Genomic DNA, 112,386 nt, shown 5'->3' with positions numbered 1-112,386 from the left:
TCGACAGCCTGGTCTGCGATTACGTCGATGCCGGTCAGGATGTCGCGTTGCACGGCCGCTTCGATCATTCGCTGATGCTGCGTCCGCAAGCGCTGCGTCGCATCGTCGGCAATCTGGTCGATAACGCGTTGAAGTTCGGCGGCGCCGCGCGGATCGACATCAGCGCGCCGCACGATGGCGAGGCGACCGTGTCGGTGCTCGACCGAGGTCCCGGCATTCCGGCCGAAGCGTTGGAGACGGTGTTCGAGCCGTTCTACCGGCTGGAAGGCTCGCGTAATCGTCAGACGGGCGGCACCGGCCTCGGGCTCGCGATCGCCCGGCAACTCGCGCTGGCAATGGACGCGACGCTTACGCTGCACAACCGCACGGACGGCGGCCTCGAAGCGCGGCTGACATTGAGAAAACTGCGCGAGTCGTAGCGGTCGTTGCAGTTATCGGCTCGCGTGATGGCGAGCCGAATTCACATCGGCATTGCGATCTTCTGTATTCCGCACATCCACACCTCCCCGCTGGTTAATACAGTGCGAGTACTGAAAAAGCCAAAAATAGCATTTGGCTTTTTCACGTTTATCGCATATGGGAGCGTTCCATGTGATCTCTATCGTCGATTTTGCGAACTCACTCATTCGACCCAATGTGCAATTGAGAAGTGGCGATCCAATTGTCAAAAGCACATCGTCTGGTGCCAGTCGCGCATCAATTAACAATCCGCATGCGTGTTGAGAAGACTGTAGTTGTTCTACCGGTCAATTGACAAACGCCAACGGACGGACCATTCTTTTCAGGTGGTAGTTGCAGAGTAATGTGGCCGGTCAGGTCATGATTGGCTGCGAGACACGTTTCGTTCGAATCTGATTTAGCCCGTTAAAAAGGTAACTAAAAAAGGAATCCGAATGGCGTCTACTCCACAGAAAATGTCGAAAATGCAGCTCACCGGTATGGTGGTGGGCGGCATGGTCGGAGCGGGGATTTTTTCCTTGCCACGCACTTTCGCCAACGCCACCGGTCCTTTGGGCGCCATCATTGCCTGGCTGATTGCCGGCACCGGCATGTATATGCTGGCACGCGTGTTTCAGGCGCTGGCGGAGCGAAAGCCCGAACTGGACGCCGGCGTGTTTGCCTATGCAAAAGCCGGTTTCGGCGATTACCCTGGCTTTCTGTCCGCATTCGGTTACTGGATCAGCAGTTGTATCGGCAATGTCTCTTACTGGGTGCTGATCAAGTCGACGCTCGGTGCATTTTTTCCGGTATTTGGCGAGGGCAATACGGCGGTAGCCATCATCGCCGCGTCGTGCGGCATCTGGCTGTTCCATTTCATGATTCTGAAGGGCGTGCAGCAGGCGGCGTTCATCAATAGCATCGTGACGGTGGCCAAGGTCATTCCGATTCTCGTGTTTATCCTGATCCTGATCTTCGGCTTCAGGATGGATCTGTTCCGGGCAAACCTGTACGGCGGCGGCCTCGAGGGCAATATCTTCGAGCAGGTGCGCGCGACGATGCTGGTCACGGTGTTCGTGTTCATCGGCATCGAAGGGGCGAGCGTCTATTCCCGCTATGCCAAAGAACGCGCGCATGTCGGTCAGGCCACGATCCTCGGTTTTATCGTCGTGACCGTGCTGATGGTGCTCGTGTCGATGCTGCCGTATGCGGTGCTGCAGCGCGCGGATGTCGCGGGCATGCGGCAGCCTTCGATGGCCGCGGTGCTCGAGTCGGTGGTCGGTCACTGGGGCGCGATTTTCGTCAGCGTGGGACTGCTCGTGTCGGTGCTGGGCGCTTATCTCGCGTGGTCGTTGATTTGCTCGGAAGTATTGTTCACGGCGGCGAGAACGAGAGACATGCCGTCCGTGTTCGCGCGCGAAAATGCCAACAAGGTGCCGGCCAACGCGCTGTGGCTGACCAACATCGTCGTGCAGCTGCTGGTCATCAGCACGTACTTCTCCAGCGACGCGTTCGCGCTGATGCTCAATCTCACCAGTGCGATGTCGCTGATTCCGTATCTGTTCGTCGCGGCATACGGCTTCATCATCTCGAATCGCGGCGAGGGTTACGACGTGCGTCCCGAAGAACGCCGGCGCGACCTCATCATGGCGACCATCGCCGTGATCTATACCGTCTTCATGATCTGGGCGGGCGGCCTGAAATTCATTCTGTTGTCCGCGGTGCTGTACACGCCCGGAACGGCGCTGTACGTGTGGGCTCGGCGCGAGCAGAACAAGGGCGTCTTCATTGCATCCGACTGGATCATCTTTATCGTCGTCGCCATTGGCGCGATCGTGGGCATTTATGGTCTTGCGGCCGGAATGATCACGATCTGATGACATTCGCTTGAACACAGCTGGTCAACACTGGCATCCAGGAGAGCATCATGGCGAATACAGACGCGAAAGCGGGTGGTTTGGGGGTCTATTCCGAAGTCGGCCAATTGCGCAAGGTGATGGTGTGCGCGCCAGGGCTCGCGCATCAGCGTCTTACCCCGAGCAATTGCGATGAACTGCTGTTCGACGACGTGCTATGGGTCGAAAACGCGAAACGCGATCATTTCGACTTCGTCACCAAGATGCGCGACCGTGGCGTCGATGTGGTGGAGATGCACAACCTGCTGGCCGAAACGGTCGCGGTACCGGAAGGCAAGAAGTGGATTCTCGACAACCAGGTGGTGCCGAACCAGGTCGGTCTCGGCTTCATCGATGAATTGAGAAGCTATCTGGAAGGGCTCGACAATCGCAAACTGGCCGAAACGCTGATTGGCGGCCTGTCGACGCACGACTTTCCGGAGGCGCATGGCGGCAAGGCGCTGGAAGTCGCGAAGCAGGCCGCGGGCGGCACCGAGTATCTGCTACCGCCGTTACCGAACACGCTGTACACGCGCGACACGACCTGCTGGATCTACGGCGGCGTCACGCTCAATGCGCTGTACTGGCCCGCGCGGCACGAAGAGACGATCCTGACCACCGCGATCTACAAGTTTCATCCGGACTTCGCGGGCAAGGTCACCGTGTGGTGGGGTGACCCGACCCAGGATCACGGGCTCGCGACGCTCGAAGGCGGCGACGTGATGCCGATCGGCAAGGGCGTCGTGTTGATCGGCATGAGCGAGCGCACGTCGCGTCAGGCCATCAGCCAGCTGGCGGCGACGCTGTTCCAGAAGGGCGCGGCCGAGCGGGTGATCGTCGCGGCGATGCCGAAGATTCGCGCGGCGATGCACCTCGACACCGTGTTCACATTCGCCGACCGCGACTGCGTGCTGGTCGCGCCCGACTTCATGGCGAAGACGCGCACGTTCTCGTACCGGCCGAGCAGTCATCCGAGCGGCGTCGAACTGCATGCGGAAAACAAGCCGTTCACCGATGTCGTCGCCGAAGCGCTGGGCCTGAAGACGTTGCGCGTGGTCGAGGCGGGCGGCAGCGACTATCAGCGCGAGCGCACGCAGTGGGATAGCGGTGCGAACCTCGTGTGCGCGTCGCCTGGCGTGGTCTATGCATACGACCGCAACACTTATACGAACACATTGCTGCGCAAGCAGGGCATCGAGGTGATCACGATCGTGGGTGCCGAACTCGGACGTGGGCGTGGTGGCGGTCACTGCATGACGTGTCCGATCATCCGCGATGCGGTCGACTATTGATCAATCCGGCGCACAACCGGAACGGCTAACGACGCCGTCCGCTCGCTGAGCTGACCTGAGCTTGCGAGCGGGCGGGCGTCGGCTCGTAAAGTGAGCGATTCCATCCATTGAGCGGCGGCGATTTGCAGGCTGCCGCCACTCTTCCAAATCGGCGAATAGATTGACGTTCCGTCGGGTGACGTCGCGCGCCGTTGGGTCCGCCGCACCGGCTTGAAGTCGAAAATCCTTTTACTATACTTTTATCGACTTCGAGAACCGCGCGGATTTTCGTATTTTATTTAGCGCGATTTTGAGCATTGCATCCGATATATCAGCAATCGGCCGTAGCGAACGCCGAATCAATGGATTGTGCGAGCAGTTGAACGATCACTTTACGTGAAGACCCTGACTTTTCTTCCACCGCAGGGAGGTTCGACCATGAACAAACGCATCATTGCGCCGCTCGTTGCCTTGTCCTTTTCCGGTATTTCTCTACTCGCCATTGCGGCGGGGCCGCCACCCGACGCAAGCGGTGGTGCGATGGTCAGCGACGGCCGTCAGCAGGTGATGCCATCCATTCCGCATCGCGACTGGCATAAAGGCCAGCGCGTTCCCGCCGAATACCGTAACCACAATTTCATGCTGGACGACTGGCGCGGGCATGGTCTGAATGCGCCACCGCGCGGGCATCAGTGGCTAGGGATTAACGGCGACTATGTGCTCGTGTCGAGCGGCAACTGGACTATTTCGAATATCGTCAGCGGCACGCAATGATTTTGCGCGCGAGCTTGCGCACATTGGCTGCCCGATACCCGGGTTATTCGTGGGGAATTAGCAACTGAGCCAGACCCGCGAAACCCGGGCCATTCGATTCGTTGCCGCGATCCGATGTCGCGGCAACGCGTGGCTTACGTCGATTCAAGCGCTTACTGCTGCGTGTCGTATAGCCGGTCCGGAATGAAGATCGCGCAAACGCCGCTCAGGAAGAACACCGCGCCGACCACCAGAAAGCCGAGGCCGATCGAGAACTGCGTGGCGATGAAGCCGATGACGATCGGCGCCGCGCCCGAACAGAAACGGCCGAGGTTATACGAGCCGCCCACCGCGGTACCGCGCACCGATGTCGCGAAGCTCTCCGACATGAAGGTGCCGATCGTGCCGAGCGGCACGCCATACAGAAAGCCGAAGACCAGCATCAGCGTGGAAATGTTCTCGCGCGTGTGAAAGAAGATGATCACCGGCAGGAACAGCGCCGCGCCGACGCAACCGAGCACATACACGCCGCGCCGGCTCCAGCGGTCGCCGAGCCAGCCTGCAAAGATCTTGCCGATAAACGCGACCACGTAGGTGCCGATCATATAGCCGGTCAGCGAGCTGAACTTGATGTGCAGTTCTTTTTCGAGGTACGTCGGCAGCCAGTTATTCAGTCCGTAAAAGCCCGACAGCACGAAGACCGACGCGAGGGTCCACAGAATGAACATCGCGCGTGCCTGGGGGTCACGGAAGATTCGCGCATAACGATTCTCGTCGCGCTGTTGCGTTTTATCGTTGCCGTTGTTTTTGCCCTCGCGCGCGGCAGCGCGGGTCGCGAGCCACGACGCCGGTTCGGGCACCGCGAATTTGATCGCGATCGCGAGCAGCACCGGCACGGCCGACACGTAGTACAGCGTGCGCCAGCCGTAGTGCGGCAGGATCCAGTTGCTGAGCATGAGCACGACGATATAGCCCGCCGAGATGCCGGTCTGCAGCATGCCGAGAATCAGCGAGCGCCGCTCGGTCGGCACGTATTCGGCGACGAGCGTCGTGACGAGAATCATGCAGCCGATACCCAGCGAACTGATGAAGCGCACCACCGCGAATTCCAGGAAGCTGTGCGAGAAGCCGAGCATCCCCGCGCCGAGCGAAAACAGCGCGAGCGCCCATGCGACGACGCGCACGCGGCCGAGGCGGTCGCTCGCCCAGCCGCCGACAATGCCGCCGATCGCCATGCCGAGCAACGTCAGACTGCCGAGCGCGCCGGCTTCGACATTGGTGAGGCCGAAATCGTCCTTGATGCGCGACAGCGTGAGGCCGTACATCATCACGTCGGCGCCGTCGGCGATCAGTGCGAGATAGCCGAGCAGGAAGACGAGGATCCAGCGGCCTTGCGCGACGGCGGGCTGGATCGGTGCCTGATAGTGGGGAAGATCGGCTTGTGTTTTCATGAATGAGCGGCGTCGGCAGAGAATTTCATATTCTGCTTCAGAAGAGCGGGGGCCAGGAAGGCGCCGATCAAAAGGCCCATGGTTTCATGGTCGCTCGTGTACCAGCCTTCCTTGTGGGTCAGGTTCATCGTGCCGACGCACACGCCGTCGTAGGCGATCGGAATGTTCAGTATCGAGCCGAGGCCCATGCCGGTCATCACCGCGTGATCGTCGAACGCGTCGCGAATGCCTTGCGAGGTGGCGGCGCGAAACGGCTTGAGGTCCTGCAGAATCTGTTTCGCCCACGCGGTGCCCTGCTTTTTCTTGCGGCCGCCGAGCGGATAAACCTCCGGCATGTTCGTATAGACGCGCTCCACTTCATGGCGCTCCGCGTCGTAAGACATGATCGTGAGCAGGCTGAAGCCGATCGTTTGCGCCGCTACCGCGTGAACCGCGCGGAAAATTTCGTGCGGCTGGTCTTTCAGCCGGATCGCCATCGCGAGACGTTCGAGGTCTGCAATGGTTAGCGCTTGCGTGTCGGGCATCGCGGGCTCGCTCAGATTGCTTTGCATCGTTTGCATAAAGTGTGTGGAAAAGCGCGGGTGCTATCAGCCATGCATCTGGGTGGAATCGAGGCGGCCCGCAACGTTGTGGGCCGGCGCGAGTTCGCTCGTTTCGATATCTTCGAGCGAACGGTTGCGCGTTTCGATGCCGAGGAAGAACACCACGCAGGCGCCGATCAGCAGCACCGCCGTGGTCATCCCGAACACGCCGAGGAAGCCGAGCATCGGATAAACGAGGCCGACCAGAATCGGCGCGCTGACCGAGCCGATGCGGCCGAACGACGACGACGAACCGGTGCCGGTGGTACGAACGGCGGTCGGGAACACTTCCGGCGTGTACGCATAGACACCCGCGAACGCGCCGTTCATGAAGAACGACAACGCGATGCCCGCGGCCATGATCTGAAGGCCGGTGTGCGAAAACGCCAGCGTGATGGCCGCGATGCCGCCGAGCGTCATGTACGAAGCGACCACCGCCTTGCGGCCGATCTTTTCGTTGAGCCATGCCGCCGAGAAATAGCCGGGAATCTGCGCGCCGTAAATCGCAATCGAATAACCGAAGCTTTTCGTGATCGTCAGGCCTTCCTTGACGAGCAGACTCGGGATCCACGAGAAGAACGAGTAATACGCGAAAGCGACCGAGAACCACATCAGCCAGCTGACCGCGGTGGTACGCGCAAGCCGCGGCGACCACAGCGCCACCACGTTGCGCCACGCGCTGCCGCCGGCCTTCGCCGGTGCCGATGCCGGGGTGGGTGCGGCGGTGGCGCCCGTCGGATTTACCGCGCTCACCGGTGCAAGCGCAATGCCTTTCGCGGCGAACCACGCTTCGATCTTGCTGACGATGCTGTCCGCTTCGGCCTCACGCCCCTGGCTTTCGAGCCAGCGCGGCGATTCCGGCAGCGTTCTGCGCCACCACAGCAGCATTACGACCGGCAGCGACGTGATGACCGCGAGATAACGCCAGCCGTCGACATAGTTGCGAACCACCGCGAAGCCGAGAATCGACGAGCTCAGATAGCCGAACGACATGAAGCCGACCAGCGCGCCGCAGAACATGCCGCGATAGCGGCGCGGCACGAATTCGGCGAGGAACGGCGCGATCACCACGGTCTCCGCGCCGGAACCGAAACCGGCCACCACGCGCAGCGCAAAGAACGTATGCCAGTCCTGAGCGGTGGCGCTCGCGAGCGACGCGACGCAATAGATCGCGAGCGCACTCATCATGATGCGGCGGCGGCCGATCACGTCGGCGAGTACGCCGGACAGGAACGCGCCGAAGAAGTAGCCGATATAGGTACTACTCGCGACGAGGCCGGTTTCGGCGCTCGTCAACTGCCACAGCTTGCTGACGACCGGCAGCAGGAATGCAAGCGACGACGAATCGAGTCCGTCGAACATATATCCCAACCCGCCGATCAGCAGCAGTCTGCGATGGAAGCTTGATATTGGCAGTCTTTCTAGACGGGCGGCAACGGCGGACACGGCAACTTCTCCCTGAAAAATGGCGCGCCGATCGAGGCGCGCTTCGTATTGTGTTTGCGCCGCCAGCGGCGGCTGATCTGGTGACTTACTGGTAAATGACGTCCCAGGCCGGGCTTATCGCCCGATCGCGTAGGCCTGCATCTGACGCGGCGTGGCCGCGCCGCGCATCAGGCCGTTGCGGATGCCGACCGCACACACGCGGCCCAGTGCCCACGGTTCGGCGACGGTCAGATCGTGGCCGCGCGCGCGCAATTCGGCGAGCGTGCTGTCCGGGAAGCGTGCTTCGGCGGACATCTTGCCGAGCTGCATCGCGCGCGGATAGAACGAGCCGGGGAAGTGCGCGGTCTGGAACGACGGGGCATCGGCGGCGGCCTGGAAGTTCATGCCGCCATGGATGTGCTTGAGGAACAGCTGCAGCGACCATTGATCCTGCTGGTCGCCGCCCGGCGTGCCGAAGGCGGCGTATGGCTTGCCGTCGCGCGTGACGAGCGTGGGCGACAGCGTGGTGCGCGGACGGCGCCCCGGGCCGAGCGACGACGGCAGACCTTCTTCCATCCAGAACATCTGCGCGCGCGTGGTGACGTTGAAGCCGAGACCGGGCACCGCCGGCGATGCCTGCAGCCAGCCGCCGGACGGCGTGGCCGACACCATGTTGCCCCAGCGGTCGACGACGTCGAGATGCACGGTGTCGCCGCGCAATTCGGGCAGCGGCGCGAACGTCGGTTCGCCCTGGCCGAAGCCACCCGCCTGTTCGCGGCCGGCATTCGCGATGATGCGCGCGGCGCGCTGAGCGCTGTCGCCGAGCAGACCCGGACGGAATTCGAACGACGCGTGATGCGGATCGATCAGCTTGCGGCGGTCGTCGTTGTACGCGTCGCTGAGCAGCACGTCCATCGGCACGTGCGAAAACGCCGGGTCGCCGTAGAACACTTCGCGATCGGCAAACGCGAGCTTCGAGCATTCGATGACCGTGTGGACGAAATCGGGTCCGAGCGGATCCATCGCGGACAGGTCGAAACCCTTCAGCAGCGCGAGCTGTTGCAGGAACATCGGTCCCTGGCCCCACGGCCCGGTCTTGTGCACGCGCAGGCCCGCGTAGTCGTACGACACCGGGTCTTCGTAGGTCGGCTCCCAGCGCGCCAGATCGCCGGCGTCGAGCAGGCCGTGGTTGCGCTGGCCGGACGTATCGAGCACCGCGGTGGAGCGGAAGTATTGATCGATCGCATCGGCGACGAAGCCGCGATAAAACACGTCGCGCGCGCGCTCGCATTGTTCGGCGCGGTCGCTGCGGGTATTCGCTTCGCGCAGGATGCGCTTGTAGGTTTCGGCGATCGCCGGATTGGCGAACAGGTGGTTCGGCTTCGGCGCTTCGCCGTTGCGCAGCCATTGTTCGGCGGAGCTCGTCCATTCGGTGCGGAAAAAGTCCTGGATCGCGAGGATCGACGAGGCCATGCGCGGCAGCACCGGATAGCCGTTTTCCGCGTAGCCGATCGCGTAGCTGAGTACGTCTTCGAGCTGCAACTGACCGTAGTCGCGCAGCATCGTCATCCAGCCGCCGAACGCGCCCGGTACGACCGCGGGCAGCAGGCCGGTGCCCGGCACGACGTCGAGCCCGAGCTTGCGCATCCGTTCGATGGTCATCGTGGCGGGCGTCACGCCCTGGCCGCATAGTACCCGCACCCGGTCTTCGCGCGCGCTGTAGAACACCACCGGCAACTCGCCGCCGGGGCCATTCAGATGCGGCTCGACGATTTGCAGCACGAAACCGGCGGCAGCGGCGGCATCGAAAGCATTACCGCCTTTTTCGAGGACGGCCATGGCCGACGCGCTGGCTAGCCAGTGCGTGGAGGCGACCATGCCGAATGTGCCGATCAGTTCCGGGCGGGTTGTAAACGACATGTACGACTCCTTGCGACAGCGGGCGAATAGCCGAACCAATATGAAATGGTTCGCGCGGTGAAAACGAAAGCGTAAGGCTTACAAGAGCGGGTTGCACCCAGTGTTAACCCGAAACATGCAACCCAGTATAGCCGAAGAAAAAAACTCGCGGTGGTGCTTGGTTCATTGGCGATGAGTCTGATATCGTTGAGACCAATACGCATTGGTTCGGTGAAACAGATGGCAAAAGCGGTATTGGATGCGCTGCTCGACTACGTCGGACGGCATCAACTGAAAGATGGCGATGCGCTGCCGCCCGAGCGAACGCTCGCCGAAGAACTGGGCGTGAGCCGCCGCGAGTTGCGCGCGGCGCTGGCGTCGCTGGAGGCGTCGGGCCGCGTATGGCGCGGCGTCGGTCGGGGCACCTATCTGGGTGCGCGGCCGCTGAAGTTCGCGCCGTCGCTGCGGGGTTTGCGCGCGGGCACCAGCCCGGCGGATATCGCCGAGATGCGGCTGCTATTCGAGCCGGCGCTGGCGGCGCTCGCGGCGACGAAGGCGAGTGGCGACGATCTGCAGGAACTGGAGAAGTGCGCGCGCAAGAATGCCGCCGCGAAGAACGATGACGAATGGCAGCAGTGGGACCACCGGTTTCACCTGCTGATCGGGCAGGCCACGCGTAATCCGGCGCTGATCGCGCTGATGGAGGTCATCAACGGCATGCGGGTGAAACCGGAGGTTCGCGAGAAAACCGTCGCGCAGGATACGCGGCAGTTTTTCGCGCAGCAGCATCAGGCCGTCGTCAACGCGTTGAAAGCGCGCGATGCCGAAGCGGCGGCGCGCTGCATGCGCGAGCATCTGCTGAGTGTGCAGTGGCGCGCGTCGGCCAAGGCGGACGAGTTGGTGGCGCGCCACGTTAGTAGTGTTTGAGCGATCGCTATCGTGATCGCTACCGCGCCAGCTTTCGGTTCAGCCGGCGCATGCCGTTGAACACCGCGTCGGCGACGTCCATCGGGAAGTCGTCGGGCAGTTGCGACGATACTGCGTCGATCACCGCATCCGTGCGCCCGGTCAAGTCGTCGATCATCGCGTCGACGTCGGCGGGCGGCAGTCCGACACGTTGTCCTTGCGCGATCCAATGTCGCCGCTGGATCTGATCGAGCAGATAGTGGACGTTTTTGGCGCGCACCGCCATCGCGAGTTTGACCTTTTGTGCCGCCAGCCGGCCCGCGCCGGAACCGATGATCGGATGCGCGGACAGCACGTCGTAAAGCGGCGTGGCTTCGTACTGGTTGCCTGGCAAGTGCGCGATGCTGAAGTTCTTCGCATGGCCATCGGTCGCGGCGAGTAGCCAGAAAATCATCTGCGTCACGAAGAAGTTGCGCCGGTCCGGGGCCGCGCGCGCGGACCCGGCGAGTATCTGCATGATCGCGTCGATGCCCGGGCCGCCGTCGGACTCGTATTTATGCAGCGCCGACATGCCGGTCGCCTGACACATATCTTCCTGCGGCAGCCGCACGATCCATGTCGCGTCGCTGGAGCGCCGGCGATCGAAGCGTTCGACGATCAACGCCTTCTGATCGTCGAAGCGCGCGATTTCGCAACGCGCGACGGACAGCCCATAAGCCGCGACGATCTGCGAGCACAGCCATTCGTTTTCCACCGACGTGCGCATATCGGCACGCATGTTGCCGACAAGCCCGAGTGGCAGCTTGAAGATATGCGTGGTCGGCGTGCTGCCTTCGGGTAGCAGCCAGCGGTTGCGGTCGCGCAGCAGCGCGGTTTTCTCCTGCGCACCGGCGATCGACAGCCGCAGGTCTTCCAACGGGTCGTGCTGACCGAGGGGCGCCGCCGATGTCGCGCCGCGCAGCAACGCGGCAATCTCCGCTTCGCTGAGTTCGCGCCCGTGGATGCCGGTGAGGTCGACGGGTTCTTCGTCGGGCGGCAGCATCTGCAATGCGCCGACGCAGTCGCGGCCGAGCGCGGCGAGCAACGCGAAGGGCGCGGTGCTGCCGGTTCGGTAGCGCGCGGCGATGCGGCGCCGGATCGGTTCGCTATCGGGCAGCAGATTGTCGAAATAGTCGGCGACGATCTGGCCGCGATACGGCTGATTGCCCGGCGTAAAGGGCAGCGATAGCGACAGCGGACGCCCTTGCGGATCGCCGATCCATTCGTCCAGATAGGTGAGCCGTTCGCCGCCGCGCGTCGTTTCCCAATGACCGACGGGCAGACCGTTCATCCACAGATTCAGGCGATTTGGTGTGCCGCGCGCCATGCTTACCAGTCCTCCCGCTTTTTGCCGGTGACCTTGGGAGCGGCGGTTTTCGTGGTAGTGCGTGCTGGCCTAGGCGCATTTTTGCCGTTCTTGCCTCGGACCTCGGGTGTGGCTGTTCCGGCAAGTTGCTTTACCGCATGCGTGGTGTGTGCGGTTTTTCCTGGCGAGCTTTGCGGGTTGCGGGCGGTGGGATTTGCGCGCGCCGTGCCGCTGCTGGCTGCGGCTGCCGGCACTTTTCTGGCGGGTCGGCGCGCGGGCGGACGTTCCGCTGCTGGCGGCGCCGTTTCCTCGATGACACCGCCTGTTGCCGCGTCGCCCTGTGCAAGTTTCATATCGACCTGCAATATCTGCAGAACCTTGAACAGCCGCTCGACGCTGACCGTGGCCGGATTGGCCTCGAGTTGCGCATAGGTCTGCTGGGTCACGCCCAGATGCGCGGCCATCGCGGCTTGCGTGAGCCCCGCGGCTTTTCTGAAGCCCTGCAGGATCGGCCTCAGCTGGTTCAGCGTTTTGATGGGGTAGTCCACGGTCGATCTCCGGTTCGGCGCAACGCGGCTACAGGCCAAAGCCTGTAAATGCTAGATACAGTCTATACTCTGTATTTGCGAAAAACAAGCTACAGGCTGTTAATGGATGTCGATGTCTTTCGCGTGCGACACCCCGTGGTGGATCGTTCGTCATCGCGCAACTAACCGTCTGCGATTTCAAGCTTGCCCGACGCTGCTACGCAGCCACGCGAGTTGCTGCCAGGCGTAATCGGCCATCGCAAGAACGGACGGTTTGCGCAGCAAGATTCAACACGCGCGCGCTCGTCACACTCCAGGCTGCCTAATCACTTCGCGCTGCCAATCCAGTTCGCGCAAAGCAGTGGGTCCCATCGGTAGTTATATTGGATAGCAGATATGAAGTCGTACCTGTTCCAGAATCGTTATGTACTATCGGCATTAGAAAAAGAAATGGACAGCAGTCGAATAGTTCAAATGTCAACTGCTGTGAATTAGTGCGAATTTCACGGACTTCAATAGAAATGACACGACGCACGTGCAATGTTCTCGATGCTTGGGAATCCACCCAAAAGAATGTGGTGTTTATTCGCATTGCGCTGCATTCCGTGTATATGCGAATCATACTTAGACACAATGTCACGGCTCGCTGCATTGCACTGAAATGAGCTTGGAAATTACTCAAAACGCTGTAGACTCTATACGGTGTCCGATGCAGCGAAGCCGGCACGGCACACCTCGTCAAGCCGAAATGTCACGTTTGTCAACCACTCCAATCTGTCGTGAGTTTTTCCGTCATTCAGATGTCCAGTACCTGTTAGAACTCGAATTGACGAATCATACCGACCGGTGAACCTGAAAGGAGATTCGACGAGACACACATCATCTTCAAAAGATCCCGATCAAGGCTGCCGGTTGCGGCTCTGCGGCAAGCCGCTGGAGAACATAACTTCCCTGGAGTATGTGATGGCAATCAAACCACAATGGCGAACGCTGATATCCGCGACTTTCCTGTCGCTCGCAATGATGAGCAATGTCGCGCGCGCGGAAAGCATTCCAATCGTCACCGGCCAACAGTGGGTGCAGTCGTCGGATGAAGCGAAGAAGGCGTACCTCGTCGGTATCTCCAATCTGCTCGATATCGAGCGCGCGTATGCCGGCAATATGGCGAACAACAATGACATCGCGCAACGCTTCGGCAAAGGTATGCAGGGCCAGACGCTCGACGGCGTGCGCACCGGTCTCGACCGGTATTACGCCGCCAATCCCACGATGATCCAGCATCCGGTGATCGAGACCCTCTGGTTTCAGATGGTCGTGCCCGGCCTGAAGAACAACCAGTAAGGAGGACGATCATGAAACGACTTGGATGGATCGTAATCATTGGCGCCTTTGTGATCATGGCCGGCTGTACCGATATGAGCCCGCAGGCGCAAGGCACGATGAGCGGTGCGGCGATCGGCGCGGGCGCAGGCGCGGGTATCGCGGCAATCTCGGGCGGCGATGCCTGGACCGGCGCGATCATCGGCGGCGCGGCGGGCGGGGTGGCGGGCAATATCCGCGGCCGTCAATAATTGCCTGTGAGTAGATGAAGTACATGAGGCCGGAGCGGGCACGATTCCGCTTCGGCCTCGATCGTTTTCCGGTCTGCTGCACGGCTCATCGCCGCAAGCGCGAACCGTCGCGATAGCCATCGGCCGTTTCAAGAATTCCTTGGCGCTGATTCCCCGCGTCAAATGTCAAATCACGGAGCGCATCCGGCTGATCAGTTAGCGCGTTGATCGTCAACATCCTCCGGGTTTTCACGCAAGTCATCTGTCCGTAAGCCAGGCGCGGTCGACGACATACCGCGCGCTTTGGCTATAGAGTTTGAACGGATGATTAAAAGCACTTAGGATATCCAGACCGGAACGCCGTCGCGCCGACGGCGTGAGCGCATCACGCATACAGCAGCTTGCGCTCGCTGCAACCTTCACCAGAGAACTCGAATGCTACGCACGTCGCTGAAGGTAATAAAGATAAGCGTATCGGTTTTGGTCCTGCTAGCGATACTCGCATTTGGATTGCGTGCGTGGTACTCGCAACGTGGGCCGGCTCTGTCGGTCTGGCATACCTATGTGCCGCGCGAGATGACCGTCGAGGAAATGAACACCGGCGACTGGAATGCCTACATGAAGGCAGAGAACCGGATCTTCGAAGACGTGCGCGTCAATGTCGTCGAAAAGATAAAGCCGTCCGAGCGCATTCCGGCCAACCGGTACTACGAAGGCTCGCCGATCTACCCCGCGCATTTCGCCGACAACTGGAACCACTCATACATTCTCGAACCTTCGGGGCCGCCCGTCGGTGCGGTGGTGCTGCTGCATGGGATGACGGATTCGCCATACAGTCTGCGGCATATCGCGCGTCGTTACCGCGACCGCGGCTTTGTCGCGATCGGCATCCGCTTGCCGGGGCACGGTACGGTGCCGGCGGGTCTCTCCGACGTTCACTGGCAGGAGTGGACCGCGGCTACGCGGCTCGCGGTGCGCGAAGCGCGCCGGCGAATCGGCCCGGACAAGCCGCTCGAACTGGTCGGCTTTTCGAATGGCGGCGCGTTGGCGCTGCAATATGCGCTGGATGCGGTCGAGAACCCGGCGCTCACGCGCCCGACTCGCGTGATACTGATTTCGCCGATGATCGGCGTCACGCGTTACGCGCGCTTTGCGGGTCTCGCCGGATTGCCCGCGGTGTTGCCGGCGTTCGCGCGCGCCGCGTGGCTCGGTATCGTGCCGGAATTCAATCCGTTCAAATACAACTCGTTCCCGGTGAATGGCGCACGGCAATCGTATCTGCTGACGAGCGTCATTCAGGAACAGATCGCGAGACTCGAACGCGAGAACCGGCTCGATACGTTGCCGCCTATTCTGACGTTCCAGTCCGTGACCGATTTTACGGTCAGCACACCCGCGGTGATGTCGTCGCTCTATGACAAACTGCCCGACAACGGCAGCGAAGTCGTGCTGTTCGATGTGAACCGCAGCGTGCGCTTCAGGACCTTCCTGCGCGTTGCGTCGTACACGGCGCTGTCACGGCTGCTGCGCATCGGTCCGCAGAACTATCGCACGACAGTCATCGCCAATGCGTCGCCGGACACCGCTCATACGGTCGAGCGCAGCGTCTATGCCGATGAAACTGAAACGCGCGTGAAGCCGTTGGATATCGACTACCCGCAGGATATTTTCTCGTTGTCGCACGTTGCGATTCCGTTTCCGATTACCGATGCGCTGTACGGCATCGCGCCGGACGACTCGGAGAACTTCAACGAGAACCTCGGCACGCTCGCGCCGCGCGGCGAGCGTGGCACGTTGATTCTGACGCTCGATTCGATGTTCCGTATCGCGTCGAATCCGTTTTTCCCCTATCTGCTGCAACGTATCGATGAAGGTATCGGCAAGATGCCGCAGCCGGTCGTCAAGACGCCGAAGCGCACGCATCAAACTGCTGATGGGCAGCCTGATAATTTCGGCGATGATTTGAATGCACTCGAACAGGTTGGGTCCGACGAGCCTTGAGCGCTTGATGTTTTGATTGGCATCCGGAGCGGCGGCTGTATCGTCGCCCGCTTCGCTTCGCGACAAAGCCCGCACATATCGGTGCGGGCTTTTTTTCGGCTTGAAGATGACGGCAGTTAACACGATCCGGGCTCGCGCGATTGCGCGAGCATCGTGAAAGCGCTTTCTGATCGAGGCCACACAACACATGCGCGCCGCTGTGGGCGCGAAACAGAATGTCAGTCATTCAAGCCAGACTGACGGGACGGCAAACGCCGGAGACCTTCAACGCGCGGCCTGCTTCACACTTGATCCACGCGGCAATGTCGGTCGATCCTAGCGTCCGCGAGAAAGCAGGTTATTCACCGACGTCACGCCATCGACCGCATTCGCGCTGCGTTCGGCCAATGCGACTTGCCCTCGCTCAGGCACCCATCCGATCAACGTGACAGCGCCCGATCGGGAGAACACAAATACGTGCGAAAGACTCACGCCGTTGCGCGCAGCATTGGACCGGACATGACTGGCGATTTGCTGGTCGGTCGCGTTCGAACTGGTGTCGGCATAAACGGCCGGCACGATGGTGCTGGACACCAGCAACGCCAGTGTGGAAGCAATAACTGTTTTCACGGTACCTCCTTGATACGCAGATGCGCCGGCTCACGCCGGCAGCAGGTCTTCCGGCTCGACTCCATGCGAGACCGTGGAAGTGCATCGGACCCAATCCTCTTTTCATTGCCCGCACTGCTATGCGCGGCAATCGTGTGTCGAGGCTTGGGCCGCTCGGACGGCGAGCACTCGCGTGCGGCCTGTCGTCCGAAGAATGTGTGTTGGTGTGCAGTGTTCGAGCGGGACGTCGCGCGCGCGGCGTGGCGGGGGAACAGCTGGAGCCGGAGACCCGGGTCTGCACGAAGCATTGCACCCGAGTCATTGCGCCTGAAGCACGCAAATCCATCGAATGCCTTGATGACAGACCCGCGCCCGGTGTTCGATCCAACCCGGACCCGGCTCTTTGCCCGGCATCACTCGTTGATGATAGTCGCTAATTTGCGCGCCTGCCGACGGCGGCGGTGCCCGTCGCCCTGATAAATCCGCCGGTGCGACGCACGCGCGTCGTTGCATCTTCACAACATTCAACACCGCCCGGATCGGCATTCCGCGGCTCTTGCCCGCCTCCGCAAGCCCAGCGCGATGCTTCGCGCGACGCGTACCCACTTTTTCCGTGCATGGACTCAAACCGATTTGCCAGGCAAGTGACCATCGCGTGATGGTCACGAAGCGGGGTGCTACATCGGCTTCAAATCGCGCGCAACTGTTATCGGTAACAGCGTTTTCCCTGAGCCGAAAGTTGAATACGTGACGCGAGGGCCATTCCTATAATCGCCTCGAAATGTGAAGCCGGCATTTCAGCGAGAGCGGGGAATGTGTAGAGAGAACGCATGCATCCTGCGCGGCTTGGAGACGCCTAAATATATATAGGAAATCTAATGAGGAAAAAAGTTCTTGCCCTGTCGATCATGGCAGCGATGTCGACGGTAGCGAATGCGCAGAGCAGCGTCACGCTGTACGGCCGTATCGATAACGGCTTCCAGTTTGAAACCGGCTTGCCGGGTAACAAGAACGCGTGGGCTGCGCAGAGCGGCAATTGGGGCTGTTCGTGGTTCGGCCTCGAAGGCGCGGAAGATCTCGGCGGCGGCACGAAGGCGATTTTCCAGTTGGAAGGTCAGCTCAATACGCAGACCGGCGCATCGGCAGGCAATCTGTTTGGCCGCCATGCGACGGTTGGTTTCACCAACGACCACTACGGTCTGTTCAAGATGGGTAACCTCGGCGCGGGCGAACTGTCGCAGGACAGCTGGGGCACGGACCCGCAGTTGATGCAGCGCTACGCAATCTCGACGCTGGTGCGCGGCCGTAACTGGGCAAGCGCAAGCAACGGCGCGGAGTACAACACGCCGGTGCTGCTCGGCGGCCTCGTCATCAAAGGCCAGTATGCGTTGACCAACAACACGAGCTGGAACTCGGCGCCCGTCAATGCGCAAGGTGTGCCGACCGGCCAGGGCCGTACGAATGCGATCGAAGGCATTTACACGTTCGGCAGCGGTGACTTCCGCGTGATTTACGACGAAGTGCGCGGCGCCGACGGTTCGTTCAACAACGTCTATTCGGCGTCCCGCTCGATTCTCGCTGGCGGCACGTATGTGATCGGTCCGGTGAAGTTCTACGCGGGCTACCAGCACCTGAGCGCGCCTGACGCGACCAACACGAGCATGGGCGTAACCAATGCATCGCAGCCGCTCGGCGTCAGCGCACCGACGTCGGTGAATCACGAGTGGCTCGGCGTTGCATGGCAGGCCACCGATGCCACGGCATTGACGGGCGCGGTTTATCACGCGAACGCGAACAACGGCAACGGTAACGCGACGCTGTTCACGCTCGCCGCGACGTACGCGCTGTCGAAGCGCACGTTCCTATACACGGAAGCGGGCTATGTGCACAACAGCTCGACGTCGAACCTGAACCTCGGCAATGGTCCGTACGGCAACAACAACTTCGACGCGGCCACCGGTGCATCGTCGAACGGCAATCCGAGTTATGGCCACAGCCAGACCGGTGTCTTCGCCGGCGTCATGACCACGTTCTAAGTTGCATCTGTCTGACCTGTAGTCGTAGTGATCTCTTTGTTTCAAGTACTGCTTCTATCTCTTTCATAGAGAGGCCGGTGCGACGCTTCCTCCACCCTCGTCGCATCGGCTGCTTTTTCACCTTTTTAAAGTCGTATCTGAACAGCGTCGCGCTTATTCGCATTTGAAAGCGCTTGCAAAAAAGTATTCACACTGAACCCATGACCGACGACGGCCACAACGAAGAACCCGGCGCATCCAACGCACCGAACGTACCCCATGCGCCCAACGTGACGCTCGAGGAAATCGCGCGTGCTGCCGGCGTTTCGCCGAGCACCGTGTCGCGCATCCTCAATGGGACGGCGCGTGTTCTTCCCGCCAAGCAACAGGCGGTGGAAGAGGCCATCGCGCGGTTCAACTATCGGCCGAACGTGCTCGCGCGCGGCCTCGCAAGCGGCAGGACCGAAACGGTCGGCGTATTGACGCAGGCCGTGTCCAGTCCGTTTTACGCCGAGTGGTTGCGCGGTATCGAAGAAGCACTGTATGGCCCGGGCTTTACGCCGATCTTCGTGAGCAGCCGCTGGAATCTCGATGACGAGAAGGCACGCCTTGAGCAGTTCATCGCACGGCGCGTCGACGGCATCATCCTGTTGCACGCGCAACTCGACGAGCCGACGCTGACCGAATACGCGAGGCACGCGCCGATGCTCGTGCTGGGGCGCTCGGTGCAAAACAGTGCGACGCTGGCGGGCTTGCCGTTCGACAACCGCCAGGGTGCGCGCGATGCAACCCGCCATCTGCTCGATCTGGGCCATCGCGAGATCGCGTTCATTGCCGGGCCCGCCAGTCACGAGGATGCGCTCGAGCGTCTCGACGGCTACCGGATCGCGCTCGAAGAAGCGGGTATCGGTTTCGACGCCAATCTGGTCGAGCAAGGCGACTACCTCGAAACGGGCGGACTCGCGGCGATGGAGCGGCTGATGACGCGCCATTCATCGTTCAGTGCGGTGTTCTGCGCGAACGATCAGACCGCTTACGGCGCGCGTCTCGCGATGTTCCGCCGCGGCGTGCGTGTGCCGGAAGACGTGTCGCTGGTCGGCTTCGACGATCTGCCGACGTCATCGTATATGACGCCGCCTTTGACCACGGTGCGTCAGCCGACCTATGAAATCGGTCGGCTCGCCGCGCGCGGCATCGTGCAGATGATTCGCAAGCAGCCGATCGCGCTCAGCCGGGTTCCGATCACACTCGTGACGCGCGAAACCACACGCCGGTTCGAGCCGCCGGTGAGCCGTGGAGATTCACGTGCATAGCGGTTGACGGACATTTTTTGCACCGCGTTTGAAAGCGCTTGCAAGCATCAGCAAGCAACGTGGCCTTCTATCGATAGCAATAGAGAAACAAGCAGCGAAAACAGCAGCGATACAGCAGCAAAGACAACAGGAGAAGCACGCAAGCAGTAACAGGCAATCATCGAATGCCACTCACACAAACGGTTCAAATAGGAGACGAGTAATGAAATTCCGCTTTTCAGGCTCTGCCGCCGCAGTTCTGCTCAGCCTGGCCGCAGTCGGCGCGCACGCCAACACGACGTTGACGGTCGCGGTCTTTCCGAAACTGGATCAGGAAATCAAGGACGCGCTTCCCGCGTGGAAGAAGCTGCATCCGGATGTCGATATCAAGGTGTCGTCGCTCGCGATCGCCGACCACCACAACGCGATGACGACCGCACTCGCGACGAACTCGGATCTGCCCGACGTGATGGCAGTCGAGGTCGGCTTTATCGGCCGCTTCGCGGCGGGCGGCGGTCTCGAAGACCTGTCGAAAGCGCCGTATAACGCGGGCCAGTATAAGAGCGAGTTCATTCGCTACACGTTCGCGCAGGCCACCACGCAGGATGGCGCGATCGTCGGCATGCCGGCCGACATCGGCCCGGGCACGCTGTTCTATCGCAAGGATATTCTCGACAAGGCCGGCGTGACCGAAGCCGATCTGACGAAGTCGTGGGACTCGTATCTCGAAGCCGGACAGAAGATCAAGAAAGCGACGGGCGCGTACCTGATGGCGTCGTCGCGCGATATCGAAGACATCTACATTCGCGCCGATCTGAAAGAAGGCGATGGCGTCTATTTCGACAAGGCGGGCAATCCGGTCGTGACGTCGCCGCGTTTCGTGAAGGCATTCGAGCTTGCGAAGAAAGCGCGTGACCTCGGTCTCGACGCGAAGATCACGCCGTGGTCGAACGAATGGGCCGAGAGCTTCAAGCGCGGCACCGTCGCGACGCAGATGATGGGCGCGTGGCTCGGCGGCCATCTGTCCTCGTGGATCGCCCCTGACACCAAGGGCCTGTGGCGCGCGGCCAATCTGCCGAATAACGCGTATGCATCGTTCGGCGGCACCTTCTACGCGATCCCCGCCAAGGCCACGCAAAAGCCGATGTCGTGGGAATTCATCAAGTTCCTGACGACGCGCCAGGACACGCAGCTCGCTTCGTTCCGCTCGATCGACGCGTTCCCGGCACTGCTCGCCGCGCAGAACGATTCGTTCTTCGCCGAACCGGTTGCGTTCCTCGGCAACGAAAAGGCCCGTTTGATCTGGCGTGATGCCGCGTCGCACATTCCGGCGATCCAGCGCAGCAAGTACGACCAGGTGGCGGAAGAGGCGGTCCACTCGGCGCTCGACAAGGTTGTCGACGGTGGCGAAGACGTCCATACCGCGCTGCAGGAAGCGCAGGATCAGATCTCACATCGGGTGCGCCGTTAAGCGGTTTGACGAAAACGGCGCGGCACAGTGTGGCATCGGCCGCGCCGCGCCGGAAGTTTGCTGCAAACAGCGTGGCCGGTCACCGACCCCGGCCACGCCCGACTGGACGGAACTCTTGATGAATACTCCGCTGCCCACCACCGAACAGGTCGCTCGCAAAGCGGGCGCGAGCGCGAATGCAAACGACGCGCTCGCGCCGCTCGCCGCGCCGCGCGGAAGATCGCGCCTCAATACGGTGAAGATCGCGCCGTACCTGTTTCTCGGCCCATTTTTTCTGCTGTTCGCGCTATTCATTGCCTTTCCGCTGCTGTTCTCGCTGTATCTGTCGTTCCAGAGTTGGGACGCGACGGCGGGACTGGCGAGCATGAAATGGGTCGGGCTGTCGAACTTCACGTTCACGCTGACCGACCCGTGGTACTGGAAGTCGCTGTACAACACCGCTTCGATGGCGATCATGTCCGGCGTGCCGCAACACCTCGTTGCACTGCCGCTCGCATTCTTTCTGCAAACCGCATTTCGCCGCTGGCGCAATTTCGTGGTCGGCCTGTACTTCCTGCCATTTATCACGTCGAGCGTCGCGATCGCGCTGATCTTCTCGTCGCTGTATTCGACCGACTTCGGCATGATCAATCTGGCGATCGCCGAGATCGGCAAGCTGCCCGGCCTGCACTGGATCGTGCCCGCGCATCCGATCGAATGGCTGTATAAGCCCGCGAGCGTGAAGCCGGCGGTGTCGATCGTGATCTTCTGGCGCTATGTCGGCTGGAATACCGTGCTGTATCTGTCCGCGCTGCAAACCATTCCGAAAGACCTGTACGAAGCCGCGCGCATCGATGGCGCGAACGGCTGGCAACAGTTCACGCGTATCACGATTCCACTGATCAAGCCGATGATCTTCTTCGCGGTAACGCTGTCGATCATCGGCGGTCTGCAACTGTTCGAAGAGCCGTTTATCCTGCTGCCGAACGAAGGCATGGGCACGAGCCAGTCCGGTTTGACGACGGCCGTTTATATGTATCGCACCGCATTTCACGACGGCGACTTCGGTACCGCGAGTTCGATCGCATGGTTGCTGTTCATTTCGATCTCAGCGCTGATGTGGCTCAACACGCGCATCTTTCACCGCAGCGGTATGAACGAGGAGACACAGCGATGAAATCGTCGAACAACAAGGCCCGTTATACCGGCTATGCCATCGTGCTGGCGGGCGCGCTGCTGATGTTCTCGCCGTTCTACTTCATGTTCGTGTTCGCGACGCACACGAGTTCCGAGATCTTTTCGATGCCGCCGCCGCTGTGGTTCGGCAGCGCGTTTCTCGACAACATGGCCTCGCTGATGCGGCATATCCCGTTCTGGCGCAATCTCGGCTGGAGCTTCTATATCGCAACGATGCAGACGGTGCTGACGCTGCTCGTCACGTCGATGGCCGGTTACGCATTCGCGATGTACGAATTCCGCTTCAAGAAGACGCTGTTTGCTGTCGCGCTGACGGCGATGCTGGTGCCCCCGTTCCTCAGCATGATTCCGACCTTCATGACGATGAACCTGCTCGGCTGGATCGATCAGCCGCGCGCACTGTATGTGCCGGGCGCAGCTGCCGCGCTCGGGGTGTTTCTGATGCGCCAGTACGTTGCGTCGGCGATTCCGGCGGATCTGATCGAGGCGGCGCGCATCGACGGTTGCGGCGAATTCCGCATCTACTGGAGCATCGTGATGCCGCTGCTCGGGCCCGCGTTGGGCACGCTCGGGCTCATCAGTTTCATTCAGGCGTGGAACAATTTTCTATCGGCGCTCGTCGTGCTGCGTTCGCCGTCGATGTACACGCTGCCGCTTGCGCTGCGCATTCTGCAGAGTCCGACCAATTCCGATTGGGGCGCGGTGATGGCAGGGTCCGCGGTCGCGGTGCTGCCGTTGCTGATGCTGTTCGCCTTTACTTCGCGGCGTTTGATCGACGGTTTGACGACCGGCGCGGTCAAGGCCTGATCTTCCTCCATTCATTCCGCGCCATCAGCCGGCGCGACCAACCAGGACAACATCATCTATGTCGACGTATCGATTCAATGAAGACTTCGTCTGGGGCGTGGCCACCAGTTCCTACCAGATCGAAGGCGCAGCGCACGAAGACGGCCGCGGACCTTCGATCTGGGACGCGTTCTGCAACGTGCCGGGCAAGGTCGTGAACGGCGAGAACGGCGACGTCGCGTGCGATCACTACCACCGCCTCGAACAGGATCTCGATCTGATGGCGGATCTCGGCGTCAAGGCCTACCGCTTTTCGATCGCGTGGCCGCGCGTGCAGCCGACCGGTCGTGGCGCATTCAACGACAAGGGCCTCGCGTTCTACGACCGTCTGGTCGACGGTCTGCTCAAGCGCGGGATCCAGCCGTTCGCGACGCTGTATCACTGGGATCTGCCGTTGTCGCTGCAGAACACGCAAAACGGCTGGGAAAGCCGCGACACCGCGTATCGATTCGCGGACTACGCGCGCAAGATCGGCAGCGTGCTGGGCGATCGGGTTGCATCGATCGCGACGCATAACGAGCCGTGGTGTACCGCATGGCTTGGCAATGCGACCGGCTATTTCGCGCCAGGCAATGCCGATCTGAAGAAAGCGGCGCACGTCGCGCACCATCTGCTGCTGTCGCACGGGCTGGCGTTGCAGGCGCTGCGTGCCGATGGCGTGAAGGCGCCGCTCGGCATCGTGCTGAACCAGTCGCCGGCGCATGGCGCGACCGATTCGCCCGAAGATCAGGCCGCCGCGTCGCTCGAATACGCGAAGTTCGTGCGCTGGTACATGGACCCGCTGTTCAAGGGCGAATATCCGGCCGAGGCGCTGCAATGGTACGGCGACAACGGTCCGCAAGAGGTGGTCCTCAGCGGCGACTTTGACGTGATCCGCACGCCGATGGACTTTCTCGGCATCAACTACTACACGCGCATTTTCGCCAGTGCATCGGGCGACAAGCGTCCGCCGGGCGTGCTCGGCTTCACCGACATGGACTGGGAAGTCTATCCGCAAGGCCTGACCGAATTGCTGACCGGTTTGAACGCGGAATACAAACTGCCGCCGATTTACATCACCGAGAACGGTTGTGCGGCGAAAGACGTGCTCGATAACGGCCGTGTGCATGACGCGGATCGCGTGCGCTTCTACGACCTGCATCTGGCCGCGTTGGCGGATGCGGCGCAACAGGGCGTCGATGTGGCCGGCTATTTCGCGTGGAGCCTGATGGACAACTTCGAGTGGGCGTCGGGCTACGACAAACGTTTCGGCATGGTGTACGTCGATTACGCGACCCAGCAGCGCACGCTGAAGGACAGCGCGCTGTGGTATCGCGACGTGATCGCGGAACACACCGGCGTCGCCGCTGCCCGCTAACTCGGGCAGCGCACCGTACCTCGCGTGGCGCGCAAGTAGTGGGGCAGTGGGATAGCGTCACGCGGGGACCGCATGCAAAGGATTCAGGAGAAGCAATCAAATGGGCGAACTCGTATTGCGCAACGTCACGAAGACGTATGGCGAAGGACCTCAGGTCATACAGGGCATCGATCTTCATATCCCGGACGGTCAGTTCACCGTGTTCGTCGGGCCGTCCGGCTGTGGCAAGTCGACGATGCTGCGCATGATCGCGGGGCTCGAATCGGTGACGGGCGGCGATATTCTGATCGACGGCGTGCGGGTCAACGATCTACAACCGGCGGACCGTGGCATCTCGATGGTGTTTCAAAGCTACGCGCTGTACCCGCATATGACGGTCGCGGAAAACATGGGCTTTTCGCTGAAGCTGTCGGGCAAGTCGAAGCAGGAAGTGCGTAACGCGGTGGGGCGCGCGGCCGAGATTCTGCAGATCACGCACCTGCTTGAACGCAAGCCGAAGGCGCTGTCCGGTGGGCAGCGCCAGCGCGTCGCGATCGGACGCGCGATCGTGCGCAAGCCGCGCGTGTTCCTGTTCGATGAACCGCTGTCGAATCTCGATGCGGCGCTGCGCGTGCAGATGCGTATCGAACTCGCGAAGCTGCATCGCGAACTCGGCACGACGATGATTTACGTAACGCACGATCAGGTCGAGGCGATGACGCTCGGCGAGCAGATCGTCGTGTTCAACAAGGGCAACATCGAGCAGACCGGCGCGCCGCTCGAACTCTATGAACTTCCGGCCAATCGCTTCGTCGGCGGCTTTATCGGCTCGCCGCAGATGAACATGCTGGCCGCGACGCTGGTGTCGCAAAGCGATACGCAAACCGTCGTAATGCTGAACGGCGGAAGCCAGCGCATCGTGCTGCCCGGTCGTACCGATCGTCCGATTAGCGGTGAACTGACGCTTGGCGTGCGTGCGGAGCACCTGAGCATCGGCTCGCTCGAGGAAGGGCTCGCCGCGTGCGTGGAACTGATCGAGCATCTCGGCGACGTGTCGATTCTGCATGCGCGCCTCGACGGCATCACGCACGCGATTGCATTGAAGCTCGACAGGAAGGATGCGCAGCACGCGGTGGGCGCGCGCGTCGGCATCAAGGTCGCGTCGTCGTCGGTCACGCTGTTCAATGCGGATGGCGCGGCGGTCGCGTTCGAGCGGCCCGAGGTGGGCGAGGATGCGCGCGCGGTCGCTTGACGTGACGCTTGCGACGATCGAGTGAGCGGCGGAGAGGCGATGACGAAAAACGTATCGAATGACGAGTTCAGATCCGCAGCGAGCAAACGGTCAACGCGGCAGCCGGCGCGTGAGAAAAACGCCGTTGTAGCGGACAACCAGGAGCGCGTCGCCGACACGCACGACGCACATGGCCACAGGCTGCAACAACCGCGCGAGCCGCTGTATGTGCGGATCGTGCATTTCGATGTGGAGCGTTCCTGTGGACCGCTTCCTTCGGATAACAACGAGGATTGATTCTGGCAAGCGCGTGCCGCACGGAATTTAGCGAGGCGCCGTGTTCGGCTTCACATGCAATTAACGTTAGCCGTATCGGTGCATTCTTGCTGTGAGCTATCGAATCCTTTCTGTACGCTTTCGTCTTGGTGGGCTTGGCCTGAGAGAATGTGGGCCGGCTGTTCAGATAGTAGCGAGCGGCCTGGGTAAACTCCGCATGGCGGCCGGAAATCCGCGCCATTAACATCAACTAACGTTAAGGGTAACGTTCAGTATGTCCGTTCTTAATTCGAAGACCTACAGCAAGAGCGAATACCGACTCCCACAACGTGCCGCTGCGCCGTCCGGATCGCCTGATTACAACCCGGGTTGCGCGAAGCGTATCCGCTCAGTACGACCCCCGAAGCATCCACGAAACGTATCGATTATATGAAAGCGCGTCGGCCGCAAGCGAGCATTCGTGCGACGCGCGCTGCCGGTGCGAAACGTGTCGCGGTAAGGGTGAGGCTGAAGCGGGAAGCTGCGGGCAGGCAAAGAGGCAAGGTCGATAACGAATATCGGGCCGGCGCATGCAAGCATTCGAACGCAGGCGCCGGTCCGATGCAAAAAATAACCGTTTGAATTGTGATGGGTGGAGAGTGTCATGGAAAAGCGAGTATCGAAAGCCATTTTCAAGTCCCGGGCCTGCGAACTGTTCCGTCAGGTCGAGACGTTGGGCGAGACCGTCGTGGTGACGGACCGCGGCCAACCTACCATCGAAATCCGGCCTTATCGCAGCAAGCAGGAGAATCCGCTCGAACTGCTGCGTGCGTCGATCACCCATTTCAACATCAAGCACGCGCTGAGCCCGGTCACGGCCGAGCAGGACGACTGATGATCACGCTCGATACGCTAGCGCTCGTGTGCTGGCTCGGCAGGCAGAAAGCGCTGAGCCAGGCCGCGCACGATGCGATCGATCGCGAACTCGACGGCGGCGAGATACTCGTCTCGGCGATCAGCGCGCTCGAAATCGCGGAGTTCGTGAAGGTCGGCAGCCTCGGGCTTTCAATGGATGCGCGCAGCTGGCTGTCGACGTTTCTGTCGCTGGACGGCGTGCGGATGATTCCGGTCGATACCGAGATCGCGTTGCGCGCGGCCACCCTGCCGCCCGCGCTGACCTCGCATCAAAGGTTGATCGTCGCGACCGCGCGCACTTACGGCGGCGCGCTCGTGACCTCCGATGCGAAGGTGCGCGCGTCGACTTACGTCGAAACAATCTGGTGACGCACGCGCCGCTGCCTGGCCCGCACGGGCCCGGTGGAGTCGCGCACGACCAGTTCGGCCGGCAGCGTGATGCGCTGTGACGCGGCGTCGATGCCGGCGATCTGCGCAAGCAGCGTGTTGACCGCCGAGCGCGCCATCTGCTGAAACGGCTGACGGATCGTGGTGAGTGCCGGATGAAACTGCTCGGACATCGGAATGTCGTCGAAGCCGATCACCGAGATGTCGTCCGGCACGCGCAGGCCCGCCTCGCGAATCGCGGCGATCACGCCGAATGCGCTCTGGTCATTGGCGGTGAAAATCGCGGTAGGCGGGTCGGCGAGATTGAGCAGATCGAACGTGACGTCGAACGCCATCATCTGCGACAGGTCGCCCGCGGCGATCAGCGAGTCTTCGCGCGGCAGGCCGAGCCGGGCCAGCGTGTCGCGATAGCCGCGTTGCCGGTCGCGTACGCCTTCGATCGTTTCGTCGCCGGCGAGAAACGCAATGCGCTGATGGCCGAGTTCGGCCAGATGCTCGACTGCCAGACACGCGCCGCCGTAGTTGTCGACCGAGACCGATGGAAAGCCCGTCAGCGTACCGCGCTGATCGACGACGACGACCGGCACCTTGGCGGTGGCGAGCGCTTCGAGACACAGCGATTCGCGCGGCAGGATCGCGAGGATTCCGTCGGAGAACTGTTGAATCAGACCGAGCAGATCGTGATGGGTATGGCGATCTTCATCGAACACCGTGTAGACCAGCATCTCCATGCCCGCGCCGCGTGCCGCGCGGCCCGCGCCGAGAATCAGTTCGCTGGAGAATTGCGTGTCGAGTGTCGGGGTGATGATGCCGATGATGCCGTTGCGCCCGCCCGAGAGTTTCTGCGCGGTGCGGTTGACGACGTAACCGATGTCCGACGCGATCCGCAGTACTTCGTCGCGGGTTTCGCGCGACACGCCGGGGCGGCCGTTCAGCGCGCGCGACGCGGTCATCTGGGAGACCCCCGCGAGCTTCGCGACATGCTCGAGCGTGGGGGTTTGCCTTGCCATGGGAGCTGCAGGTCTGCGAGAAGTCGTCATAGTTGTTCGACTCGCTAATCACGTTAGCGATACCGTTTATGTGTCGGATATTCTAGCAGAAGCCTTCGAATTGGCGGCTGCCCCGAACGGCTTAAACTTATGCGCCACGCAACGGCTAACGCCCGTAGACCAGGTAAAATCCCGCATAGCGGCAATTCCTGTACCGTCCTAACATTCACTAACGTTAAGGCTAACGTTCGCACTCCGGCGGCATCTTAAAAATTCCAGAAGAGGAGACAAACACATGGCGTACCCGGCTTTGCTGAAAGCGCGGTCCATCATCGGCGCAACGGCGCTGCTATTTTCGTTGTCCGCAGTCGTTTCGAACGCCGTCGCGGCGGAATCCCCCAGCACGATCACCGTGTGGGACCAGCAGACCAATGCGTCGTCGAGCAAGATCATTCGCGACGCGTCGGATCGCTTCGAAAAAGCGGACCCGGGCTACAAGGTCGAGAATTCGCACGTGTTGAACGAGGCCTACAAGACGAAGCTGAAGGTCGCTTTCGGCGCGAACCAGCCGCCGTGCGTGTTCGAGAACTGGGGCGGCGGCGGTCTGCACGAGTACGTCAAATCCGGCCAGATCGTCGATCTCACGCCGTACCTGAACAAGAATCCGGCGTATCGCGGCCGCTTCATGCAATCGTCGTGGGATGTCACGACGTTCGACGGCAAGACCTATGGCGTTGCTGCTGAAAACGCGGCAGCCGCGGTGATCTTCTACAACAAGGAAGTGTTCAAGAAGTACGGCATCACGCCGCCGAAGACGTGGGATGAACTGATGCACGTCGTCGACGTGCTGAAGTCGCACAATGTCGCGGCATTCTCGCTCGCGAACAAGAACAAGTGGACGGGCTCGATGTACTACATGTACCTCGTTGACCGTATCGGTGGTCCGCAAGTGGTGAAGGACGCGCTCGCGGGCAAGGGTAAGGGCTTCGAAGACCCGGCATTCGTCGAAGCCGGCAAGCGCATCCAGGAACTCGTGAAGGCGGGTGCATTCGCGCCCGGTATCAACGGCCTCGATTACGACTCGGGCGCGTCGCGCCGTCTGCTGTACTCGGGCAAGGCCGCGATGGAATTGATGGGCGCGTGGGAAGCTTCGACGATCGCGAACGAAGATCCGGCGTTCTCGAAGGATCTCGACTTTTTCCCGTTCCCGAGCGTGCCGGGCGGCAAGGGTGATCCGCGCGACCTGATCGGTACGGTCGGCGATGGCTTCCTGAGCATCTCGGCCGAGTGCAAGACGCCGGAGGCAGCGTTCAAGCTGATTCAGGCACTGACCGACGACCAGGCGATGCAGGCTCGCGCATCGGATGACCACAAGCTGCCGCCGGTCAACAACGTGAAGATCGACGATCCGTTCACGCAGCGTCTGCAGAAGTTGCTTGCCGACGCGCCGAGTGTGCAGTTGTGGTACGACCAGGCACTGCCGCCGGCTCTCGGCGAAATGCACAAGGACACGACGCAGCAACTGTTTGGCCTGTCGCTGACGCCCGAGGCTGCCGCGCAGAAAATGCAGGCCGCTTCGAAGAATGGCGGCTAATTTCCCGTCTTAAAGAAAAGTCCGGCCGGCATCGCGAGGTGCCGGCCGGCATACAAGCTCGTGAATATCGCACTTTCCGCCACACCCGAACGCCGGTTGCGCTTCTCGTCGCAAACGCTCGTCACGGTCGTGTTTCTTGCGCCGTCGCTGTTGCTACTGGCCGTCTTCCTCCTTTATCCGCTCGTGTCCAGTTTGCGGCTGTCGCTGCTCGACTGGAATGGCCTCGGTAACACGGCCCGTTATATCGGGCTCGCGAACTGGGGACGACTCGCGCACGACACGGTGTTCTGGCAATCGCTCAGGAACAACGTGATTCTCGCGGTCGCGTCGATCGTCATCCAGTTGCCGATCGCGCTTGCGCTCGCCGTGCTGCTGGAAAAGGCCGGCCGTGGCTCGCGCGTGCTGAAGGTGCTGTATTTCCTGCCATTGCTGATGTCGAGCGTGGCGATCGGCGTGCTGTTCAAGCAGATCTACGATCCGAATTTCGGTCCGCTCAACGTCGCGCTGCAGGCGTTGGGTCTGGATGGTCTCGCGAAGGACTGGTTGGGCGACCCGCATTTTTCGCTGGGTGCGACCATCGCCGTGATCATCTGGCAGAACGCGCCTTTTTACATGATTCTGTTTCTCGCTGGCCTGTCGTCGATGCCGGCCGAGGTCAACGAGGCCGCGCTGCTCGACGGCGCTTCCGAATGGACCATCTTCTGGCGCATCAAGCTGCCGCATCTGCAAGGCACGGTGCGCACGGCGGTGCTGTTGTCCGTGCTCGGCTCGCTGCGTTACTTCGATCTCGTGTTCGTGATGACCGGTGGTGGCCCTGAAGGCTCGTCCGAAGTGATGGCCACCTACATGTATCGCACGGTGTTCAGTTCGTTTCAGCTTGGGTACGGCAGCACCATTGGCTCGGCGATGTTCCTGATCGTCATCGCGGTGGCGGCGGTATCGATGTACTTCACCCGCCGTTATGCAACCGAGGTCTGAACCATGAACAGGAAACTACGCTTTCCCCGTGTAGGCATTCCGATGCTGGCGTTGATCTGGCTCGGTGTCACGACGATTCCGTTTCTCTTCATGGTCGTGTCGAGCTTCAAGAGCCAGGAAGAGACCTTCACGACGTCCGTATGGGCGCCCCCGAGCCATCTGTATTGGGGCAATTACGCGGCGGTGCTGCAGGGGCCGTTCTTCACGTATCTGCGCAACAGCGTGTTCACGGTGGGCGTGTCGGTGCTGCTGATCGTGATCATCAGTGCGATGGCGGCCTACGTGTTCGCGCGGCTGCGCTTCGCACTGAACAAGCTGCTGTTCGGTCTGGTGGTCGCCGGCATGATCGTGCCGCTGCATGCGACGCTCGTGCCGATCTATCTGCTCACGCGCAACCTGGGTCTTTACGACACCGCGTTCGCGTTGCTCGGCCCCTATGTGGCTCTTAGTCTGCCAGTGTCGATCTTCATCCTGACCGAGTTCATGCGGCAGATTCCGCGCGAGCTCGAAGAAGCGGCGCAGCTCGACGGTTGCAGTCCGTTTCGAATCTTCTGGCGTATTTTCTTCCCGCTTTCGGCACCGGGCCTCGCTACCGTCGCGATCTTCAACGGCATTGGCCTGTGGAACGAGTTCATCTTCGCGTACATGCTCACGTCGACAGCCGCACACCGTACGTTGCCGCTCGCGATCTGGGATTTCATGGGGCAATACGCGTCGAACATACCGTCGATGCTGTCTGTGCTCGTGCTCACGTCGTTGCCGCTGATCGTTGCCTACGCATTCGGTCAGGAGCGCGTGATCAAGGGGATGATGGCCGGCTCGCTGAAGGGCTGACCGGCATCGCCAACCACCTCGAATCGTGCGGGCTGTAGTGGCCCGCGCACACCGAACTTCGCATAGAACGATATGGCAAGCATTTCCCTCTCCAACATCCAGAAGTCGTATACGAGCGGCCACGCGGTGATTCGCGACGCCAACCTGGAAGTCGGCCAGAACGAATTCTGCGTCTTTCTCGGGCCGTCGGGCTGCGGCAAGTCGACGTTGCTGCGCATGATCGCCGGACTCGAATCGATTACGGATGGCGAGTTGCGCATCGATGGTCAACTGATGAACCAGGTCGAGCCCGCGAAGCGCCAGGTCGCGATGGTGTTCCAGAACTACGCGCTCTATCCGCATATGAGCGTGTACGAGAACATGGCGTTCGGTCTGCGTCAGGCGAAAGTCGACAAGGCCACCATCGATAAGAAAGTGCGCAGTGCCGCTGCTGCGCTACAACTGGACAGCTACCTCGAACGCCGCCCAGCCGCGTTATCCGGCGGCCAGCGGCAGCGCGTCGCGATCGGCCGCGCGATCGTGCGTGAACCGGGCGTGTTCCTGTTCGACGAACCGTTGTCGAATCTCGATGCCGCGCTGCGCGTGCAGACCCGTATCGAGATCGCGCGCCTGCATCGCGAGTTTCGCCGCGCGAGCGCGGTCTACGTGACGCACGACCAGATCGAAGCGATGGCGCTCGCCGACAAGATCGTGCTGCTGCATGCCGGCGCCGACATGGAAAAGCACGGCAGCATCGCGCAGATCGGCGCGCCGCTCGATCTGTATCACCGGCCGAAGAGCCGTTTCGTCGCGGGCTTTATCGGCTCGCCGAAGATGAACTTCATGCCGGCCAGCGTGAAGGGCGTCGACGAAAAAGGCATCGAAGTCGAACTGACGACCGGCGAGCGCGTGCGCGCGGCGGTCGATGGCCGCAAGCTGCACGTCGGCTCGTCGATCACGCTCGGCGTGCGGCCGGAGCATCTCGGTTTGCCGTCCGCGCAGCCCGGCGTGCAGACGATCCGCTGCGCGGTGCGTCTGGTCGAACGGATGGGCGAGCACAGCTACGTGCATATCGACGGCGGCGCGCGCGACGGCGGCACGATGATCGCCAAGCTGGCCGGCGACGGTGGCGTGATGCACGACGAGCGCATCGAGCTGACGCTGGCGCCGAACGCATGCCACGTATTCGACGACAAGGATTTCGCGGTGCCTCGCTTGCACTGAGTTCAGCGGGTTGCGTCGCGTCGCGCGCGGCGTAACGAATCACATCACGAGCTAGTACTGGGCTATGACCGGGTCAGGACCGGTCAGGACGACACGCGGCATTACGCGTTGCGTCGGCGTTCGATCGCCTGAACGAATTGCAGATTTCGAAAAAGCATCGAAAACAGCATCGAACCAGCGCGGGGATTGCATTCGATAAAACGTCCCCGTAAGCGCCTCCAAGCAGCGCTTGTGAAGAAAACGAATTTGTCGGCGCATTGCGCGCTTCGTACACCAGGGATAATTAAAAGGAGTTCTCGATGTTGCTTCGCCAAAGTGAAGTTCCGCTTTACCGCAATGCCGCGGCGCCGGTGGAGGAGCGCGTTGCCGACCTGCTGGCGCGTATGACGCTGGACGAAAAAATTGCGCAGCTTCACGCCGCGTGGCTGAAATTGTCGGCCGACGGCAAGCACAAGGCGCGCAGCATCGATTTCGCACAGAGCGCGAACCAGATCACGGTCGACGAGATCCTGCAGCATGGCCTCGGTCAGATCACGCGTCCGCTCGGCACGCACACGGTCGAGCCGAAGGAAGGGGTGCGCGCACTTAATGAATTGCAGCGCAAGATGATCGAAGACACGCGTCTGGGCATTCCGGTGATGGCGCACGAGGAATGCCTGGTCGGGCTGATGATCAAGGACGCAACGCTGTTTCCGTCGCCGCTCAACTATGCGGCGACCTGGAACCCGGGCCTTGTCGGCGAAGTGGGCAGGATCATCGGCGAGCAGGCGCGTTCGATCGGCTGTCATCAGGGGCTCGCGCCGGTGCTCGACGTGTCGCGTGATCCGCGCTGGGGCCGCACCGAGGAAACGCTCGGCGAAGATCCGTATCTGGTCGGCGTGCTCGCGTGTCATTACGTGAAGGGCCTGCAAGGCGAACGGCGCGATCTGCTCGCGACGCTCAAGCATTTCGTCGGTCATTCGGCGAGCGAGGGCGGCCGCAATCACGCGCCCGTGCATGTCGGTCCGCGCGAACTGAACGACGTGTTCATGCTGCCGTTCGAGATGGCAATCAAGCTCGCGAATGCGGGCTCGGTGATGCCGGCGTATCACGATGTCGACGGCGTGCCCTGTCATGGCGACCGCAAGCTGCTGCATGAAACGCTGCGCGAGAAGTGGGGCTTCGACGGTCTCGTCGTCGCCGACTACGCGGGCGTGGATCTGCTGTTCAGCCACCATGCGGTCGCGCGCGACAGCGCATCGGCGGCGGCGCTCGCGTTCAACGCAGGGCTCGACGTCGAACTGCCTGGGCACGAGTGCGCGGTGCATTTGAAAGAAGCGCTCGAACGCAACGAGATCACCGAACAGACGATCGATGCGGCCGTATCGCGCGTGCTGCGTATGAAGTTCCAACTGGGCCTGTTCGAGAATCCGTATGTCGACCCCGAACGCGTCGACGTAAAAAGCGCGGCCGCGGGCGACACCGCGTATCAGGTCGCGCTCGAATCGGCGGTGCTGCTGCGTAACGAAGGCGCGGTGCTGCCGTTGAATGCGAATGGCGCGGAGAAAATCGCGGTGATCGGCCCGACCGCCGACGATCCGCTCGCGCTGCTCGCCGGCTACAGCTTCCCGGTGCATCTGATCAATAGCGGCGAGCAATCGACCGCATCGATTGCGACGCCGCTAAAGGCGCTGCGCGCGTTGCTCGGCAACGATCGCGTGATTCACGCGCAAGGCTGCGACATCATCAAGGAACGCCGCGCGGGCGCACCGGTATTTCCCGGCGACGTGTCGCTCGATCTGAGCGGCGACGCGATTCGTGATGACGCACTGATCAGCAAGGACACCGACAGCATCGCGGCCGCGGTCAACGCCGCGCGGCAAGCGGGCGTGGCGCTCGTGTTCGTCGGCGATCTGGCGGGGCTGTTCCAGTCCGGTACGGTCGGCGAAGGCTCGGATACCGACAGCCTCGATCTGCCGGGCGTGCAGCAGGCCTTGCTCAACGCGGTGGTCGACAGCGGCACGCCGACCGTCGTCGTGATGACCGGTGGCCGGCCGTACAACCTCGGCGGCCTCGAAGACCGGATCGCCGCGCAGATCATCGCGTTCGCGCCGGGCGAGCGCGGCGCCGAAGCACTTGCCGACCTGCTGGTGGGCCGCGCCAATTTCAGCGGCCGTCTGCCGCTGTCGGTGCCGAAGAGCGCCGGTGCCGTGCCGTACGTGTACAACCATCGGCTGAAGAGCGCGGGAACGCCGGTTGCATACCACTTCGGTTGCCGCTATCCATTCGGTTTCGGTCTGGGCTATACGCAATTCCGTTACGACGGTCTCGCGCTCGCGCACAGCGAAGTGCCGCTCGCAAACGGCACGATCGAGCTGAGCTTCACGGTCGATAACACCGGCGCGCGCGACGGCACCGAAGTCGTGCAGATCTATGTACGCGACCGCCATGCGTCGGTGGCGCGTCCGGTGCGCGAGTTGAAGGCGTTTGCGCGGGTGCCGCTGACGGCGGGCGCAGCGGCGCGCGTGCGCGTGAAGCTGCCGGTCGACATGCTGAACTTCACCGACGAACGCGGCGAGCGCATCGTCGAGCCGGGCGATTTCGACGTGCTGGTCGGCAGTTCGAGCCGCGATATCCATCTGGGCGGCACGGTCACGGTAGTGGGCAACGCAACCAGAACGCTGGAACGCGACTGGCGTATGCTCAGCGAAGTCGAGATCCTGCCCTGAGCGGCGGGACGATCAGGAAGGGCGCGGTAATGCGCGTGCGTGGGCATGCGCACGGCTTGCTGCCCTATATGTGGTCCTACTCGTAAAAACTGGAATATCTGATGTCGTACGCAATCTATCCGAGTCTGTCGGACAAAACGGTCGTCGTCACCGGCGGTGGCAGCGGGATCGGCGCCGCGATGGTCGAAGCCTTCGCGCAGCAGGGCGCGCGGGTGTTTTTCCTCGATGTGGCCGAGCACGATTCGCTCGCGTTGCAGGAGGCGCTGCGCGGAGCCAAGCATCCGCCGCTGTTTCGACGCTGCGATCTGCGCAGTGTCGACGCGATTGAAAGCACGTTCGCGGCGATCGTCGATGCGGCGGGTCCGATCGACGTGCTGGTGAACAACGCTGGCAACGACGATCGCCATGAAATCGGCGAACTCACCGCGAACTATTGGGACGAACGCATGGCCGTGAATCTGCGGCATCAGTTCTTCTGCGCGCAGGCCGCCGCGAACGGCATGCGCCGCGCAGGGCGCGGCGTGATCCTGAATCTCGGTTCGGTGTCGTGGCATCTGGCGTTGCCGAATCTTGCGATCTATATGACCGCGAAGGCCGGCATCGAAGGTCTGACGCGCGGTCTCGCGCGCGACCTGGGCGACGTGGGGATTCGCGTGAACTGCATCATCCCCGGTGCGGTGAAAACGCCGCGGCAAATGCAGCTGTGGCAATCGCCCGAGAGCGAGGCGAAGGTCGTTGCGAGTCAATGTCTGCAACTGCGTATCGAGCCCGAGCACGTCGCGCGTATGGCACTGTTCCTCGCGTCCGATGACGCGTCGCGCTGCTCCGGCCGCGATTACTTCGTCGACGCAGGGTGGTACGGAGAATGAGCATGCCGGTTCCCGAATGCGTATGGCCGGTGGGCGCCGAGCTTGCCGAAGGGCCGCTGTGGCAGGCCGCGGAAAACGCGGTGTATTTCGTCGATATCAAGGGGCGGCGGATTCATCGGTTGAGCGTGGCGACGGGCGAGCAACAGAGCTGGCAGGCGCCGGACCAGCCAGGCTTTATCGTGCCGCTCGGCGACAAACTGTTCGTCTGCGGCCTGCCCGGCGGCCTGTATCGCTTCGACGCGACGAGCGGGCAGTTCAGCAAGCTCGTCGACGTCGAGCCGCATCTGCCGGGCAACCGGCTCAACGATGGCTTCGTCGATGCGCGCGGGCGCCTCTGGTTCGGCTCGATGGATGATGCCGAGCAGGCACCGAGCGGCACGCTGTATCGCGTGAACGAAAGCGGCGCGGCGCTCGCGCAGGACGACGATTACGTGATCACGAACGGCCCGGCGATGAGCCCGGATGGCCGCACGCTCTATCACAACGACACGATGCGCCGGGTCGTCTACGCATTCGATGTCGCCGACGACGGCACGTTGTCGGGCAAGCGCATCTTCGCCGCGATTTCAGGAGACGGTCACCCTGACGGCATGGCGGTCGACGCCGAAGGCTTCCTGTGGGTCGCGCTGTTCGGCGGCTGGCGGATCGAGCGTTACTCGCCGGCAGGCGAACTGGTCGATCAGGTGCCGTTGCCGTGCGCGAATGTGACGAAGCTCGCGTTCGGCGGCGACGATCTGCAAACCGTGTACGTATCGACCGCATGGAAGGGGCTGACGGCGATCGAGCGGCAGCATCAGCCGCAGGCGGGCGGGCTCTTCATGTTCCGCGCGCCGGTGCCGGGGCAGCCGCAGGCACGCTGCACGGTCGGCTTCGCGCGCTAACTCTTGCGCTAACGATACAGGCCGCGGCAACACGAAACCGCGCGGCATGTGCGGACCTCGCGTGCGGATATCGCCGCGGTCGCCCCACATGGTCGCCCCGCAAGGTGCGGCCAGCTATCATGTGCGTTCCGTGACTTCCGCGCATTTGCACCGATCCCCACCATGACGTCCAGGCCGCCCGTCCCGCCCCCGCCTGTTCCACCCCGTATGTCCGACGTTGCCGAACGCGCGGGCGTTTCGAAGATGACCGTGTCGCGCGTGCTGGCGGGACGCAACGTATCGCAGGCGACCCGCGAGCGGGTCCAGAAGGTGATCGACGAACTCGGCTATGTCGCGGACGCGGCGGCGGGCGCGCTGTCCTCGGGCCGCTCGGAATTCGTCGCGGTGCTGGTGCCGTCGCTGTCCAGCTCGAACTTCTCCGACACGGTACGCGGACTGAACGCCGCGCTGACCCCACACGGTTTGCAACTGCTGCTCGGCGACACCGACTACCGTCTCGAGCAGGAGGAAGCGCTGGTGCGCTCGATGCTGCGCCATCAACCGCGCTGCGTCGCGCTGACCGGCAGCCGGCATACCGAAGCGACCCGCACGCTATTGCAGCGCGCCGGCATTCCGGTCGTCGAGATGTGGGACCTGCCCAGCGATCCGATCGATACGGTGGTCGGCTTTTCGAACTCGGCGGCGGCGCGCGCGATGGTCCGACATCTGCATGAGCGCGGTTATCGACGGATCGGTTTTATCGCCGGCGCGAGCGAGCGCGATCGGCGCGGCTACGACCGGATGCGCGGCTACCTCGCGGAAATGAAGGCGCTGGGCCTAGGCGAACCGCGCGTGATCCGGCTCGGCGATTCGCCGATCACGATGAGTCATGGCGCGCCGGCGATCGCTGCATTGCTCGACACATGGCCCGATACCGACGCGGTGATGTGCGTGAGCGACATGTCGGCGTTCGGCGCGATCATGGAGTGTCACCGGCGCGGCTTGTCGGTGCCGGACGACATCGCGGTTGCCGGCTTCGGCAACTTCGAGGTGTCGTGGTGCTGCCAGCCCAAGATTACGACGGTGTCGGTGGATGCCTACGGTATCGGTAAGCGGGCCGGCGAAACGCTGCTTGCCGCGCTTGCCGATCGCGAAAACGGCGACACGCAGCGCCGCAAGCCGGTCAAGATCGACTTCACGGTGATTCCGCGAGAAAGCGCGTAACGAGCTGATGTGCGTCGCGTCGCTCAGGCAATCGTTTCGACGAGTTGACCGAGGCGGCGAATCGCCATTTCCATGTCGTGATCGAATGGCTTCGGGCAACTCACGCGAATAAAAGAGTCGAACAGATTCGAATTGGAAAAGATGCTGCCGGGAGCCACGCGTATGCCTTGCGTGAGCGCCGCTTCGAAAAGCTTTTCCGAGCTCACGCCTTCGGGCAGCCCAACCCACAGCAACATGCCGCCGTCGGGTGGGCTTAAACGCGTGTCTCGCGGGAAATAGCGCGCAATCGCATCGCACATGTCGTCGCGTTGGCCACGCAAGCGTTCCCGAAAACGATGCAAGTGCCGGTCGAATTCACCGCTGTCGATGAATTCGGCTGCAACGAGTTGCGGGAGTGTGTCGCTAAGCCGGCTTTGCGCGAATTTCAGCATCTTCACGCGATGGTGCCAGCGGCCCGCCGATATCCAGCCCAGGCGAATGCCGGGCGCGAAGACCTTGCTGAGCGTCGGGCAATAGATGACGTTGCCGTCGCGATCCCACGACTTGATTGGCCGCGCTGCGTCGGCCGGTTCGACGAGGTCGCGATAAGGATCGTCTTCGATAATGACAATGCCGTGCCGCGCGCACAGTTTGACGAGGTCTGCCTTGCGTTCGTTCGGCATCACGCTGCCGAGCGGATTCTGCAGATGCGGTACGACGACCAATGCCTTGACCGTGTCATACGCGCTCAACGCTACGTCGAGTGCTTCGAGCGAAATGCCGGTCGTGGGACTCGTGGGGATTTCGAGCGCGCGCAGGCCGAGGCTCTCCAGAATCTGCAGCAAGCCGAAGAATGCGGGCGATTCGATGGCGATGGTGTCGCCAGGTTGCGCCACTGCACGCAGCGCGAGATTTACCGCGTCGATCCCGCCCGACGTCACGATCAGTTCGTCGGGCGACACCACGACGTCATAGGAGAGCGCGCGTTTTGCCATCGCCTGGCGGAATTCCATTGCGCCGCCAGGTGCGCCCGCTTCGGTCAGCAGCGTGGGACGCCGTCGCAACAGGCGCATCGTCAGCGCTTGCAGGCGGGACGTGGGATAGAACTGCGCGTTGGCGGTTGCGCCGCCGAGATTCAGTGCGTCGGGAAACGCATGCGAACGCTCGATCACGCGCGAAATGGTTTCGTGCAAACCCACGAATTGCGCGCCGGGCGGCAACGCGTTGACCGCGGGTTCCTGAACGCTCGCCAGCTTCGATACGACGGGCCGCCGCACGAAGTAACCCGCGCGTGGTTTCGCCAGCAGCCAGCCGGCGTCTTCCAGACGCCGAAGCGTCTGAAGCGCGGTCGACAGGCTGACGCGATGCTGCTTCATGAATGCGCGCACGGACGGCATGCGGTCGCCCGGCGCCAGCGTTCCCGCTTGAATGACGCGGCGATAGTGTTCGGCGAGGCGCTCATAAAGCGGCTCGTCGGGCATCGGCAGATTGGTGCGAGGGTCGTCGTTGGAAAGCGGCATTTCGTTGATCGTGCTCGAAAGCGTGCGCAGTCGCCAGATACAGTCAGCGCGGATTTCGACCGGAACAATCGGCAATTCGCTCTGCCTGTTGCGCAACAGAATGTGCGGCGTTGAGTCTGTCGCACGGTCGCTCCTGACGGGTACGCTTGAATGCATGCCACGTATCGGAAGACGACCCAAATGGAACAGCAACAGCGGCGGTACCATCCTAAACAGCTCCACATTCTGCGCCTGAAGCGGGGCAGCGCCATCGTGGCGCTGGATGGGCGTTTGAAAATTCGCTATCGGGATGGCTCGTTGGACTGGCTTGCCGATTCAGTGCCGGTTGTATCGCGTTTGCTGGAAGAAGGGGATTGTCACGTTTTTCCTCGTGGCGGTTATGTGGAGATTTACGCTCCGGGTGTGACTGCCGTGACCGGCCTGGTGTTGCCACCGTCACCTGCGAAATCGTGGGTAGCAGTTATCGTGCGGTTTCTTTCGCGGGACGTGTTGCGGCTCAAACGGCGCAATACGGCGAGGGCTGGGAGCAACGGCTTGTCCATGCCCGAATGACTGGTGTTTTATAGCGGTGGTGAACGACGGCAAATCGAATCGGTATCAGCGCGAGTTGAGCAACTTGTTAGCTTCGCGTAACACGTCGATCACGCCGAAACTCATGACGAGTCCAGCTTCGTCGAGCGCGTTCAGATCCCACCAGCGAGCATCGAGCGCGTCGTCGCCCGCTAGCGGTTCGCCAGCTATCCAGCGGCATAACACGGCGATCAGCACGAAGTGGTGGCGCAAATTGCCCGCTTCGTCGGCGTCGAGCACGTCGACCGCGGTGAATATCTTCACGGCTTCGGTCGTGATCGCGGTTTCCTCGTGAATTTCGCGTGTGGCTGCCGCCGTGATCGATTCGCCGCGATTGATCTTGCCGCCTGGAAAACCCCACAAGCCGGCATCAGGCGGATTGCGGCGGCGGACCAGCAACACTTGATCGTTTCTGAGGACCACGCCGATGGTTGCCGCGACGGGGCCGTGTTGCCGATCTTTTAGCGCGGGTTTGTTAATCGCCGGATCCATTCCAACCTCATGGGGACGAGGCCTACGAGTTGTAGGTGCAACGTTGAGTTCACGCTTGTTGCCGGCGTTCCCGAAGATCAAAAAGCCGACGCTAACGCGATCGCCTCGGCTTTCCCGCGCTCGATCGTTTCCGGCGCTCTCGCGTCCCACGTGTGTTCGATCACGAGGCTTTTGACGTCCTCCACGCCAATGAACTTCAGCCAGAATGCGAGGTAATCCGCCTGATATTTGAAGCCGGGATTGCCGATGCTCGTGACCGTATCGTCGCTTTGTCCGCGAACGTGAATGACCAGCGCCCGCGGAATCTTCAGCATCGGACCGTATGCCTTGCCGTCGAAAGTGAACAGCTTGTTCCGCTGACTGACCAGATCGATCAACTGTTTGAGCTTGTACGGATAGCCGAAATTCCACATCGGCACACCGATGACGATCCGGTCCGCTTCCCGAAAGCGCGCCACAAGGGACTCTATTCGAAGCCATGCCGACAGTTCGCTGCTATCGAGAGGATCTTTCGACACACCTTTGTACTTTGCACCGATTGTGTCGCTGTCGAATTCGGGCAGATCTTCTTCCCAGACGTTTAGCGTATCGACTTCGACCGAATTGACGGTGTTGCCGTACGCGGCGATAAAGGCACTGGCAACGGCGATCGACGCGGACTTCTCACCGCGAGGGGAAGAGACGACGTTCAAGAGACGCATGATGTGCGATTCAGCGAGAGAGTGGCAGAAGCAGGTGTAGCGGGCAATGAGTTCATTGAGAACGCAATTGCCCGCCGGTATTCAGACCGTGGCTGGGTCCAGTTTGTCGATGTCGATGCTGTAGCGCGTAATCGCATCGCTGACTCGCTGACGCGCAATGGTCCCGTCATCGGCGAGTGCCTTCAGCGCAGCGAGCACGATGAAATGTCTGTCCACTTCAAAGAATGTGCGCAGCGATTCGCGCGTGTCGGAACGCCCGAATCCATCGGTGCCCAACGCAGTGAAGCGGCGATCGTCGACGAATGGGCGGATCTGGTCGCCGACGATCTTCATATAGTCGGTCGCCACGACCACTGGACCCGGCCGACCGTGCAGGCATTGCTGGACGTACGGGATACGCGGCTCGTCTTCGGGGTGCAGCATGTTCCATCGCTCGGCGGCCAGGCCGTCGCGGCGAAGTTCGGTCAGGCTCGTGGCGCTCCAGACGTCGCTGGAAATCGCGAAATCCTGCTGCAGTAGTTCAGCCGCTGCAATCACTTCGCGCAGAATCGCGCCGCTGCCCATTAGCTGTACGTGCGGATGGCTCGTGTCGCTGCGTACTTCATCCGATGCTGCATTCGGCAGCCTGTAAAGCCCCTTCAGAATGCCGGCCTCGGCATCGGGTGGAAGCTCCGGGTGACTGTAGTTCTCGTTGAGCAGCGTGATGTAGTAGTAGATGTCTTCCTGCTCCACGTACATGCGGCGCAAGCCGTCCTGGACGATGACCGCGAGCTCGTATGAGAAGGTCGGATCGTATGACACGCAATTAGGGATCACCGACGACAGCACGTGGCTGTGGCCGTCGTCGTGTTGCAGGCCCTCGCCCATCAGCGTGGTGCGTCCGGAAGTGGCACCGAGCAGAAAACCGCGCGTGCGCGCGTCGCCGGCCGCCCACGCAAGATCGCCGATACGCTGCAGACCGAACATCGAATAGAAGATGTAGAACGGGATCGTCGGTAGCGCATGATTGGCGTACGCGGTGCCGGCTGCGATCCACGATGCGAACGCGCCCGATTCGTTGATCCCTTCCTGCAAGATCTGGCCGTCCGTTGCCTCCTTGTAATAGCTCAACTGGCCAGCGTCCTGCGGCGTATACAGTTGTCCCACCGGCGAATGAATGCCGATCTGGCGAAACAATCCTTCCATGCCGAAAGTGCGGGACTCGTCCGGCACGATGGGAACCACCAGCTTGCCCAGGTTCGGGTCCTTTAGAAGCGTGCTGAGAATACGCACGAATACCATCGTGGTGGAGGCGCCTCGGTCACCGCTGTCCTTCAACTGCGTGGCAAACGTCGTCAGCGGCGGAACAGGCAGTTGCGGCACGTCGGTGAAGCGTGCGGGAATATGACCACCGAGCCGCGCCCGACACTGCGCGAAATAACGCGCCTCGTCGCTGTCAGGCTCGGGTTTCAGATACGGCATCTCGTCGAGTTGAGCGTCGGTGACAGGCAGATCGAACCGGTCGCGGAAAGCACGCACGGCATCAGCACTCATTTTCTTCAACTGATGGTTGATGTTCTGACCTTCGCCTGCCTCTCCCATGCCGAAGCCTTTGACTGTCTTCGCGAGTACGACGGTTGGGCGCCCCTGTGTGCGCATCGCCTGTGCATAGGCTGCATGAACCTTCTCCGGATCGTGACCGCCGCGCGCGAGCTTCCAGATGTCATCGTCGGATAGATCGGCGACCAGTTCGAGCAGCTCGGGATATTTGCCGAAGAAATGCTCGCGAACGTAGGCACCATTCTGCGACTTGAAGGTTTGATAGTCGCCGTCCACGCATTCCATCATGCGCCGGTGCAGCAGGCCAGTGCGGTCGCGTTGCAGCAGCGCGTCCCACCCGCTTCCCCAGACGACTTTGATCACGTTCCAGCCGGCGGCGCGAAACGTACCCTCCAATTCCTGGATCACCTTGCTATTGCCGCGCACCGGGCCGTCGAGCCGTTGCAGGTTGCAGTTGATCACGAAGATCAGATTGTCGAGCCGCTCGCGGCCGCCGAGTGAAATCGCCGCGAGCGATTCCGGCTGGTCCATTTCGCCGTCGCCGAGAAAGGCCCACACTTTACGACCCTGATGCTCCTTGAGCCCCCGGTATTCGAGGTAGCGCATGAAGCGCGCCTGGTAGGCGGCCGTCAACGGCCCGAGTCCCATCGATACCGTTGGAAACTGCCAGAAATCAGGCATCAAGCGCGGATGTGGATACGACGACAGGCCATCGCGGCCCGCTTCGCGGCGGAAATTATCCAGCTGCGCTTCAGTGATGCGGCCTTCGAGATAGGCTCTGCCATAGATACCGGGTGCGGAATGCCCCTGTATGTAGACGAGGTCGCCCGCGAATTGGTCTGTGCGGCCGCGAAAGAAATGATCGAATCCGACATCGTACAGAACCGCGGCGGACGCATACGTTGCGATATGGCCGCCGACATTCGAATGCTTGCCCGCGCGTAGCACCATGACCATCGCGTTCCAGCGGATGTAGGCGTTCAGACGGCGCTCGATGCGCAGGTCGCCGGGATATGCCGGTTGTCGTTCGAGGCCGATGGTGTTGACATAGGCGGTGGTCACGCGGCCGTGCATATCGCCATGCTGTGCCGCGTCCCGATCGACGAGCTGATCTATCAGATAGTGCGCGCGCGGACGTCCTTCCATAGCCACGACCGCTTCCATTGCCTCCAGCCATTCCCGGGTTTCCTGCGGATCGACATCGATGGGTTCAAGGGTGGAATTCATTGGCGCATCTCCAGAACAGGTAGCGGATGGATCTCTTGCACGGACTACGGCAAAACGATGGATGTCCACGCAAATCGTATGCATCAATTGCAATTGCAATCGTTGTGGCGGCCATTGTAGCTTCATGGAGTAGAATTGCAACTGCAATTACTTCGAGGAGTGTTCCGATATGTCCAGAGATGAGCCTGATCTGTGGTTCTCGTTTGTACGCGCGCACCGGCTGATGATTCGGGAAGTCGAGAGGCGGCTGGCGGAGGGCGGTTTGCCTATCTATGCGTGGTATGACTTGCTGTGGGGACTGGAAAGCGGTCCGGGCGGCACGCGGCGAATGCACGAACTGGCGGATGTGCTGGCCATCGAGCGCTATAACCTCACGAGGCTGGTCGATCGGCTGGAGGAAGAAGGGCTCGTCACCCGTGCCCGTTCCGCTGACGATGGGCGTGCGGCTTACGCATCGATTACCGCCAAGGGACGCACGCTGCGCAAGAAAATGTGGAAGGTCTATGAATCTACCGTGGCCGAATTGTTCCTTGCGCAATTCGATGCGGATGGAAGGCGCGTGTTCGCGCAAGCACTCGATCGGGCAGGTGCCGCCGCGCGCGAATCGGCTTCGTCCAAATGAGGCCCGCCGCTCGCGTCTAAATCAATGCGTAGGCGTGCAGCGCAGCTTCTAATGTCGATGCGGACAATACGCTGTCGTCGACGAGTGATTTCAGCGCTGTCACGGCGATCCATTGCGCGGAGAGAAAATCTGCCCCTGCTGCCGCGCGCCGCGGAGCAGCACCGAGTGCTGCGAATCGCGCTGGTACAAATGGCGCGATCTGCGCGGCAACGTGCTGTGCGTAGCCGGTCACGGCGATTACCGGGGTCGTACTGCTGCCCAGACATTCGCTGACGTGGGACCGTTGCGGTGGGCATTCCGGATGAAGCATGTTATGTCGCGCGGCAGCGTGCCCTTCGCGCGCAAGACGTGTATAGCTCGGACAACTCCAGACTTCCGCCCCGATCCCCCAGTCCTGCGCGAGTAACCTCGCAGCATCGAGCACGCGCTGTAGCGTATGACCAGCGCCGCACAGGCGAACGCTCGGTGCTATTCCCCGATCTCCGCCGATGTTCATATCCGGCGCGAGCTTCAGACGATACATTCCTTTGATCGCATTTTCCGCGTCCGCACGATGCAACGGGCCGATGTCGGCGTGCATATCGTCGTGCGTCGCCAGATAGTAGAAACCGGCCTTGTGTTCAATATAGAGCGACTGCAGCGCCGATCGCAGAATGGCGCGCGCTTCGTCGGCGGAAGCGGGGTCGTAGGGCGTGCAGTGCGGATGCGAAGCGAGCCATAGAGGAAGCGCGGGTTGCACACCCTTGCACCACGTTGATGGCCGCGTTTCGGCGTCATTGCACAAGATGCCGCGTTCGGCGGATTCGAACGACAGCATCTGCAGTCTATCGAGCGTTTCCGACGCAAACAGATGCAGCAGTGGCTTTTCGAACGCGTGACGGTCGCTTTGAAACCATAGCGGCCATGCGCTGGGCAGCGTCGAATCGGCGGGCGCCTCGGGGAGTGTGCGATGCAACTCGCGGCTCTGATGCGCCCTCACGATGGTGATCTGTTGCGACACCGGACTATTGCCGCCAAGGCTATCTGCGATAGCAGCGACGGCGCGAAACGGCGAGAGAGCATTGCGTGTGAGGTTGTTCTCCGTAGCATCGAGCGCGTCAAGGCAGGCACGCGCCGCATCGCGTGTTGCGCTCGAGAAAGACGGAGGGCGAAGTTGCGCTGAAGTCATATCGATGCCTGGGGTCGTTTAGCGACTTGCAAAAGCCAAATTTTGGCCATACGATTGCAATTGCAATCGTATGGATTGTAATTGCAATCATGCGAAGGTCGCAAGGAGCCCTATGTCAAGCACCGATAGCATTACCCTGTACACCGCGAATACGCCCAACGGACAGAAAGTCAGCATCTTCCTGAAAGAAGCGGGCATTGCCGCGCGTCAGGTGAATCTCGATCTGTCGAAAGGGGACCAGCACCGGCCGGACTATCTGAAGATCAATCCGAACGGGAAGATTCCCGCTGTGGTTGATCATGAAGCAAACTTCACGGTCTTCGAGTCTGGTGCGATCCTGACTTATCTTTCGTCGAAGACCGGTTGTCTATGGCCGGTTTACCCCTGGCAACAGAGCACGGTTCAGCAGTGGCTGTCTTTTCAGATCGGCGGTATTGGCCCAATGCTCGGTCAGTTGTGGTGGTTTCTGCACGTGTCCGGCGCTACCAACCAGGAGGCCATTACGCGCTATCGCAAAGAGACATTGCGTCTTTACGGCGTGGTAAATCAACGCCTGGGCGAGTCGGAATTCGTCGCGTTGCCCGACTATACGATTGCCGATATTGCCGCTTTCACCTGGCTACGTACCTTCGAGGAACTCGACGTCGACGTGTCGAAATTTCCCCATGTAGAGCGTTGGCTCAAGGTGATCGGTGCTCGCCCAGCCGTGATTGAAGGTCTCGCTGCAAGCAGGGCCGCATCGACGATCGTCGTTGAGCAATCCAGCGCAGCGGAGAATTAACGACATGGCCTGGGCAATGTTGCTTTTTGCCGCGATGCTGGAGATCGTTATGGGCGTTTCTCTGAAGCTGAGCGCCGGATGGACACGGCTCATGCCGAGCCTCATCGCAATCGGTGCGGGATTGGGCAGCATCTATTTATTGGCACGTTCGCTTTCGTCTCTGCCGATCGGCACCGCTTACGCGATCTGGACCGGTATAGGCACGATCGGGTTGGTCGCGATCGGCATGATCTGCTTTCAGGAGGGGGCGGGCTGGATGCGGTTGTTCTTTCTTGGCCTCGCGCTTACCGGCGTTATCGGCTTGCGGTTTACTGGGCCTTCGATCTGAAAGATCGGAATGAAAGAGAGGCGCACGCTACTGCGATTCAGGAGAAAAACGTGTCACCTTTGTGGCAGGGAGCTAAGCGCAATGAAGGGAAAAGAAGGCGAGTTATCTCAGCTGTTGTGATCCGACGAAGGCTGATCGGCTGCGGACGTGGCGGTCGAGCCACCCAGACCCGCTTCCCAGGCATAGCGGAACAGGTCGGCATCGCGCTCGATGCCGAGCTTCTTCATTGCGGTGACTTTCTGGGAACTGATTGTCTGCTTGCTGCGATTGAGTTTTTGGGCGATCTCGCCAATCGACATCCCCGAAACATAAAGTCGAACGACTTCAACTTCCCGCTTGGACAACTCCACTCGTTCGCTCTTCGGAGTCGGGTAATTTCCTTCGCTCGGATAGTACGTGGCGTGTGCGTAAACGGCGTGAATCGCGGAGATCAGCTGGCTGAGATCGTCCGCCTTGTTTATCAGCGAGTGCACGCCAAGACGGGAGACCTCACGCACGATAGCGGGGTTGTCGACCATCGTGAAGACGACGATCTTCAATTCCGGGTAGCGCCGTCGCAGATAGGAGAAAAGTGGGATGCCGTCCCCGTACGCGCCGTTGGGCATCGCGTAATCGGCCACGAGCACGTCGCAGGGGACGGATTCGAGCAGCTCAACGATCTCGCTGGAGTTCTGTGCCGTTCCAGTAACTTTTATGGTTTTTGCTGGATCGAGCGCGTACTTTACACCGGCGAGAAGTGCCGGGTGGTCGTCGGCGAGCACGACGTTGATTTGCATGGAAGACCCCAGATGGGTATTTGTAAATGGAATATTGAGATAAGTATAGTTCGAAGCTTTAAGTCTTTCACCGAAAACGATTCCGTTTAACGCTAGTTGATCATTGTCAGAAGCCGGGGCGCCGCATAGTCGTATTTCTGCGGATTGGCATCCGGATGCCGCTCAGGGTGAGCGGCTTGAAGGGCGATCCGCGGGAATAGGCGGCAACTGCGGTGGGAGGTCGGGAGCGGGCCGACTGGAGCAAACGACGACGCGCAAACTGGCGGGAGATGAGTCGATCGACAGGACTTGCGTCGATCAGGCAGTGCTGCGCGGATTGATTTCCCGGCAGCGGGACGTGTGAGAGATCAGTTCTGACCGGCTGGCATCAAACCAGTCGAGTGCGAATCGTCGAGACGCAGCGATAGTGGGTTTTCATAGACGAGCCGGAACAGGTCGACGTCGCGTGCCACTCCGCATTTGCGCATCGCACTGAGCTTCTGCGCGCTGACTGTCTGACGCGCCTGATTCAGATGCTGCGCAATCTGGGTCACGGTGAGTCCAGACGCGTAAAGGCGCAGCACTTCGAACTCGCGTGGGGTGAGACTCGAGAAAGGCGAAACAGCGTGCGGTACGGCCCGGTCGCTTGCGATGGCCGGATTGACCGTATGAGAGTGCTCGGAGTCCGGCGGGGCGAGTACACGAGCCGGAATCTGATGACTCGCGGCGCGCACCGCTTCAACCAACATTTCCTCTTCGTCCGTTTTTCTGACGATCGAGCGAATGCCGATATTGAGCGCCGCGCGCTCCACAGCCGGTTGATTGCCGATGGTGAAGAGCACGATCTGCAGCGCCGGATAAAGGCGCTGGATATTGCCAAGAAATGCCAGCTTGTCGCGACGTGAGTGTGCTGCTGCGAGATAGTCAGTGACCAGCACGTCGCAGTGCTTTGCCGCGAGCAATGCCTCCAGCTCACCGACGTTGCGCGCGGTTCCTGTAATGTTGAATTGCTCGAACTTCGATAGCACGCGTTCGACGCCGACTAGCACTGCCGGGTGGCTATCGGCCACTGCAATGTTGATTCGCATTCGGGCTCCCCTGTAATCTGATTCGGACTCTGAGATGTCCTCCGATTAATTCGAGTACTCTACGCGGGCGCGCGCGGAGTGCCTCCAGGACCGGTCCGTATTTCCCCCGGAAATAGATGGGACATGTCCGAATCCGTTCGTTTAGCGTTTAGCTTCGGGCGCGTGCGTAGAATCGCGCAATCGTTCACATGAGACAGGGGATACCGAGTGCCAACGACACCTTTGCGACGTCTACAGCGTTATCAGGACATGCTGCTATTGGGCGGCGGCGTGGTGGTGACGCTGGTCGCGTTCCTCACGTTCGCGGTGACCTGCATCTACGCGGTGCGCAATTTCATGTCGGACGAACGTCACCAGGTCGCGGACGACCGGACTCGCGTGGCGGCGGCGGTGCACGAAGCCGAGACGTCGCTGCGCCGTACTGTCAGCTACATCGAACTGTCGTGGCCATCGCTGCAGATGTCGGACGGCGCGGCTTACGACGCGTTCCTGCAAGACGGCAACCGGCTCGTCATTCCGAGGCCGACCATGCCGACCGGTGTGCTCTTTGCCGCCGATACCAGTGCGCTCAAGGACGCGGCGCTGGTTCGTCGCTACCTCGCTCTCGCGCAACAGTTCGCGTTGAGTAATGCCTCCGCGTCGCTCAGCAATAACGTCGACGTCGACGGATATATCTATAGCCCGCATCAGGAATTGATCGTTGTGCCCGCACCGGTCCTGTCAGCTGGTGCGCCCACGCACGTGAGCGAACTTATCGAGTCGCTGAAGGTGGACTTTGCCAGGCTCACGCCGCGGGTCAACGACCGATCCGGCGGCTACTTGCAACCGGTCTACTGGCTAGCGCCAGCTACCGATCCAATCACCGGCAAAGTGCGGCTGCGTCTCGTATCTCAGGCGCGCAGCAATGGTGAACCGTTCGCCGTGGTCGCCATCGAATACGATCCGCAGACCTTGCTGAGCTCATTGGTCGGACGCGGTGAAGATCGAACCTACGCCGTGACCGGTCCAAACGGCAAGATCGTGGCGCGGCTGGGCTCAGACGACGACAAGCGCCGCGCCGCGGAGCAGGCTGGTCTGCAGCGCACGCTGGCGCATTCCACGTCGTCCAGCGCGGCGATTGCTTACCGTAATGGCTATTTCGTACTCAGCGAGCCAATCGCCGATACCGGCTGGACGCTGCTCTACGTGTTCTCGTGGCGCGACATGGCGGCGGGTGTGCTGGCTCAGGTGAGCGCGGCGGCTGCCGCGACGGTCATCATTCTCGTCGTAGTGTGGACACTGCTGCTGGCGTTCCGCAGTCGCGTGTTTGCTCCTTTGCTGGCCGACTCCGCGCGTGTTTTTGAAAGCGAGGATTTGAGCCGCACGCTCATTCATACGGCACCTGTAGGGCTCGCGCTGGTTTCGCGGAAAAGCGGTGAGCGATTGCTGGATAGCCCGTTGATGAAAGAGATGGGCTCTCGTATCGTCGGTGACGCCAAGGCGTTGGCGGACGCGCTGGTTGTACGTTACGCGGCGTTCGAACACACGCTCGCGATCAACGAGACCGACGGCGTGTTACGCCAGGACTTCGTTTTTCCTGCGTGCAGCGGCGAGAGCATCGAACTTGCCGCTAGCGTCTCCGCCGCGCGCTTCAAGGGCATTGACGTGCTGGTGGGCGCCTTTACCGACGTGACGGAGAATCGCCGGCTGCAGCGTGAACTGCGCGAAGCGAAGCTGGCCGCGGACTCCGCCAATCAAGCCAAGTCGGCGTTCCTCGCCGCGATGAGCCACGAAATCCGTACGCCGCTGAATGCCATCCTCGGCAATCTCGAACTGCTTGCGAATTCGCCGCTGTCGAGCTCGCAGCGTGACCGGCTTGCGACCGTGCGCTCGGCGTCGGATGGCTTGCTCGCCGTCATCAGCGACATTCTCGATTTTTCCAAGATCGAAGCCGGAGAGATGACGATCGAGAGTATCGAATTCGATGTCCTCGAAGTCATAGAGCGCGTGCTGAAGATCTTCGAACCAGTCGCCCGGGCACGCGGCATAGGGCTCTTTGCGCGCCTGAATCTCGCGATCGGGCAGACCATGCGGGGCGACCCCACGCGCGTAGGCCAGATCCTCAATAACCTGCTGAGTAACGCGATCAAATTTACCCAGCACGGCAAGGTCACTCTCGTAGCGGACATCGAACAGTCGAGCGACGCGGCGTACACGCTGTGCTTCGTAGTTGAAGATACTGGCATCGGCATCTCGACCGAGCATCGCGAACGGTTGTTCCGCGCGTTCTCACAGGTTGATGTATCGATCAACCGGCGCTTCGGTGGTACCGGTCTTGGACTGGCGCTGTGCCAGCGCCTGGTTCGGGCGATGCACGGAAGCATCGACGTAACGAGCACGCTCCACGTCGGCAGTCGCTTCACGGTTTGTCTGCCGCTAGGCAAGGGTTCTACGAAGCTCGAAAGCGGGCGTCCCTTCGACGGTCAATCCGTGCTGTTTCTCAGCTCCGCGGACGAATGGTGCGATTTCGCGCTGCCGCACCTCACGCGATGGGGCGCGGAGGTCAGCGCGTATCGACATCCGGCGGCGATCTCGGGAGCCGAACTGGAGTCGGCCGCCGTGCTGGTGATCTGGGGCTCGCGCGAGCAGTGGCAGCCCGATGATGAGAATCGACTGGTCGAAGAAGCGACACGGGTCGTCGATGGTTACCCCGAAGGGCCCGCGCATGCCATCCGTGCCGGCAAGATCGTGAGCGCTTCGTGCCTGAGCCTGAACGGTCTCTTCGCGAGCATGCGAGCGACACTGCTTGGCGAGTCACTGCCTGGTCCGGCAACCACGACGAATCTCTTGACGCGGACTGATACTCCGCTGCCGATGCGTCGCCTGAAAGTTCTGGTTGCCGAAGACAATGCGGCAAACCGGCTTTTGATAGCAGAACAACTGACGTCGCTAGGCTGCGATGTGCAAGCCGCCTGGAATGGGCATCACGCTCTGGAGTTGCTTGACACCCAGGAGTGGGACGTATTGCTGACCGACTTGAACATGCCTGGCTTGAGCGGCTATCAGCTTGCCGAAGCCGTGCATGAGCTGCGGCCCGAGTTGCCGATCATGGCGGTGACCGCACACGCCACGAATGAGGAACTTCGACGATGCGAAGCCGCGGGCATGGAACGCGTGATGATCAAGCCATTGTCGTTGCAGAAACTCCACGACGTCGTGGCAGCCATTGCCTCGAGGCGGGGCGTGGAGCTGAGTACGGTTTCGAACGCCGACGAGGCAAAGTTCGGCCCGAATGCGTTGCCCCGGCATCTTCGCGAAACCTTCACGACGTCCACACAGGAAGCGCTTGCCGCGATTGACGAAGCAGAAGCGATTCAGGACGTCGACGCTGTACTTGCGCAGTTGCATTCCATACGCGGGGCGCTCGCCGTGTTCGGGTATCGTGATCTGGCGGAAGCTTGTGCACGCGTGCAGGCCGATATCAGGGGCGATCTTGAGGCGCCGTTGTCCGGGAGGCTCGATGAGCTTAAACAGTCGTTGCGCGACATGCTTGTCGAAGATGCGAGAGATTTGAGGGCGTGAAAAACGCGAGCTTGTTTGAACATGCGGCATGGAAGTCACATGGAGAATGTGACAGATGACGTTGGTGGCAAATGAGTAGGGAAGGTGATGTCGGAGTCTTTCGTTGCAACTAAATTGACGATGATCATTGGGCTGCGAAGATTACGTAATATCCGCTTGGAGAGCTGAAAGCGTTTTTCTTCAGAGAAGTTGTACCGGTTTGCGGGCCTAATTTGCGGGCGGCCGTGCTCCCCCTTTTGGATAGCCCGTGTAATCGAATAGCAGCGCGTAGCGGTGCACCTCGTTGATGTGTTCGCACGCCGTTTCAAGGTATGCCGGAACGACGGCTCACCGACGAAGAATTTGACCGGCTTGCCGGGTTCCGTGACACCATCGCCTGTTGACCGGCGAGATCATCCATCTTGAACCATCCTTCCAAATGGAGCCTCGCGCCCGTCTTGAGCAGGATGTTGATCCCGAACGCGCCGACGGATGTCGCCGTGATCTTCAGTAACGCGCTCGATGACAACGGCGCAAAGAAGGCCGAATCTGTCTGCGGAGCGATGATACGTCTGGTGCCGCCGCGACGAGCCTGTGCCAGGCGTAGTGATAGCGTTTCGCGCGGTAGATTGCGATCTGCTCACCGTGGAGCATCAATCTTCGTAATCTGTTCCGTGTCGTTCGGGTAGAACTGCCAGCTTTCCTCGCCCTGCGAATGGATACGGCCACCGCCAGATGTTCGCCTTTTCGTGACCATTGCTTCAAGAAGCCATCCTAACGGGGATGTATGGTCAAGCTCGGGGCACACTCTTCTGTTCGGCCTTGATGGGGATGCGTCCGCGCGAACGAGGCCTCATTAACGGCGACGCTTGATGGAAAGTCGGCCGTCGCTTCATGTGTCGGTCCCTTGTACAAACCTTTCCTTGTATTCGACAAACTGCGCTAGCTCGTTTTGTGGACGCGAGTTGCTTCTTGATGCTGGCGGATCCTGCACGAAACCCTTGGGCGATTGAATCTGACAGTGATACGAAGCGAAGGGCTACGGGCGGGAAATTCCGTGATTTTTCGGACTGGTCCCATTGGATGAGCATTACTCGCCACGTATAGTTCAACCATATTCTCAATATGTATTGAATAAATGACTAACATCGGCTTTTTCGAATTCATGCTGCCGTAAGAGTCGAGGGCGAAGACTGAATAGCACCCTGACACGCATCACGCCGCGAAAGGCTGGTCTCCATGTTCATAGCCGATTCTTCGCCATCAGTCTTATTCCGAGGCAGTTGTCTCGAAACCGCAAGTCACCGGAATTCAGATGGCCGATAGCCCGCGATGTTTATCGATGGCGATTTCTTTGAGAATATGGATTTACTAAATCTATCGCCAATCAATAAACATTTTCTCGAAAATCCTTATGGATGGTTGATTTTATGAATAAGTCCTATATTTGTGTTTGGAATGAATCTACACAGTCGTGGGTTGCAGCGTCGGAATTGTCTGTAACTCGAGGAAAAGCCAGTAAGGCGCGAGTAGCGGCAGCAACTGCCGCTGTGACTTTCGCTCTCTTCGGAATGCCTTGCGGCGGATCGGCAGCAACAATTACTACGCCAGTTCAAGCAACGAACGGTGCTGGTTCTGGAACGTCCACCGCCGCTTCTGCGACAGGAACGGACGCAACAGCGGTGGGGGCCAGTGCACTTGCGTCCTCAGTGGGCACAGTAGCTGTGGGCGCACTCGCGAGTGCGACTGGGACATACAGCACCGCGACTGGCTATAACTCGACGGCATCTGGCGGTGGATCGGTTGCTCTTGGAGAATTTTCGACTGCTGCTGGCGGCGGTGCAACGGCACTAGGGGGGAGCGCAGTTAGTGATGGTAAATATGGCATTTCCATTGGTTACTACGCAAACGTGAGCTCAGCAGCTATTTCGGGTATATCGATTGGCCACAGTGCGTCGGTGTCAGCAACGGGAGCAATAGCAATCGGAGAGAACGCGAGTGCGGCGAGCGCGAACTCGGTGGCACTTGGCCGCGGATCGACGACGACGGCAGATCTGGGTGCGGCAGGTTACAACCCCGGTGCGAACACCGTATCGGGGCTTGCTTCGGCTGCGAGTGGCGAAGTGTCTGTCGGTTCCGCCAGCAACGAACGTCGCGTTACAAACGTGGCGGCGGGAGCGTCCGCGACCGACGCGGTCAATGTTAGTCAGCTAGATTCGGAGGCGGCCAAGTCGAACTCGATCGGCGTGGCGACGGCGGCTGCACTGGGCGGGGGGGCAACCTATGATGCAAAAACCGGTTCGATTGTTGCACCGCGTTTTCAGGTTGGCGGCGAAACTGTTGACAATTTGAGTGATGCCATCGCTAACCTGGATGACCATGCAACGCGAAACGCGACTGCCATTGCAAACGTGGAGGGATCGGTTACGGACTTGGCACAACAATTGGACGCGAAGGTCGGCCTGGTGAAGCAGGACGCGGATACGCAGGCGATCACGGTGGCGTCGGCCACGGGTGGCGCGTCGATCGACTTCACTGGCACGGACGGTGCGCGTACGCTGAGCGGCGTTGCGGACGGCCAGTTGAACTCCGACAGCAAGGAAGCGGTCAACGGCTCCCAACTGGCTGCGACCAACGATCGTGTGTCGTCTGCCGAGAGCAACATTGCGCAGAATGCGGCTGATATTGCTGGCAACACGTCGGCGATCGGCGGTCTGGATACTCGTGTCGGTACGGCTGAGAGCAACATTGCGCAGAACACAACTGATATTGCCGGCAACACCTCGGCAATTGGCAGTCTGGATACTCGTATTGGCAACGCGGAGAGCAATATCGAGACCAATGCATCTGCAATCGGCAGCGTTAAAGACTCCGTGACTAACCTCACTCAGCAACTCGGCTCGGGTTCGCTTGGATTGATGCAGCAGGATGCCGACACCAAGGCGATTACGGTGGCCTCGGCAGCCGGTGGAGCACTAGTGGACTTCACTGGCGCCGACGGTGCACGTGTGCTGAGCGGCGTGAAGGATGGTCGACTGGAAGCTGGCAGTTCGGAAGCGGTTAATGGCTCGCAACTGGCAGCAACTAACACGCGTATGTTGTCGGCTGAGGACAGCATCGCGAAGAACACATCGGACATTGCTGCAAACACGTCGACGATCAGCAACATCGACGGGCGTGTTTCGAACGTCGAAGGTTCGGTGACGAATCTGGCGAATCAACTAACCACCGGTGAGGTTGGCTTGGTGAAGCAAGACGCGGATACACGCGCGCTCGCAGTGGCGTCGGTCACCGGCGGCACGTTGATGGATATCACCGGCACGGATGGTGCGCGCAGGCTGACGGGTGTCGCGGACGGCAATGTAGCCGCGAACAGCTCGGACGCAGTGAACGGCTCGCAACTGGCGGAGACCAACACGAATGTCGCTCAGAATAAGTCCGACATTGCTAATAACACGTCGAAGATTGCCGACATTGACGGCCGTGTAACCGACACGGAAGGCAGCATCGCGAAGAACACCGCAGACATCGCCGAAAACACTGCCAACCTGTCGGGTCTGATGAACGGCTCAGTCGGTCTGGTGCGGCAGAACACGGCGAACGGCGACATCGCGATCGGGAGTGAAGTTGGTGGTAGCGCGATCAACGTTGCAGGCACCGACGGCGTACGGGTGGTACGAGGTGTCGCAAACGGCACCGACAACACTGACGCCGTGACCATTGCCCAGTTGAAGGCGGTAGGTCTTGTCGATCCGACCGGTCAAACGTTGGGTGCTTTGGTGTACGACGATCTAAGCTTTGGTCGCGCAACCTTGGGCGGCACTAATGGCACGGTGATCGGCAATCTGGCGAACGGTCTGGTGGCGGCAAACAGCATGGAAGCGGTCAACGGCGGGCAGTTGTATGCGCTGCAGGACCAGTTCGAAACGCAATACAAGCAGTTGTTCACCCAGTACGATCAACTGAACGTCCAGGTCAATTATTTGGGCGAGCAGATCGTGAACAATGCTGAGGGCCCGGTCAATCCGGCACTGCCTGGTACTGGTTCGGGTAGCACGGCAGTCGGGTCCGGTGCAATTGCTTCGGGCGACAACAGCACGGTACTCGGTTCGGGCGCGGCAGCCACGGGCAACGGTAGTACGGCTACGGGTAACGATGCCAGTGCATCCGGTGAAAACAGCACTGCGCTGGGTTCCAATTCGAGCGCCACGGGTAACAATGCCGTCGCGCTGGGGCAGGGCTCGGTTGCGGATCGCGATAACTCCGTGTCGGTGGGTTCCGCTGGTAACGAGCGTCAGATTACTAATGTTGCGGCAGGTACTGCGCCGACCGATGCGGTCAATCTGGGGCAAGTCAATGGTCTGTTGTCGCAAGGCGTGCAGCAAGCCAATAACTACACCGATCAGCGCTTTGATCAGGCGAACCACGCGATCAATCAGGTGGCGAGAAACGCCTACGCAGGTGTGGCGGCCGCGATGGCGATGCCGAACATGACGCCGTCCGGCCCGGGTCGTACGATCGTTGCTGCCGGTGTTGGCAATTACAAGAATGGCAGCGCGTTGGCCGCCGGAGCGACGTATCGGTCGCAGAACGGCAAGTGGTTGATGAATGGTGCGGTATCGGTGACGTCTACGGGCGATGCTGGGGTGCGTGCTCAAGTCGGCTACGAGTTCTAAGCATGGAGTGGATATCCGTATCGGGTGACAGACAGCTTTAGGTTGCCACGACAACGGATCATCTTGCACGGTTTGCTGGGTACGGCAAACCGTGCTTTTTTATGCGCATCTTTTGTTTAATCGTAGGCGAGATATCAGCGTAAGCGGGAGGCAATCGATCGCGAGGTTCGCTAAGATTTCGAGCGTATCGTGTCCACCTAACGAATAAACGGAGACGCGAACGCTACCGTCGATGAAGGCATGTCGTCTGAACGCCGCCAGTGACGCGATGGCGAGGAATTTAAGGCAAGGGTCGTGGCTGCCTGCAAGGTGTTTCAGCGCCGCGCACCCGCATCACGCTTATCTGTTTGCCAACAGCTGGGCTAATCGAGTGAAGATGCTCGTTCATGACGGGATCGGTATCTGGCTAGCAGAGCGGCGCCTTAATCAAGGCCAATTCGTTTGGTCGCGCGAGGGTTGTGAGTCTAGGCAGTACGCTGATGCACGAACATTGGCTGGCCTGGTGTTGGATCTACCGTAGCGGCGCATCGGCCATGACAGTGTGATCCGCACCGTTTGATGACGAGGTCAGCAGTTTCGTTTCGCGGGTGTGCGGTTGTTGGCAGGCTGGTTTGCATGAGAACTTGCCCATGGATCTTGAATCCCTCAGTCCGGACCAGTGACGTGCCTTCGCAGTGCAGTTGACCGCCGAGGTGCAGTAAGGACCGGGAAGTCAACGAGTGGGACAGGGAACTGAGTGCAACATTGGCACGCCCGTATTGACCAGCTATCACACGAGATCGCGATGCAGTTCGGTTAGCGTGGCGACCGGGTTAATAGTGAGCAGATGAGCCTTCTTGAGGAAGCCATTGATGGCGATGTGGTAGCCATCGAAATGGAGTTTGAACCGGCTTCGATGACTTGCCACCTTAACGATCGGCTTTCTTAGGGGCAAGTGATGCCGTACCTTCAACTTGATACGAACAAGTGCTTCTCGACTGCTCAAAAGCAGCCTGTTGCAGCGAAAATGAGCGGGACTTATGAGAGTGTGATGTCGGTGGACGTCCGTCGCACTAGCGTCGCGATACGTGAATTCGGCGACGGTGGCATCCAGCGCATCACGGCAACGGGTACGACCTTGAGCCCGTGTTTGTGATGATGCCGGATATCCACCGCAGCCGACCGTTCGGGTTGTGCATGGAAGTGGTGAAGGCGCTCTGTGCGCACTGTGGAAATACTGAGCTTGCGCGGAGACCGCTTCAACGTGGAGTTCAAACGGCGCTCGGGAGACTAGATGTGCCATCCGACGCTGGGAGACTACAGCCCCGAATGGTCTGGGGATGAGCAATGAGGCGTATGTGTTCAACGAACTTCGATGGTCCTGCCAAATTACATCGATCGATCAACTTGTGGTTCCCTGGCGTGTCCTTGATCGCCCGATCGATCTTGCCGCGACAGAACCGCTTGCCGCGAAGGACGTAAATCTCAAACGATCTTGCAGCATGCGCCCGGTTCAATGACGGAACGCGAAGCGCGATAAATCGCCAAAGCACAGAACTCTGTCTCGCCCATGCCCACCTTGCGAGCGGCTTCACGCATCGCCGAGGTGTCAGAGGGGTGAAGATGCAGCGAGAGCGTGATGCGCTTCGGTAGCGCAGCCTCGTCCAGGGTGCTATCAGCGCGCAGTTGTTGTTTGGGCGCACGCCGACGCGGCGAGATCAGTGCCTGAAGCCAATCTTTAAAGCGTGTCGGGAAAAGGGTCATGTGGCTGTTGCAAATCAGCCCTGCGCGCTCGTGCAGTTTGCCTGCCTCGATCAGAAAAAACGGGCTCATATCGCCTCCGTGTAAGCAAGTTGAAATAGACGGGGTGATGGTAGCGACGCAGACTGCGCAAGACCATAGGACGCGTCCTGGTTTGACATGCGCGACTTCAAATTTCATCGCCATATCAACGGGTTGTCGCGGCTTCGATCGCCATCTCGAACTGTGCTCCATCTCGCAACACGGCTATTGAATGTGCGTGATTACATAATCGGCATCCCCGGCTATCGAACCTCGCCGTCCCTCGTGCCCGCCGCCACAGCAGCCCGGAGAAACTCAACGACCTTCGGCCACGACTCCTCGTTCGCGCGCGCGTTGGCTTCGGGCGTGCCGCCGGCGCTCAGGTCGACCTTTGCCACGGCATGCGGCTTGACGATGCGCGTGGTCGGCACGAACGGAAAGTGGATTGAATGCCCCGCGCCTTCGTACTTCAGATGCGCGACCGGATACGGATGCCGTGCCGCATGCATCCGCTCGACAATGCCGTCAGCCATCGTGGAAGACGGCCAGAAGCCATCGTCGGTACCGGACAGTAACAGGACCGGCCCCGTGATGTTCTCGACACGGATCCGGCTGCGTTCCACCGCATCCGTATCGCGCAGCGCCGACACGAACGACGGGGCCTGCCGCACCGGAGAGACGGTGCTGTTGAACGCCGCCCAGTCGGCGGTGCGATTGTCATCCCACACGGTGGCGAGTCGCTGGCCGCCGAGCGTCCAAGCCGGCGATGCCGGATGTTCGCCAGGACGCCCCGCGCGCAACGTGCCGTGCACGACCGAACTCGGCACGTAACCGACGACAGCCGATACTGCGGAGCCATATGTCGCGCCGAGCAGTAACGCGAGTTCCGCGCCGCGCGATTGTCCCAGCAACGCGACGAAGCCGTGCGCTGGCGCGAGATTCATGCGCGACCACGCGATCGCCGTTGCAAAGTATTCGAGCGGCGTCGCGGAGATATGGTCGGGCCGCCCCGGTGCCTGGAAATAGCCGAGTGCGAAGGCAGCGAAGCCGTGTGCCGCCAGCAGTGCCGCGCGTGCCTCGTTGATGCCGCCGCCCGAGCCGTTCAGCACGATGACGACCGGATGCGGGCCCGAGCCCGCCGGTTGAAACAACGTGCCCACGAGTCCTTCGGCGCGAATCTCCGTGCGCGATACACCGTCCGCGACCAGTTGCTGAACGAGCGTGGCAGTCGCGCGCGCACCCGATGCGCTGGTCGCCTCGAACTCGATCGTGCGCGAGTCGATGGCTTCGTCACCACGTGGCGTCTCGCTGCCGCGCACGAGTTCGAGCGACCAGATCAGACCGCTTGCCGAAGCATGCCGATAACTGCTGCCTTCGGCGGGCACTGCGTCATCGAGGTCGAGCGAACCATCGGGGCCGGCTGTGAAGTGCGCGTGGCTCTGCCACAGCGTGCCATCCGCGCGCGTGAGCGACGCACGAATCCGCACGGATTCGTGCGGGGAAAAATGGGCGAGGCGGATGCTGCGCGGCACGTCGATCAATGCATGCGCTGGTTCGAAGCTCAGCGTCGGCGTGACAGGATGGGCGGTCGTCATGGATAGTCGTCCGGTTGGCGCCTTCAGTGCGCGGCGCGCGCCGCGTTGCGGATCGCGTCTGCGTCGAAGCGGTTGAATTGCGGTACGAGCTGATTGGTGAACAGCGTGTCGATCGGCACGTTGGCCGACGCGAATTCGCCGTCGTTGGCCATACGGCTCACGTATTGGCGGATGATCGCCAGATCGAATTCGCCGGGCGTGCGCGGCTTTCCATCAGCCGTTAGCGTGACGCGCGCGAGCCTGCGGCGCACGAGTTCTTCCGCGTTCTTCAGATTGCCGGCCGCATCGCCATTTGTCGGGCGTGCTTCCGGATGCTGTCGCCAGAACGATTCGACGCAAAGCTGCAGATTGGCCGAGCATGCAACCTGCGCTTCGGTATAAGCGCGTCCGAACCGTGCAAACAGATCCGGGTTCGATTGCAATGCCTGCGTGTTCGCGATGAAACCATTGCCGGCCATCTGTCCGAACGGCGCCGGATATTCGATGCGCCGCAATGGTGTACCCGACAGCTCCAGCATGTCATGCCAACTACTGTTGTAGTTCAGCGCGTCGATCTGCCCTGTGTTGAGCGCGTGGAATCCGGAGCCGAGCACGCCGACCGGCACGATCGCGTAGTCGCCTTTCGCGAGCGAGGCTTCCTTGAGCACCGCGCGCGTGCTCGGAATCGTGCCCCACGTCAGCGCGCCAACGCCGATCTTCCGGTTCTTCAGATCCGCGAGCGTCCTGATCGGCGAGTTCGACGGCACCGCGAATTCCATCGTGTAGGTAGGCGTCGCGTTGTAGAAGTAGCGCACCGGCAGGTCGCCGCGGCCCGCGGCGTACGCAGCGAGGATCGGGTCGACGACCGGCAGGCCGATCGTCGCGTGGCCGGCCGCGACTTGCGGCACCAACGCACCGGCGCCCTCGAATGTGAGCGTCTTCACTTCGAGGTTCTCCTTCTTCCAGATACCAAGCTCGTTACCGATGGTCCAGATGCCGCCGTCGGTCACTGTCGGCGGAATCGCGAGCGCGACCGTCACCGAATCGACGGCGAGCGCGGGCGCGGCATGCATCGCAGCAAGCAGTGCGACACCTGCGACGGCTGTCGTGACGGGGCGGCGTGTGAATCGGCAAACGCGTAGGTGAAGATTGTGCAATTTCGCTCCTCGCTAACCTCGTTAAAAGACACGGCAATGCGGCTCAGGCATCTGCATTGCCGTCGGTGGACGCTTCCCAGAACACGACGTGCCGATGAACCGTGCGCACCAGTTGCGAGCCGCCGATGCCGATGACCGCGAGCAGCAACACGCCGGCGTACATCGTCGGGATGCTCATATTGGTGGCCGATGACTGGACGAGGTAGCCGAGGCCTTGTTGCGACGACACGAATTCGCCGACGACCGCGCCGATCAGCGCAAGCGACACACCGATCTGCAAGCCCGCGAAAATATCGCCTGCCACGTACGGCAGCTTCACGTGAAAAAAGATGAATGAACGCGACGCGTGAAACGCGCGGCAAGCGTCGATCAACTCCGGGTCCACGCGCCGGATGCCGACCAGCATGTTGATAAAAAGCGGAAAGAAGCAGATCAGCACCACGAGTACGAGCTTCGATGCAAAGCCGAAGCCGAACCAGACGAGAATCAGCGGTGCGAGCGCCACTTTCGGCACCGCCTGGATGCCGGTCAAAAGCGGATAGACGTAGCGTTCGAAGGTGGCGGACTCCGCGAGCAGCGCGCCGAACAGCACCGCGAGCAGTGAACCGATCGCGTAGCCGGCCGCGGTTTCGAGCAGCGTGTAGCCGATATGCGGCCACAGCGTGCCGTCCGCGAAACCGGACACGAGCGCCGTGAATACATCGGACGGCAACGGCAGGATGTACTGCGGAATATGCAGCACGGCAACCGCGAGTTGCCATACGCCGATCACGCTCACGAGCGTAATCAGCGGTGGCAGCCAGAAGCGCGCGCCGAAACGGCGAGAGAGCGTTTTCATTGGATAAAGCGCTGACGCAGGTGATTGCACGCATCGACGAAAGCGGGGGCGATCATCGTGTCGAGCGCGCGCGGGCGCGGCAGATCGATATCGAGCGATTCGACGATTTGCCCCGGTCGCTCGGACATCACTAGCACGCGGTCCGACAGGAACACCGCTTCGGGGATGCTGTGCGTAATGAACAGAACCGACTTGCGGTCGGTCATCCAGATTCGTTGTAATTCGAGCGACAACGCTTCTCGCGTCATCGCGTCGAGCGCCGAAAACGGCTCGTCCATCAACAACACCGAAGGATCGGTGACGAGCATTCGTGCGAGCCCGACGCGTTGTTGCATGCCGCCGGAAAGCTCGCGCGGGTAGTTCTCGGCGAATGCGGCGAGCCCCATCATTTCGAGCAGCTGGTCACAACGCGGCTGATAGCGTTCGAGCGGCAAACCTGCCGCACGCACTGGCAGCAGCACGTTTTCCCGCACGCTTTTCCATGGCAGCAGCAACGGCTTCTGAAAGGCGACGCCGACGTCGGCATGCGAAGTATCCGCGCTGCGCAACTCGACCGTGCCGTGCGTCGGTTGCAGTAGACCAGCGGCGACTTTCAGCAGCGTCGACTTGCCGCAACCGGATGGACCGAGGATCGACACGAATTCGCCGGCGCCGATCGTGACGCTCGCGTGATGCAACGCGTGAATGTCGGCGCCACGCGTTCGATACGCAACCGACACGTCGGACAGTTGCAGCGTAGCGGGTGAAGCCCGTGTCGGCGGTTCTGCGCGAGTGGCGGCGTGTGTCATCAAAGTCACCAAAGACTTCCCCGGAAATGGCGGCGGCGGGTGAGCCCAACCGTGGACTCGCACCGAATCCGGATGCGCCCCGCAAAAGCGTGGTGCTCCGGCGATTTCGAGCCCTTGCGATGGGCCGCCGACCGTTTAAGGCTGCCGATTGTAGCGGCGTGCAATGCGCATCGGCTACGAACATAAATTGATAAGGAAAGCATCGAAACGAGCTTTCGTGAGCGGCTCACGATATATCGATTGCGCAGATCGTTGTTTGTTTTAATTGGTTAGTCATCGCATGTATGGCGGCTACGATGGCTGTCTGATTGATCGACAACCCGTTCGTGAGCTGCTCACGACAACCAACCCACGATGATCGACGAGTCCGCTTCAAGTGAATCCGCATCGCTGGACGAACCGCTAGGTGCGCGAGGGCAGGATGCGTATGAGCGGATTCGCCGCGACCTGCTGTCGTGCCGTTTCATGCCGGGCTCGACGCTGACCGAGGGCCAGTTGATGGACGCCTACGGTATCGGCAAAAGCAGTTGCCGGGTCGCGTTGGTGAGGCTCGTGCATCAGGGATTTGTTCGCGCGATGCCGCGCCAGGGTTATCGCGTCGCGCCGATCACACTGCGTGACGTCGAGGAGGTGTTCGAGTTGCGTGTGCAACTGGAACCGATGGCCGCGCGGCTTGCATGCGGCCGCATCGACGTCGCATTGTTGCGACGTCTCGAAGCCGCCTGCCGCGTGCCGCATCCCGAGCGCGCGCTGTCGGATCAGATCGACGTATTTCTCGATGCGAACCGCGAGTTTCATCTGGCGATCGCACGGGCGAGCGGCAACGAGCGCCTGCACCGGATGCTGGCGAATCTGATGGATGAAATGTCGCGGCTGGTAGCGCTCGGTTTCGGCGTGCAAGGCACCAAGCCCGAAATCAAACACGATCACAACGCGTTGATCGACGCGTTCGAAGCGAACGACGGCCGCCGCGCGGAAATGATCGCGCGCCGGCATATCGAAACCTTTCGGACCATGACGATGGAAAAGGTGTACGCAAGCCTGTCGAGTGCGGGCGCATCGCTGCCGGTGTTCACTGTCGCGGAGTTGCGGCGATGAGCGCGGCCGCGGTATCGGTGCGCGGCGTCGGCAAGCGCTATGGCGGGCTGCCGGTGCTCGACGGCGTGGAGTTCGACGTCGCCGATGGCGAGACCGTCGCGCTGCTCGGCACGTCGGGTTGTGGCAAAAGTACGCTGCTCAATATCGTGGCCGGTCTGCTTGCGGCCGATCACGGCGAGGTCCGGCTCGGCGGCGCGCGTGCGACGGAACTCGAAGCGCCGCAGGCGCTCGCGTATATGTTTCAGGAAGACCGCTTGCTGCCATGGCGCAGCGCTCGCGCGAATGCGGAGTTCGGGCTCGAGGCCGCGCATCCGCGACTGTCCGCGCGAGAACGCCGCGCGCGTGCCGACGCCGCGCTCGATATGGTCGGCCTCGGCGCATTTGCCGAGCGCTATCCCCATGAGCTGTCCGGCGGGATGCGCAGCCGCGTCGCACTTGCGCGCAGTCTGGTCGGCGAGCCGCGCATTCTGCTGATGGACGAACCGTTTTCGAAGCTCGATCCGCAAACACGCGGACAGATGCATGCGGAGCTGTTGCGGATTCGTGCGCTACGGCAGTTGACCGTGCTGTTCGTCACGCATGACGTCGAAGAAGCAGTGGTGCTCGCCGATCGAATCGTCGTGCTGGCGCCACGGCCAGGACGCGTGCGAGAAGTGGTGACCATAGATTTGCCGCGTCCGCGTAGCGCCGTCGATGCGGCGGTCGCGGAAACGATCCGGCGCGTAAGGATGACGATATGAAGCGTGCGACTGAATCTTTTCGAACGCTTGCGGGAGGCCGTGTCGCGCCAGAGTCCGCTGAGTCGGCGTCGGCGCCGGTGCGATCGCCGTCGTTGTGGGTGTCGCTTGCGGTACAGCGCATCGTGCTGGTTGCGTTGCTGATTGCCGTCTGGTGGCTCGCTTCGCTGCGCATGCCCGGATTCGTGCTGCCGGGTCCCGCAAAGGTCGCTCAGACGCTGTTGAAGCTCGTGCAGTCCGACATGTTCTTTAGCGATCTCGGTATCACGCTCTATCGCGTGCTCGCCGGCTTCGTACTCTCGGCGGCCGTCGGTGCGCCGCTCGGTATTGTCCTTGGCGCGAACCCGCGCGCGGCACGCTTTTTCGAACCGCTGCTGTCGATCATCAATACGGTGTCGTCCGCGATCTGGGCGGTATTCGCGATCATCTGGTTCGGCATCTCGAACTCGACGACCGTGTTCGTCGTATTCATGACCGCGATGCCGTTGATCCTCACCAACGTGTGGCGCGGTGCATTGACGGTCGAGCGCCAGCATATCGAACTCGCGCGCAGCTTCCGGATGTCGCAGGCGCAGATCATGCGCAAGATCTTTCTGCCGACCGTCCTGCCGCATTTCTTCTCCGGGGCGCGGCTCGCGTTCGGATTCGGCTGGCGCGTATCGCTGGTGGCGGAGACGATCGGCTCGTCTAACGGTATCGGCTATCGGTTGCGTCAGGCCGCGGATCTCGTGCAGACCGATCAGGTGTTCGCATGGACGGTCACGCTGGTCGTATTGATGCTGCTGATCGAGGCTGGTGTGCTGAAGCCGCTCGAACGGCATCTTTTCAGGTGGAAAAACACGGTTTGACGATAACGGGGAATAGGCAGATGCGTGGTAGCTCCTTCAGATTCGAAATCTTCCATATGGCCACATTCGCTCTGGTCAAGCGGGCTTCGTACGCCGCCACTGTCGCGGCGATGCTGCTCGGTGCGGTTCAACCCGCGAACGCAGACCCGATTCGCGTCGGCTACTGGACGAGCGGCGTCAGTCTCGGCTTCGGCGCGGTGCTCGAAGCACGGAAGTTCTTGCAGCAACGCGGTCTCGATGTGCAATTCGTCCGCTTTGCCGATGTGAACGCGCCGAACCGCGCACTCGCCGCGAACGCGATCGACTTCGCGTTTGCCGCGCCTGCCGCGGCCGTGTTCAGTTCCGCCGCGGAAGGGGTGCCGCTGCGCATCGTGCTCGCGACGCAGCCCGCGGATGTCGAATTCGTCGCGCCGCGAGATTCGCCGATCCGCACGCTTGCGGATTTACGCGGCAAGCGCGTCGGCATGTCGCCGGCCGGCAGCTCGGTCGCCGCGATTGCAACGGCGGTGCTGCAGGGCAACGACGGTATCAGGAGCGGCGATTTTTCGCTGGTGCCCGGCAATGAAGCGCGGCTCGCGCAGTTCCTCGTGCAAAAGCAGGTCGACGCGGCCGCGCTGCGCTCGGTCACGCTCACGCAGATCGGCGAGCTGAAGGTGAAGCGGCTGGGTACGTTCGGCGACGAATGGAAGAAGCTGACCAAATCCGACGCTACGCCGTACATCGGCGTCAGCGTGGTGCGCGCGGACTATCTGGCGAAGCATCGTGACGATGTTCCCAAACTGATTGCCGGCATGCGCGACGCGCTGCAATGGGGCGCGGATCATCGCAGCGACGTCTCGGCGATTCTGCAGAGGAGCGCGAACCTGCCGGCTAACGATGCGGACGCGTATGCGGCTCGCTGGTCGGACATCAACCGCGTGACCTTCGAGCCGATCGATATCGCGACGCTCAAACGCGAGCACCAGATCTTTGTCGACGGCAGCGTCATTGAAGGCGCGCTGCCGGCGGACCTGTTCGACACCAGTCCGTATACGGCGTCGAAATCGATCCGATAAATATCACACCGCTCAATCCCTCTGGAGTTTTCTGATGTCAGTTTCTCTTCCGTCGACGATGAAGGCGCTCGTGCTCGGCGCGCACGGTGATCTCGACCAGTTGCATGTCGTCGTCGACAAGCCGTTGCCGAAGGTGGCGCCGGACGGCGTCGTCATTCGCGTGCGCGCGTCTTCGTTCAACTACCACGACGTATTCACCGTCAAGGGCATGCCCGGCATCAAGGTGCCGCTGCCGGTCGTCATCGGTCTGGACATGGCCGGTGAAATCGTCGAAGTGGGCGAGCGTGTCGAAGGCTGGCGCGTCGGTAACCGCGTGCTGGTCAATCCGCTCAATCGCGACAAGGGCTTGATGGGCGAAATGCTCGACGGCGGCATGGCCGAGTACTGCGCCGTGTCGGCCGCGCAACTGATTGCGCTGCCCGATGCGGTCAGTTTCGATGCGGCATCCGCGCTGCCGGTGGCCTACGGCACCGCGCACCGGATGCTGGTCACGCATGCAACGGTGAAAGCGGGCGACCGCGTGCTGATTCTCGGCGCGAGCGGCGGGGTTGGAACCGCATCGCTGCTGCTTGCAAAACAACTCGGCGCCGAAGTGATCGCCTGCGCGGGCAGCGATGACAAAGCCGCGCAGTTGAAGGCACTGGGCGCGGACCACGTCGTCAACTATCGGACGACCGATTTTTCGAAGTGGGCGATCGAACGCTATGGCAAGCCGCAGCGGCGCAACTACGAAGGTGGGGTCGACGTCGTGGTGAACTTTACCGGTGGCGATACGTGGGTGCCGTCGCTGAAATGCCTGAAGCGCGGCGGCGCGCTGCTCGTGTGTGGCGCGACCGCGGGGCACGACCCGAAAGAAGACCTGCGCTATATCTGGAGCTTCGAGCTCAAAGTGATCGGATCGAACAGCTTCTATGACGACAACTTGCGTGCACTGCTGTCGCAGATCGAGCGCGGCGAACTGACACCGGCGATCGACCGTGTACTGCCGCTCGAACAGGCCGCCGAAGGGCTGCGGCTGATTCGCGACCGCGAGGTGCTGGGCAAGGTCGTCGTCAATCCGTGACGCACGCATGATCCATGCGGATCGATGCATGTGCACCGATCCGCGGACCGAATCTGATTCGATTTGATTTGTATCGAGGTAAGCAAGATGAGCGAAGCTGAAAACGCAGCGGCATTGCCCGCCGCGCACGATATCGAAGCGCGACTGCGGCGCGCGCCGTTTCACGAGTGGCTGGGTTTGAAGGTCGTGTCGGTGACGCAAGGCGAGATCGAATTGATCGCGACGTGGCGCGAAGAGTGGGTCGTCAACCCTGAGAAGCGCTACACGCACGGTGGCGTTCTGGCCGCGCTGGTCGATCTCGCGGCGGACTGGGCGCTGGTGTCGAAGACGGGGCGCGGCGTGCCGACGATCGACTTGCGTGTCGATTACCATCGCGCGGCGTTTCCGGGCGATTTGCGGGTGAAGGGCAAGGTCATCCGTTTCGGCGCTCAGGTGTCGACGGCAGAAGCGCATGTCTATGACGCGGATGGCAAGCTCGTCGCAAGCGGCCGCGGCGCGTATGCAACGGCGGCACCCCCGGCGCCTTCCACGCCCGCTGCTGGGGCGCAGCCGGGGAAAGCATGACGCTTGCGCTCGACCATCTCGTCATCAACACGCGTTTCGATACCGACGCGGCCGAGGCGCTATTCAGGCAACTCGGCTTTACGGTGACGCCGCGCGGTTATCACACGCTCGGGTCGATCAATCACGCAATCGTCTTCGCTGGGCACTATCTCGAACTGATTGGTCTGCCGGCGGATGGCTCGACGGTGCGCGAAGAAATTGCCGCGAGTCCGCTCGGCGCGGAAGGGCTCGTGTATCGGAGCGACGATCCGCAGCGCACATTCGACGCGTTGCATTCGGCTGGTTTCGACGCGACACCGCCACAGCGGTTTTCGCGACCGGTGGCCGGGCTTGGCGACGCATGTTTCGTCACGGTTCGGCTCAAGCCCAATCCCGCATTCGGCGGGCGCGTGTATTTCTGCCAGCACCTGACGCCCGAATTCGTGTTCCGTGACGAATGGAGCGCGCATCCGAACGGCGCCTATGCGCTGGATACGCTCCATATCGTTGATGCGGACCAGCACACGTATGCGCGTCTCGGTGAACCCGCCGCGGGTTTCCGGCTGGCGTTCTGGAACCGCGCGGACTTCGATGTGCATTTCGGTGCGCTTGCCTTGCATGCGACGCCGCGTTCGCCGCGCTTTGCGGCGATCACGATACGTACACCGCGGTGGCGCGACATCGGTGCTTACGCGGCCGACGCGCAATTGCCGTTTGCGTTGAATGAACGCAGCAGTGTCGTTGCATTGCCACGCTTCGATACGTTGCTGGAGTTTGTCGAATGAGCACACCGCTTAATCTTGGCGCGTTGATTACTCGCGATGTGCCCGGCGATAGGGTCGCAGATGCCGGCGAGATCGCCTTGATCGAACTCGACGACGCGCTGGAGCCAGTTGCTTATCGTTACGCTGAACTGGATGCACTTGCGGACGGCGTTGCAGTGGCGCTGACGCGGCTATACCGCCGTGGCGACCGGATCGCCGTGCTTGCGGCGAATTCGGCGCATTACGTCGCGACGGTGCTTGGCATCATGCGCGCGGGGCTTGTCGCGGTCCCGGTCAATTTTCGTTTCCCGCGCGCATTAATCGCAGACGTGATCGCGGATAGCGGCGCGCGCGCGGTGTTTTGTGACGCGAAGCGCGTGGCGGATCTACCTGTGACGCTGCCGGCCGTGGTGTTCGATGCGCGGCCAGCCGATCGCGTCGATTCGTTGCCGGCTCACGTGGTGGCCTTTTCGTCGTTTGTTGCCGATACACGCGGATTGCGCTTCGATGCAGTCGTGCCCGAGCCGCGTGAGGCCGCGCTGATTCTGTATACGTCGGGTTCGACGGGCCGGCCGAAAGGCGTCGTGCTGTCGCATCAAAGTCATTTGTGGGTGGTCGAAACTCGACTCAGCACGCAACCGTTGTCCGGCGAACGTGTGTTGATCGCCGCGCCGCTTTTCCATATGAATGCGTTGGCGCTGGCGTTCCTCGCGCTCGCTGCCCGCGCGACGACGGTGATGCTGCCGCAGTTCGAAGCGACGAGCTATATTCGCGCGATCGATCAATGGCATTGCACGTGGCTCACGGCAGTCCCGCCAATGATCGCGATGATGATGCAGCATCGCGAACTATTGGCCGCCAGCGATCTGTCGTCGGTGCGAGTCGTGCGGATGGGCTCGGCGCCCGTCAGCGGCGCGTTGTTCGGGCAACTGCGTTCGTTGTTGCCGAACGCGCGCGTGATCAACGCCTACGGGACCACGGAAGGCGGCCCGGTTGTTTTCGGTCCGCATCCGGATGGTCGGCCGGCGCCGCCGCTGTCGGTGGGTGTCGCGCATCCGCAGGTGCAATTGCGGCTCGTCGATGAAGCGAGTGTGCCGGCGAATGAAGGCGAACTGCAGTTGCGCAGCCCGGGGCTGATGAATGGTTATCACAACCGCCCGGATCTGGTTGCACCGATTACGCCTGACGGCTATTACCGGACCGGTGACGTGTTCCAGCGCGATGCGGACGGCTTCTATACGTTCGTCGGCCGGCGTGACGACATGTTCGTGTCGGGCGGCGAAAACATCTATCCAGGCGATGTCGAGAGAATGCTTGAACGGCATCCATCGATCGAACAGGCGTGTGTCGTGCCCGTTCCCGATGACATCAAAGGCACGAAACCGGTGGTATTCGTGGTGGTGAAAGCGGGTGCCGTGCTTGACGAGCAGGAGGTCAAGCGCTTTGCGCTCGAACATGCGCCCGCATTTCAGCATCCGCGCCGGGTGTGGTTCATCGATGCGTTGCCGCTCGCGGCGACGAACAAGGTCGATCGTGCGGCGTTGCGCGCCATCGCGGCACGGCGGATCGCCGATGAGGCTGCGCCGGATATGTCGTCTCGACCGGTTTGACGCCGGCATTCACGTTTGCACGCGTCACGGTCACCGGCGCGGCAGCAGCGCGTGCGCGCGCCGGCCTCAACAGCCGGCGCGCGAGACATCACAGCGCATTCAAGCGGCAACCGTGTCGGCTGTTCGCGATTGTCTCCTCGACGGCCGCGAGCGATTCGCCCCACAACGCGTAAACTTCCGCATGTCTGGCCGCCACTTCGATTGCGGCATCCGACGAGCCGCCGAAATAGACCGGCAAATGCGATTGTTGCAGCGGCCGGATCTGCGGTTTGTGGCCGTGCACGCGGTAGTACGCGCCTGCGTGATCGAATGGCGTGTCGCTAGTCAGGCGCTGGCTTTCGGCGGCGACATCGCGGCGATCGGCCTGTTCGACTTCGGCGACGCCATCGATCCGGGTCTGTTCCTCGCCAAGGGCACGAGCATTCGAGGTATTCCGGTCGGTACTCGCGATGCCCAGGAAGAGATGATCCGCTTCATCGACAAGCACCGGATCAAGCCGGTGATCGACCGGATCATTTGCCGTCAAAGCCATTGCCCCATCGGCGACGTTGCCGAGCCCTTCGGGCTATGAATGCGCGCGTTGTTGATCTGTATCAGAGTCCTCACCGCGCTTCCGAACGACTCTGTGTGCTGTCGCCGCGTGCCGCGCCTGATCGGCCGGCAGCCGCGCAAGGATATCCGCGATGAAAGCCGCCAGGCAACTCTGCCGTGGTGGAGGAGGCTCGGCTGCCGAAGCATGACTTCGGTCACCATCAGAACGGGCAGCATGGGCCGACCGGATCACCAGTGCTTGCACTTGCGGGAAACGCCAATTGATCTCTGCCGAGGAGAACCGATGCGGGTCGAAGACAGCACACAGCCTGGCAGCTTGCGGGAATTATTTTCCCGCCTGAAGGAGCATCCGCTCGTCCGGGTCGGGCCGGGGCTGATCACCGGCGTGGCGGACGACGACCCCAGCGGCATCGCTACGTATTCGCAGGCGGGTGCGCAGTTTGGCCTCGGCATGCTGTGGACGATGCCGCTCGCCTTTCCTCTGATGGCGGCCGTTCAGTCCATGTGCGGCAACCTTGGCCGGGTGACGGGCAAGGGGCTGGCGGCCAACATCAAGGCGGTGTTTCCACCCGTTGTGCTTTACGGCGTCGTGACGTTGCTGCTGATCGCCAATACGCTGAACATCGCCGCCGATGTGGCCGCGATGGGCGAAGCCGCCGAATTGGTAACCGGAATCGATCGCCACCTGATGACGGCAGTCTTCGTACTGGCGAGCGTGTTCTGTCAGATACTCGTGCCTTATCACCGCTACGTGTTCTTCCTGAAGTGGCTGACGCTTTCGCTGCTTGCGTACGCGGCAGTGGTTTTCATGGTTCACGTCCCGTGGGGGCAAGTTGCGCTGCGCACGGTATGGCCGGCGTTCAGGCTCGACGCGTCTTCGGCGGCCGTCGTGCTCGGCGTGTTCGGCACCACCATCAGCCCCTACCTGTTCTTCTGGCAGGCGTCCGAAGAGGTCGAGGACATGCAGGTCAAGCGCGGCAGCGCGCCGCTCTTGAGCGATCCGCGCGCGGCCCCGACGGAGTTGCGCCGCATTCGCTGGGATACATGGAGCGGCATGTTCTATTCGGACATCACCGGCTGGTTCATCATTCTCGCCACCGGCGTGACCTTGCACGTCGCCGGCGTGACCCATATCGAAACGGCGGCACAGGCTGCCAGCGCGCTGCGTCCGCTGGCAGGCGATTTTGCGTATCTGCTGTTCGCCGTCGGCATTTTCGCAGTCGGCCTGATCGGTGTGCCGGTACTGGCGGGCTCGGGCGCCTACGCGCTGTCGGAGTCGATGGGCTGGAAGGAAGGGCTCGAACACAGCGTGGCTGAGGCGCGCGGCTTTTACGGCATCATCGCGGCGAGCGTACTCATCGCACTTGCGCTGCAGTATTCGCCGATCAGTCCCATGCGTGCGCTGTTCTGGAGTGCGGTGATCAATGGCGTAGTCGCCGTGCCGCTGATGGTAGTGATCATCCTGCTAGTGTCAAAGTCGTCGGTAATGGGCCCTTTCACCGCAAGCCGGCCGGTGCGGACACTCGGATGGATCGCGACCGCCGTCATGGGTTTCGCGGCGCTTTGGACGTTCGTTCCGCACTAGCGCGTGGTCATTGATCAACTGCCGGTCAGCGCAACGGCGATATTCGAGAACACGACGGATCGTGCGCAAATTCAGTTCGACATCAGGACCGGCACAGTCATCGATTGCAGGAACGTGCGGGTCACACCGCCCCACACCGCTTCTTGCCAGCGTGCGTGTCCGTAGCCGCCCATAACGACAAGGTCGCTGCCGTGAGTGTGGGCGCACGACAGCAGCATGCTTCCCACGTGCTCGCCGGTAGCGCCCTCGAGTTCGAGCACGTCGATAACAGCGTCGTGGCGGGCGAGCGTGCGTGCGATGTCGGCACCGGGGATGCGTGCCACAAGTGGCGCGTCTAACGGCTTGTGCACCGTCACGATGATGTTCTGCTGCGCACGGGAAATGAATGGCAGCGCGTCGTGAATGGCGCGGGTCGCCTCGCGGCTGCCATCCCACGCAATCAGGATCCGGCTACCGACGCTGGGGAAAACGCCGGTGTAGGGCACGAACAGCACGGGGCGACCGCTGCTCATCAACAGCTGGTCGCCGACATGATCGTGAAGGTAGGTTTCGGGCGTGTTCGGATCCGACTGCCCGGCGACGACAAGGTCGGCCAGACGCGCGTGCCGCACGATGCTTCGTATGTCGCTCGCGTCGCAGCACCGGAGTTGACCGGGGACTTCCGCGTGCCGGCACGCCGCATCGAAGAGGTCGCGCAGCGCCGCGTGCCGCTGTTCGTTCTGGCGTATCACTTCCGCGTGCAATCCGGCCGCGCCCGGTATCGCGGACAGCAGATGAGCGTCAGCAACCGGCGCGATGTCCAGCCCGACCAGTTGCGCATCGAACTGCCGGGCGATGCGCACCGCGATATCCAGGCGCTGCCGTGCGGCTTCGCTATCGTCCAGATGGACCAGTAAGTTGCGGTAGTTCATCGCATCGGCTCCGTCGGCATGCAAGTTGTGTGTTTGCGAGTGACCGGATTCAGTTCAGCGAGGCGGGCGTCGCTTCGTTGATTAACACCGCTCGATCCACTCGTCGCCGTCTTTGACATAACACCGCTTGACCGCGGCCCACGCCACGCGGTGCGCGATTTCTTCGTGACGCGCACCGGCCGCGTATTCCCGATACGCGGCGTTAAACGCAGCCCGATAGATGTCCTGCGCGTGCCATGGCAGATGATCCCGAACCGATGCGGGCAGATCGTCGTTGCTGACGTAGGGCATCTCGTTCTCCGGTCGAAGAGTTCGCCTTTGCGTGGCGCGCGCGGATCCGAACGATATCGCGAGGCAAGGACAGGACCGGCACGACATCGGGCGTTAGCTTCACGAGGGCGGTTATTCCGTGTCGTCCATCCTGAGCGGCGGCGAACGGTGGATTTCCGAGCCGTCGATCGGCATCTCGGGCGGTACTCGCGGTGGTGAAAATCGCTCTGGATAGCCGGCTGCCGAGTGCGCTGCGCTCACCGGGCCGATTTCGCGGGAGCGAGCGGAGATGGCCGGCGCGGTGTCTGGGCCAGGGGCGACGCCACCGGCGAGCTTCCGATACGCATCGACGACGTCCGAAACGTTTTTGCAGTAAAGCATCGCGCTCGACATGCACTCGGGAAAGGTCAGGCTCGCAGCCGACATGAATTCGAGCGGATTGCGCGTGAGCGCGCAACGTGCCCATGTTTCCTGTGTCAGTGCCAGCCAGTCGATGCAGAGTTGCGTTTGCGCGTTTGCGCGTTTGCGCGTTGGCGAAGGCTATCCAGATCGCCGGCAAATTGCTTGGAGTGGATGTGGTCAACATGAATGCCTCCGTGGTCGCGAGCGCGCTTACTGAGATTGAGATGGACCGGCTTGCCCGGAATTTTGTGGAACCTGCCGGATTCGCTGGACGCGGAAACCCATCCCGGCCGCGCGAGCGATCAGATCCAGATAGGCCGCTTCGTCTATCGTCGGGCTGCGCGACAGCACCCACACCATATTGCTGTCGACCATGCATCGGATGGTGTAGCGGTAGTCGGGATCGACGTATGCGGTGATAACCACGACTTCGAATGGCCAGATGAGGCCGATTCGCCAGGTGGTATTTCCCGTTCCACGTACGACCTTTGCCACGAAGCGGCTTCCTGTGACCGGCTGATCGAAAGATTTTCGCTGGCCGAGATAATCGTCGGTGATCTGTCCGTCGGGACGCAACGTCCATTCGTCGTAACTGCCGACATAATCGTTGTCGCCAAGATAGGGCGTTTCCGCGATCACGAACCACTTTCCCATGTAGCGTTGCAGATCGATCGGCGCACCCGCGACACAGGCAGTGGGCTTCGCCGACGCTTCCGGCGACACTGCCGGGGCGTGCGTGCAGCCGACGAGGCAAGTGACGAACGCTGTGAGGCACGCGATTGAATTCCGCATGGGGACAATGTCTGTTGAGCTGCCGTCATCGTTCAGTACATGTCGCCATTGCACTCGTGCTGACGCCCAGGCCCGTTGATCTGCATCAAGCGCGAGCGTATCCGGGGGCCGGCAACGTGAGAGTCGCGGCAGCAAGGACTATTGCGCTGCGCGATCCGGAACAGGTCGGGTGAGAAGTACCGAGCCGCGACTGCGGCATAGGCGTAGCACGCGGAAGGCCGAAAAAGAAGTCTTATCAGCCAAAAAATATTTGCAGTACAGTAATTGTTGGGACGAATATCCGCGAGCCGGGTTTCCGGCATCAGAAATTTTTAAGCAAATATCGTTACGCTCGAGGGCTTGTCCAATGCCCGGATCGATGGCGTTGGTTCAAAAGTTGAAACTTATGTGCCTGGTCGATTCCGGTTGGCCAGAACAACGCGTGGAGTCTGAGTGATCAAACTATATGACGGCAGGGCGCCCGCATACGGCATCGTCGCGCGCACGCTGCACTGGTTGACGGTCCTGTTGATCGCTGTGCAGTTCGTAATCGGCTGGACGATGCCCGACGTCCACAAAGACACGCAGCCGGTCGGGCTGATTGCCTGGCACCTCGGCGTCGGCTCGGCGCTAATCGCCGTCATGGTGCTTCGCGTCGTGTGGCGGCTGACCCACCAGCCCGCGCCGGACGACCTGCCGCCGTTGCTCGGCTTCGCTTCGCGCGTTACCCATTTTCTTCTCTACGTCTGCTTACTGCTCGTCCCGCTCCTTGGCTGGATCAACGCGTCCTCGCGCGGCTGGCAGGTTCGGCTCGCGAGTGTCGTGCCCTATCCGTCGCTGAGCCCGACAGGCTCGCCGTTCGGCCACGCCATGGGCGATGTCCACGGCATCCTCGCGTGGGTGCTGTTCGCGCTGATCGTCATGCACGTTCTTGCCGCGTTGTTCCATCGTTTCATTCTGAAAGACCATGTCATGCAGCGGATGGCGCCGGGTGCCGGCCCGTCGCGCGACGCGGCACGCGATAGTTGAACGAGGGACGCGGTAGTTGGCTGACGCCGCCAGCCATTGCGGTAAAACGAGGCCGACCCGGCAGGACAGGGCAACAGCGGCCGCGCGAGGCCACGCCGTGATTTCCTGAGCGTCACGGCATGTTCCTTGGGCGCGTCTATGGCGGTGGCATGGTGCCAGCCGGGACGTGTGGAAAACGGACGCAACCTCGTCAGCGATCCGGCCGCGGCATAAGATTTCCCGGCGCGATTATTGTTTTTCGGCCGCCAACACTGGCTCAAGCCGCAATGCTCCCCACCCGAGCGGCGCAAACACGTGGCCGCCCGCCAGTTCGACCAGTTCGACGAATCGTTCCAGCGTTACGCCGGCGGCAATATGCACCGGCGCGTTGCCGATGAAGTTCTGCGTGCGCAACCACGGCGCGGCACCACTATTTATTTCATTGGCGCTTAGCGCGCGGCCGTCGTATCCGGCATCGGGCGTCAGCAGTGGACCATCGTAGGCGACGGTCAGAATCTGCTGAGCGGTGTCGTCGTAGGGCGGTCCGGCATGCTGTTCGTAAGGAGCGCGCTCCCAGCCGTCCCCCCATTGCCGATCGACTGGCAGTCGCGAAAAATAGGCCCAGGGCACGCGCACGAAGCATAGTCCGTACGCGTGCCGCACACCGTCCAGATCGGACACGAGACTCATGGCAAATTACCTCGCTGACAATAACGACGCACGACGACATGTTCAAGGCCGGGCTTTGACGGCCTCACGCTTCGTCTCCGGCGGCGAATACGCCGTTTTCGGGCTCTTTCCGCTCGGTGTCGACGCATTGCACACGCCAGTGGCCCGTCGTCAGATTGCTGCCGCGCACCGCGCACCACTGCACTCGCCCAACCTCGCCTTCGAACGGTCCTTCCGCCTCGTTCAGATCGAGTCCTTCGAGCACGCACACGGGCACCGCGCTGTGTGGAGCGCATACGAGCGTGTTGCCGCAATCCATATGCAATGCACCCCATTCGGGCAGTTCGAGCCCGAAGTGGCCTTCGCGCGACCACTGCCGCGTGTCCTTGTCGAGCCAGAGAATAGCGAACGCCATGGGATGGACACGATCGAACGTGTCGAGGTGAACGGTGAGACGCATGAAAATTCTCCGGGACGTGAAGTACTCTCTCTAGCCGAGGCGCGGCAACCGCGAAGCGCGGCGAGTGTCATCGGCATCTCATTGACTCAATACCCATTGCACTAGCGTATGCGCGTCTTCCGCCGAGAGCGGGCCGCCACGCTCGACCGCGGGTGGCATCGGCATATCGCCCCAGTGCGCCTTGCCGCCCAACCGCAGTTTGTGTTCGAGCATCCGCTGCGCGTTCGGCACGTCGCGGTAACGTTCAGCAATCTGCTGGAACGATGGAGCGAGAAACGGCGCATCGCGCGTATGGCAGAACATGCAGTGCTGCTGATCGACGAGCGCGGTCGGTTCAGGCTCGCCATAGGCGACACCGGCGCTCAGCGCAAGTGCCGCGCCTGCGAGCAGGCAGTTTCGGAACAGTGCAATCACGACAGGCGCCCCTACGTAAGGAATAAGATCAGTGTAAGGGCCGTGAACCGGGGCTCATTGACCTCGATCAATCTGCCCACGGTGCGTGTTTGACTGCGCGCGCGTCGCTCCTATGCTGTCGATGAAAAGCACTCGCCCGCGGCAGTCGTCGAACCGGCTGGCCGGCGCTAACCCCGGTAAAGGAGAGCACGATGCGAGCAATGGTGTTCGACGGCAGTTCCACGACGCTGCACGAGCGTGATATGCCGGACCCGCGGCCCGGCGCCGGGCAGATCCTGATCGATGTTCACGCGTGCGGCGTGTGCCGCACCGATCTTCATCTGGTCGATCGTGAGCTCGAACATCCGAAGCGTCCGGTGATTCCGGGCCATGAAATCGTCGGCGTGGTGGCCGCGCTGGGCGACGGCGTGACGGGCTTCGAGGTAGGCGAGCGGGTCGGCGTGCCGTGGGTCGGACGCACCTGCGGCCATTGCCGCTACTGCCTGTCGGCGCGCGAAAACCTGTGTGACGACGCTGCTTTCACCGGCTACACGATCGACGGCGGCTACGCCGAGCGCACCGTCGCCGATAGCCGCTACTGCTTTCATTTGCCGTCGCAGTACTCCGACATCGACGCCGCGCCGCTGCTGTGCGCCGGCCTGATCGGCTATCGCACGCTGAGCATGGCCGGCGACGCGCAACGGCTCGGCATCTACGGTTTCGGCGCCGCCGCGCATATCGTCGCGCAGGTGGCGCGCCACCAGCAGCGCAGCGTGTATGCGTTCACCCGTCCCGGCGATCGCGCGGCCCAGCAACTCGCGCTGCGTCTTGGCGCCGTCTGGGCCGGCGGCAGCGACGAGACGCCGCCCACTGAACTCGACGCCGCGCTGTTGTTCGCGCCGGTCGGCGCGCTCGTGCCGCAGGCGTTGCGCGCGGTCGCGAAGGGCGGCGTGGTGGTCTGCGGCGGCATCCATATGAGCGACATTCCGTCGTTTCCGTACGCGTTTCTGTGGGGCGAGCGGCGCGTCGTGTCGGTCGCGAATCTGACGCGTGACGATGGGCTGTCGTTCATGCGTATCGCGGATGGGACCCGTCTCGCGCTAGAAACAACGACCTATGCGTTGAGCGATGCGAATCGCGCGCTCGATGATCTGCGTAGCGGCAAGCTGACTGGCGCGGCGGTGCTCGCGATCCGGTGACGCTTGACCGGGATCGAGGCGCGTATCGCGTCGCAGTCCATCGACTTTGAATTCCCTCATATCTGGAGAATCGCCATGTACCAGAACATTCTCGTCGCGCTCGATGGCAGCAGCTCTTCGAAACGCGCACTGAAAGAAGTGGTGCGGCTCGCCGCCGTGACAAAAGGCGTCGTGCATCCGGTCTATGTCGTGGACAAGACACCACTGTTTTCGTATGGCGGCTATTACGATCCGATCACGTTCATCGATGCGGTGCGCAAGGACGGTCGCTCGGTGCTGGAGGATGCGGAACGGGCTTGCGCCGCCGCCGACGTGCAATGCCGCGCCGAGATGGTCGAATCGAACAGTCTGTCCGATGACGTGGCCAGTGCCGTGCTACGCCATGCGCGCCTCGTCCACGCCGATCTGATCGTGATGGGCACGCATGGACGCCGGGGCGCACGGCGCCTCGTGATCGGCAGCGTCGCGGAACAGGTTCTGCGTTTCTCGCACTGTCCGGTGTTGCTGATGCGCGAAGAGGGCGCGCGCGAATCCATTGCGATTTAGTGCGCCACCTGCGCGAGATATCAAGCGGGTGCAATCGGCCGCTGCCGGAGCGTATCGACTGGAACCTGTATCGAGACCCTGAAGCCGTTGCCGGGCGAGCTCGAAAACGTAACGTTGCCGTGCAACTGTCTCACGCGCTCGCGGATGCCCAGAAGACCGAACGAGTGCTTTTCGGGTGGCCGGTCCAGATCCGCACCGACGCCATCGTCCTCGATATAGAGCGAAAGAAGCAGGCCCGTGCACGTCAATTCGACGCGCACGTGGCTCGCGTTTGCATGTCGCGCGACGTTGGTCAGCGCTTCCTGCACGATCCGGAACAGTGCCGTCGTGGCAAACTCGCCGAACTCCGGCTCGGCCGGTTCCAGATGCACGTTCGCCTGCACGCCATAGCGTTTCGTGAAGTCCTCGGCCAGCCAGTCAAGCGCGGCGGCGAGCCCGAGGTCGTCGAGTAGCGGGGGGCGCAGATTTGCCGAGATACGCCGTAGCGCTCCCGCCATCCAGTCGATCTGCATCTGCAGTTCATGCGTGTGCGACACGAGAGGCTGGGTGGCGGATTGCGCTTCGAGGTTCGCTTCGAGCAGAGCGACGCTCATTTTCAACGCGGTGAGCCGTTGTCCGAGATCGTCGTGGAGTTCCCTGGCGATACGTTTCTGCTCGTTTTCGCGGGCGATCTGCGCCTGGGTCGACACCGCGTTCGCACGCTCGAGTTCCGCGAGACGCACGCTTTCGGTCAGGTCGCGCGTGACCTTGGCGAATCCGAGCAACTCGCCCGATGCGTCGTGCACGGCGGAAATCACGACATTGGCCCAGAACCGCGAGCCATCGCGGCGCACCCGCCAGCCTTCGTCGACGACGCGGCCTTCGATGGTAGCGGTATGGAGTTCGCGAGCGGGTTTGCCGGCCGCGATGTCTTCCGGCGTATAGAAGGTGGAGAAATGCCGCCCGATGATTTCCTCGGGCGTGTAGCCTTTGATGCGCTTTGCGCAGGGATTCCAGCTGGTCACCCGACCGGAGGTGTCCAGCATGAAGATTGCGTAGTCTTGAACTGCTTCAATCAACAGAAAATAGCGATCCTCGACGGGAACGTCCGAGATCGACGCCGCACCGGTGAAGCGGGAAGACTCGCCACTCGATCGACCCATCACTCCTCCAGCCGTTCGGGCGCGGTTCGCCCGTAGCAGGTGACTGTGTTATATCAGGTCGGAGAAGCTTATTCCACTGCGTGTACGTAGGCTGGGTGCTTGCCATCAACGCCGGAGCACGGCATGCCCCCATTTTATCTCTGATACCGAAGCAATCGGAGCAAGGCGTGGGACGCCGCATCGGAGCTTTAACCGGCCGCGCGCTGCTCGGTCAGCATCATCCGGCAAAGCGCCGTTGCGAAGCGCTGCAGCGACACCACCGATCCGGCTACGCTTTGATACCTTTCACGGCCGATCTGCGCGTCGAGCATGACAAGCATGCCCGCGCCGCGCGCAACGGCAAGAAGGCGTTCGACATCGGCGCAAGTTTCGTCAGGCTGGGCAGCCCGGCACGTCGTGCCGCCCGCAGCTGTGTGCTCGTGATTTGCGTGATGCGGTGCAGCGGTAGTAACAGCGTATGACATGGCGGGTCTCCTGGCGGATCGTGGCCACCACATCGAATGTGCGGTGGCGGGCGATCCTCATTGAGGTGGATTGCATGTCTTCAGTATTGGTCGGATTGCACGCGTGGCCAATAGGCGCAGGCGGAACCGCATCCAGGAATTTCGGTGCGCCGGTCGGAGTAGTCCTACATGGCTGTCGGCTTACGACGCCCGGGGTCGCAACGTCGCGTATTACGACATCACGTCGGACCATGGCCGTCTCGGCGTATGACTCGCGCCTGGACCGCGTCCGATGCGCAGCAGAAGCTGCGGCACTCCGTCGACGTGCAGCAGCGTCCTCAACTGCTCACGCAGCGGTTCGACTTCGATCGGCTGATTCAGATAGGAGGCGGTAAGCCCCTCGGATGCCGCGACCAGCAGCATCCGTTCGAGCGCCTGTCCGGTGGCGAGCCATGCTTCCCGGTCGTCTCGCATCGTCGCTATGCCCATCATCAGCGGTGAGCCCTCGACAAGATGCCGGTGTGTCGCGGGAACCCCCGCGCCTGCATCGAATACGCGGACCACGGAGGTGACGAGCGGCACGGTGAAATCGAGCAATGCGCCGACACCGGAACCATAGGCCGGCATTCCGTCGTCGTGCCGTAGCGGATGAATCCAGCTAGCCAGTTCGCGCCGGAAACGCGGGTCCGCGAACTGCGCGTGATCCGCGTCCACGACCAGTTGAGCGAGCGCTTCACGCCCGGACTTGCGCTCCACGCAGCAGGCTATTGCGCCCTCGGCGTTGCAGGCATCGATCAGCTTGCGTTGCAGCGACGCGGCAACCGGTTCGTCGACAAACGGCGCGCGCGTCGTGACGCGCGTCGTCAGCGCTTCGAAGAGCGCCTGCAACTGCGAGTCGCCGTTCGCATCGCGTGATACTTGCACGAGCGCGACGATATCGGGATCGAGTTCCGACGGAAACAGCGTGATCGCATAAGCGAGGCCGAAGCGGCGCAGCGCAACGCGAAGATTGAACAGCGCCGCGCCGCAACCGATCAGCAGCTCGCGATCGAACGGATCGACGACGGCGAGCGCACGCGTGCGGTCGGCACAGACCTCCACCGTGTCCCCATCGACGATGAAGCTCCACGGCTGCGTGTTGTGGTTCGACGGCGCGAGCACCGCATAGCGCAGCGCGAAGCGCAGTTGCCGGTCCAGCGGCGTGGCGGCGCTGAAGTGCGGCTCGCCGATGTCCCAGGCTTCGTTTGGCGCGGTGTCGTTCATCTGGAGGTCTCCTGTCGCGGCCTTGCCGCGCGGATGCGGTTCGTGTCCTTATCGTGTCACGCGGGAGCCCGGCGCGATTGAGGCAGGTCAACGTTGTGCGGGTCTCGAGACGGCTGGCGAGCTCCCGGCACGCTGGCCCGCGACCGGGCCTCGGCGCTGCGTTCAGACCTGCGCGAGGCCTTGCGCATCGACGATACGGATGGTTTTCCCGTTCGCATTGACAAGATGCTCACGCTGGAACTTCGAGAACATCCGGCTCACCGTTTCGAGCTTCATCCCAAGGTAGCAGCCGATTTCCTCGCGGGTCATGCGCAGATGGAATTCGACAGCCGAGAAGCCGCGTGCCTTGAAGCGCTTCGACAGGTTCAGCAGAAACGTCGCGACCCGCTGTTCCGCCGTCATCGTGCCGAGCAGCATCATCTGGCTCGATTCGCGCACGATTTCGCTGCTCATCATCTGATAAATATGGTGCTGCATCGGCTTCATGTCGCGGCAGACCGCCTCGAGCTGCGCGAACGGAATGATGCACACCGCACTATCTTCGAGCGCGATCGCGTCGCAGTTCTGCTTGCCCGCGCCTATGCCGTCGAGACCGAGTGCGTCGCCGGCAATCTGGAAGCCGGTGACGTGCTCGCGGCCGTCGCGATGCATGACCACGGTCTTGAACGACCCCGCGCGCACCGCGTAGATGCTCTGAAACGTGTCGCCCGTTCGGTACAGCGTCTCTCCACGTTTGACTGGACGCGTGGTGCAGATCATCGCATCGAGTTTCGCGAGTTCGCTCGCGCTCAGATCGGGCGGCATGCAGACCGCGCGCATCGAGCAGGTGGAGCAACGCGACGCGACACGCGTCTCACGGCTCGCCGTGGCACCGGAATGCACTGCGCGAATCGGCATCACGGCCACGGTAGGAGGCAAAGGATGGCGAGATTGGCAGGAAGCTGCAGCTTGCATGATCGTCTCCGGTTGGCTACGCAAAACGCGCACGACGCGCATGGGTGATGGCTTCGATGGCTCGGCAGGCGAGCCCGAATTCGGCTGTTTTGTCGAAGAAGAAATCCGCGCCTGCCGCTTGGCACGCACGGCGAAATGCCGTCGCGCCATGGTTCGTCAGCACGATGCTGATAATCGACGGCTGCGCGCGCGACAGTGCCTTGATCAATCGGAGATTCGTCTCGCCGGCAAAGCACGGGTCCAGTACCACGACGTGGGCCTGACTCGCGAGGATGCGGCCGAGCGTGTCCCCGACACCGCCGCACGCTCCGGCGATTTCCACGCCGCGAATCAGCGCGAGCAGGCGCGCGAGTCGTACCCTGACTTCGGTCGCGTCGTCGACGAGAAAGACTTTCGATACGGGGGCTGGTGTGACGGTATCCATGTCAACCAGTATTGGCGACCGTATCTCAAAAATATATCGGCCGTACCTTAAGTGGAACCAGGAGTTCAGGTAGTGGCTGTAGGAATGTTCCGAGCGCGGAATGAAGCGCAGCGGCGACGGGCGTGGAGAAAGCGAAACGGGGCGCCTAGATATCGGTTTCGTCGTCGAACAGCTTGTGACGGATCGCATAGCGCACGAGCCCGTTCTCGTGCGGCATCTGCATTTTTTCCAGAATGCGCGTCTTGTGTGTGCTGATCGTTTTCACGCTGACGCACAGTTCGTTGGCGATCTCCGTGATGCTCTGGCCGGCGACGATGCGTCGGAACACGTCGAATTCGCGATCGGACAACCGCTGGTGCGGCAGCGCCTCGACCGGTTCGTTCAGGTTCTGCGCGAAGCGTTCGGCCATCGCGAGGCTGACGAAGACACCGCCCGATGCAATCTTCGTCACGGCGCCGACCAGTTCCGCACTCGCACTTTCCTTGGTCAGATAGCCGGACGCGCCGGCCTTGAACGCGCGAGCCGCATATTGCTGCTCGTCATGCATCGTCAGCACGAGAATGCGCAGCGCGGGTTTCTCGTCCTTGATCTGTCTGATGAGTTCGATGCCGTTGCGCCCGGGCATCGACAGATCGAGCACCAGCACCTGCGCGTCGGTCGAGCGGATCAGTGCGATCGTCGTGACGCTATCGGATGCTTCGCCCACCACGTCGAAGCCGGTCGCTTTCTGCAGGATATGGCGCAACCCGTCGCGCACGAGCGTGTGGTCGTCAGCCAGCAGCACCTTGATCATGGTCGATTTCTTCCTGCTGCATTGATTGCAATGGGAACGTGACCGTAATGGCGAAGCCTTCGCTTTCCGCGGTGTCGATCCGGATCGACCCACCGAGCCGGTGCACGCGTTCACGCACGCCGATCAGGCCGAACGGTTTGTCATGACCGCCGGCTGCGCGCTCGTGTCCGACACCTCGTCCATTATCCGCTATCCGTAGCTGACAGTGCGGACCGTTCGTATTCAGTGTCAGTTCGACGACGGTTGCTTGCGCGTGGCGCGCGACGTTGTTCAGCGCTTCCTGAACAATGCGAAACAGGGCGGTCGCGCTTTGCCGCGAATAAGCGATATCGGACGGCTCGATCCGGTGCACGACCTCGATGCCGTGGCGGTTCGTGAAATCGTTGGCGAGCCATTCGATCGCAGCGGGGAGGCCGAGATCGTCAAGCATCACGGGGCGCAGATCGGCAGCGATCCGGCGCAGTGCCGCCACTGCCGAGTCGATGACCCGGCGCATGCCGCGCAACTGGTCGACAAGCTCGTCTTCGCCGGCCGCGGTCTCGTCATGCCGGTCGGCCAACGTCTGTTCGAGTGTCGACAGATCCATCTTCAAGGCGGCCAGCTGCTGGCCGAGATCGTCATGCAGTTCGCGCGCGACGCGCTGCTTTTCCTCTTCCCGTACGTTCTGCAGATTCGCCGATAGCTGGCGCAGTTCCTCACGCGACTGTTTCAGCGCGTTTTCCGCTTTGACCCGCTCGGTGACATCGCGCAGCATGACCGTGTAGAGCTTGCCTTCGTCTTCCTGAGTCTGCGAAATCGACGCTTCCAGCGGGAATTCCTCGCCGTTTGCGCGCAGGCCCGGCAACACGCGTTGCCCGCCCATGCGCGTCTCGGAGATGCCGGTGGCGCCGAATTGCGCGACATGCGCCGCATGATCGGCCCGGAAGCGTGGAGGCACGAACCGTGACAGCGGGCCGCCGATCGCCTCGGCCGCCGTCACGCCGAAAATCCGCTCCGCCGCCGGGTTGAAGAAAACGATGTTCTGCGCGCCGTCGATCGTAATGATCGCCTCCATCGACGACCGGATGACGCCCATCATGCGCGCCTCGCCATGATGGCCCACGTGACTTGAGGCAGCGGCAATCCAGACGCAGACCGCGAGCAGCGCGGCCAGCGCCATGCCGGCGGCGAGGATGATCGTCGCGACGTGGCCGTTCGCCGGACGACCCGCGACGACCCGCGCAAGTGCCAGCGTCAGGATGGCCACGATCGCATACGTCAGCAGGCACAGCATTGCGGCGCGGGTCAGCAATGACCGCCGATCTGTCCGGGTCGTTGCCGCGGCGCGGCCGCATGTCGGCATCTGGTCCATCTTTTGTCCTGTTTTGCTATAGCAGCCGATGGGATTCAGCGTAACCGCGCCGAACCGGTATCGGCAGTGTTGTCATTCTGCAAGTTTGCTCGCGATCCTGGCGTCGTTGCGCCGTCGTGTCGGCGCGGACCAGGCACCGGTTGACCTGAATCAAGCCGCGTGCCCGAGCGCCGCGCACACTGTCGTTGCACCCAGGCGATGCCGCCCATTCGGGCCGCGCACGCGCATTGAGCGGGAGTCCATCATGTACGAACGAATTCTGGTTGCGCTCGACGGCAGTCCGAGTGCGCAACGTGCCTTTGCCGAGGCGCTCGAACTCGCGCGCCTCACGGGCGCCGTGGTTGAAGCCTGCTGCGTCGTCGATCGCGGCAAATGGCCAGCGGACGGCAGTTCGGGTTTGGATCCGGAGCCGGTGGACATGACTGGGCCCGAGGTCAGCGCGGCGCTGGAGGGCGCCCGGGTGCTTTTGCGCGAAACCGGCGTGCGCGGCAATGTGCGCACGATCGATGCGTATGCGGAAAGCGCTTCGACCGTGCTCGCGCGCCTCGCCGACGAAATCGACGCGGACCTGATCGTGATGGGCACGCACGGCAGACAGGGTCTGCAGCGTTTTCTGCTCGGCAGTGTCGCGGAGTCGCTGGTTCGTTCGACGGATAAGCCTGTGCTGGTCGTGCGACACGATGCCTCCGGGCAGGCGCGGCGCTGAGACGGACTGTCTCGATATCACCACGGGCCGCGCCGCGGCGGTTTGTTGTTGAGCTTGTTATTGAGAAACCGCGGCACCGACCTTGCTCGACGGAGCAGCAGTTGTCGTGCCAACTGCCATCGCGGCCGCGATCGCCCCCGCGCGGCCTTCGGCCTTAGCTCAGTCAGTGCGCCATCAACACGGGAACGGTCATCGATTCCAGCATCGTTCGCGTTACGCCGCCCCACACGCGCTCTCGCGCTCGCGAATGCCCATACGCGCCCATCACGAGAAGATCCGCGTGCAGATCGGACACCCGGTTGAGTAGCGTGGCCCCCGTACCGGCGATGCCGTGGCGCGGCGTCGTCGAGAACGACGCGCGTATGTCGTGCGCCTCCAGCCAGGCGGCGACATCGATTGCGCCAGACGAGGCGTCATAGTTATCCGAATGCTTCACGATGTCGACGCCGACGAAGCGTGCCCGTTTGAGCAACGGCAGCGCATCGGCGATCGCACGCGAGGCTTCACGGCTGCCATCCCATGCGATCAACACGTTTTCGCCGAGCGTCGGCACGGTGCCTGCGTGCGGGATCACGAGCGCCGGGCGGCCGGCACCGAGCACGAGGTCGCCGACGAAATGCCTGTCCACGTACGCAGCCGGATCGCGCGGATCGGGCTGGCCAAGTATCAGCAGGTCGGCGTGCCGCGCATGCAGCGTCGCCACCTCGACAGGAGGCCCGGCGGGAGCGCGCCATTCGACTGCCTGTCCGGCGCGCTCGGCCATGGCGAGAAATGCCCGCTGGGCCTGCTGGCGTCGCCGGGCCGTCTGCGCCGCGAGGCTGGAAATCAGCTCGTCGTCCACGCTGAACAGGGGCCTCGCGGAGTCCTCGCACACGAGATACAGACCGATCAGATGCGCATCCCAGCGCCGTGCCAGATCGAGGGCCAGCGCCAACCGTGTCTGGCAGCGATCGCTATCGTCGAGGTGAACGAGTAAGGTCTTGTAGCTCATGTCAGCTCCTTTTCGTTGGCTACGCGGGCTGCCGGGTGTTCCGCGGCGTCACTGGCACGGGCTGGAATCATCAGAACCGGACAGCTTGCGCCGCGCAGCACCCGTTCGGCGACGCTGCCGAGCATCAGCCGCCGCAAGCCGCGGCGTCCGTGCGTGCCCATCACGATCGCATCGGCATGCCAGTGCTCAGCCGCCGAGATGATGCGCCCGGCGACATCTTCACCGGGCACCGAGGTTTCTTCGACGCGCGGCGTACCCTTGACGCCGCGCGAGGCCAGCCGGCCTTGCGCCTCGGCGACGATGTTTTTGCCTTCGTCGATAAAGGCATCCTGAATCACGCACGGATCGAAACCGGGCACGTCGTAGGCAAGGATGGGCACATCGATCACATAGAGCGGCATCAGCTCGGCGCCCGATTCGGCGGCGAGTGTCAGAGCGGCATCGAATGCCCGGGAGGCGGTGTCGCTGCCGTCGAGCGCGACCAGTATCCGGTGAAACATGGCGATCCCCTCAAATTCGTCAGATGCGGTATTCAGCGCGTTCAGTGCGATAGCAGCACCGGCACGGTCATCGATTGCAGCATCGTGCGCGTGGCACCGCCCAGGATGACTTCGTGCAGCCGCGAATGCGCGTACGCGCCCATCACGATCATGTCGCACCCGAGGTCGGACACCTGCGACAGCAGCACGTCGCCCACTGATGCGCCGTGCTCCACGTTCAGCTCACGCACGTCGACTTTCACGCCATGGCGGGCAATCGTCAGCGCGATGTCGGCGCCTGGAATCCGCGCGCGCGGCGGCTGATCGCCGCTGGTGTGGACCGTCAGCAGCGTCACTTTCGCGGCATGCTCGAGAAACGGCAACGCGTCGTGGACCGCGCGGGTCGCTTCGCGGCTGCCGTCCCAGGCGATCAGCACGTGTTTGCCCGGCGACGGCGCACTGCCTGCGCATGGCACCAGCAGCGCGGGCCGTCCCGCCGACAGCACGATGTGCTCGACGAACTGTTCGGCGATGAAGGATTCGGGATCGGTCGGGTCGCTCTGCCCGAGCACGATCAGATCGGCGAGGCGCGCATAAGGAGGCACGACGTCGTTCGCATAGCCGTCGACCGCGACCCATTGACCGCCGACCTTCGCGCGCGCGATCTCGGCGTGAAACAGGCGCTCGAGCGCGGCGGCTTTCTCGTGCCGCAGCCGCTCATGCGCGGTGTAGTACTCAGCGGTGCCGGCCATGACGACGAAAGCATGGCGTGGCGGCACATAAGTCGAAAAGAGCCCGGTCAGCCTGGCGTGAAACCGGTGAGCGAGCTGCAACGCCATTTCCAGGCGCTGATGCGAGCGAGCACTCGTATCGAGGTGGACAACAATACTTTTGTAGCTCATCGCCGGGGCTCCATGACAGAACGTTGGGAACAGAGGCAGCGCGGGCGGCGGCCCGTGATGACATCGAGTCTATGGTGCGGGCCGGGGCGCCCGTTGACGCAGATCAAGCGTCGTCACGTTGCGCGCCGCTTGATGCAGGTCAATTCCGGCAAGCGATGCGCCCATACAGTGAGAACAGCGAACAGCACAGGCGCGAACGCTCCATGCAGTCGCGCCGCCGTTTGCGGGCGTGGCGTGGCGGCGCGCATTCGCAGTGCCGGTTGACGAAGCGGCGCCGCTTGTCAGGCAGGCCGACATGCTGGCGGCGTACGAGACGTTCGCCAGCACCGCCGGCACGCGTGTGCTGCAAGTGCTGATCGACGCCAGGCAGGAGACGGGCTGCCCTGTGCGATCGATGCCGCCGTCGTCCGGGCAGTGAAGCGGATCGGCAGGCCTTTACCAGATGCCCGTCAGCGGAGATGAAGCATGTCGGAACATTGCAGGATTCTCGTCGTCTACTACACGCGCAGCGGCACAACGCGACGCGTCGCCGAAATGCTTGCGTCCGAACTGGATGCCGACATCGAGCCGATCCGCGAGCAGGCCGGCGTTTCGCGCACGGGCGCGCGCGGCTACTTCAGGTCGCTGATCGATGCGCTTTGCCATCGACGCGTCGAGATCATGCCGTCCCTGCTCGACGTTTCCTTTTACGATGCGGTGATCGTCGGCGCACCGGTCTGGGCCGGTGGCGTGAGCGCACCGGCACAAACGTGGCTCGAACAACACGGCACGCGCATCCAGCATCTCGCGCTGTTCTGCTGTCTGGGTATAAGCGGCAGCGAACGGGCACTCGAACAGATGGCGCGAGCAGCGCAAAAGACACCGTTCGCGACGTGCGCCATCACGGCCCGCGATCTGTACCGGCGCGTCGACGGCGCGAAACGCGACGTCTTCGTGAAGCGGATCCGCCACAGGATGTCGGTGCTGCGAGAACTGGAGTGGATGACATAGCCGAGCGGTTGGCGGTGCCAGCCATCGCAACTCCCCCGAAGGTGCAACCGTGAATCGCACACTGCCCCGACTCTGCCTCTCCATGCTCTGCGCGGCGGGCGTCGCCGGCTGCGCCAGTCCCGCGCGCGAGGCGGCCTTCCGTCATGAAGAAGTGGCCGTGTACGAAGCGCGACAGCAGGCCGCCGTGCGTTGCGAGCCGGGGGTCGATTGCGAAGCGGCATGGGCGCTTACGAAAGTGTTCGTCAGGACCCGTTCGGCAAGCCGGATCGTTCGCGCGGACGACGCGGTCATCGAAACCGCGTTGCCGCATTCGTTCGGGTTCGTGTATCTCGCGGCATCGAAAGGGCCGACGGATGATGGTCATACGCTGATACGGCTGAAGGCAATGTGTCGCGGCATGTACGACACCGACGGCAATGCGGGACTGCTGTATTCGACCTGCGCGCATTCGATCGTCGCCATCGAGGCCGAGTTTCATGCATGGATGGCCGCCACTCGATGACGGGAGCCGCCGTCCGTCTGTCGGGCGCGCGGCCATCCGGGATATCAATCCGCGAAGCGCGTGAGTACAGCGGCCGTGACGGTTTGCGTTTCGACGACCACCGGTTTCGCGCCGACCGGCAGCACGGTGCGGCCCAGCGACTCGTTGATGATCTCGGCCGCCGACAGATAGAACGCCAGCAGCGCGGTCAGCAGACCGCCATAACCTCCTGCGTGGCGCAGTGCAGCCGAACCGGACCATTCGCTCGCGGCCAGCAGAAAGAACGTTGCCCACAGCGCGAGGAACACGCATTGCAGCGCGCGCGACGAGCGGAAGGTCGCGATCCACATGTAGAACGTGAAGACACCCCACAGCAGCAGATACCAGCCGACGAACGCGGCTGGCACCTGATCGTGCAGAAACAGCACGAACAGTGCGAACGACCACCAGAACGCGCCATAGCCGAGAAACGCGGTCGCGCCGAACGTATTGCCGCGTGGAATTTCCATGAGTCCGGCGACGATCTGCGTACTGCCGCCGAACGCAAAGGCGACCGCCAGCACGAGCCCGAGCGACGCGTTGGCGAACCAGCCTGCGTTGATCATGCTGAGCAGCCAGGTCGTCAGCGCGAAGGCGGCAAGGCCGAGCGATGCGGGATTGGGTGCGGTGGGTTTCATGGTGAGCATCTCCTGAGTGAATCGTGAGCGAATCCTGAATGAAGCTTGAATAAAGCTTGAATAAAGCTTGAATAAAGCGTCGGGAAGCATTGGCGCGGACCGGCCGGAAATCGACGCGGCCCGCCCGGGCGTCGCAACAGGCGACAGGCCGCTTATGCGTGTTCGCCGAATTGCCGAAGCACCGTGGGGTTTTCGACGGTGGACATGTCCTGCGCGAGCGCCTCGCCCTTCGCGACGGAGCGCAGCAGGCGCCGCACGACCTTGCCGGAGCGCGTTTTCGGCATGCTGTCGCCGAAGCGGATTTCCTTTGGCTTGGCGATCGGCCCGATTTCCTTCGCGACCCATGCGCGCAGCTGATCGGCGACCTTCTTCGCGTCCGCGTTCTCCGGGCGTTGACCTTTGAGCACGACGAACGCCACGATCGCTTCGCCGATCGTCTCGTCCGGCCGGCCGACCACTGCCGCTTCCGCCACCAGCGGATGCGCGGCGAGCGCGGACTCGATTTCCATCGTGCCCATCCGGTGGCCGGAGACGTTCAGCACATCGTCGATGCGGCCGGTGATCGTGAAGTAGCCGGTCCGCGGATCACGGATCGCGCCGTCGCCCGCCAGATAGAGATGGCCGCCGAGTTCCGCCGGGTAGTAGCCGTTGCGAAAGCGCTGCGGATTGCCCCAGATGGTGCGCAGCATCGACGGCCACGGCTGCTTGATGACGAGCAGTCCACCCTGGCCGTTCGGCAGTTCGCAGCCGGTCTCGTCGACGATCGCGGCCTCGATGCCCGGCAGCGGCAGCGTGCACGATCCGGCGACGAGCGGTGTCGCGCCCGGGAGCGGCGTGATCATGTGACCGCCCGTTTCCGTTTGCCAGAACGTATCGAGTACCGGGCAGCGTCCGCCGCCGACTTCGCGCGCGTACCACTCCCACGCGGCCGGATTGATCGGCTCGCCGACCGTGCCGAGCAGACGCAGCGAACTCAGATCGAAGCGGCGTGGATGCACGCCGCTGTCGAGTTCCGCGGCCTTGATCAGCGAGCGGATCGCGGTGGGCGCCGTATAGAAGATGCTGACCTTGTGGCGCGCGATCATCTCCCAGAAGCGTCCCGCGTTCGGCCACGTCGGCACGCCCTCGAAAATCACCTGGGTGGCGCCGGCAGCGGTCGGGCCGTAGCAGATATAGCTGTGACCGGTGATCCAGCCGATGTCGGCCGTACACCAGTAGATGTCGTCGGGGCGCAGATCGAAGGTCCATTTCATCGTCACCGCCGCCCACAGCAGATAGCCCGCCGTGCTGTGCTGCACGCCCTTCGGGGTGCCGGTCGAACCGGACGTGTACAGCACGAACAGCGGATGCTCGGCCTCGACCCACTCCGGCTCACAGGTGTCGGGCTGGGCGGCTTCGAGCTCGTGCAGCCAGCAGTCGCGCGGCTCGTCCCACAGGATCGGACCGCCGGTGCGCTGATAGACGATCACCGTGTGAATGCCGTCGGTGCCGTCCATCGCGAGCGCTTCGTCGACGATGGATTTCAGCGGCAGGCTCTTGCCGCCGCGCATCTGCTCATCCGCGGTGATCACGGCGACCGCGCCGACGTCGACCATCCGTTCGTGCAGCGATTTCGCCGAGAAGCCGCCGAACACGACCGAATGCAGTGCGCCGATGCGCGCGCAGGCCTGCATCGCGACAACGCCTTCGATCGACATCGGCAGATAGATCATCACGCGCTCGCCGCGGGCAACGCCGCGAGCGCGCAGCGCATTCGCGACGCGGCACACGCGCGCATGCAACTGCCGGTAGGTGATGGTCGTCACGGTGCCGTCGTCGGCCTCGAAGACGATCGCGGTCTTGTCGGCATTGCCGTTATCCAGATGGCGATCGAGACAGTTATACGAAGCGTTCAGCAGACCATCGTCGAACCACTTGAAAAAAGGCGCGTTCGATTCGTCGAGCACCCGCGTGAAGGGCCGGTGCCAGCTCAGATGCTCGCGCGCGAGCCGTGCCCAGAATCCGGACCGGTCGGTGCGAGCTTCGTTGACGAGCGCTTCGTAGGCGGCCATCCCGTCGATGGTCGCGCCCGTGAGCAGCGGCGGTGCGGCCGTTTCCGGTTCGCGATGGTTGGCGGCGATCGTGGACATGGTCTCCTCGCTGGATGGGATGGATGAACAGAGGCGGGCGCGTCGCGGCGGCAGGTGCGGAAGGGGGCCGATCGTCCGCGCGCATTGCGCGACAGGTGCTTTGAATGCACGGCCAGTGTGTTGCGGACGAGAAGGGGCGCGATTGACTCAGATCAATCGGGGGGGCATGACACCTGTTCGACCTGTCGCGACGAACCACCAGTGATGTCATCGAATTGCTCAGGCGACGTAAGCCGATTCCTACGGTCAGGCTCGGTGGACTACTCGCGTTTCCGCCGTCGCTGATTCAGATAACGAAGTCCATTGCCGATAATAAATTCGACAGCACGCCGGAGCGTCCGGCGTCGGGATCGGCGAGATTGAGGAGACGGCGATGAACGACACCATCATTCCCCTGCGAACCCTGGTCGACAAATGGCTTGCTCCGACTGGCGCTTCACCCGCGCATGTCGTGCACACCGGCCGCATGGCGCTCACGCGGGCGCGCTACGTCAGGCTCGAAGGGACCATCTCTTCCGGAGCGCTGTCGATCGTGTTCTTCCGTCATGCCAAGGGATGCTGGGATGTATTCCCGCCCGTCGCGCAGGCCCCGGCAATGTGCACGCGTTTCTTCTAGGTGCTGATCCATGTCAACGGATCCCGCCAGACCTCGGCTAGCCTGCAAAACAGGATGGCGCGGCCCGACAACGTGTTGCCGCGTTGGCGCGGCGTCAGGCAAATGCTGGTCCGCGCGGAGTGCTTCGCGCGATGGCGGCTCACACGATGCAAAACGACCTCGGCGGTTACGGCATGGCGGGTGTAAGGCCGCACGACAGCCCGCGGGCTGTTCGCGCGTGGCACCGCCTGCGCTGGATACTGCCCGCGCTGAGTCTTTGCGCGATCCCAGCCTTCTATGTCGAACTGACGGTTCCCGGCCAATTGGCCGTCGCGATCTCGCGCACGCTGTACCTATGCGTGTCCGCCGGCTTTGCATCGTCGCTTGCCTGGCTGGCCCATCTGAGCAGGCACCCCAGGACGCTGCTCGCCGATAACTGGCTCGACATCGCAATCGCGGCAGGCGCCGCGCTCAGCAGCGGCTTTGGCACGCCACCGTGGCAACCGGTCGAATGGCTGCTGCGCTTGTCGTTCATGGCTATCGTGGCGTTGCGCATCGTGCTGTCGCTGCGGTCTTTTTTCGCGCCGAATCGGCTGATGTGGCTATTGCTGGCCGGCGCATGCGTGCTGGCGATGGCGGGCGCCGGATTCTATTGGCTCGAGCCTCGTGTGCATTCATACGCGGAAGGGCTCTGGCTGGCGTTCGAAAGCAGCGCGACCGTCGGGTATGGCGATATTGCGCCGACGACGCCGGCATCGCGGGTGTTCGCGGCATTCGTCGTGCTGCTCGGTTACGGCATGTTGTCGCTCGTTTTCGCCAGCATTGCCGCGGCATTCATCGGCAAGGACGAGAGGGCGCTGCGACGCGAGATGCATCGCGACATCAAGCATCTGAACGACAGGATCATCCGCATGCATGCCGAGCTGGAGGCATTGCGCGAGACGATCGGAGGCCACGCGCGACAGGACGACGCGGATGCGGGCACGCGCGCGAACCGGCAATAGCTCCAACTGCCTTTCATTACGCTTGACGCATGTCAATGCCCGCACTTCCGGTAGGGACACGATGTAGACGGGTTGCTGGCGATGTGTGCGGGAAGCGCCCGAGCAATGTTCCGGACGGGGGAGGCAATCATGGGCATCGGCATGCAGATTGTGTATCTGGGCTTTGCCGGCGCCGCGCCGCTCGAAGCCGAAGCCGGGGCGCAACTGGTTCGACTCGCGCGCTTCGGCGATCTCATTGCGAACTGCCACCTCGTGATTGAAGCGTTGCCTCCCAACCGCGCCGGTTTCCTTTACGACGTGCGGCTCGATCTGATTACGCCTACGCACGATCTCAAGCCGATCGCGCACTGCGCCGGGACGAGCGCGGAGGCGGCGATTCGCGGTGCGTTCGATCTCGCGGAAAAGGAACTTCAAATAGCGGCGGCGAATCGGCACACGCGCTAACGCGCCTGCTGTCGTCGCGCGGCGTTGATTCAGGTCAATCCCGGGCCGCGGTGACGAACGAAGATAGCAGTGGGCCCGGATAGCCCGTCGAACGGCAACCCATGACGGCGCGCGCCCACTTCCGTATCCCCGAGGAACCGCGCACATGAAGGGAATACTGCGTCTCGCGTTCAAACTGCTCGTCAACGATAGCGCGAAGTTCACCGCGCTGATCGTCGGCATTACGTTCGCCGTTTTCTTGATGATCGAAATGACCTCGCTGTTCGCGGGCATTCTGAACAAGTCGTCGTCGACGGTCATCAACATAGGGGCGAAGATGTGGGTGATGGACCCGGCCGTGCAGACGATCGCGAGCAGCATCGGCATGCCCGATTACGTGCTCGATGTAGTGCGCAGCATCGACGGCGTCAAATACGCGGTACCGCTCTATTCGGGCGCGGCGCTGGTACGCCTGCGCGACGGCACGTACCAGGCCGTCACGGTGATCGGTCTCGACGATGCGAGCCTGTTCGGCTGGCCGAAGATGAAGGCCGGCCGCATCGAAGACATTTACGCGGAAAACGGTTTCATCGCGATCGACGACGCCGAGTTCGTCAAACTGCACAATCCGCGGCTCGGCTCCGATTTCGAACTCAACGATCATCGCGGCGTCGTGGTGGGCATCGCGTCGGTGGCGAGCAGCGGGCTGTTCGGCACCCCGACGCTCTATACGACGTACAAGCGGGCGGTCGAATACATTCCAACGACGCGCTACACCACCTCCTACATTCTGGTCGAACCGAAATCGGCGGCCGATATTCCGCGTATCAAGCGCGTGGTCGCGTCGCTCGGATACGTCGCCTATACCCGAAACGAATTCATGCAGCGCATCGCGCGCTTCTACAAATACGAAACGGGCCTCGGCACCAACATCCTGTTAATGACCGCGATCAGCTTCATCGTCGGGCTGTCGATTTCCGGGCAGACGTTTTACACGTTCATCCTGGAGAACCTCGAGAAATTCGGCGCGTTGAAGGCGATCGGGGCGAAAAGTCATGAACTCGTCGCGATGATCCTGTTCCAGGCCACCTTCACCGCGTTGACCGGTTATGGCCTCGGCGTGGGGCTGTGCGCGGCGTCGATCAGTCTCGCGCGGCTGCGCATCCCCGACTACGCGGCAATGATCACGTTCGGCAACCTCGCGCTCGCGTTCGCAATGGTCGTCGTGATCGCCGCGTCGTCGAGCTATCTCGGCGTGCGCCGGGTGCTGCGCATCGAGCCGTTCGATATTTTCCGGGGCTGACGATGAGCGCGGTCGCGATCGACGCACGCGGCGTGAACAAGTCGTTCGGCGAGGGCGAGGCTCGCACGCAGGCGCTTCGCGATGTCGCGATGCAGGCCTATTTCGGCGAGATGCTGCTGATCGTCGGCCCGTCGGGCAGCGGCAAGACCACGTTGCTGAGCGTGGTGTCGGGCATCTTGCGGCCGGATTCGGGCTCGGTATCGATCGACGGCGTCGATTTGTGGCAACAGCGCGACGATGCGATCGCCGACTTCAGACTCAGGCGCATCGGCTTCGTGTTCCAGGACTACCACCTGTTTCCGCGCCTGACCACGGCCGAAAACGTCGCCATTCCGCTGATCCTGAAACGTCGCGACTGGGACGAATCGATCAACGAGGCGCTGTCGTGGCTCGACGTGGTAGGTCTGAAAAACCGCGCTGGCTTGCCGCCGGTGAAACTGTCCGGCGGCGAACAGCAGCGCGTGGCGATTGCACGCGCGATCGTGAGCCAGCCCGACATCCTGATCCTCGACGAGCCGACCGCATCGCTCGACGGCGACACGGGGCGCTCGGTGATCGAGTTCGTCAAGCACAAGGTGCTCAACGCGCATCGGTGCATCGTGATCGTTACGCACGACAGCCGCATTTTCGAATACGCGGATCGGGTCATGCATATGGAAGACGGCAGGCTGAAGACGATCGACGCCGGAGGCGGAAAGTGAAACGCAAGCTGCTGTTCATTCTGTCGTTCGCGGGCTTCATCGCCGGCGTGGCAGCGGCGTGGGTCTACGGGATCCAGCAGGCGCCGCAGCCGCCCGTGTTCGAGCCGGCATCGAACCCGTACACGCAGGGCGTCTACGCGACTGGCATCGTCGAGAGCGATCAGCCTGCCGGCGCGAACATCAATATTTATCCGGACGTGTCGGGCGCCGTCACGCAAGTCCTCGTGCACGATGGCGACCGAGTGAGCCGCGGCCAGCCGCTGCTGACGATCGATGCGTCGGTGCAGGCCGCCACCGCCGCGCAGCTCGCCGCGCAAGCCGAGGCCGCGCAGTCGCTGCTCGACGAATTGCGCGCGCAACCGCGGCCCGAGACGCTGAATGTCGCCAGTGCGCAGGTGGTCGCCGCGGGCGCGAGCCTGAAGATGGCGCAGGATCAGTTCGACAAGCAGAAGCACGCGTACGACATCGATCCGAAAAGCGTGAGTCGCGACACGCTCGATAACGCCGCTAACGGCGTGGCGGTCGCGCGCGCGAATCTGGACGTCGTGATGCGGCAGTACAGGCTCACGCGTGCGGGCGCATGGTCGTTCGACGTGCGCAATCAGGAGCGCCAGGTCGAAGCGCTGCGCAAGGCGGCCGAGGCAGCCAGCGCGCAACTCGAGCGTTACACGTTGCGCGCGCCCGCCGACGGCGTGGTGCTGTCGGTGAATACCGCGCTCGGCGCCTATCTGTCGCCGCAAGGCGTGTACGACACGTATGCGCAGGGCAGCGCGCCCGCGCTCGTGCTCGGCACACCGTCGGACCAGCTCGCGGTGCGCTGCTATGTCGACGAAATCCTGATCAGCCGCCTGCCGGATCTGCATGGCACGAAAGCCCGGATGTTCATTCGCGGCACCTCGGTGCAGGCCGAATTGCAGTTCATGCGCGTGCAGCCGTACGTGACGCCGAAGATCCAGCTGACCGATCAGCGCACGGAGCGCGTCGATGTTCGCGTATTGCCCGTGCTGTTTCGCGTCGTGCCGCAAAAGGGCACGCGTCTTTTTCCGGGGCAGATCGTCGATGTGTACATTGCCGCGAAATAGACGCCGCTTCGGCGCCGCATGCCGGCGCATCGCGCGCTGGGCCGCGCTTGCGCCTGGTGTCGCGCTCGTGACGTCGTGCATGGTCGGGCCAGACTTCTCCCGGCCGCCGGCGCCGTCTGTCGACCGGTACGTCAGGACCGAGCAGCACAGCTTCGCGGCACCCGGCGGCGTGCAGACGCTTGCATCGGACACCGGCGTGCGCGAGGACTGGTGGACCGCATTCGGCAGCGCCGCGATCGACGCCGCGGTCGACGAAACCCTGACCGGCAACGCGACACTCGCGGGCGGCGAGGCGAGCCTGCGCCGCAGCGACGATCTGTTGCGCGCGGGCGCGGGCATCTTCTATCCGCAGGTTGACGGCGAGGCCAATGCGTCCCGCCAGCGCTACTCGCCGTTGCGCAGCGGCATCGAGGCGCCGACGACGGTTTTCAATCTGTTCACGTTATCGGCCACGATCAGCTACACGCTGGACATCTGGGGCGGCGAGCGCCGGGCGGTCGAGGCGCTGGCCGCGCAAACCGACGCGCAACGCTACGCGCTCGCCGCGACTTACCTGACACTCGCCGCGAACGTCGTCAACGCGATGATCGCGCGAGCCGCGTATAGCGACGAGATTGCCGCAACGCAGGAAATGATCGGGCTCGTGCGTGAGCAGATCGGCATCACCGAAGCGCAGGTGACGGCCGGGGCCAGCGCATGGTCGGCGGTGCTGTCGCTGCAGAATCAGATGGCCACGCTCGAGGCCTCGGTGCCCGCGCTCGAACAGAAGCGCGCGCAGACCGAGCATCTGCTGGCGCTGCTGGCGGGCATGTATCCGGTGCAGTGGAATGCGCCCGCGCTGTCGTTGCAGGACATCGCGTTGCCGGGGCTGCTGCCGCGCACGCTGCCGTCGTCGCTGGTCAGGCGCAGGCCCGATATTCTGCAGGCGGAAGCGGTGCTGCATGCGGCGAGCGCGAACGTCGGCGTCGCGACCGCGGCGCTTTTCCCGCAGATTACTTTGTCGGCGTCGGGCGGAGTCGACAGCATGGTGTTTCATGAGCTTGGCAACGGCAGCGGGCAGGTGTGGAGCATCGCCGCGGGCGTGACGGCGCCGCTCTTTCACGGCGGAGCGTTGTGGTTTCAGCGCAAGGCGGCGATCGACGCTTACCAGGAATCTCAGGCCGCGTATCGCGAGGTCGTGCTCGCGGCATTCGCACAGGTGGCCGACACGCTTCGCGCGCTGGAGCACGATGCGCAAATCGTCGATGCGCAGACTCGCGCGGTGCAGGCGGCGGCCGACGCGCTGCGCCTGCTGAAAACCTCTTACCTGGCCGGCACGGTGGGTTACCTGCAGATTCTGATCGCGGACGGCCAATATCATCAGGCTCGCATCGCGTGGCTGGAGGCAAACGCGCAGCGCCTCCAGGACACGGTTGCGCTGTATGCGGCGCTCGGCGGCGGGCTGATCCGCGAGCCGTGAGTACCGTGCCGCTTGCCATTTCCCCCTTGCCGCGAGCATTCGCCGCCTTGATGTGCGTCAAGTTCGCGGCATCGCGGACGGCTAAGCTGGGGTACGCCGTACAGCCTCCGATGCGTCGAAGGTCAACCGGTGCGTCATTTCATGCCCGAAGAGGTTGTCACCATGCATATTTCGTTTCCATCGAGCCTCCCCGAATATTGCGCGCGGGATCTGGTGCTGGCGTTTCCGGCGCTCGTCGACGACCACCCCGTGCAGTGCGCGATCACGGCCGAAGCGCTCGAAGATCATTTCGGCGCCCACTCGCTGCGTGAGGAAGATCTCGTCAGCGCGTTCGTCGCGCATCGCTTCGAGATCGAACTGGCCGCGCAGCGCCTGCTCGACGAAGTCGGCGCGAAGCCCGTGCTGCTGCACAGCGGCTTTTTCAGGTTCTGTACCTGAATCCCTGAATCGCAAAGCCGCCGCGCCCAATCCTTCAGCGAAGCATCAGCTCGAGGACAGGCTGCCAGAACGCGGGGGTATCGAACGTTTCGACTGGAACCGCGGTATCGAATGACACGGTCCGTGCCTGTTCGGCGGACGTCAGCGCTTGCGCATCGTCCAGTTGACGCCTGAGCGTCGCGGTGTTCGCGTCGGACAGATCACGCGGACCCTGCGCGCGCGCTTCGATGCGTCGCGCAAGCACCGCGGTTTCGGCGCGAAAGTCGAGAATGCGGGCCGGCACGCCGAGCCGTTCGGCGAGCGCGAAAAACGCGCGACGGTGGCGCCCTTCGAGAAAGGTCGCATCGACGATTGCGCTATGGCCGCTTTGCAGCACGCCGGCTGCGATGTCCAGCAGGCGTTCATAGACCGCATGCCGTGCCGCGTCGGTGTAGTGTTGCGCGCCAAGCGCGGCCCTGGCATCGAGCGACGGCTGCATGCGCTTGCGTTCGGCATCGCTCGATATGCGCACCGCGCCGCTCAGATCCGCGAGCGCGCGGCTCGCGACCGATTTGCCCGAGCCGGAATAACCATGACACAACAGCAGCACGGGACCCGGCTTGCGCGTCTGCTGCCGTGCGATCTCGATGTAGCGTTCGGCGTCCCGCGGCACGGTGGCGCCTTCGCGCGCCGCCGTGCCGGCTTTCAGGCAGGCAACCCATGCCCGCACCAGCGCCCGGTACGCCACGTACAGCGGCATCAATGAAAGCGCCGCATAGTCGCCCGAGAGTTCGAGCCAACGGTTCAGCAAGCGGTTGGCAAAGCGTGCTCCGGCACGCGCGCGCAGATCCATGACGAGGAAAGCGATGTCGGCGGCGACATCGATCCAGCGCAATGCATCGTCGAAGTCGATACAGTCGAACATCGCAATCGCGCCGCGCCAGCGCACCACGTTGTCCAGATGCAGATCGCCATGGCAGCCACGCACGAAGCCGTCGGCGCGGCGTCGATCGATCAGTGGCGCAAGATCGTTCAGCTGTTGCGCGCACCACGACGCTATGCCGGGCAGTGCCGGGTGGCCGTAGCCGGCAACCAGCGGGGCGCTGATCGCCTCGACCTGGCTGCGCAGCAACGCGGCACTGCCGTAGCGGGTCACGGGCACGTCGCGCGGCGCGCGGCGATAGTAGTCGGCGAGACGCGCGGCCGCGCCGTCGATGTCGCGCGGCGTAAGCATGCCGTGTGCCGCAAGACTCGAAAACAGCATCGCCTCGGCGAAACGGCGCATTCTGACCGCGTGCTCGACCGGGGTGCCGCCGCCACCGAGTTTCAGCGTGCCGGCGGCGCGAGTGATCGGCAGAACGCCGACGTAAAGGCCGCGCGCCAGCGGCCGGTTCAGACGGAGCTGCGCTTCGCAGCAGCGCTCGCGTGTTGCAGCAGGGGTGAAATCCGCGAAGCCCGGCGCGACGGGTTTGATGATCTTGTAGGCGAAGCGCCCGGCGAGATACACGACCGAAATATGCGTTTCGATCCGGACGATCCTTCCCGCGGGATGCCGGTAGGTGGCGGCCCTGCGCAACGCTGCGTCGAGCCCGCGTAGTGCGCGCCGCGCGGCGCGGACACGGTTGGCGACGTGCTGGATGCCCCGAACCGGCGTATTAGCGCGGCGTGCGCGATGCTGGCGCATCGGCTGCGATCTCATGCGGCGCTCCTGCTGCCCGATACGCCGGCCAGGGTGGTCGTGCCGCGCTCGTCGCGCCCGTTCGACGCGATGTCCTCGGCTTCGCTCCAGAATGCGCGCAACGCCGGAAAAACGGCATCGCGCCAGCGCGGGCCGGTAAAGAGCTCGTAGTGATTGCATTGCGTCACGGTGAGCCGCCGTCGTATCCGCGTCGAAGCAGGCCGCGCCGCGCCGCACAGCGCATGCGCGCAATGGCACTGCTGCGCGCCCGTGATGTCGTCGCAGTCGCCCTCGATCGTGCACAACGGCATGTCGCGTAGCGCGGCGCTGTCCACATGGCGTCCGGCGACGGACCACAGATTGCGCGGCAGCAGATGGTCCTGAAAGACCACGCGAACGATATCGAGGAAATAGCATTCCGCCATGTCGAGCACCGCCGCGTATTCGTTCAGCGAGCGCAGCGCTCGCGCGGCGCCCGCCATGTCGCCGGCGAACCAGCAGGACCAGTAATCGGATTCGAGATGCAGATGCCGCTCCGGGTGGACGGCGAGAAGGGCCGCCTGCTGCACGAAGCCCGGATAGACGCGCCGGCCGGCGCCGCGACACGGCGGCGGGACGATGTCGATCGCGTGGTCGCGAAACCAGTCGAGCGTGTGCGTGTTCGCGAAACGATTCATGACGGTCGGGTTCAGACGGGTATCGATCGGGCCGCCGAGCAGCGACACGCTCGCGATTGGGCGCGGCTGAGCCGCTGCCGATAGCGCGGCGGCGGCGAGCGCCGGCACGGCCGCCTGGCAGATCGCGACAGCATGGACTGGCGACCCCAGCGCGCAAGCAGCGCCGGCGAAGTGCTCGACAGCGAGCACGTAGTCGTCGAGCGACAGCGGCCCGGCTTCGCGTGGCACGTCGCGTGCGTCGGCCCAGTCCGTGAGGAACACGTCGCGCTCTTCGAGCAAGGTCTCGACGGTTTCGCGCAGCATGACCGCGTGATGTCCGGCGAGCGGCGCGCACAGCAGGACCGGCAGCTTTGGGTCCGCACATGGCGTCGTCAGGTTGCGTCTGAAGCGGCGCAATGCGCCGGCCGGCAGCGATGCGACGACGCTTTCCTCGACGGCGATCCACCTGCCGTCACCCGCCACCGGGCCAATGGCGAACGGCGGCGGCTGTTCGAACGCGCACGCCGATCTGAGCAGCCACTGGCTGAACGCATCGGTCGCATTTTCCGGCGTGAACCAGTGTGACCGCGATGGCGCGGACCCGCCGGATTCCGCCAGCAGCGCGCCGGCGAAGGCGCGGGTCAGACGTCGCTGTGCATCGATGAAGGCGTACCACATGGTCGGCTCCGGCTGGCGTCGATAGCACGGCGCCCAGCTCATACGAACTCCCGGCCGAGCCCGCCGCGCGCTGCCGCGCCGCCACGGCCGGACTGCTACTGGCCCGCGCGATTGCCGTCGGCGGGCAGACGGATGACGTCGATGTGGCCGGGCAGATCGCCGGCCACATCGCTTTCCGTGTAGCTGAAGTACAGCACCGCCGAGCGTCTCGCGTCGAGAATCCGTACCACGTGAATGGCGCTGAAAATCGGGTTCGCGGATTCGTCGAATACCAGCGCCTGCGCGGGAATCCGGGCAGGCGTGCGCAGTTTGCCGACTTGCCGGCACGCCACGGTCACGCCGGCGCTTCGATCCAGTTGCGAATAGTTGCCCCAGTTTTCGGCGCGCGCGCCTGACAGGTAGCAGGTCACGCCCTTGAGCAGCGGATCGTCGTACGCCGAGATGCTGATGTACGCGCCGTAGCGCTGCGAATGCGTCGCCACGTTCGCGAGTTCCTCGCCATGAACGATGATGGGTACGGCGCAGGCGCTGAAGGCCGCGGCGCCGGCCGCGAGCCTCGTTACGATAGATCGGCAACTCGCCATGACAGTCTCCCTTGCGCGGCGGGCCCGCACCCGATGTCACGTTCGCAAGCATGGTGCGTGCGTCAGTTCAGCGTACCTGGCCGCCCCGGTCGACCTTTGATGCATATCAACGGAGCACCGTGGCCGCCACGTCATCCTGCATTTGCCGGCTCGGGCGCTCGCGCATGGAGCGGGTCCAGATACGGTCACCATTCCCGATCCGCCATGTCACGCGCGCTTCGCTCCGCCGATTTCGCCCTCCTGCTCGTCTCGGCGAGCTGTCTGGTCATCGCGCTGTCGTTCGCCGCATTGGGACGAAGCGCCGTGGCGAACGCGATATGGGTCGCGGGGACATTGCCGGTGCTCGGGATGCTGGCGATTTCCGTCATCGACGCACTGCGGCGGCATCAAGCCGGCGTCGACGTGCTTGCGCTCGTCGCCAGCGGCTGCGCGCTTGCGCTGGGCGAATATCTGACCGCCGCGGTCATCGCCTTGATGCTTGCAAGCGGGCGCGCCCTGGAAAACTACGCTCAGCAACGCGCGCGACGCGAACTGACCGCGCTGCTGAAGCATGCGCCGCGCTACGCCAACCGCTTCGAGGCGAACGAATGGCGCCGCGTGGCACTCGATGCCGTCGCTGCAGGCGACCGCCTGCTGGTGCGCGGCGGCGAATTCGTGCCGGTCGATGGAACGCTTGCCGGCTATGCGCAGCTCGACGAATCGTCGCTGACCGGCGAGGCGGCCGCGCAACTGCGCTCGCCGGGGGAAGCGGTACGCAGCGGCGCCGTCAGCCTCGGCGCCGCCTTCGAAATGGTGGCGGCGGCAAGCGCCGGTGACAGCACCTTTGCCGGCATCGTGCGCATGGTGCGCACCGCGCAGCAGGAGCGCAGCCCGGCGGCTCGTCTCGCCGATCGCTATGCGCTGCTGTTCGTGCCCGCCGCGCTGCTGCTGGCCGGCGCGAGCTGGCTCATCGCGGGCGACGTGACGCGCGCGCTTGCCGTGCTGGTGGTTGCCACCCCGTGCCCGCTCATCCTTGCGGTGCCGGTGGCCATCGCCGCCGGCATGTCGCGCTGCGCGAAGCGCGGTGTGCTGATCAAGGGCGGCGGCGCGCTGGAACGGCTCGCGCAGGCCACCGTGCTCTTCTTCGACAAGACCGGAACGCTGACCGGCGGCAATGCGCGGCTCGTGAGCGTGGAAAGCGGGCCGGGTATCGAACCGGACACGGTGCTGCGGTTCGCCGCATCGATCGCTCAGGCTTCGGCGCACGTCATTTCCGAAGCCGTGATTGCCGCCGCGCGCGAACGCGGGGTGACGCTTTCGATGCCGGCGCAGGTCGCCGAGCAGCCCGGCGCGGGCGTGAGCGGCAAGGTGGACGGGCGGGACGTCGCGATCGGCTCGTTTGCCTATGTATCGTCCGTGGCGACGCCGGCGCCGTGGAGCACGGCGTTTCTTCAGCGCGTCGCCTACGAGGGCGCGTCGGCCGTCTTCGTTGCTATCGACGGCTCGATGGCGGGCGCGCTGCTGATGGCGGACCAGATCCGCCTCGAAACGCCGCGCGCGCTGCGCCTGCTGCGCCACGAAGGCATCAGACGGCTCGTCATGCTCACCGGCGACCGGCGCGACGTGGCGCAAACCGTGGGCTCGATGCTTGGCGTGACCGAGGTGCGAGCCGAGCAAACGCCGTCGGACAAGCTCGCGGCCATTCAGGCCGCACGCGGCGAAGGCGGCACGGTCATCATGGTCGGCGATGGCGTCAACGACGCTCCGGCGCTCGCCGCCGCCGATGTCGGCGTGGCGATGGGCGCGCGCGGCGCGGCCGCGTCGTCCGAAGCGGCCGACGTGGTGCTGCTGGTCGACCGTCTGGACCGCCTCGTGGAAGCGTTGCGGGTCGCTCGCCAGACGCGGCGGATCGCGCTTCAAAGCGTGATCGCGGGCATGGCGATGTCGTTCGCCGCGATGGCCGTGGCCGCCGCCGGCTACTTGCCGCCGTTACCGGGCGCGCTGTTGCAGGAGCTGATCGACGTCGCGGTGATCGCGAACGCATTGCGCGCGCTACGGATACGTTCGCGGGCGCACGGCGGCGGCCTTGCACGCGGTGACGCGGACACGCTGAAGGCCGGTCACACCGAACTCGGTCCATTGATGGAGCGGATCAGACGACTCGCGGACGAGCTGCCGCGCATGCCCGGAGCCTCGGTGGCCAACGCGCTCGCGAGCGTGAACGCATCGCTTGCAAAACAGCTCGTGCCGCATGAACAGCACGATGACATGGACGTCTATCCGGGTCTCGCGAGGCTCGTGGGGGGAGAGGATCCGATGGGCGCACTGAGCGGCACACATCGGGAGATATTCCGCATGGTGCGGCTGCTGGGACAGATGACGGCGAGCGTGCCGCCCGAAGGGCCCGACCCGGACAGCTTGCGCGAGTTCCAGCGTCTGCTTTACGGGCTCGACGCCATCGTGCGCCTGCACTGCGCGCAGGAGGAAGAGCTGTATCACGCGCTTCGGGAGGATGCGTAAGCTCGCCTCATCATGTGTGGCGTCCATGGACGAGCAGCAGCGGCACGGGAGTGATATGGGCGACACGCTCGGCGACGCTGCCCAGCATCCAGCGAACCATGCCGCGCCGCCCATGCGTGCCCATCACGATCATGTTCGCCTGCCAGCTGGCGGCCTCGCGCACGATTGCATGGGCAACGTCGTCGCCGGTGCGCTCCGTGCGGACGAGTTCGACGTTCGATCGCCCGGACGCAACCCGCAGAAGAGGGCCGGCCGCGGCGAGCGCGCGCGTGCCCTCGTCGACGAACGCATCCTCGAGGACGTCGATCGGCACGAGGTCGCTCAGGCGCACTGCGCGGTCGACCACGTAGATGGCCCGCAGAGACGTGTCCGGCGTACTGAATCGCACACCGTAGCGAAGCGCCTGCGTTGCCTGATCGCTGCCGTCGACGGCGAACAGAATGTGTCGAGGCAATGCGTATGCGTCGGCATTGCCGGTGGCGGGAACGATCAGGATCGGGCAGGGCGAGAGTCTCGCCAGCGGGGCGGATACCGCGCCTTCGACCCATCGCAGCAAGCCGTGATGCTGATGAGCGCCGGTGACGATCAGATCTGGCTGCCAGGCGTCAGCGGCATCGATCAGCGCGTGCACGACATCGCCGCCGCGCGCCGCCAGATCGATCGCTTCCTTTTCGACCTGTATGCCGTGCCCGGCGAGAACGTCGGCGGCCCGCGCCAACGCTTCGTGCGCATCGCGCAGCAGTTCGTCACGCGCGGCCTGCAGCGCGCTTCTGACGAGCGAGCCCGCCGGAACGAGCGTGCGCGGGTTCTCGACGATGCTGACGAGCCGGATGATGCCGCCCGCCGCCACGATATGGCTCGCGTAGGCGACGGCATGTTGCGACGCGACGGATTGATCGACGGCGAGCAGTATTTTGCCCGGCAGTGCCGACGCGAAGCGTGCTGAAACCGGCGAATTCATGATGGGCTCCTTGTGCGCGACACGCGCTGTCGTGGAGAAATTGTCCGGACTCCCGCGCGTCGCCGTTTGACCGAAGTCAAGCGTGCGTGGGTCTCGCCACTGTCACTGCCCTCGCCGTTCGCAACGGCGGCTAATTCCACGCGTGGCCGGCAGGCTCGCGCGAAAGGCGATGGGGTGCTTGGCGGGGCGTCCAGCCACGCTTGACGTGGATCAACGACGCAGCATGACGCGCGATTACGCTGGAGGTGCGGTTTCACGGCGCGGGCAGTCACGAAGTGCGAGAGCACCGCCATGTCCGGTTCTCCGGCAACTCGCGGTTGCCCGCGATAGCGAAATTGTCACGACAGCGGCCCTATGGCGCCGCGGCGATGCCGCGAGCCAGCCGCGGGCTGTTCAACTGGGCCAGCTTCTGGCCGCCGATCTGTTTGAAGGAGAGATGCAATGAGCAATCTGACGCGTTTTGATCCGCTTTCGCTGGATCCTGTCTCGGAACTGTTTCAGGGATTTTTCCGGCCGATGCGGTCGATGCTGACGACGCAGGACACCGAACTCGCGTCGATGAAGATCGACGTGACGGAAAACGACGGCACGTATTCGGTAAAAGCCGAACTGCCGGGCGTGGATAAAAAGGACATCGATATTCAGATCGACGGACGCGTCGTGTCGATCAACGCGAAGGTCGAGCGCAACAAGGAGGAAAAGGAGGGCGATCGCGTGATTCGCCGCGAGCGCTACTCCGGAACCTTCAGCCGCTCGTTCGCGCTCGGCGGCGAGGTCGACGAAGCCAACGCCAAGGCCGAATACAAGGACGGCGTGTTGTCGTTGACCTTGCCGAAAAAGGCGTCGAGCGACAGCAAGCGTCTGACTGTCAACTGAGTTAGCGGGTATGGCGCGCCGTGCGCGGCGCGCCTTTTTTTATATGCGCTTTCATACGCGGCCGTCGCGCGGCGGGCGCTTCGCATATCGAGCGAACGCCCGCCGCACGCAATGTGTTGTTTCCTCAGTCCGCGAGAGACGTGAGCGTCGTGCCGAGCGCACCGACGGTTTGCGCGAGAATCGGCAGTTCGTCTTCGTTGAGCCTCAACGCCTCGCTCAGCAGGCGGTGATTGATCCAGCCGCGCACGACATTGCCCAAGCCCTGCGACGCGCAATACAGCGCGACGTTTTGCGCCATCGCGCCCACCGCGACGGCGGAAAAGATATTGCGCTGCTGTACCGGCATATCGAGCAGACGCGACATGTTGACGACATACACGAGGTCGAGCGGCGCTTCGCCGACGAAATCCTGGTAACCGGTCAGATTGCGCGCATCGCTCGCCTGCTTGAGCACGAGCCGGTGCGATGGGGAATCGTAGCGATAGACCCCGTTCGGCAGCACCGCGTAGAGGTCGATCTCGTTGACGGCACGCGCCGACGGCGCCGTGCGGCCGCCGCTAGCGGGACGGTTGACGCCGTCGGCGGCCCATAGCAGCGCGCCGAGCGTGGCGAGCGCAAGCGGCGCATCGGAAAACTCCCGTGTGCTGGCGCGCAGCGCGAGCGCTTTCATCAGCGGCGCGCCCGACGACATGTCGGGCATCGGCAATTCGATGAAAGGCGGACTCTCCCCGCGCGCACGGGACGGCGCGCGATCGGGCGCGGGTTCATAGGTCAGCAGTTGGGTATCGGACATGGTCGATTTCTCCGAGGATCGGGCGATGCGTTCCCTTGGCATCTCAGTGCATCGTTTCCAACATACCGGCGCGCCAGCGCTTGCCGTTTGACTTCAGTCAAACGCGTCGCGGCGCCGCTTGCGCAACCAGAAGCCCATCATCGCGATTGCTCCAGCCATGCCGCCGAGGTGCGCGAAATGCGCGACACCCGGTGCTTCGCGCGATACCCCAAGCAGCAGTTCGATCAGCGCGTAGCCGGTCGCGAACAGCCATGCGGGCATGGGAATCGGCGGGAACAGCAGGACCACGCGCCGCCGCGGAAAAAGCAGTGCGTAGGCGACGAGCACGCCGAATATGCCGGCCGACGCGCCGACGGTCGGATAGGCATCGCCGCCCAGCGCGATGGCTGTCAGTAGCTGGACCACGCCGCCGCAGACGACGCTTGCCACATAGAGCTTCAGCAGTCTCGCGGCGCCGAGCACACGCTCCACCTCGCTGCCGAACATGAACAGCCCCAGCATGTTGAAAGCCAGATGCGGGAAGTTCGCGTGCAACGCGCTGTAGGTCAGCAACTGCCACGGATGGAATGCGGGCGCGCCCGCGTTCACCGGATGGAGCGGCCACAGCGCAAAGTCGTCGATCAGCGAAGCGGGCACGAACGCCTCGAGTGCGAAGGCGAGCGCGTTCAGTGCAATCAATAGCAGCGTCATGGTCTGGCGGCCTTGCTGATAGTGGACGCATATCGGGCCCATCGACGGATGGGTCTCGATCAGATTACCTCCGTGAATACACGCGCAATTGATCTGCATCAGAACCGCCGTGCCGTTGCGGGACGAATCTTTGTGCTGATGGCGTGAGCCACGATTCGTCAAAAGGACGCACAAGGAGCGGCGTGATGAAAACCGACTGGCAATTGAAAAAGGACATCGAAGCGGAGCTTGAATGGGATCCTGCCGTCACCGCGACGGATATCGGCGTGGAGGTGACGAACGGCATCGTGACGCTTTCCGGCCATCCGCCGAGCTACGCGGAAAAGCTCGCCGCGGAAAAGGCCGCGCAGCGCGTGGCCGGCGTGAAAGCCGTGGCGGTGGACATGCAGGTGCGCTTGCCGAAGCACGATGAATACAGCGACGAGGACGTGGCGAGCGCGGTTCACGCGATCCTGCACTGGAGCGTCGCGGTGTCCGACGAGTCGGTCAAGGTCCAGGTCGAAAAGGGCTGGGTCACGTTGACCGGCGCGGTGGATTGGGCCTGGCAGCGCCATGTCGTCGCGCGCGCGGTCAGCCACATGCGCGGGGTGCGCGGCGTGACCAACGGTATCGAAGTACGCCGCAAGGTCGCGCCGGACGAGATCGGCAAAAAGATCGGCGAGGCGCTGCGGCGTCATGCCGAACGCGAGGTCAAACACATCGGCATCGACGTAAAAGACGGCACGGTAACGTTGAGCGGCAAAGTGGGGTCGTACGCGGAACGCGCTCTCGCGCGAGGCGTTGCGTGGAGCGCGCCAGGCGTGTGCGCGGTGGTCGACGATCTCGTCGTCGAATGACAGGGCCGATGGCGGCGCGCGAAGACAGGGAGCATTCCATGACTATTTCGGCAAACGTACAGCAGGGAACGTGGTCCGTGGACGTGCGGACGGAAGCGGCGCCGGACGGCGGATTCCGGGCGACGATTCACGTCGCGCAGGGGTCGCCGGACGGCGACTTCGAACATACGTTCCATCATGCGAAGGTCTTCGTCACGGAGCGCGAAGCGGTGCTGGAAGGCTTGCGCGAAGGCATGACATGGATCGTGCTGAAGTCCACGAAAACCATTGCGGTTTGATGCGCGCAACGCGGCGCCGAATGACTCGCGCCGCGCGGGTCGCGAACAGTGAACCCAGGCCGGTCGCCTCGGCCCGGCTCACAGTTGTTCGAGCTCGACGGTTTGCCCGTAGGTGGGGACTTCGCAGGACCAGCCAAGCGTTTCCACGATACGCCGCCGCATGGCATCCGCGGCAGCAGGCTCGCCATGCGTGACGAACGTATGGGTGGGCGCGTCGGCGAGACTCGACAGCCATTGCAGCAGTTCGCGGTAGTCGGCATGCGCGGATAGCGACGAGATCGATTCGACGTTGGCACGCACCCGCACGTATTCGCCGAACAGTTTGATGGCCGGTTGATGGGCAGCCAGCGCCGCGCCGCGTGTGCCTGGCGCCTGGTAGCCGACGAGCGCGATCGTGTTGCGCGGGTCGGACGCGTACAGGCGCAGATGGTGCAGCACACGGCCGCCGGTCGCCATCCCGCTGCCGGCGATGATCACCATCGGGCCGTTGTGCGACGCAATCGCTTTCGATTCGTCGACGCTTCTGACCATGATCGCGGCGTGGTCGATCGCGCCGGCTTCCGAGATCGTCAACCGGTGTTCGGCAAGGTGCCTGCGATACACCTCCGTCACGTTGGTCGCCATCGGACTGTCCAGATAGACGGGCACATGAGCCATGCGTCCGGTCTCTTTCAGCTTCGCGATGTAATAGAGAATTTCCTGCGCGCGCCCGACCGCGAAGCACGGGATGACGACGACGCCCCCCTT

Annotated in this window: 107 protein-coding genes and 2 pseudogenes (2 of these 109 cut by a window edge); 62 read left to right on the top strand and 47 right to left on the bottom strand. The window is 62.6% G+C overall.

The features are described from left to right. From L0U82_RS33690 to L0U82_RS33675, 4 genes are all read left to right on the top strand, one after another. Nucleotides 1–419: the 3' end of an ATP-binding protein gene (locus L0U82_RS33690; RefSeq protein ID WP_233837959.1), read on the top strand. It extends 907 nt beyond the left edge of the window; only the last 419 of its 1,326 coding nucleotides appear in the window; its start codon lies off the left edge, out of view; it ends in the stop codon at nt 417–419. A 474-nt stretch (nt 420–893) separates the two neighbouring features. Next, the gene (locus tag L0U82_RS33685) at nt 894–2,315 is read left to right on the top strand and encodes a basic amino acid/polyamine antiporter (RefSeq protein WP_233837957.1); all 1,422 of its coding nucleotides are present in this window, start codon (nt 894–896) and stop codon (nt 2,313–2,315) included. Between the two features lie 50 nt (nt 2,316–2,365). Beyond that, nucleotides 2,366–3,625: an arginine deiminase gene (arcA, locus tag L0U82_RS33680; RefSeq protein WP_233837955.1), complete on the top strand. Its 1,260-nt coding sequence runs from the start codon at nt 2,366–2,368 to the stop codon at nt 3,623–3,625. A gap of 375 nt (nt 3,626–4,000) precedes the next feature. Then, nucleotides 4,001–4,378: an RcnB family protein gene (locus L0U82_RS33675; RefSeq protein ID WP_233837947.1), complete on the top strand. Its 378-nt coding sequence runs from the start codon at nt 4,001–4,003 to the stop codon at nt 4,376–4,378. A 152-nt stretch (nt 4,379–4,530) separates the two neighbouring features. Here L0U82_RS33675 and L0U82_RS33670 read toward each other — a convergent pair whose 3' ends face one another. From L0U82_RS33670 to L0U82_RS33655, 4 genes are all read right to left on the bottom strand, one after another. Continuing rightward, on the bottom strand, nt 4,531–5,808 hold the full coding sequence (locus tag L0U82_RS33670) for an MFS transporter (protein ID WP_233837945.1): 1,278 nt from the start codon (nt 5,806–5,808) through the stop codon (nt 4,531–4,533). Then, nucleotides 5,805–6,368: a GAF domain-containing protein gene (locus L0U82_RS33665; RefSeq protein ID WP_233837943.1), complete on the bottom strand. Its 564-nt coding sequence runs from the start codon at nt 6,366–6,368 to the stop codon at nt 5,805–5,807. The genes L0U82_RS33670 and L0U82_RS33665 overlap by 4 nt, the downstream gene beginning before the upstream one ends. 27 nt (nt 6,369–6,395) lie before the next feature. Continuing rightward, nucleotides 6,396–7,835 carry an MFS transporter gene (locus L0U82_RS33660; RefSeq protein ID WP_233837941.1) on the bottom strand — a complete coding sequence of 480 codons (1,440 nt, stop codon included), beginning with the start codon at nt 7,833–7,835 and terminating at the stop codon, nt 6,396–6,398. A gap of 114 nt (nt 7,836–7,949) precedes the next feature. Next, on the bottom strand, nt 7,950–9,734 hold the full coding sequence (locus L0U82_RS33655; protein ID WP_233837939.1) for a gamma-glutamyltransferase family protein: 1,785 nt from the start codon (nt 9,732–9,734) through the stop codon (nt 7,950–7,952). A gap of 219 nt (nt 9,735–9,953) precedes the next feature. On the opposite strand from L0U82_RS33655, the gene L0U82_RS33650 reads away from it, so the two are divergent. Beyond that, complete coding sequence (locus L0U82_RS33650; RefSeq protein ID WP_233837937.1) at nt 9,954–10,640, top strand: FadR/GntR family transcriptional regulator; 687 nt, start codon at nt 9,954–9,956, stop codon at nt 10,638–10,640. Nucleotides 10,641–10,659: 19 nt separating this feature from the next. On the opposite strand, the gene L0U82_RS33645 is transcribed toward L0U82_RS33650, so the two are convergent. Then, nucleotides 10,660–11,985 carry a type II toxin-antitoxin system HipA family toxin gene (locus L0U82_RS33645; protein WP_233837935.1) on the bottom strand — a complete coding sequence of 442 codons (1,326 nt, stop codon included), beginning with the start codon at nt 11,983–11,985 and terminating at the stop codon, nt 10,660–10,662. Nucleotides 11,986–11,987: 2 nt separating this feature from the next. Then, the gene (locus tag L0U82_RS33640) at nt 11,988–12,512 is read right to left on the bottom strand and encodes a helix-turn-helix transcriptional regulator (RefSeq protein ID WP_233837933.1); all 525 of its coding nucleotides are present in this window, start codon (nt 12,510–12,512) and stop codon (nt 11,988–11,990) included. A 942-nt stretch (nt 12,513–13,454) separates the two neighbouring features. Here L0U82_RS33640 and L0U82_RS33635 point away from each other — a divergent pair. From L0U82_RS33635 to L0U82_RS33625, 3 genes are all read left to right on the top strand, one after another. After that, nucleotides 13,455–13,832, top strand: coding sequence for a hypothetical protein (locus L0U82_RS33635; RefSeq protein ID WP_233837931.1), 378 nt, complete (start codon nt 13,455–13,457; stop codon nt 13,830–13,832). 11 nt (nt 13,833–13,843) lie between these two features. After that, the gene (locus L0U82_RS33630; RefSeq protein WP_233837929.1) at nt 13,844–14,062 is read left to right on the top strand and encodes a YMGG-like glycine zipper-containing protein; all 219 of its coding nucleotides are present in this window, start codon (nt 13,844–13,846) and stop codon (nt 14,060–14,062) included. Between the two features lie 414 nt (nt 14,063–14,476). Next, nucleotides 14,477–16,042: an alpha/beta hydrolase gene (locus L0U82_RS33625; RefSeq protein ID WP_233837927.1), complete on the top strand. Its 1,566-nt coding sequence runs from the start codon at nt 14,477–14,479 to the stop codon at nt 16,040–16,042. Nucleotides 16,043–16,357: 315 nt separating this feature from the next. On the opposite strand, the gene L0U82_RS33620 is transcribed toward L0U82_RS33625, so the two are convergent. Further along, a complete protein-coding gene (locus tag L0U82_RS33620; RefSeq protein WP_233837925.1) occupies nt 16,358–16,651 on the bottom strand; it encodes a BON domain-containing protein in 294 nt (97 codons plus the stop codon). A gap of 857 nt (nt 16,652–17,508) precedes the next feature. Here L0U82_RS33620 and L0U82_RS33615 point away from each other — a divergent pair. The 9 genes from L0U82_RS33615 to L0U82_RS33575 all read left to right on the top strand — a co-directional run bounded on the left by L0U82_RS33615 (nt 17,509) and on the right by L0U82_RS33575 (nt 27,536). Next, on the top strand, nt 17,509–18,666 hold the full coding sequence (locus tag L0U82_RS33615; protein ID WP_233837921.1) for a porin: 1,158 nt from the start codon (nt 17,509–17,511) through the stop codon (nt 18,664–18,666). A gap of 200 nt (nt 18,667–18,866) precedes the next feature. Next, the gene (locus L0U82_RS33610) at nt 18,867–19,958 is read left to right on the top strand and encodes a LacI family DNA-binding transcriptional regulator (protein WP_233837920.1); all 1,092 of its coding nucleotides are present in this window, start codon (nt 18,867–18,869) and stop codon (nt 19,956–19,958) included. A gap of 202 nt (nt 19,959–20,160) precedes the next feature. Then, complete coding sequence (locus tag L0U82_RS33605; RefSeq protein WP_233837919.1) at nt 20,161–21,408, top strand: ABC transporter substrate-binding protein; 1,248 nt, start codon at nt 20,161–20,163, stop codon at nt 21,406–21,408. Nucleotides 21,409–21,526: 118 nt separating this feature from the next. Next, nucleotides 21,527–22,564 carry a carbohydrate ABC transporter permease gene (locus L0U82_RS33600; protein WP_233837917.1) on the top strand — a complete coding sequence of 346 codons (1,038 nt, stop codon included), beginning with the start codon at nt 21,527–21,529 and terminating at the stop codon, nt 22,562–22,564. Continuing rightward, nucleotides 22,561–23,391: a carbohydrate ABC transporter permease gene (locus L0U82_RS33595; RefSeq protein ID WP_233837914.1), complete on the top strand. Its 831-nt coding sequence runs from the start codon at nt 22,561–22,563 to the stop codon at nt 23,389–23,391. The genes L0U82_RS33600 and L0U82_RS33595 overlap by 4 nt, the downstream gene beginning before the upstream one ends. Before the next feature lie 58 nt (nt 23,392–23,449). Continuing rightward, nucleotides 23,450–24,787 carry a GH1 family beta-glucosidase gene (locus tag L0U82_RS33590; RefSeq protein ID WP_233837913.1) on the top strand — a complete coding sequence of 446 codons (1,338 nt, stop codon included), beginning with the start codon at nt 23,450–23,452 and terminating at the stop codon, nt 24,785–24,787. A gap of 100 nt (nt 24,788–24,887) precedes the next feature. After that, a complete protein-coding gene (locus L0U82_RS33585) occupies nt 24,888–26,018 on the top strand; it encodes an ABC transporter ATP-binding protein (protein ID WP_233837911.1) in 1,131 nt (376 codons plus the stop codon). A gap of 898 nt (nt 26,019–26,916) precedes the next feature. Continuing rightward, nucleotides 26,917–27,147, top strand: a complete 231-nt coding sequence (locus tag L0U82_RS33580; RefSeq protein WP_233837910.1) for a type II toxin-antitoxin system Phd/YefM family antitoxin — start codon at nt 26,917–26,919, stop codon at nt 27,145–27,147. Next, nucleotides 27,147–27,536, top strand: a complete 390-nt coding sequence (locus tag L0U82_RS33575) for a type II toxin-antitoxin system VapC family toxin (protein ID WP_233837909.1) — start codon at nt 27,147–27,149, stop codon at nt 27,534–27,536. Before L0U82_RS33580 ends, L0U82_RS33575 begins: the two co-directional genes overlap by 1 nt. Here L0U82_RS33575 and L0U82_RS33570 read toward each other — a convergent pair. Then, nucleotides 27,515–28,564 carry a LacI family DNA-binding transcriptional regulator gene (locus L0U82_RS33570; protein WP_233837908.1) on the bottom strand — a complete coding sequence of 350 codons (1,050 nt, stop codon included), beginning with the start codon at nt 28,562–28,564 and terminating at the stop codon, nt 27,515–27,517. The genes L0U82_RS33575 and L0U82_RS33570 overlap by 22 nt on opposite strands. A gap of 274 nt (nt 28,565–28,838) precedes the next feature. Here L0U82_RS33570 and L0U82_RS33565 point away from each other — a divergent pair, with 274 nt between their 5' ends. The 8 genes from L0U82_RS33565 to L0U82_RS33530 all read left to right on the top strand — a co-directional run bounded on the left by L0U82_RS33565 (nt 28,839) and on the right by L0U82_RS33530 (nt 38,813). After that, on the top strand, nt 28,839–30,137 hold the full coding sequence (locus tag L0U82_RS33565; protein ID WP_233837907.1) for an extracellular solute-binding protein: 1,299 nt from the start codon (nt 28,839–28,841) through the stop codon (nt 30,135–30,137). A 60-nt stretch (nt 30,138–30,197) separates the two neighbouring features. Beyond that, nucleotides 30,198–31,115: a carbohydrate ABC transporter permease gene (locus tag L0U82_RS33560; protein WP_233837906.1), complete on the top strand. Its 918-nt coding sequence runs from the start codon at nt 30,198–30,200 to the stop codon at nt 31,113–31,115. Between the two features lie 3 nt (nt 31,116–31,118). Next, nucleotides 31,119–31,949 carry a carbohydrate ABC transporter permease gene (locus L0U82_RS33555; protein WP_233837904.1) on the top strand — a complete coding sequence of 277 codons (831 nt, stop codon included), beginning with the start codon at nt 31,119–31,121 and terminating at the stop codon, nt 31,947–31,949. 72 nt (nt 31,950–32,021) lie between these two features. After that, a complete protein-coding gene (locus L0U82_RS33550; RefSeq protein ID WP_233837895.1) occupies nt 32,022–33,152 on the top strand; it encodes an ABC transporter ATP-binding protein in 1,131 nt (376 codons plus the stop codon). Nucleotides 33,153–33,451: 299 nt separating this feature from the next. After that, nucleotides 33,452–35,860, top strand: coding sequence for a glycoside hydrolase family 3 N-terminal domain-containing protein (locus L0U82_RS33545; protein WP_233837893.1), 2,409 nt, complete (start codon nt 33,452–33,454; stop codon nt 35,858–35,860). Between the two features lie 101 nt (nt 35,861–35,961). Then, complete coding sequence (locus L0U82_RS33540; RefSeq protein WP_233837891.1) at nt 35,962–36,729, top strand: SDR family NAD(P)-dependent oxidoreductase; 768 nt, start codon at nt 35,962–35,964, stop codon at nt 36,727–36,729. Next, nucleotides 36,726–37,610 carry an SMP-30/gluconolactonase/LRE family protein gene (locus tag L0U82_RS33535; RefSeq protein WP_233837889.1) on the top strand — a complete coding sequence of 295 codons (885 nt, stop codon included), beginning with the start codon at nt 36,726–36,728 and terminating at the stop codon, nt 37,608–37,610. Before L0U82_RS33540 ends, L0U82_RS33535 begins: the two co-directional genes overlap by 4 nt. 207 nt (nt 37,611–37,817) lie before the next feature. Continuing rightward, complete coding sequence (locus tag L0U82_RS33530) at nt 37,818–38,813, top strand: LacI family DNA-binding transcriptional regulator (RefSeq protein ID WP_233837887.1); 996 nt, start codon at nt 37,818–37,820, stop codon at nt 38,811–38,813. Nucleotides 38,814–38,836: 23 nt separating this feature from the next. Here the strand turns inward: L0U82_RS33530 and L0U82_RS33525 are convergent, their stop codons facing one another. Next, entirely contained in the window at nt 38,837–40,312 is a 1,476-nt protein-coding gene (locus L0U82_RS33525; RefSeq protein ID WP_233837885.1) for an aminotransferase-like domain-containing protein, read from the bottom strand. Nucleotides 40,313–40,492: 180 nt separating this feature from the next. Between L0U82_RS33525 and L0U82_RS33520 the strand changes: the two genes are divergently transcribed. Further along, on the top strand, nt 40,493–40,864 hold the full coding sequence (locus L0U82_RS33520) for a hypothetical protein (RefSeq protein WP_233837883.1): 372 nt from the start codon (nt 40,493–40,495) through the stop codon (nt 40,862–40,864). A gap of 45 nt (nt 40,865–40,909) precedes the next feature. Here the strand turns inward: L0U82_RS33520 and L0U82_RS33515 are convergent, their stop codons facing one another. The 3 genes from L0U82_RS33515 to aceE form a co-directional block, all read right to left on the bottom strand. Next, a complete protein-coding gene (locus tag L0U82_RS33515; protein ID WP_233837881.1) occupies nt 40,910–41,374 on the bottom strand; it encodes an NUDIX hydrolase in 465 nt (154 codons plus the stop codon). A gap of 77 nt (nt 41,375–41,451) precedes the next feature. Further along, nucleotides 41,452–42,075, bottom strand: coding sequence for an FMN-dependent NADH-azoreductase (locus L0U82_RS33510; RefSeq protein WP_233837878.1), 624 nt, complete (start codon nt 42,073–42,075; stop codon nt 41,452–41,454). Between the two features lie 81 nt (nt 42,076–42,156). Beyond that, entirely contained in the window at nt 42,157–44,841 is a 2,685-nt protein-coding gene (gene aceE / locus L0U82_RS33505) for a pyruvate dehydrogenase (acetyl-transferring), homodimeric type (protein ID WP_233837876.1), read from the bottom strand. 169 nt (nt 44,842–45,010) lie between these two features. On the opposite strand from aceE, the gene L0U82_RS33500 reads away from it, so the two are divergent. Next, entirely contained in the window at nt 45,011–45,463 is a 453-nt protein-coding gene (locus L0U82_RS33500) for a MarR family winged helix-turn-helix transcriptional regulator (protein WP_233837875.1), read from the top strand. 16 nt (nt 45,464–45,479) lie between these two features. On the opposite strand, the gene L0U82_RS33495 is transcribed toward L0U82_RS33500, so the two are convergent. Beyond that, nucleotides 45,480–46,280: a transketolase-like TK C-terminal-containing protein gene (locus tag L0U82_RS33495; protein ID WP_233837873.1), complete on the bottom strand. Its 801-nt coding sequence runs from the start codon at nt 46,278–46,280 to the stop codon at nt 45,480–45,482. A 463-nt stretch (nt 46,281–46,743) separates the two neighbouring features. Here L0U82_RS33495 and L0U82_RS33490 point away from each other — a divergent pair, with 463 nt between their 5' ends. Together L0U82_RS33490 and L0U82_RS33485 are read left to right on the top strand one after the other, a co-directional pair. Continuing rightward, nucleotides 46,744–47,412 carry a glutathione S-transferase family protein gene (locus L0U82_RS33490; RefSeq protein WP_233837871.1) on the top strand — a complete coding sequence of 223 codons (669 nt, stop codon included), beginning with the start codon at nt 46,744–46,746 and terminating at the stop codon, nt 47,410–47,412. A 4-nt stretch (nt 47,413–47,416) separates the two neighbouring features. Continuing rightward, a complete protein-coding gene (locus tag L0U82_RS33485; RefSeq protein WP_233837869.1) occupies nt 47,417–47,740 on the top strand; it encodes a DMT family transporter in 324 nt (107 codons plus the stop codon). A gap of 107 nt (nt 47,741–47,847) precedes the next feature. On the opposite strand, the gene L0U82_RS33480 is transcribed toward L0U82_RS33485, so the two are convergent. Beyond that, nucleotides 47,848–48,516, bottom strand: coding sequence for a response regulator transcription factor (locus L0U82_RS33480; protein ID WP_233837867.1), 669 nt, complete (start codon nt 48,514–48,516; stop codon nt 47,848–47,850). A gap of 347 nt (nt 48,517–48,863) precedes the next feature. Continuing rightward, the gene (locus L0U82_RS33475; RefSeq protein ID WP_233837865.1) at nt 48,864–49,583 is read right to left on the bottom strand and encodes a response regulator transcription factor; all 720 of its coding nucleotides are present in this window, start codon (nt 49,581–49,583) and stop codon (nt 48,864–48,866) included. A gap of 249 nt (nt 49,584–49,832) precedes the next feature. Between L0U82_RS33475 and L0U82_RS33470 the strand changes: the two genes are divergently transcribed. The 4 genes and pseudogenes from L0U82_RS33470 (at nt 49,833) to tnpB (ending at nt 58,319) form a co-directional block, all read left to right on the top strand. Continuing rightward, nucleotides 49,833–53,144, top strand: coding sequence for a hybrid sensor histidine kinase/response regulator (locus L0U82_RS33470; protein WP_233837863.1), 3,312 nt, complete (start codon nt 49,833–49,835; stop codon nt 53,142–53,144). A gap of 1,397 nt (nt 53,145–54,541) precedes the next feature. After that, nucleotides 54,542–55,150: pseudogene (locus L0U82_RS40045) on the top strand (ESPR-type extended signal peptide-containing protein); the annotation flags it as partial. A gap of 96 nt (nt 55,151–55,246) precedes the next feature. Then, nucleotides 55,247–57,799: a YadA family autotransporter adhesin gene (locus tag L0U82_RS33465; protein ID WP_233837861.1), complete on the top strand. Its 2,553-nt coding sequence runs from the start codon at nt 55,247–55,249 to the stop codon at nt 57,797–57,799. A gap of 232 nt (nt 57,800–58,031) precedes the next feature. Continuing rightward, the gene (gene tnpB / locus L0U82_RS40040) at nt 58,032–58,319 is read left to right on the top strand and encodes an IS66 family insertion sequence element accessory protein TnpB (RefSeq protein WP_442793711.1); all 288 of its coding nucleotides are present in this window, start codon (nt 58,032–58,034) and stop codon (nt 58,317–58,319) included. Nucleotides 58,320–59,263: 944 nt separating this feature from the next. Here tnpB and L0U82_RS33450 read toward each other — a convergent pair. The 5 genes from L0U82_RS33450 to L0U82_RS33430 all read right to left on the bottom strand — a co-directional run bounded on the left by L0U82_RS33450 (nt 59,264) and on the right by L0U82_RS33430 (nt 63,917). Further along, nucleotides 59,264–59,611 (bottom strand): hypothetical protein, encoded by a 348-nt coding sequence (locus L0U82_RS33450; protein WP_233837859.1) that lies wholly within the window; start codon nt 59,609–59,611, stop codon nt 59,264–59,266. Between the two features lie 212 nt (nt 59,612–59,823). Then, the gene (locus tag L0U82_RS33445; RefSeq protein ID WP_233837857.1) at nt 59,824–61,155 is read right to left on the bottom strand and encodes an acyl-CoA thioester hydrolase/BAAT C-terminal domain-containing protein; all 1,332 of its coding nucleotides are present in this window, start codon (nt 61,153–61,155) and stop codon (nt 59,824–59,826) included. A 23-nt stretch (nt 61,156–61,178) separates the two neighbouring features. Next, the gene (locus L0U82_RS33440; protein WP_233837855.1) at nt 61,179–62,207 is read right to left on the bottom strand and encodes an ABC transporter substrate-binding protein; all 1,029 of its coding nucleotides are present in this window, start codon (nt 62,205–62,207) and stop codon (nt 61,179–61,181) included. Between the two features lie 127 nt (nt 62,208–62,334). Then, nucleotides 62,335–63,129 (bottom strand): ABC transporter permease, encoded by a 795-nt coding sequence (locus L0U82_RS33435; protein ID WP_233837853.1) that lies wholly within the window; start codon nt 63,127–63,129, stop codon nt 62,335–62,337. Then, nucleotides 63,126–63,917 (bottom strand): ABC transporter ATP-binding protein, encoded by a 792-nt coding sequence (locus L0U82_RS33430; RefSeq protein WP_233837851.1) that lies wholly within the window; start codon nt 63,915–63,917, stop codon nt 63,126–63,128. Before L0U82_RS33430 ends, L0U82_RS33435 begins: the two co-directional genes overlap by 4 nt. A gap of 354 nt (nt 63,918–64,271) precedes the next feature. Here L0U82_RS33430 and L0U82_RS33425 point away from each other — a divergent pair, with 354 nt between their 5' ends. The 8 genes from L0U82_RS33425 to L0U82_RS33390 all read left to right on the top strand — a co-directional run bounded on the left by L0U82_RS33425 (nt 64,272) and on the right by L0U82_RS33390 (nt 71,635). Beyond that, on the top strand, nt 64,272–65,015 hold the full coding sequence (locus L0U82_RS33425) for a GntR family transcriptional regulator (RefSeq protein ID WP_233837849.1): 744 nt from the start codon (nt 64,272–64,274) through the stop codon (nt 65,013–65,015). Next, nucleotides 65,012–65,755 carry an ABC transporter ATP-binding protein gene (locus tag L0U82_RS33420; RefSeq protein WP_233837847.1) on the top strand — a complete coding sequence of 248 codons (744 nt, stop codon included), beginning with the start codon at nt 65,012–65,014 and terminating at the stop codon, nt 65,753–65,755. Before L0U82_RS33425 ends, L0U82_RS33420 begins: the two co-directional genes overlap by 4 nt. Further along, nucleotides 65,752–66,600 carry an ABC transporter permease gene (locus L0U82_RS33415; protein WP_233837845.1) on the top strand — a complete coding sequence of 283 codons (849 nt, stop codon included), beginning with the start codon at nt 65,752–65,754 and terminating at the stop codon, nt 66,598–66,600. Before L0U82_RS33420 ends, L0U82_RS33415 begins: the two co-directional genes overlap by 4 nt. Nucleotides 66,601–66,656: 56 nt before the next feature. Next, a complete protein-coding gene (locus L0U82_RS33410) occupies nt 66,657–67,655 on the top strand; it encodes an ABC transporter substrate-binding protein (protein ID WP_233837843.1) in 999 nt (332 codons plus the stop codon). A gap of 58 nt (nt 67,656–67,713) precedes the next feature. After that, entirely contained in the window at nt 67,714–68,718 is a 1,005-nt protein-coding gene (locus L0U82_RS33405) for a zinc-binding dehydrogenase (RefSeq protein WP_442793725.1), read from the top strand. An 87-nt stretch (nt 68,719–68,805) separates the two neighbouring features. After that, a complete protein-coding gene (locus L0U82_RS33400) occupies nt 68,806–69,282 on the top strand; it encodes a PaaI family thioesterase (RefSeq protein WP_233837832.1) in 477 nt (158 codons plus the stop codon). Further along, a complete protein-coding gene (locus L0U82_RS33395; RefSeq protein ID WP_233837829.1) occupies nt 69,279–70,046 on the top strand; it encodes a VOC family protein in 768 nt (255 codons plus the stop codon). The genes L0U82_RS33400 and L0U82_RS33395 overlap by 4 nt, the downstream gene beginning before the upstream one ends. After that, nucleotides 70,043–71,635 carry a class I adenylate-forming enzyme family protein gene (locus L0U82_RS33390; protein WP_233837827.1) on the top strand — a complete coding sequence of 531 codons (1,593 nt, stop codon included), beginning with the start codon at nt 70,043–70,045 and terminating at the stop codon, nt 71,633–71,635. Before L0U82_RS33395 ends, L0U82_RS33390 begins: the two co-directional genes overlap by 4 nt. A gap of 88 nt (nt 71,636–71,723) precedes the next feature. Here the strand turns inward: L0U82_RS33390 and L0U82_RS33385 are convergent, their stop codons facing one another. Continuing rightward, nucleotides 71,724–71,918: an LLM class flavin-dependent oxidoreductase gene (locus L0U82_RS33385; RefSeq protein WP_326489786.1), complete on the bottom strand. Its 195-nt coding sequence runs from the start codon at nt 71,916–71,918 to the stop codon at nt 71,724–71,726. On the opposite strand from L0U82_RS33385, the gene L0U82_RS33380 reads away from it, so the two are divergent. Together L0U82_RS33380 and L0U82_RS33375 are read left to right on the top strand one after the other, a co-directional pair. Then, a complete protein-coding gene (locus tag L0U82_RS33380) occupies nt 71,874–72,206 on the top strand; it encodes a hypothetical protein (protein ID WP_233839450.1) in 333 nt (110 codons plus the stop codon). The two genes, L0U82_RS33385 and L0U82_RS33380, sit on opposite strands and share 45 nt — an antisense overlap. A 264-nt stretch (nt 72,207–72,470) precedes the next feature. Then, complete coding sequence (locus L0U82_RS33375; RefSeq protein WP_233839300.1) at nt 72,471–73,772, top strand: NRAMP family divalent metal transporter; 1,302 nt, start codon at nt 72,471–72,473, stop codon at nt 73,770–73,772. A 71-nt stretch (nt 73,773–73,843) separates the two neighbouring features. Here the strand turns inward: L0U82_RS33375 and L0U82_RS33370 are convergent, their stop codons facing one another. The 4 genes from L0U82_RS33370 to L0U82_RS33355 all read right to left on the bottom strand — a co-directional run bounded on the left by L0U82_RS33370 (nt 73,844) and on the right by L0U82_RS33355 (nt 76,147). Next, nucleotides 73,844–74,683, bottom strand: a complete 840-nt coding sequence (locus tag L0U82_RS33370; RefSeq protein WP_233837825.1) for a universal stress protein — start codon at nt 74,681–74,683, stop codon at nt 73,844–73,846. 81 nt (nt 74,684–74,764) lie between these two features. Then, nucleotides 74,765–74,974, bottom strand: a complete 210-nt coding sequence (locus L0U82_RS33365; protein WP_233837824.1) for a ChaB family protein — start codon at nt 74,972–74,974, stop codon at nt 74,765–74,767. A gap of 111 nt (nt 74,975–75,085) precedes the next feature. Then, nucleotides 75,086–75,346 carry a hypothetical protein gene (locus L0U82_RS33360; protein WP_233837823.1) on the bottom strand — a complete coding sequence of 87 codons (261 nt, stop codon included), beginning with the start codon at nt 75,344–75,346 and terminating at the stop codon, nt 75,086–75,088. A gap of 219 nt (nt 75,347–75,565) precedes the next feature. Further along, nucleotides 75,566–76,147: a lipocalin family protein gene (locus L0U82_RS33355; protein WP_233837822.1), complete on the bottom strand. Its 582-nt coding sequence runs from the start codon at nt 76,145–76,147 to the stop codon at nt 75,566–75,568. Between the two features lie 432 nt (nt 76,148–76,579). Here L0U82_RS33355 and L0U82_RS33350 point away from each other — a divergent pair, with 432 nt between their 5' ends. Then, nucleotides 76,580–77,155, top strand: coding sequence for a cytochrome b (locus L0U82_RS33350; RefSeq protein ID WP_233837821.1), 576 nt, complete (start codon nt 76,580–76,582; stop codon nt 77,153–77,155). Nucleotides 77,156–77,383: 228 nt separating this feature from the next. Here the strand turns inward: L0U82_RS33350 and L0U82_RS33345 are convergent, their stop codons facing one another. The 3 genes from L0U82_RS33345 to L0U82_RS33335 form a co-directional block, all read right to left on the bottom strand. Further along, nucleotides 77,384–77,824 carry a hypothetical protein gene (locus L0U82_RS33345; protein WP_233837820.1) on the bottom strand — a complete coding sequence of 147 codons (441 nt, stop codon included), beginning with the start codon at nt 77,822–77,824 and terminating at the stop codon, nt 77,384–77,386. A gap of 64 nt (nt 77,825–77,888) precedes the next feature. Further along, nucleotides 77,889–78,263, bottom strand: a complete 375-nt coding sequence (locus L0U82_RS33340; protein ID WP_233837819.1) for a DUF3564 domain-containing protein — start codon at nt 78,261–78,263, stop codon at nt 77,889–77,891. A 78-nt stretch (nt 78,264–78,341) separates the two neighbouring features. Then, nucleotides 78,342–78,677, bottom strand: a complete 336-nt coding sequence (locus L0U82_RS33335; protein WP_233837817.1) for a c-type cytochrome — start codon at nt 78,675–78,677, stop codon at nt 78,342–78,344. A 191-nt stretch (nt 78,678–78,868) separates the two neighbouring features. Here L0U82_RS33335 and L0U82_RS33330 point away from each other — a divergent pair, with 191 nt between their 5' ends. Beyond that, nucleotides 78,869–79,855 (top strand): zinc-dependent alcohol dehydrogenase family protein, encoded by a 987-nt coding sequence (locus tag L0U82_RS33330; protein ID WP_233837815.1) that lies wholly within the window; start codon nt 78,869–78,871, stop codon nt 79,853–79,855. Nucleotides 79,856–79,930: 75 nt separating this feature from the next. After that, nucleotides 79,931–80,401 (top strand): universal stress protein, encoded by a 471-nt coding sequence (locus L0U82_RS33325; protein ID WP_233837813.1) that lies wholly within the window; start codon nt 79,931–79,933, stop codon nt 80,399–80,401. Between the two features lie 20 nt (nt 80,402–80,421). Here L0U82_RS33325 and L0U82_RS33320 read toward each other — a convergent pair whose 3' ends face one another. From L0U82_RS33320 to L0U82_RS33290, 7 genes and pseudogenes are all read right to left on the bottom strand, one after another. Continuing rightward, the gene (locus L0U82_RS33320; protein ID WP_233837811.1) at nt 80,422–81,543 is read right to left on the bottom strand and encodes a PAS domain-containing sensor histidine kinase; all 1,122 of its coding nucleotides are present in this window, start codon (nt 81,541–81,543) and stop codon (nt 80,422–80,424) included. A gap of 188 nt (nt 81,544–81,731) precedes the next feature. After that, nucleotides 81,732–82,007, bottom strand: a complete 276-nt coding sequence (locus tag L0U82_RS40035) for a hypothetical protein (protein WP_442793710.1) — start codon at nt 82,005–82,007, stop codon at nt 81,732–81,734. Nucleotides 82,008–82,217: 210 nt separating this feature from the next. Next, nucleotides 82,218–83,249 carry an Acg family FMN-binding oxidoreductase gene (locus L0U82_RS33310; RefSeq protein ID WP_233837807.1) on the bottom strand — a complete coding sequence of 344 codons (1,032 nt, stop codon included), beginning with the start codon at nt 83,247–83,249 and terminating at the stop codon, nt 82,218–82,220. Nucleotides 83,250–83,411: 162 nt separating this feature from the next. Then, on the bottom strand, nt 83,412–84,146 hold the full coding sequence (gene fnr, locus L0U82_RS33305) for a fumarate/nitrate reduction transcriptional regulator Fnr (protein WP_233837805.1): 735 nt from the start codon (nt 84,144–84,146) through the stop codon (nt 83,412–83,414). 73 nt (nt 84,147–84,219) lie between these two features. Next, a complete protein-coding gene (locus L0U82_RS33300; protein WP_233837803.1) occupies nt 84,220–84,627 on the bottom strand; it encodes a response regulator in 408 nt (135 codons plus the stop codon). A 145-nt stretch (nt 84,628–84,772) separates the two neighbouring features. Further along, nucleotides 84,773–85,420 (bottom strand): response regulator, encoded by a 648-nt coding sequence (locus tag L0U82_RS33295; RefSeq protein WP_233837801.1) that lies wholly within the window; start codon nt 85,418–85,420, stop codon nt 84,773–84,775. Beyond that, nucleotides 85,398–86,651 (bottom strand): annotated as a pseudogene (locus L0U82_RS33290) (PAS domain-containing sensor histidine kinase); the annotation flags it as partial. The pseudogene L0U82_RS33290 and the gene L0U82_RS33295, both read right to left, overlap by 23 nt. A gap of 364 nt (nt 86,652–87,015) precedes the next feature. Here L0U82_RS33290 and L0U82_RS33285 point away from each other — a divergent pair. Further along, nucleotides 87,016–87,477 (top strand): universal stress protein, encoded by a 462-nt coding sequence (locus L0U82_RS33285; protein WP_233837799.1) that lies wholly within the window; start codon nt 87,016–87,018, stop codon nt 87,475–87,477. Between the two features lie 163 nt (nt 87,478–87,640). Here the strand turns inward: L0U82_RS33285 and L0U82_RS33280 are convergent, their stop codons facing one another. From L0U82_RS33280 to L0U82_RS33270, 3 genes are read right to left on the bottom strand one after another with little or no spacing between them, the layout of a single operon-like run. Next, the gene (locus tag L0U82_RS33280; protein WP_233837797.1) at nt 87,641–88,468 is read right to left on the bottom strand and encodes a universal stress protein; all 828 of its coding nucleotides are present in this window, start codon (nt 88,466–88,468) and stop codon (nt 87,641–87,643) included. Further along, the gene (locus L0U82_RS33275) at nt 88,465–88,968 is read right to left on the bottom strand and encodes a universal stress protein (RefSeq protein ID WP_233837795.1); all 504 of its coding nucleotides are present in this window, start codon (nt 88,966–88,968) and stop codon (nt 88,465–88,467) included. The genes L0U82_RS33280 and L0U82_RS33275 overlap by 4 nt, the downstream gene beginning before the upstream one ends. A gap of 41 nt (nt 88,969–89,009) precedes the next feature. Beyond that, nucleotides 89,010–89,849, bottom strand: coding sequence for a universal stress protein (locus L0U82_RS33270; protein ID WP_233837792.1), 840 nt, complete (start codon nt 89,847–89,849; stop codon nt 89,010–89,012). A 253-nt stretch (nt 89,850–90,102) separates the two neighbouring features. Between L0U82_RS33270 and L0U82_RS33265 the strand changes: the two genes are divergently transcribed. Genes L0U82_RS33265 through L0U82_RS33255 form a run of 3 tightly spaced genes read left to right on the top strand, consistent with a single transcriptional unit; the run spans nt 90,103 to nt 91,341 of the window. Next, nucleotides 90,103–90,267 carry a hypothetical protein gene (locus L0U82_RS33265; protein WP_233837790.1) on the top strand — a complete coding sequence of 55 codons (165 nt, stop codon included), beginning with the start codon at nt 90,103–90,105 and terminating at the stop codon, nt 90,265–90,267. 47 nt (nt 90,268–90,314) lie between these two features. Next, nucleotides 90,315–90,839: a flavodoxin family protein gene (locus L0U82_RS33260; protein WP_233837788.1), complete on the top strand. Its 525-nt coding sequence runs from the start codon at nt 90,315–90,317 to the stop codon at nt 90,837–90,839. 49 nt (nt 90,840–90,888) lie between these two features. After that, entirely contained in the window at nt 90,889–91,341 is a 453-nt protein-coding gene (locus L0U82_RS33255; protein WP_233837784.1) for a hypothetical protein, read from the top strand. A gap of 44 nt (nt 91,342–91,385) precedes the next feature. Here the strand turns inward: L0U82_RS33255 and L0U82_RS33250 are convergent, their stop codons facing one another. Next, nucleotides 91,386–91,997: an acetate uptake transporter gene (locus L0U82_RS33250; RefSeq protein WP_233837783.1), complete on the bottom strand. Its 612-nt coding sequence runs from the start codon at nt 91,995–91,997 to the stop codon at nt 91,386–91,388. 152 nt (nt 91,998–92,149) lie between these two features. Then, entirely contained in the window at nt 92,150–94,126 is a 1,977-nt protein-coding gene (gene acs / locus L0U82_RS33245) for an acetate--CoA ligase (protein ID WP_442793709.1), read from the bottom strand. Nucleotides 94,127–94,499: 373 nt separating this feature from the next. Between acs and L0U82_RS33240 the strand changes: the two genes are divergently transcribed. The 8 genes from L0U82_RS33240 to L0U82_RS33205 all read left to right on the top strand — a co-directional run bounded on the left by L0U82_RS33240 (nt 94,500) and on the right by L0U82_RS33205 (nt 101,131). Then, nucleotides 94,500–94,742, top strand: coding sequence for a hypothetical protein (locus tag L0U82_RS33240; protein ID WP_233837782.1), 243 nt, complete (start codon nt 94,500–94,502; stop codon nt 94,740–94,742). Nucleotides 94,743–94,888: 146 nt separating this feature from the next. Further along, nucleotides 94,889–95,725, top strand: a complete 837-nt coding sequence (locus tag L0U82_RS33235; RefSeq protein ID WP_233837781.1) for a potassium channel family protein — start codon at nt 94,889–94,891, stop codon at nt 95,723–95,725. 129 nt (nt 95,726–95,854) lie between these two features. After that, nucleotides 95,855–96,169, top strand: a complete 315-nt coding sequence (locus L0U82_RS33230; protein ID WP_233837780.1) for an HPF/RaiA family ribosome-associated protein — start codon at nt 95,855–95,857, stop codon at nt 96,167–96,169. Nucleotides 96,170–96,314: 145 nt separating this feature from the next. Then, the gene (locus L0U82_RS33225) at nt 96,315–97,451 is read left to right on the top strand and encodes an ABC transporter permease (protein WP_233837779.1); all 1,137 of its coding nucleotides are present in this window, start codon (nt 96,315–96,317) and stop codon (nt 97,449–97,451) included. After that, a complete protein-coding gene (locus L0U82_RS33220) occupies nt 97,448–98,152 on the top strand; it encodes an ABC transporter ATP-binding protein (protein WP_233839296.1) in 705 nt (234 codons plus the stop codon). The genes L0U82_RS33225 and L0U82_RS33220 overlap by 4 nt, the downstream gene beginning before the upstream one ends. Further along, the gene (locus L0U82_RS33215) at nt 98,149–99,234 is read left to right on the top strand and encodes an HlyD family secretion protein (protein WP_233837777.1); all 1,086 of its coding nucleotides are present in this window, start codon (nt 98,149–98,151) and stop codon (nt 99,232–99,234) included. Before L0U82_RS33220 ends, L0U82_RS33215 begins: the two co-directional genes overlap by 4 nt. Then, nucleotides 99,212–100,693 carry an efflux transporter outer membrane subunit gene (locus L0U82_RS33210; protein WP_233837775.1) on the top strand — a complete coding sequence of 494 codons (1,482 nt, stop codon included), beginning with the start codon at nt 99,212–99,214 and terminating at the stop codon, nt 100,691–100,693. The genes L0U82_RS33215 and L0U82_RS33210 overlap by 23 nt, the downstream gene beginning before the upstream one ends. Nucleotides 100,694–100,855: 162 nt before the next feature. Beyond that, complete coding sequence (locus L0U82_RS33205; protein WP_233839295.1) at nt 100,856–101,131, top strand: DUF1488 domain-containing protein; 276 nt, start codon at nt 100,856–100,858, stop codon at nt 101,129–101,131. Between the two features lie 34 nt (nt 101,132–101,165). Here L0U82_RS33205 and L0U82_RS33200 read toward each other — a convergent pair whose 3' ends face one another. The 3 genes from L0U82_RS33200 to L0U82_RS33190 all read right to left on the bottom strand — a co-directional run bounded on the left by L0U82_RS33200 (nt 101,166) and on the right by L0U82_RS33190 (nt 104,706). Continuing rightward, on the bottom strand, nt 101,166–102,809 hold the full coding sequence (locus L0U82_RS33200) for a bifunctional aminoglycoside phosphotransferase/ATP-binding protein (RefSeq protein WP_233837773.1): 1,644 nt from the start codon (nt 102,807–102,809) through the stop codon (nt 101,166–101,168). Beyond that, nucleotides 102,806–104,122, bottom strand: coding sequence for a polyhydroxyalkanoate depolymerase (gene phaZ / locus L0U82_RS33195; protein WP_233837771.1), 1,317 nt, complete (start codon nt 104,120–104,122; stop codon nt 102,806–102,808). Before phaZ ends, L0U82_RS33200 begins: the two co-directional genes overlap by 4 nt. A 95-nt stretch (nt 104,123–104,217) precedes the next feature. Next, complete coding sequence (locus L0U82_RS33190) at nt 104,218–104,706, bottom strand: CreA family protein (RefSeq protein WP_233837769.1); 489 nt, start codon at nt 104,704–104,706, stop codon at nt 104,218–104,220. A 204-nt stretch (nt 104,707–104,910) separates the two neighbouring features. Here L0U82_RS33190 and L0U82_RS33185 point away from each other — a divergent pair, with 204 nt between their 5' ends. Continuing rightward, the gene (locus L0U82_RS33185) at nt 104,911–107,205 is read left to right on the top strand and encodes a heavy metal translocating P-type ATPase (RefSeq protein WP_233837767.1); all 2,295 of its coding nucleotides are present in this window, start codon (nt 104,911–104,913) and stop codon (nt 107,203–107,205) included. A 10-nt stretch (nt 107,206–107,215) separates the two neighbouring features. Here L0U82_RS33185 and L0U82_RS33180 read toward each other — a convergent pair whose 3' ends face one another. Beyond that, on the bottom strand, nt 107,216–108,166 hold the full coding sequence (locus L0U82_RS33180; RefSeq protein WP_233837765.1) for a universal stress protein: 951 nt from the start codon (nt 108,164–108,166) through the stop codon (nt 107,216–107,218). Nucleotides 108,167–108,607: 441 nt separating this feature from the next. On the opposite strand from L0U82_RS33180, the gene L0U82_RS33175 reads away from it, so the two are divergent. Continuing rightward, nucleotides 108,608–109,042, top strand: coding sequence for an Hsp20/alpha crystallin family protein (locus L0U82_RS33175; protein ID WP_233837764.1), 435 nt, complete (start codon nt 108,608–108,610; stop codon nt 109,040–109,042). Nucleotides 109,043–109,166: 124 nt separating this feature from the next. Here the strand turns inward: L0U82_RS33175 and L0U82_RS33170 are convergent, their stop codons facing one another. Continuing rightward, nucleotides 109,167–109,835, bottom strand: coding sequence for a SagB/ThcOx family dehydrogenase (locus L0U82_RS33170; RefSeq protein WP_233837762.1), 669 nt, complete (start codon nt 109,833–109,835; stop codon nt 109,167–109,169). 93 nt (nt 109,836–109,928) lie between these two features. Beyond that, nucleotides 109,929–110,525, bottom strand: a complete 597-nt coding sequence (locus L0U82_RS33165; protein WP_233839294.1) for a rhomboid family intramembrane serine protease — start codon at nt 110,523–110,525, stop codon at nt 109,929–109,931. 185 nt (nt 110,526–110,710) lie between these two features. Between L0U82_RS33165 and L0U82_RS33160 the strand changes: the two genes are divergently transcribed. Together L0U82_RS33160 and L0U82_RS33155 are read left to right on the top strand one after the other, a co-directional pair. Then, nucleotides 110,711–111,361, top strand: coding sequence for a BON domain-containing protein (locus tag L0U82_RS33160; RefSeq protein WP_233837760.1), 651 nt, complete (start codon nt 110,711–110,713; stop codon nt 111,359–111,361). Between the two features lie 38 nt (nt 111,362–111,399). Continuing rightward, entirely contained in the window at nt 111,400–111,639 is a 240-nt protein-coding gene (locus L0U82_RS33155) for a hypothetical protein (protein WP_233837757.1), read from the top strand. Between the two features lie 78 nt (nt 111,640–111,717). On the opposite strand, the gene L0U82_RS33150 is transcribed toward L0U82_RS33155, so the two are convergent. Further along, nucleotides 111,718–112,386: the end of an MBL fold metallo-hydrolase RNA specificity domain-containing protein gene (locus tag L0U82_RS33150; protein WP_233837755.1), read on the bottom strand. Its footprint extends 696 nt past the window's final position; the window shows 669 of its 1,365 coding nt (coding positions 697–1,365); the start codon falls outside the window, past its right edge — the gene reads right to left on this strand; the stop codon is at nt 111,718–111,720.

Origin of the sequence: Paraburkholderia sp. ZP32-5, assembly GCF_021390495.1 — a bacterium.
Taxonomy (GTDB): domain Bacteria; phylum Pseudomonadota; class Gammaproteobacteria; order Burkholderiales; family Burkholderiaceae; genus Paraburkholderia.
Note: the sequence above shows the minus strand (reverse complement) of the source record. Positions and strands in the feature narration are given on the sequence as shown.

Bases quoted from the DNA above. Each gene is read 5' to 3' on its own strand.
- L0U82_RS33515 (WP_233837881.1), bottom strand. From the start codon at position 41,374: ATGGATCCGGCGATTAACAAACCCGCGCTAAAAGATCGGCAACACGGC.
- L0U82_RS33615 (WP_233837921.1), top strand. From the start codon at position 17,509: ATGAGGAAAAAAGTTCTTGCCCTGTCGATCATGGCAGCGATGTCGACG.
- L0U82_RS33435 (WP_233837853.1), bottom strand. From the start codon at position 63,129: ATGAAAACGCTCTCTCGCCGTTTCGGCGCGCGCTTCTGGCTGCCACCG.
- L0U82_RS33595 (WP_233837914.1), top strand. From the start codon at position 22,561: ATGAAATCGTCGAACAACAAGGCCCGTTATACCGGCTATGCCATCGTG.
- tnpB (WP_442793711.1), top strand. From the start codon at position 58,032: ATGAAGGCATGTCGTCTGAACGCCGCCAGTGACGCGATGGCGAGGAAT.
- L0U82_RS33630 (WP_233837929.1), top strand. From the start codon at position 13,844: ATGAAACGACTTGGATGGATCGTAATCATTGGCGCCTTTGTGATCATG.
- L0U82_RS33545 (WP_233837893.1), top strand. From the start codon at position 33,452: ATGTTGCTTCGCCAAAGTGAAGTTCCGCTTTACCGCAATGCCGCGGCG.
- L0U82_RS33580 (WP_233837910.1), top strand. From the start codon at position 26,917: ATGGAAAAGCGAGTATCGAAAGCCATTTTCAAGTCCCGGGCCTGCGAA.
- L0U82_RS33420 (WP_233837847.1), top strand. From the start codon at position 65,012: ATGAGCGCGGCCGCGGTATCGGTGCGCGGCGTCGGCAAGCGCTATGGC.
- L0U82_RS33605 (WP_233837919.1), top strand. From the start codon at position 20,161: ATGAAATTCCGCTTTTCAGGCTCTGCCGCCGCAGTTCTGCTCAGCCTG.
- L0U82_RS33155 (WP_233837757.1), top strand. From the start codon at position 111,400: ATGACTATTTCGGCAAACGTACAGCAGGGAACGTGGTCCGTGGACGTG.
- L0U82_RS33325 (WP_233837813.1), top strand. From the start codon at position 79,931: ATGTACCAGAACATTCTCGTCGCGCTCGATGGCAGCAGCTCTTCGAAA.
- L0U82_RS33405 (WP_442793725.1), top strand. From the start codon at position 67,714: ATGAAGGCGCTCGTGCTCGGCGCGCACGGTGATCTCGACCAGTTGCAT.
- L0U82_RS33425 (WP_233837849.1), top strand. From the start codon at position 64,272: ATGATCGACGAGTCCGCTTCAAGTGAATCCGCATCGCTGGACGAACCG.
- L0U82_RS33230 (WP_233837780.1), top strand. From the start codon at position 95,855: ATGGGCATCGGCATGCAGATTGTGTATCTGGGCTTTGCCGGCGCCGCG.
- L0U82_RS33400 (WP_233837832.1), top strand. From the start codon at position 68,806: ATGAGCGAAGCTGAAAACGCAGCGGCATTGCCCGCCGCGCACGATATC.
- L0U82_RS33360 (WP_233837823.1), bottom strand. From the start codon at position 75,346: ATGTCGAGCGCGATGCTTTACTGCAAAAACGTTTCGGACGTCGTCGAT.
- L0U82_RS33565 (WP_233837907.1), top strand. From the start codon at position 28,839: ATGGCGTACCCGGCTTTGCTGAAAGCGCGGTCCATCATCGGCGCAACG.
- L0U82_RS33685 (WP_233837957.1), top strand. From the start codon at position 894: ATGGCGTCTACTCCACAGAAAATGTCGAAAATGCAGCTCACCGGTATG.
- L0U82_RS33225 (WP_233837779.1), top strand. From the start codon at position 96,315: ATGAAGGGAATACTGCGTCTCGCGTTCAAACTGCTCGTCAACGATAGC.
- L0U82_RS33190 (WP_233837769.1), bottom strand. From the start codon at position 104,706: ATGGCGAGTTGCCGATCTATCGTAACGAGGCTCGCGGCCGGCGCCGCG.
- L0U82_RS33390 (WP_233837827.1), top strand. From the start codon at position 70,043: ATGAGCACACCGCTTAATCTTGGCGCGTTGATTACTCGCGATGTGCCC.
- L0U82_RS33275 (WP_233837795.1), bottom strand. From the start codon at position 88,968: ATGTTTCACCGGATACTGGTCGCGCTCGACGGCAGCGACACCGCCTCC.
- L0U82_RS33470 (WP_233837863.1), top strand. From the start codon at position 49,833: ATGCTGCTATTGGGCGGCGGCGTGGTGGTGACGCTGGTCGCGTTCCTC.
- L0U82_RS33510 (WP_233837878.1), bottom strand. From the start codon at position 42,075: ATGCGTCTCTTGAACGTCGTCTCTTCCCCTCGCGGTGAGAAGTCCGCG.
- phaZ (WP_233837771.1), bottom strand. From the start codon at position 104,122: ATGTGGTACGCCTTCATCGATGCACAGCGACGTCTGACCCGCGCCTTC.
- L0U82_RS40035 (WP_442793710.1), bottom strand. From the start codon at position 82,007: ATGTCATACGCTGTTACTACCGCTGCACCGCATCACGCAAATCACGAG.
- L0U82_RS33445 (WP_233837857.1), bottom strand. From the start codon at position 61,155: ATGACGACCGCCCATCCTGTCACGCCGACGCTGAGCTTCGAACCAGCG.
- L0U82_RS33165 (WP_233839294.1), bottom strand. From the start codon at position 110,525: ATGACGCTGCTATTGATTGCACTGAACGCGCTCGCCTTCGCACTCGAG.
- L0U82_RS33310 (WP_233837807.1), bottom strand. From the start codon at position 83,249: ATGAACGACACCGCGCCAAACGAAGCCTGGGACATCGGCGAGCCGCAC.
- L0U82_RS33490 (WP_233837871.1), top strand. From the start codon at position 46,744: ATGTCAAGCACCGATAGCATTACCCTGTACACCGCGAATACGCCCAAC.
- L0U82_RS33395 (WP_233837829.1), top strand. From the start codon at position 69,279: ATGACGCTTGCGCTCGACCATCTCGTCATCAACACGCGTTTCGATACC.
- L0U82_RS33270 (WP_233837792.1), bottom strand. From the start codon at position 89,849: ATGAGCTACAAAAGTATTGTTGTCCACCTCGATACGAGTGCTCGCTCG.
- L0U82_RS33295 (WP_233837801.1), bottom strand. From the start codon at position 85,420: ATGATCAAGGTGCTGCTGGCTGACGACCACACGCTCGTGCGCGACGGG.
- L0U82_RS33440 (WP_233837855.1), bottom strand. From the start codon at position 62,207: ATGCATGCCGCGCCCGCGCTCGCCGTCGATTCGGTGACGGTCGCGCTC.
- L0U82_RS33285 (WP_233837799.1), top strand. From the start codon at position 87,016: ATGTACGAACGAATTCTGGTTGCGCTCGACGGCAGTCCGAGTGCGCAA.
- L0U82_RS33645 (WP_233837935.1), bottom strand. From the start codon at position 11,985: ATGGCGCGCGGCACACCAAATCGCCTGAATCTGTGGATGAACGGTCTG.
- L0U82_RS33380 (WP_233839450.1), top strand. From the start codon at position 71,874: ATGCGATTGTTGCAGCGGCCGGATCTGCGGTTTGTGGCCGTGCACGCG.
- L0U82_RS33240 (WP_233837782.1), top strand. From the start codon at position 94,500: ATGAACGACACCATCATTCCCCTGCGAACCCTGGTCGACAAATGGCTT.
- L0U82_RS33475 (WP_233837865.1), bottom strand. From the start codon at position 49,583: ATGCGAATCAACATTGCAGTGGCCGATAGCCACCCGGCAGTGCTAGTC.
- fnr (WP_233837805.1), bottom strand. From the start codon at position 84,146: ATGCCGATTCGCGCAGTGCATTCCGGTGCCACGGCGAGCCGTGAGACG.
- L0U82_RS33655 (WP_233837939.1), bottom strand. From the start codon at position 9,734: ATGTCGTTTACAACCCGCCCGGAACTGATCGGCACATTCGGCATGGTC.
- L0U82_RS33300 (WP_233837803.1), bottom strand. From the start codon at position 84,627: ATGGATACCGTCACACCAGCCCCCGTATCGAAAGTCTTTCTCGTCGAC.
- L0U82_RS33180 (WP_233837765.1), bottom strand. From the start codon at position 108,166: ATGAATTCGCCGGTTTCAGCACGCTTCGCGTCGGCACTGCCGGGCAAA.
- L0U82_RS33590 (WP_233837913.1), top strand. From the start codon at position 23,450: ATGTCGACGTATCGATTCAATGAAGACTTCGTCTGGGGCGTGGCCACC.
- L0U82_RS33625 (WP_233837927.1), top strand. From the start codon at position 14,477: ATGCTACGCACGTCGCTGAAGGTAATAAAGATAAGCGTATCGGTTTTG.
- L0U82_RS33250 (WP_233837783.1), bottom strand. From the start codon at position 91,997: ATGAAACCCACCGCACCCAATCCCGCATCGCTCGGCCTTGCCGCCTTC.
- L0U82_RS33670 (WP_233837945.1), bottom strand. From the start codon at position 5,808: ATGAAAACACAAGCCGATCTTCCCCACTATCAGGCACCGATCCAGCCC.
- L0U82_RS33610 (WP_233837920.1), top strand. From the start codon at position 18,867: ATGACCGACGACGGCCACAACGAAGAACCCGGCGCATCCAACGCACCG.
- L0U82_RS33200 (WP_233837773.1), bottom strand. From the start codon at position 102,809: ATGAGATCGCAGCCGATGCGCCAGCATCGCGCACGCCGCGCTAATACG.
- L0U82_RS33170 (WP_233837762.1), bottom strand. From the start codon at position 109,835: ATGTCCGATACCCAACTGCTGACCTATGAACCCGCGCCCGATCGCGCG.
- L0U82_RS33555 (WP_233837904.1), top strand. From the start codon at position 31,119: ATGAACAGGAAACTACGCTTTCCCCGTGTAGGCATTCCGATGCTGGCG.
- L0U82_RS33345 (WP_233837820.1), bottom strand. From the start codon at position 77,824: ATGAGTCTCGTGTCCGATCTGGACGGTGTGCGGCACGCGTACGGACTA.
- L0U82_RS33500 (WP_233837875.1), top strand. From the start codon at position 45,011: ATGTCCAGAGATGAGCCTGATCTGTGGTTCTCGTTTGTACGCGCGCAC.
- L0U82_RS33235 (WP_233837781.1), top strand. From the start codon at position 94,889: ATGCAAAACGACCTCGGCGGTTACGGCATGGCGGGTGTAAGGCCGCAC.
- L0U82_RS33320 (WP_233837811.1), bottom strand. From the start codon at position 81,543: ATGGGTCGATCGAGTGGCGAGTCTTCCCGCTTCACCGGTGCGGCGTCG.
- L0U82_RS33210 (WP_233837775.1), top strand. From the start codon at position 99,212: ATGTGTACATTGCCGCGAAATAGACGCCGCTTCGGCGCCGCATGCCGG.
- L0U82_RS33530 (WP_233837887.1), top strand. From the start codon at position 37,818: ATGTCCGACGTTGCCGAACGCGCGGGCGTTTCGAAGATGACCGTGTCG.
- L0U82_RS33280 (WP_233837797.1), bottom strand. From the start codon at position 88,468: ATGAGCTACAAGACCTTACTCGTTCACCTCGACGATAGCGATCGCTGC.
- L0U82_RS33260 (WP_233837788.1), top strand. From the start codon at position 90,315: ATGTCGGAACATTGCAGGATTCTCGTCGTCTACTACACGCGCAGCGGC.
- L0U82_RS33410 (WP_233837843.1), top strand. From the start codon at position 66,657: ATGGCCACATTCGCTCTGGTCAAGCGGGCTTCGTACGCCGCCACTGTC.
- L0U82_RS33570 (WP_233837908.1), bottom strand. From the start codon at position 28,564: ATGGCAAGGCAAACCCCCACGCTCGAGCATGTCGCGAAGCTCGCGGGG.
- L0U82_RS33375 (WP_233839300.1), top strand. From the start codon at position 72,471: ATGCGGGTCGAAGACAGCACACAGCCTGGCAGCTTGCGGGAATTATTT.
- L0U82_RS33480 (WP_233837867.1), bottom strand. From the start codon at position 48,516: ATGCAAATCAACGTCGTGCTCGCCGACGACCACCCGGCACTTCTCGCC.
- L0U82_RS33330 (WP_233837815.1), top strand. From the start codon at position 78,869: ATGCGAGCAATGGTGTTCGACGGCAGTTCCACGACGCTGCACGAGCGT.
- L0U82_RS33430 (WP_233837851.1), bottom strand. From the start codon at position 63,917: ATGACACACGCCGCCACTCGCGCAGAACCGCCGACACGGGCTTCACCC.
- L0U82_RS33665 (WP_233837943.1), bottom strand. From the start codon at position 6,368: ATGCAAACGATGCAAAGCAATCTGAGCGAGCCCGCGATGCCCGACACG.
- L0U82_RS33185 (WP_233837767.1), top strand. From the start codon at position 104,911: ATGTCACGCGCGCTTCGCTCCGCCGATTTCGCCCTCCTGCTCGTCTCG.
- L0U82_RS33540 (WP_233837891.1), top strand. From the start codon at position 35,962: ATGTCGTACGCAATCTATCCGAGTCTGTCGGACAAAACGGTCGTCGTC.
- L0U82_RS33575 (WP_233837909.1), top strand. From the start codon at position 27,147: ATGATCACGCTCGATACGCTAGCGCTCGTGTGCTGGCTCGGCAGGCAG.
- L0U82_RS33535 (WP_233837889.1), top strand. From the start codon at position 36,726: ATGAGCATGCCGGTTCCCGAATGCGTATGGCCGGTGGGCGCCGAGCTT.
- L0U82_RS33520 (WP_233837883.1), top strand. From the start codon at position 40,493: ATGGAACAGCAACAGCGGCGGTACCATCCTAAACAGCTCCACATTCTG.
- L0U82_RS33550 (WP_233837895.1), top strand. From the start codon at position 32,022: ATGGCAAGCATTTCCCTCTCCAACATCCAGAAGTCGTATACGAGCGGC.
- acs (WP_442793709.1), bottom strand. From the start codon at position 94,126: ATGTCCACGATCGCCGCCAACCATCGCGAACCGGAAACGGCCGCACCG.
- L0U82_RS33495 (WP_233837873.1), bottom strand. From the start codon at position 46,280: ATGCTGTCGTTCGAATCCGCCGAACGCGGCATCTTGTGCAATGACGCC.
- L0U82_RS33205 (WP_233839295.1), top strand. From the start codon at position 100,856: ATGCATATTTCGTTTCCATCGAGCCTCCCCGAATATTGCGCGCGGGAT.
- L0U82_RS33450 (WP_233837859.1), bottom strand. From the start codon at position 59,611: ATGAGCCCGTTTTTTCTGATCGAGGCAGGCAAACTGCACGAGCGCGCA.
- L0U82_RS33585 (WP_233837911.1), top strand. From the start codon at position 24,888: ATGGGCGAACTCGTATTGCGCAACGTCACGAAGACGTATGGCGAAGGA.
- L0U82_RS33160 (WP_233837760.1), top strand. From the start codon at position 110,711: ATGAAAACCGACTGGCAATTGAAAAAGGACATCGAAGCGGAGCTTGAA.
- aceE (WP_233837876.1), bottom strand. From the start codon at position 44,841: ATGAATTCCACCCTTGAACCCATCGATGTCGATCCGCAGGAAACCCGG.
- L0U82_RS33340 (WP_233837819.1), bottom strand. From the start codon at position 78,263: ATGCGTCTCACCGTTCACCTCGACACGTTCGATCGTGTCCATCCCATG.
- L0U82_RS33525 (WP_233837885.1), bottom strand. From the start codon at position 40,312: ATGCCGCTTTCCAACGACGACCCTCGCACCAATCTGCCGATGCCCGAC.
- L0U82_RS33415 (WP_233837845.1), top strand. From the start codon at position 65,752: ATGAAGCGTGCGACTGAATCTTTTCGAACGCTTGCGGGAGGCCGTGTC.
- L0U82_RS33355 (WP_233837822.1), bottom strand. From the start codon at position 76,147: ATGCGGAATTCAATCGCGTGCCTCACAGCGTTCGTCACTTGCCTCGTC.
- L0U82_RS33600 (WP_233837917.1), top strand. From the start codon at position 21,527: ATGAATACTCCGCTGCCCACCACCGAACAGGTCGCTCGCAAAGCGGGC.
- L0U82_RS33365 (WP_233837824.1), bottom strand. From the start codon at position 74,974: ATGCCCTACGTCAGCAACGACGATCTGCCCGCATCGGTTCGGGATCAT.
- arcA (WP_233837955.1), top strand. From the start codon at position 2,366: ATGGCGAATACAGACGCGAAAGCGGGTGGTTTGGGGGTCTATTCCGAA.
- L0U82_RS33485 (WP_233837869.1), top strand. From the start codon at position 47,417: ATGGCCTGGGCAATGTTGCTTTTTGCCGCGATGCTGGAGATCGTTATG.
- L0U82_RS33650 (WP_233837937.1), top strand. From the start codon at position 9,954: ATGGCAAAAGCGGTATTGGATGCGCTGCTCGACTACGTCGGACGGCAT.
- L0U82_RS33175 (WP_233837764.1), top strand. From the start codon at position 108,608: ATGAGCAATCTGACGCGTTTTGATCCGCTTTCGCTGGATCCTGTCTCG.
- L0U82_RS33635 (WP_233837931.1), top strand. From the start codon at position 13,455: ATGGCAATCAAACCACAATGGCGAACGCTGATATCCGCGACTTTCCTG.
- L0U82_RS33370 (WP_233837825.1), bottom strand. From the start codon at position 74,683: ATGAACTACCGCAACTTACTGGTCCATCTGGACGATAGCGAAGCCGCA.